The 102300-nt window shown below is 35.7% G+C and carries 74 protein-coding genes, 2 tRNA genes and 2 pseudogenes (1 of these 78 cut by a window edge); 24 read left to right on the top strand and 54 right to left on the bottom strand.

Annotation, left to right across the window (positions count from 1 at the left end):
* The first annotated feature begins 6 nt into the window (after positions 1–6).
* Positions 7–444, top strand: a complete 438-nt coding sequence (gene mobA / locus PKC55_RS08000) for a conjugal transfer protein MobA (RefSeq protein ID WP_291129782.1) — start codon at positions 7–9, stop codon at positions 442–444.
* Positions 429–1679 carry a conjugal transfer protein MobB gene (gene mobB, locus PKC55_RS07995; RefSeq protein WP_324372563.1) on the top strand — a complete coding sequence of 417 codons (1251 nt, stop codon included), beginning with the start codon at positions 429–431 and terminating at the stop codon, positions 1677–1679. Before mobA ends, mobB begins: the two co-directional genes overlap by 16 nt.
* A 389-nt stretch (positions 1680–2068) precedes the next feature.
* Here the strand turns inward: mobB and PKC55_RS07990 are convergent, their stop codons facing one another.
* Entirely contained in the window at positions 2069–3196 is a 1128-nt protein-coding gene (locus PKC55_RS07990; RefSeq protein WP_291127427.1) for a protein kinase domain-containing protein, read from the bottom strand.
* Positions 3197–3379: 183 nt separating this feature from the next.
* Between PKC55_RS07990 and mobC the strand changes: the two genes are divergently transcribed.
* Positions 3380–5389 carry a conjugal transfer protein MobC gene (gene mobC / locus PKC55_RS07985; RefSeq protein ID WP_291127430.1) on the top strand — a complete coding sequence of 670 codons (2010 nt, stop codon included), beginning with the start codon at positions 3380–3382 and terminating at the stop codon, positions 5387–5389.
* Positions 5390–5440: 51 nt separating this feature from the next.
* Here mobC and PKC55_RS07980 read toward each other — a convergent pair whose 3' ends face one another.
* The 23 genes from PKC55_RS07980 to PKC55_RS07870 all read right to left on the bottom strand — a co-directional run bounded on the left by PKC55_RS07980 (position 5441) and on the right by PKC55_RS07870 (position 37455).
* Entirely contained in the window at positions 5441–5785 is a 345-nt protein-coding gene (locus tag PKC55_RS07980; protein ID WP_324372560.1) for an RteC domain-containing protein, read from the bottom strand.
* Positions 5786–6390: 605 nt separating this feature from the next.
* Positions 6391–7446 (bottom strand): hypothetical protein, encoded by a 1056-nt coding sequence (locus tag PKC55_RS07975; protein WP_291127436.1) that lies wholly within the window; start codon positions 7444–7446, stop codon positions 6391–6393.
* A gap of 35 nt (positions 7447–7481) precedes the next feature.
* Positions 7482–8219 carry a hypothetical protein gene (locus tag PKC55_RS07970; RefSeq protein ID WP_291127439.1) on the bottom strand — a complete coding sequence of 246 codons (738 nt, stop codon included), beginning with the start codon at positions 8217–8219 and terminating at the stop codon, positions 7482–7484.
* A gap of 12 nt (positions 8220–8231) precedes the next feature.
* Positions 8232–10232, bottom strand: coding sequence for a glycerophosphodiester phosphodiesterase family protein (locus PKC55_RS07965; RefSeq protein WP_291127442.1), 2001 nt, complete (start codon positions 10230–10232; stop codon positions 8232–8234).
* 147 nt (positions 10233–10379) lie between these two features.
* Positions 10380–10934 carry an RNA polymerase sigma-70 factor gene (locus PKC55_RS07960; protein WP_291127445.1) on the bottom strand — a complete coding sequence of 185 codons (555 nt, stop codon included), beginning with the start codon at positions 10932–10934 and terminating at the stop codon, positions 10380–10382.
* Positions 10935–11098: 164 nt separating this feature from the next.
* Entirely contained in the window at positions 11099–12115 is a 1017-nt protein-coding gene (locus PKC55_RS07955) for a DUF5106 domain-containing protein (RefSeq protein ID WP_324372556.1), read from the bottom strand.
* On the bottom strand, positions 12108–13241 hold the full coding sequence (locus tag PKC55_RS07950) for a clostripain-related cysteine peptidase (RefSeq protein ID WP_291127451.1): 1134 nt from the start codon (positions 13239–13241) through the stop codon (positions 12108–12110). Before PKC55_RS07950 ends, PKC55_RS07955 begins: the two co-directional genes overlap by 8 nt.
* A 164-nt stretch (positions 13242–13405) precedes the next feature.
* Positions 13406–15529, bottom strand: a complete 2124-nt coding sequence (locus PKC55_RS07945) for a fimbrial protein (RefSeq protein WP_291127454.1) — start codon at positions 15527–15529, stop codon at positions 13406–13408.
* A gap of 46 nt (positions 15530–15575) precedes the next feature.
* Positions 15576–18521 (bottom strand): hypothetical protein, encoded by a 2946-nt coding sequence (locus PKC55_RS07940; protein ID WP_308601561.1) that lies wholly within the window; start codon positions 18519–18521, stop codon positions 15576–15578.
* Between the two features lie 127 nt (positions 18522–18648).
* A complete protein-coding gene (locus PKC55_RS07935; RefSeq protein ID WP_324372551.1) occupies positions 18649–19596 on the bottom strand; it encodes a FimB/Mfa2 family fimbrial subunit in 948 nt (315 codons plus the stop codon).
* A gap of 153 nt (positions 19597–19749) precedes the next feature.
* A complete protein-coding gene (locus PKC55_RS07930; protein ID WP_291127460.1) occupies positions 19750–20877 on the bottom strand; it encodes a hypothetical protein in 1128 nt (375 codons plus the stop codon).
* A gap of 73 nt (positions 20878–20950) precedes the next feature.
* Positions 20951–22249, bottom strand: coding sequence for a DUF3868 domain-containing protein (locus PKC55_RS07925; RefSeq protein ID WP_291127463.1), 1299 nt, complete (start codon positions 22247–22249; stop codon positions 20951–20953).
* Between the two features lie 28 nt (positions 22250–22277).
* Positions 22278–22898 carry a DUF3575 domain-containing protein gene (locus tag PKC55_RS07920; protein WP_291127466.1) on the bottom strand — a complete coding sequence of 207 codons (621 nt, stop codon included), beginning with the start codon at positions 22896–22898 and terminating at the stop codon, positions 22278–22280.
* A gap of 208 nt (positions 22899–23106) precedes the next feature.
* A complete protein-coding gene (locus PKC55_RS07915; protein ID WP_291127469.1) occupies positions 23107–23973 on the bottom strand; it encodes a helix-turn-helix transcriptional regulator in 867 nt (288 codons plus the stop codon).
* A gap of 655 nt (positions 23974–24628) precedes the next feature.
* Positions 24629–25588 carry a hypothetical protein gene (locus PKC55_RS07910; protein WP_291127473.1) on the bottom strand — a complete coding sequence of 320 codons (960 nt, stop codon included), beginning with the start codon at positions 25586–25588 and terminating at the stop codon, positions 24629–24631.
* Positions 25589–25810: 222 nt separating this feature from the next.
* Positions 25811–26785 carry a helix-turn-helix domain-containing protein gene (locus tag PKC55_RS07905; RefSeq protein ID WP_291127476.1) on the bottom strand — a complete coding sequence of 325 codons (975 nt, stop codon included), beginning with the start codon at positions 26783–26785 and terminating at the stop codon, positions 25811–25813.
* A 183-nt stretch (positions 26786–26968) separates the two neighbouring features.
* The gene (locus tag PKC55_RS07900; RefSeq protein WP_308601566.1) at positions 26969–28285 is read right to left on the bottom strand and encodes an MFS transporter; all 1317 of its coding nucleotides are present in this window, start codon (positions 28283–28285) and stop codon (positions 26969–26971) included.
* The gene (locus PKC55_RS07895) at positions 28278–29150 is read right to left on the bottom strand and encodes a glycerophosphodiester phosphodiesterase family protein (RefSeq protein ID WP_291127485.1); all 873 of its coding nucleotides are present in this window, start codon (positions 29148–29150) and stop codon (positions 28278–28280) included. Before PKC55_RS07895 ends, PKC55_RS07900 begins: the two co-directional genes overlap by 8 nt.
* Positions 29151–29155: 5 nt before the next feature.
* Complete coding sequence (locus PKC55_RS07890; protein ID WP_291127487.1) at positions 29156–30382, bottom strand: ComEC/Rec2 family competence protein; 1227 nt, start codon at positions 30380–30382, stop codon at positions 29156–29158.
* Between the two features lie 66 nt (positions 30383–30448).
* On the bottom strand, positions 30449–31930 hold the full coding sequence (locus PKC55_RS07885; RefSeq protein WP_291127490.1) for a RagB/SusD family nutrient uptake outer membrane protein: 1482 nt from the start codon (positions 31928–31930) through the stop codon (positions 30449–30451).
* 16 nt (positions 31931–31946) lie between these two features.
* Positions 31947–35441, bottom strand: coding sequence for a TonB-dependent receptor (locus PKC55_RS07880; RefSeq protein ID WP_291127492.1), 3495 nt, complete (start codon positions 35439–35441; stop codon positions 31947–31949).
* Positions 35442–35631: 190 nt separating this feature from the next.
* A complete protein-coding gene (locus tag PKC55_RS07875; protein WP_291127495.1) occupies positions 35632–36621 on the bottom strand; it encodes a FecR family protein in 990 nt (329 codons plus the stop codon).
* A 252-nt stretch (positions 36622–36873) separates the two neighbouring features.
* Positions 36874–37455, bottom strand: coding sequence for an RNA polymerase sigma factor (locus PKC55_RS07870; protein WP_291127499.1), 582 nt, complete (start codon positions 37453–37455; stop codon positions 36874–36876).
* 549 nt (positions 37456–38004) lie between these two features.
* Between PKC55_RS07870 and PKC55_RS07865 the strand changes: the two genes are divergently transcribed.
* The 5 genes from PKC55_RS07865 (at position 38005) to PKC55_RS07845 (ending at position 48680) form a co-directional block, all read left to right on the top strand.
* Positions 38005–38439 carry a helix-turn-helix domain-containing protein gene (locus PKC55_RS07865; protein ID WP_291127502.1) on the top strand — a complete coding sequence of 145 codons (435 nt, stop codon included), beginning with the start codon at positions 38005–38007 and terminating at the stop codon, positions 38437–38439.
* 253 nt (positions 38440–38692) lie between these two features.
* On the top strand, positions 38693–40129 hold the full coding sequence (locus PKC55_RS07860; protein WP_291127504.1) for a DUF3945 domain-containing protein: 1437 nt from the start codon (positions 38693–38695) through the stop codon (positions 40127–40129).
* 134 nt (positions 40130–40263) lie between these two features.
* Positions 40264–42357 (top strand): type IA DNA topoisomerase, encoded by a 2094-nt coding sequence (locus PKC55_RS07855; RefSeq protein WP_324372540.1) that lies wholly within the window; start codon positions 40264–40266, stop codon positions 42355–42357.
* A gap of 244 nt (positions 42358–42601) precedes the next feature.
* Complete coding sequence (locus PKC55_RS07850; protein WP_308601654.1) at positions 42602–43042, top strand: DUF1896 family protein; 441 nt, start codon at positions 42602–42604, stop codon at positions 43040–43042.
* Positions 43029–48680, top strand: coding sequence for a helicase-like domain-containing protein (locus tag PKC55_RS07845; protein ID WP_324372536.1), 5652 nt, complete (start codon positions 43029–43031; stop codon positions 48678–48680). The genes PKC55_RS07850 and PKC55_RS07845 overlap by 14 nt, the downstream gene beginning before the upstream one ends.
* Positions 48681–48816: 136 nt before the next feature.
* On the opposite strand, the gene PKC55_RS07840 is transcribed toward PKC55_RS07845, so the two are convergent.
* Positions 48817–49143, bottom strand: coding sequence for a helix-turn-helix domain-containing protein (locus PKC55_RS07840; RefSeq protein WP_291126766.1), 327 nt, complete (start codon positions 49141–49143; stop codon positions 48817–48819).
* Between the two features lie 1051 nt (positions 49144–50194).
* Between PKC55_RS07840 and PKC55_RS07835 the strand changes: the two genes are divergently transcribed.
* Positions 50195–50563 carry a hypothetical protein gene (locus PKC55_RS07835; protein WP_303888764.1) on the top strand — a complete coding sequence of 123 codons (369 nt, stop codon included), beginning with the start codon at positions 50195–50197 and terminating at the stop codon, positions 50561–50563.
* A 93-nt stretch (positions 50564–50656) separates the two neighbouring features.
* Here PKC55_RS07835 and PKC55_RS07830 read toward each other — a convergent pair whose 3' ends face one another.
* From PKC55_RS07830 to PKC55_RS07805, 6 genes are all read right to left on the bottom strand, one after another.
* On the bottom strand, positions 50657–50830 hold the full coding sequence (locus PKC55_RS07830) for a hypothetical protein (RefSeq protein ID WP_291126768.1): 174 nt from the start codon (positions 50828–50830) through the stop codon (positions 50657–50659).
* Between the two features lie 83 nt (positions 50831–50913).
* A complete protein-coding gene (locus PKC55_RS07825; RefSeq protein ID WP_291126770.1) occupies positions 50914–52086 on the bottom strand; it encodes a site-specific integrase in 1173 nt (390 codons plus the stop codon).
* 149 nt (positions 52087–52235) lie between these two features.
* Positions 52236–52306, bottom strand: a tRNA-Cys gene (locus PKC55_RS07820).
* A 111-nt stretch (positions 52307–52417) separates the two neighbouring features.
* The gene (locus tag PKC55_RS07815; protein WP_291126772.1) at positions 52418–52828 is read right to left on the bottom strand and encodes a septal ring lytic transglycosylase RlpA family protein; all 411 of its coding nucleotides are present in this window, start codon (positions 52826–52828) and stop codon (positions 52418–52420) included.
* Positions 52829–52839: 11 nt separating this feature from the next.
* Positions 52840–55803: a PEP/pyruvate-binding domain-containing protein gene (locus PKC55_RS07810; RefSeq protein WP_291126774.1), complete on the bottom strand. Its 2964-nt coding sequence runs from the start codon at positions 55801–55803 to the stop codon at positions 52840–52842.
* 347 nt (positions 55804–56150) lie between these two features.
* Complete coding sequence (locus PKC55_RS07805; protein ID WP_291027980.1) at positions 56151–56954, bottom strand: hypothetical protein; 804 nt, start codon at positions 56952–56954, stop codon at positions 56151–56153.
* Positions 56955–57251: 297 nt separating this feature from the next.
* Here PKC55_RS07805 and PKC55_RS07800 point away from each other — a divergent pair, with 297 nt between their 5' ends.
* Positions 57252–58289 (top strand): tyrosine-protein phosphatase, encoded by a 1038-nt coding sequence (locus PKC55_RS07800; RefSeq protein WP_291126776.1) that lies wholly within the window; start codon positions 57252–57254, stop codon positions 58287–58289.
* 99 nt (positions 58290–58388) lie between these two features.
* On the opposite strand, the gene PKC55_RS07795 is transcribed toward PKC55_RS07800, so the two are convergent.
* The 6 genes from PKC55_RS07795 to PKC55_RS07770 form a co-directional block, all read right to left on the bottom strand.
* Complete coding sequence (locus tag PKC55_RS07795; RefSeq protein ID WP_291126778.1) at positions 58389–59144, bottom strand: hypothetical protein; 756 nt, start codon at positions 59142–59144, stop codon at positions 58389–58391.
* A gap of 165 nt (positions 59145–59309) precedes the next feature.
* Positions 59310–62528 carry a carbamoyl-phosphate synthase (glutamine-hydrolyzing) large subunit gene (gene carB / locus PKC55_RS07790; protein WP_324372572.1) on the bottom strand — a complete coding sequence of 1073 codons (3219 nt, stop codon included), beginning with the start codon at positions 62526–62528 and terminating at the stop codon, positions 59310–59312.
* Positions 62529–62559: 31 nt separating this feature from the next.
* Positions 62560–63630, bottom strand: coding sequence for a glutamine-hydrolyzing carbamoyl-phosphate synthase small subunit (gene carA / locus PKC55_RS07785; protein WP_291126780.1), 1071 nt, complete (start codon positions 63628–63630; stop codon positions 62560–62562).
* A gap of 301 nt (positions 63631–63931) precedes the next feature.
* Positions 63932–65125, bottom strand: coding sequence for a pyridoxal phosphate-dependent aminotransferase (locus PKC55_RS07780; protein WP_252639370.1), 1194 nt, complete (start codon positions 65123–65125; stop codon positions 63932–63934).
* Between the two features lie 53 nt (positions 65126–65178).
* The gene (locus tag PKC55_RS07775; protein WP_135105898.1) at positions 65179–66396 is read right to left on the bottom strand and encodes a bifunctional 3,4-dihydroxy-2-butanone-4-phosphate synthase/GTP cyclohydrolase II; all 1218 of its coding nucleotides are present in this window, start codon (positions 66394–66396) and stop codon (positions 65179–65181) included.
* Positions 66397–66423: 27 nt separating this feature from the next.
* Positions 66424–68418 (bottom strand): LptF/LptG family permease, encoded by a 1995-nt coding sequence (locus PKC55_RS07770; RefSeq protein WP_524536940.1) that lies wholly within the window; start codon positions 68416–68418, stop codon positions 66424–66426.
* Positions 68419–68689: 271 nt separating this feature from the next.
* Here PKC55_RS07770 and PKC55_RS07765 point away from each other — a divergent pair.
* A tRNA-Met gene (locus PKC55_RS07765) sits at positions 68690–68763 on the top strand.
* Positions 68764–69221: 458 nt separating this feature from the next.
* Here the strand turns inward: PKC55_RS07765 and PKC55_RS07760 are convergent.
* The 16 genes from PKC55_RS07760 to PKC55_RS18180 form a co-directional block, all read right to left on the bottom strand.
* Positions 69222–70247, bottom strand: a complete 1026-nt coding sequence (locus PKC55_RS07760) for a glycosyltransferase family 2 protein (RefSeq protein WP_291126786.1) — start codon at positions 70245–70247, stop codon at positions 69222–69224.
* Positions 70248–70259: 12 nt separating this feature from the next.
* Entirely contained in the window at positions 70260–70913 is a 654-nt protein-coding gene (locus PKC55_RS07755; RefSeq protein ID WP_291126788.1) for a hypothetical protein, read from the bottom strand.
* A gap of 96 nt (positions 70914–71009) precedes the next feature.
* Positions 71010–72335, bottom strand: coding sequence for an HlyD family secretion protein (locus PKC55_RS07750; RefSeq protein WP_291126790.1), 1326 nt, complete (start codon positions 72333–72335; stop codon positions 71010–71012).
* An 11-nt stretch (positions 72336–72346) separates the two neighbouring features.
* Positions 72347–74557, bottom strand: a complete 2211-nt coding sequence (locus tag PKC55_RS07745) for a peptidase domain-containing ABC transporter (protein ID WP_291126792.1) — start codon at positions 74555–74557, stop codon at positions 72347–72349.
* 258 nt (positions 74558–74815) lie between these two features.
* Positions 74816–76072, bottom strand: a complete 1257-nt coding sequence (locus PKC55_RS07740) for a TIGR04150 pseudo-rSAM protein (RefSeq protein WP_291126794.1) — start codon at positions 76070–76072, stop codon at positions 74816–74818.
* 6 nt (positions 76073–76078) lie between these two features.
* A complete protein-coding gene (locus tag PKC55_RS07735) occupies positions 76079–77533 on the bottom strand; it encodes a radical SAM peptide maturase (RefSeq protein ID WP_303895450.1) in 1455 nt (484 codons plus the stop codon).
* A gap of 68 nt (positions 77534–77601) precedes the next feature.
* Positions 77602–78972 carry a radical SAM/SPASM domain-containing protein gene (locus PKC55_RS07730; RefSeq protein WP_291126798.1) on the bottom strand — a complete coding sequence of 457 codons (1371 nt, stop codon included), beginning with the start codon at positions 78970–78972 and terminating at the stop codon, positions 77602–77604.
* A gap of 16 nt (positions 78973–78988) precedes the next feature.
* A complete protein-coding gene (locus PKC55_RS07725) occupies positions 78989–79843 on the bottom strand; it encodes a hypothetical protein (RefSeq protein WP_291126800.1) in 855 nt (284 codons plus the stop codon).
* A 75-nt stretch (positions 79844–79918) separates the two neighbouring features.
* Entirely contained in the window at positions 79919–80137 is a 219-nt protein-coding gene (locus PKC55_RS07720) for a hypothetical protein (protein ID WP_291126802.1), read from the bottom strand.
* Positions 80138–80173: 36 nt separating this feature from the next.
* On the bottom strand, positions 80174–81082 hold the full coding sequence (locus tag PKC55_RS07715; RefSeq protein WP_291126804.1) for a retropepsin-like aspartic protease: 909 nt from the start codon (positions 81080–81082) through the stop codon (positions 80174–80176).
* 154 nt (positions 81083–81236) lie between these two features.
* Positions 81237–82574, bottom strand: a complete 1338-nt coding sequence (locus tag PKC55_RS07710; RefSeq protein WP_291126806.1) for a radical SAM/SPASM domain-containing protein — start codon at positions 82572–82574, stop codon at positions 81237–81239.
* A 178-nt stretch (positions 82575–82752) separates the two neighbouring features.
* Positions 82753–83616: a pepsin/retropepsin-like aspartic protease family protein gene (locus PKC55_RS07705; RefSeq protein ID WP_291126808.1), complete on the bottom strand. Its 864-nt coding sequence runs from the start codon at positions 83614–83616 to the stop codon at positions 82753–82755.
* Between the two features lie 59 nt (positions 83617–83675).
* On the bottom strand, positions 83676–83939 hold the full coding sequence (locus PKC55_RS07700) for a TIGR04149 family rSAM-modified RiPP (protein ID WP_291126810.1): 264 nt from the start codon (positions 83937–83939) through the stop codon (positions 83676–83678).
* Between the two features lie 114 nt (positions 83940–84053).
* Positions 84054–84788, bottom strand: coding sequence for a galactosyltransferase-related protein (locus PKC55_RS07695; RefSeq protein WP_291126812.1), 735 nt, complete (start codon positions 84786–84788; stop codon positions 84054–84056).
* A gap of 10 nt (positions 84789–84798) precedes the next feature.
* Positions 84799–85770 carry a lanthionine synthetase LanC family protein gene (locus PKC55_RS07690; RefSeq protein ID WP_324372514.1) on the bottom strand — a complete coding sequence of 324 codons (972 nt, stop codon included), beginning with the start codon at positions 85768–85770 and terminating at the stop codon, positions 84799–84801.
* A gap of 799 nt (positions 85771–86569) precedes the next feature.
* Complete coding sequence (locus tag PKC55_RS18180) at positions 86570–86632, bottom strand: hypothetical protein (protein ID WP_524536939.1); 63 nt, start codon at positions 86630–86632, stop codon at positions 86570–86572.
* Positions 86633–87352: 720 nt separating this feature from the next.
* Between PKC55_RS18180 and PKC55_RS07685 the strand changes: the two genes are divergently transcribed.
* From PKC55_RS07685 to PKC55_RS07625, 13 genes and pseudogenes are all read left to right on the top strand, one after another.
* On the top strand, positions 87353–87493 hold the full coding sequence (locus PKC55_RS07685) for a hypothetical protein (protein ID WP_291126817.1): 141 nt from the start codon (positions 87353–87355) through the stop codon (positions 87491–87493).
* A gap of 4 nt (positions 87494–87497) precedes the next feature.
* Positions 87498–87833 carry an ATP-binding protein gene (locus PKC55_RS07680; protein WP_291126819.1) on the top strand — a complete coding sequence of 112 codons (336 nt, stop codon included), beginning with the start codon at positions 87498–87500 and terminating at the stop codon, positions 87831–87833.
* A gap of 180 nt (positions 87834–88013) precedes the next feature.
* Positions 88014–88445: pseudogene (locus tag PKC55_RS07675) on the top strand (PhzF family phenazine biosynthesis protein); the annotation flags it as partial.
* A gap of 489 nt (positions 88446–88934) precedes the next feature.
* The gene (locus PKC55_RS07670; protein WP_324372510.1) at positions 88935–90791 is read left to right on the top strand and encodes an O-antigen ligase family protein; all 1857 of its coding nucleotides are present in this window, start codon (positions 88935–88937) and stop codon (positions 90789–90791) included.
* 61 nt (positions 90792–90852) lie between these two features.
* Positions 90853–91095, top strand: a complete 243-nt coding sequence (locus PKC55_RS07665; RefSeq protein WP_291126825.1) for a hypothetical protein — start codon at positions 90853–90855, stop codon at positions 91093–91095.
* Between the two features lie 70 nt (positions 91096–91165).
* Positions 91166–92353: a DUF4221 family protein gene (locus tag PKC55_RS07660; protein ID WP_291126827.1), complete on the top strand. Its 1188-nt coding sequence runs from the start codon at positions 91166–91168 to the stop codon at positions 92351–92353.
* A 24-nt stretch (positions 92354–92377) separates the two neighbouring features.
* Positions 92378–92827 carry a hypothetical protein gene (locus PKC55_RS07655; RefSeq protein ID WP_291126829.1) on the top strand — a complete coding sequence of 150 codons (450 nt, stop codon included), beginning with the start codon at positions 92378–92380 and terminating at the stop codon, positions 92825–92827.
* Positions 92828–92864: 37 nt separating this feature from the next.
* Positions 92865–95195: a hypothetical protein gene (locus PKC55_RS07650; RefSeq protein WP_291126831.1), complete on the top strand. Its 2331-nt coding sequence runs from the start codon at positions 92865–92867 to the stop codon at positions 95193–95195.
* A 47-nt stretch (positions 95196–95242) separates the two neighbouring features.
* Positions 95243–95782: a hypothetical protein gene (locus PKC55_RS07645; protein ID WP_291126833.1), complete on the top strand. Its 540-nt coding sequence runs from the start codon at positions 95243–95245 to the stop codon at positions 95780–95782.
* Positions 95769–96647 carry a signal peptidase I gene (lepB, locus tag PKC55_RS07640; protein ID WP_291126835.1) on the top strand — a complete coding sequence of 293 codons (879 nt, stop codon included), beginning with the start codon at positions 95769–95771 and terminating at the stop codon, positions 96645–96647. Before PKC55_RS07645 ends, lepB begins: the two co-directional genes overlap by 14 nt.
* A 68-nt stretch (positions 96648–96715) precedes the next feature.
* Positions 96716–99208 carry a TonB-dependent receptor gene (locus tag PKC55_RS07635; RefSeq protein WP_291126837.1) on the top strand — a complete coding sequence of 831 codons (2493 nt, stop codon included), beginning with the start codon at positions 96716–96718 and terminating at the stop codon, positions 99206–99208.
* A gap of 83 nt (positions 99209–99291) precedes the next feature.
* Complete coding sequence (locus PKC55_RS07630) at positions 99292–101235, top strand: transglutaminase-like domain-containing protein (protein WP_291126839.1); 1944 nt, start codon at positions 99292–99294, stop codon at positions 101233–101235.
* A 91-nt stretch (positions 101236–101326) separates the two neighbouring features.
* Positions 101327–101470, top strand: a pseudogene (locus tag PKC55_RS07625) (aspartate aminotransferase family protein); the annotation flags it as partial.
* A 36-nt stretch (positions 101471–101506) separates the two neighbouring features.
* Here the strand turns inward: PKC55_RS07625 and PKC55_RS07620 are convergent.
* Positions 101507–102300, bottom strand: partial view of an aminotransferase-like domain-containing protein gene (locus PKC55_RS07620; protein WP_291126841.1) — the 3' portion only. 247 nt of this gene lie beyond the right edge of the window; the window shows 794 of its 1041 coding nt (coding positions 248–1041); the start codon falls outside the window, past its right edge; the stop codon is at positions 101507–101509.

Raw genomic sequence — 102300 nt, 5'->3', positions numbered from 1 at the left:
ATTTTTATGACAACGGAAAAACAAAAGGCTCCTAAACGGAGTAAAAGGGGACGGATACCGTCTGAGGAAAAAGCCGAGTACAGGTATTCGGTGAACCTGACACCAACGGAACATGCACGTTTTTTGACTCTTTTTGAAGAATCGGGAGTAAAATCGAAGGCTCAGTTTATCGCCGCGCGGATATTTAATGAAGAGTTCCGTGTAGTCAAAACTGACCGTACAATGCTAGAATATGTGACCAAGCTCTCTGCTTTCCATGCACAATTCCGGGCAATCGGTGTCAATTACAATCAGATTGTGAAGTCCTTGAACAGTAATTTTTCAGAAAAAAAGGCCCTCGCTTTTCTCTATAAACTGGAAAAATCGACTATTGAATTGGTCGAAATAAGCAAAGAAGTAGTTCAGTTATCCGAAAATTTTCAACGACAATGGTTGCAAAAATAAGTGCCGGAAAATCACTTTTCGGAGCATTAGCTTACAATCAGCAGAAGGTCGATGATGGAAAAGCGAAGGTCTTGGAAGCCAATCTTGTGTGTGAACCGGCAGACGGAAAATTTAGCATCAGAGGTGTGACGAATGATTTTAACAGGTGGATTCCTTCACATTTCCGCACCAAAAATCCAGTTTTCCATGTGTCACTCAATCCGCATCCGGATGATAAGCTGACGAATGAACAGCTTGCAGAGATCGGACATGAATATATGGATAAGCTTGGTTATGGTAATCAGCCTTATCTTATTTTTAAGCATGAAGACATCGATAGAGAACATATACACATTGTTTCGCTACGGGTGAAAAGTGACGGCAGTAAGGTGAAAGACTCGAAAGAACATGAGCGGAGTAAAGCCATTACAATCGAATTGGAACGCAAGTATAACCTGATACCCTCTAAAGGGCAAAACCAGGGAGAACTCTGGATGCTATCTCCCGTAGATGCTTCCAAAGGAAATCTGAAGAAGCAAATAGCATCGGTCATAGAGCCTTTGACATCCATGTACCATTTTCAGACAATGGGTGAATATAAGGCTCTTTTGTCCTTATATAATATAGGCATAGAGGAGTTGCGTGGAGAAGCGAAAGGGAAACCATACCGTGGATTATTGTATTCTGCTATTGACAAAGAAGGATATAAGGTGGGTAAACCTTTGAAATCATCTGTTTTCAGTAAAACAGTTGGATTGGATGGGTTGGAAGAGCGTATGACAGGATCTTCTCAGAAGATAAAAGAAGGAAAAATTCGGGATCAAACACGAAAAATAGTATTCGGAGCATTGCTTACAGCACAAGATGAGCTTCAATTTAGAAGAAAGCTCCAATCCTCAAATATTGATCTGGTATTGAGGCGGAATGATGAAGGACGCATTTATGGCGTTACCTTTATCAATCATAACGAGCGTTGTGTCCTGAATGGATCACGGCTTGGCAAGGAGTTTTCAGCGAATATTTTCAATGAAAGATTTAACGATAAAGAGTGTAGTATAGATAATAGCCTGCCACAACCTATGCAACCAACAGATGTGCCAACTTTAAGCACTCCTGTGGATCTGGAAAGTATAGGTAGTTTGATTGATTCGATATTGGATATTTCCGTATTTGAAAACTCGACAAACCCTGATGCCAACAATCGCCAGTTAAAAAAGAAAAAAAAGAAGAAAAGACGGTATGGTAAACAGATGTAAATCATAAAAAGATATTAGCTATTTATTCGTAACAATCTTTGTCTTCTATTGGACTTATCAAGAATTTTGTCAATAAAAGGTCATTTCCGATCTTCTTTTCTACAGAGATTCACATTTCTTTGAATATATTTTCTAAATTCATCTGTAGTCATTTCGTTGTGTCTACCATCATAGGTGGAAGCATCTAGATTATATGGGGAGCGTTTGCAAAATATAACAAAACTGCCTCTAAATCCACGAGTAATATGTCTTGATAAATCAGTAATTGAATAATCATCTTTATAGCATGAAGGATCTTCCATTATATAATATGGATAATATTGTCCTGGAGAAAGTTCACTTACAGCTTCTTCATAGTCCTCTTCTCGTTCTTCATAAACACCAGAAGGTTAGAGCTCTTCTGTTTCTAAACGAAAATAGTTCCATTCATGATTATCACCAAAAGACTCGAATATTAATCGTTTAGGTTTGACTATATGTATTAATTGAAAATCCAATTCAATACAACCATCTTCATGTGATAGACGAACATCTTCTAAGTCAAGCCCCCCACTTATGGGAAAGAACATATGATTTAAACTATCAAAGCTACATACGGTTTTTAAGATTTTTACTATGTCATTTATATCCTCCCAAATTACATGAGAAGGAATTGTTAAGGGGAATAATTTTGTTTGAATTTCAAACCATTGTTGAAGATTTGTACTATGAAAGTCATTTACCAATTCCTTCCATGTTTTTAGAATTCGAATAAACTCCTTAAGACTAGGACGTTTACTTGGATCGTTATCTGTAGAAGTTATAAGTAGATTATCAATAGGAGTTGTATAACTTTGAGGATAATATTTTTTTAAATGAATAATTGATTCTGTCGAATATTGTCCATCAAACCCTTTCTTATTTTCGGTTAAATAAATCCAAAGGGTTTTAGATAAAGAGTAAATATCAGCTTTTGCATAGTCTGCATTTGAAGATTCTCTTTTCATTTCGGGAGCCATAGTCCATTTAGGACCTATTTCCTCATTTTTTAGTGATATTTCCTCCTTGTTGGGATAATCTACTAACCCAAAGTCTGCCAATGTATACCTTGAATCATAGAAAAGAATATTTGCTGGCTTGATATCTCTATGAAATATCTCTCTTTTATGTAATTGTAAGAGAATTTCTGCTACTTGTATTATTGCATCAACTTTTTCTTCAATAGATTTACCTCTTAATTTTGTCTCTGAAGATTCAGCAATTGGCATTATATAATAAGGCAGGTTATCTTTCAATTTATCAGGTAGAAACTTTTCTTTTATTGGAATTATGCCATGAATGTCAGAATTTTGATCAATTACGATTGTTTCATCAACAAATCTTTTGTATGGCTTGCTCTTCACATGTTTAAGAATTTTTATAGCATATTCTTCTCCTTGTGAATTCTTACAGGCCCAAACTTCACCATTCCCACCTCCTCCTAAATAAGAAAAAAGTTTCCATTCTCCAAATGTCCTTCCTTTTCTAAATATCGTCATAATCATAGTATATTAGTTCACGAAGATACCACATAACAATTAATTAACTATTTATTTGAAATGTTTAGTTTTCATTATTAACGCCACTCACAGCCAAACTGAAGCCACAAGCTACCCATAAACACAAATATCATAAAACACAAGTCAGAGCCTCTAATTTCGCTTCTAAAACATTTAAATAATATGCAACAAGAAGATGATTTGAGAGGACTCGCAAAAGTTATGGACTTTATGCGGGCTATTAGTATTTTATTTGTAGTTATTCATATTTATTGGTTCTGTTATGAATCAATAGTCGAATGGAAGATCAACATCGACGTTGTGGATAGAATTCTACTAAACTTTAACCGCACGACAGGGCTATTCAAAGCTCTATTGTACACAAAGCTTTTTTCGGTTGTATTTCTGGCTCTCTCTTGTTTGGGAACAAAAGGAGTGAAAGAAGAAAAAATCACATGGCACAGTATCTATATTTTACTTGTGATCGGTTTTCTGTTATTCTTTATGAACTGGTGGCTATTAGAACTAGCTTTTCCATCCACTTCCGGTAGCATCATCTATGTTTTTACACTTGCCTGTGGCTATTTGTGTTTATTGGTAGCAGGAACATGGATGTCCCGCCTTTTAAAAAACACACTTATGGATGACGTTTTCAATTTAGAAAACGAATCATTTATGCAGGAAACCCGCTTGATGGAGAATGAGTATTCAGTTAATCTGCCAACGAAGTTTTTGTATAAAAAGAAGATTTGGAAAGGATGGATAAATGTAGTCAACCCTTTCAGGGCGAGTATAGTATTAGGTACTCCCGGTTCAGGAAAATCGTATGCGATAGTAAATTCGTATATAAAACAACAAATTGAAAAGGGTTTTTCAATGTATGTGTATGATTTTAAATTCCCTGACCTTTCCATGATTGTCTATAACCATCTGTTAAACAATCAGAAAGGATACCAGAAAGTTCCGAAATTTTATGTGATTAATTTTGATGATCCGTCGAGATCACACCGTTGTAATCCGATTAATCCATCTTTTATGAATGATATCTCGGATGCCTATGAATCGGCTTATACCATAATGCTTAATCTCAATAAAACGTGGGTACAGAAGCAAGGAGACTTCTTTGTCGAATCTCCTATAATTTTATTTGCTGCTATTATTTGGTATTTGCGTATTTACGAGGATGGGAAGTACTGTACCTTCCCGCATGCAATAGAGTTTTTGAACAAAAGATATGAGGATATCTTTCCGATTCTTACATCTAAACCCGATTTAGAAAATTACCTTTCTCCTTTTATGGACGCTTGGCTCGGAGGTGCGATGGAGCAGCTTCAGGGGCAAATAGCATCCGCTAAAATTCCGCTTTCCAGAATGATCTCTCCCCAACTTTATTGGGTGATGAGTGGTGATGAATTTACTCTTGATATCAATAATCCCGACGAACCGAAAATATTGGTAGTCGGTAATAATCCTGACAGACAGAATATCTATGGTGCGGCACTTGGTTTATATAACAGCCGTATTGTAAAACTGGTGAATAAGAAGGGGCAGCTCAAGAGTAGTATCGTGATTGATGAGTTGCCGACTATCTACTTTAAGGGATTGGATAATCTGATAGCTACCGCCCGAAGTAACAAGGTTGCTGTATTGTTAGGATTTCAGGATTTCTCTCAATTAAAGCGTGATTACGGAGACAAAGAAGCTGCCGTAGTGATGAACACGGTAGGGAACATTTTTAGTGGTCAAGTTGTTGGCGAAACAGCCAAATCCTTATCGGATCGCTTTGGTAAAGTATTACAAAAACGGTCTTCTATGACAATTAATCGTCAGGATAAATCGACCTCAATCAGTACACAGATGGATAGTCTGATACCTGCATCGAAAATAAGCAATTTAACACAGGGGATGTTTGTCGGAGCAATAGCTGACAACTTTGATGAACGAATTGAACAAAAAATATTCCATGCTGAAATTGTTGTAGATAATACTAAAGTAGCAACAGAAACAAAAGCCTATAAGAAAATCCCGATTATTACCAGCTTTGTGGATGAAAATGGAGTAGATCGCATGAAAGAACAAATACAGGAAAATTATAACCGTATTAAAGCCGAGACAAAACAAATTGTTGAGGATGAACTAACTCGCATCAAAGCAGATCCTGAGTTGAGTCAATTGTTACCAAAAGAAGAGTAATATTCTGATCTTGTTAGGGTGACCGAATGGATCACCCTATTTTTTAATCCATTATTTGCGTGTATTTTTCTCATCATCCCGATCCATTCTCGCCTCTAGGACCTTTATTAATTTGTATAGAAAAGCTGTTCTACTACCACTTTTGGTTCGCATTTTATAGTAAAAATCAGAACATCGCTCTATCTTTATATTAAATGTTTCTCCTAAAAATTCGACAAAAGCTATAGTTTCAGTATCTCCATTATTAACACATCCGGCTTCTAATATAGCGTATGCTAGCTCTACGAGATTGGATATATCTGCTGTCCACTGATATTTTGAATCTTTTTTATACTTTCTAGGCGGGGAAACTGATTTATTCTCAATTTTGACGAGGTTAATAGCGCAGTCCAGCATTTGGATAGCCTTGGATATATAGTTCAATATATCATTTTTTTCCCGATTTGTATTCAGTTATTCTATTTTCTAGAAATACAAATTCTATTCGAGTATAATGTAATGCAAAATGGACAGAGGCGGTATCTCCCGGTGCTTTACAGAAAGACAAAAGTTTTCTAATGAAATCAGTATATGCCTTTTGTATGTTAATATTTTCCTCATTCTTAATTTGTAGAAAAAAATCAGTATTTAATAATGTTTCCATAATCATATGTGTTTTATCATTGATTCCTGCCTATGAAACAGTCAATATTTATTGTTAATTAGATGAAGTATGTTTTCGTATTGATCTAGAAGGATATATTCAATATTTGAGTATTTATTGCTATGAGAGGATAGAATGATCGATTAATAATATTTACTTTTTTAGATATTAAAAATTAGAATAAGTTAAAAGGTTGTCAATGGGGTAAAAAAGCCCGGGAGGAAATAGTATTTAACTATTCCTTCCAAATTACAAATAATCACAAACTATAGATTAAAAATGCAATGGCTATTGATTTAAAGTTCAATAGCCATTATATACATGATGATCAAGATTAATTGATAGAGAATTTTCGATACTATTTTTTCATTTTACTCTCAATCTTTTCGATTTTCTCTAACAGTGAATTATAAGAGTTCGCTATTTCTTTTAGCTGTTCTATTTCCTTATTTTGTTCGATAGAATACAGAGTTAACTCTTCAACTTTTTGTAGCAGTTTGACATTCATGTCATGTAGGGAATAACCTTCAGCCCCGACCTCTGATGCAGACGGAATATCAGGCAGACGATTATTTGTAGTAATAAAACTTTCAACTTCTTTTAAATCCATCAGTTTGTAGTCTGTATCAAAGACATGATCTGCCCATGTTGCTTTGGGACCGATTGAATAGTCTTCGGATAATACCCCGCCTAATACAAATAAAGAATATTTTGCTTTGTTCGCAGTACTTATATTTAGTGTTGAAGGATACTCCCCGTTTCTGAATACTACAGCATATCCGTCTTTATTGAGGGCTATTACCCCTTTATTATTGGCAGCTAAAGTAATGTTGTGAGACGATGTTGTACCTAACCAAACCCCGTCTTTAGTAGAGTTTGGTTTAATATGGAAAATACCTGTAGAACTTCCTAATGATGGGTATGAAGCACGGAAATTGCCATTGTATAGTTCTAATTTTTCATTAGGTGATGAAATTCCAATACCAATAAATCCGTTTTCCTTAATTGCAAAATCAGGTATTGTATTCGGTTCGTTTACAGCTTCACGTTTAGTATATATGTGAAAATTTCCGGAAGATATCATACTCGTAGAGTTCGTGCTGTAAAGAACTGATTCTTTAGTTTGTGATTCAATTCTATTCATCATTGTAAAATCCGGATTTAGTAGATTTGCTTTATTAAAAGCAAATCGTATACTCCAATTATTGTGTTCGCCGAATAAAGATGTTGCACTAACAGTCCCGGTTAATCCCCCTCCTTTGGTAAGCCAGAAATTATCTCCGAAGTAATTCCCGCTACGTGGTGCGATTCCTACCGAATCTGTTTTAGTATCATTGTTTTGTGATCTCAAAGGTGCTGATACATAGTATAACGATATAAATAAAAGGAGTTTGAATATAATATTTGTTTTCATAATTTATAATTTAAAAATTTGTCATAAAGAATTTATTAATAAAGAAAATCACTTTGAAAATACTCATCGTTTTCTTCCAAGAAAATGCCTGAAGGCCAAGAGAATCTTGACTCGATATCTGCCATAAGTTCCGAATAATGAAAAACATGAACACTTGATTCCTTCACAAAAAAGTCACTTGGAGCATTATTGTCACCCAAAACTATTGTTGCATAAGGATTCGCATCAATCAAATCATTCATGTTTGTTCTATGTAAGGTGTTCACTCCAAAATACACCGGAGAAAGATAATTTAAGTTCTGCCCATCTAAGGTTGTTTGTATCCAGAAAAAAGAAGCTGTAAAATAAAACTTAACAGTCCAGATACTTTTCTGAGAAGCAACAAAAAGCGGATCGAATAAAATGTAGTCGTAATAATCAGATCTTGATCCCGGAATAAATCTGCGTAACATAATTGTTTTTCCTTTGTAAAATACCTCCAGATACGTTTCTGCATATTGGTTTGTAAAAGCATAGAGCCTTAAAAGGCTATTATCCGGATTAAATTCGAAGCTGTTGACGAGGGTCAAGCCATCGTAGCCAATGGCATCACTGCCCCATTGTTCAGCATAAATAGTAGTTTCTTTTACAGGAGCCGGAGTCAATCCGTATATTTTTTGTCCCAAAGGAGTATCATACAGATAAGGACCCTGTGCAAAAGAGTTTTTATTTACCGATATCAGGACAATACAAAGTACCAGTTTAACCATGTTAGGTCTACTCAAATATTTCATACTATTTATTTTTTATTTGTTTACAATGAGTTTCAGACCTGTCTGTGTATTTCCTGATATTCTTATTACGTAAATACCCGGCACCAGCGATATTGAAATTTCCATTTGAGGCGTTGTCGTCACTTTGCCTTTGAAGATAGATCTACCCTGCATATCTGACACCAGAAGATTGTTACCTAATGAATTATTGCTAAGACCATCTATGGTCAGGATACCAGGTTTATAATTGACGGAGATCGTAATATCCTCTGTCAAGCGATTATCAAAGGCCATTTTACTTTTGTTTATAGTTTCAATGTTATTGGGATCTTCGATTAAAGGCCGATCTTGGAACAGATCTCTGCTGTAGATATCGCTTATTTGATTCCAAACATCAGGCCTGTCTGTAGTCAAGACCATAATTTTCCCATATGGTATCTTTACCATTTCAAAATGATCCCCCCTCATATCAATACGCAGGTCTTTTATCAGCCAGTCAGCCCAACGACTTACAATTCCTCTTGGCCCCATTGGTTCTTCGGGATAGCATCCCGGACGTAAACCTGTCTCCTGATATACATAGTGCAGTAAATTCTCATATTGTTTTCCATTACGGGAAAAAGGTTTTAAATAAGGATCACTCAGTCGCTTAAAGTTTGTTTCAAAGGCAAGGACTCTTTTACCTGCTTTTTGATGCCATGAATCTACAAAAGCCAGAGCTTTATCCATAGCCGTTGCACTTCTGCTGGCTTGCATAACCGGCATAAATAAGACTTTTGATAGCTGTTCTTCCGTTAATACGGTTTTCAGTAAGTCATAATCATGAGGAATTTTAAAGGCAATATGTGATAATGCATCTTTCTCTTCGGCTACCTGATAACAAAGTTTAAATATCTTTTTCCAACTATCGAGAATTTTTTTCGAAGCAATCGAATCAGTTTCCGGGTCTCCTGTTCTATTATCAAAGTCACAATTATCGATACATTTTTTATCCTTACCATACCTAGCCCTGATATCCTTTATATCGATAGTAAGTACCAGCTTGTTTTTAACTATTAAATCAATAAGATCTGCATATTTTAGGTACTTATAAGAACTTATTCCCTCGTTACGCCTTCTTAAATTTAGGTTCTCAATTTGACTGAAATTCATATTAAATAAATAATCCCTGTCAGAACCCGCATAATCAGACAAACGGTGCAGATTATAGTCATGACTGACCACCAATACATCATCATTGGTAATCATCACATCGGACTCAAGTACCGGAGTAACCAGAGGTGTCGATTGAATTGATATCGTTGAATTTTCAGGATTACCAGTACCTAAATTATCCCCCCATATTCCTCTATGTGCTGCGATGACAAAATCCGTGCTTTTTTCCATATCGGGCTCTTTTACTTTTTTCCATGCTGTACAAGGAAAAACTCCATCTCTGGATAAATCAAAACAGAAATGACCGAGATGGAATAAAGCATTTGCTCCAATTACGCCAATACCGGGTATTCTGATACTTTCAAGCACAGAATTTTCGGTTATTCTTATTATGACACTAACATCAATAGGCTGTTGAAGCATAGGGGTAGGCTTCTGAGTGATTGCATCAATATATTTTCGATCCATAGAAAATGCGGATGTTCTAATATCCCTGCTTTTCCATTCCTGAGGGAAATAAGTAGCACCGTCTCCTAATTCTCCTCTTTCGAAAGTATCTTCATGACCGGAGTAGGATGTACTTGTATTTGTTATAGTAGCTTGATAAATAAGTGTATTATATTTCTTTTCCACTACGCTAACAAATATCATATCTCCTGGAGGAACGGTCCCTATAATCCCGTTTGTCATATCGACATCCGGACTAAATAGAGCTTTCATATCCAATTGTTTGTCAAAGGAAGAGGAGATAAACTCCACTCCTTTATTTTTAACCAAGTCATAATACAACCGGGGTTTAGGCGGATCTTGCCCGAAAGCAAGAGTCATACTACTGAAGATTAAGATAAAAAGTAGTAGAAGATAACGAATCTTTGTCATAATAAAACTTTTAAATGAATACTATTAAGCTTCTGTATCAATTGAATTAAAAATGGAACCCATTATTTTAAATCATTTGTGCATCCACTAATATATTATGACAATCGAGTTGGTAAATGCTTATATATACTATCTCGTTAAACAATGTTAATAAAACAAAAGCATAAGTGAAGGTATAATCTTGCGGATTTCTTTTAGAGCCAGACTTAACTGAACCTCTACGGTTTTTTTTGAAATGTTTATCTGATTTGCAATCTCAACGTTCTTAAGCTCCTTAAAACGGCTCATTTCAAATATCTTTCTACGTCTGGGCGGCATATTATTTACTGCTAGGAGAATCAGTATTTCAATATCACGGACATAAATTGCTTCTTCAGTTGTTATCTGACTGCCGGGATTGTGGCATAAATATTCCAGATAGGAATTATGGTGATTTTTTTTCTTTAAGTAATTAAGTACTGTATTTATTGCCATACGATAGATGTACGAACTCAATGACTCAATTCCGGAAAGATTCTTACGGACCATCCATATTTTTTCAAAAACATCCTGTGATAAATCTTGTGCTTCCGTTTGTGATTTAATAAGACGGCCTATGAAATATCTTATTTTGGGAAAGTAATATGAATATAATGCGTAAAAGGCACTATGGTCATCTAAGGCCAAATTAGTTAAATATAGTGTTTCTACATCTTTATTCATAGCAAAAGATATTTTTATTATCAGTGTTTCCTGTTATAAAAAAATAAATTAAATTATTTAGAACATGGTAATTAGAAGTTTAAATTTGCCTTATTAAAAAACTTGATACTCGCGATTTTTTGTATCGGCTAAGATTCTTGTTTTATTGTGATTGTATCTCCAGTTCATTCCCCGTATAAGTACCTCTCTACGACAATCTCATTCGTATTTTTAAGCAATACCCGCTTTTTCGAATCGAGTAGGTAAAGACTCGGAATCGCTTTCAGGTCGTACAGTAATCCACTCCTTAAGGATTGTTCTTTATCATAAGCATTTATCCACAAAGAAGGAATATGCATTATATACTTCTTCCACAGGCAGATGTCTTCATCCGAGTATAGAGCCAAGATATCCAGCCTGCCTTTTTCGAGAAGCCCCTTTATTACGGGGGATTCCATGAGGTAGGTACTGGTTTCTTTGCAGGCATGACAATCGGGATTATAAAAGTAAAGCAAGGTATATGCCTTGTTTAGGCTATGTAGGTTTGAGGTCTCTGCTTTGTCTGTAGTATATATAATATCTGTGGCAATATTTCCTTTACGGTTTTTGAGCATCATTGACAGGTTGAACCTTGCCCTTTCTTTCACAGCTATATTGCTTACTGTATCTTCTAATATGTAGTTAGCAACGGTAATATAGATCTCTTCATTTAGCATTGGAGAGTTCGCATCGAGCAAGTAACTTTTATACAATTCCAGAAAATATAGATACACTTTATGTGTGGTATCCATTTCAATCGCTTTATCCAGCATATTGCTGATCGAACAATGTACATCGTCTATCGCTAAATGAGGCAATATATCGAGGTAGTCGACAAAAGCCTGTTCTGTGATATCTGGTAGATGTATATAGGTTGTATCTGCAAGATCAAAATTGTTCCAATAATTTGAAACTAAGTAAGCCGCCCTATGTTCAGGTCGTTTGATAGAGTCGGGGATGAATGGCATACTAAACTCTCTTTTGGTTGGGATACTGATACTATTATCTACTGATTGCTGGTAACCTTTTTCTGCATATTTATTGCTACAGGTAAAAGAGAGAAAGACAATGGCAAACAGTAGAGACATAGGATAAATCAGCCTTAAAATGAAGTTGATAGTATTATATCTTTTGTTATGCATTAGCTCGGCAGGTTTAGTCATTTATTTTCTTGTACCAGCTAAGGGCGGTATAGCTCTCATTGAGTCTGGTGTATTGCTCCTGCTTGATATAGGTTGTTAGCCCGGAATGCTGGTTAATAGTAAATCCTCCATATTGCAACATAAAATTGGGTGTAGATGCTTTCCATACTACTATATCATCTATTTGCTTCTTTAACTGTTGTCTTTGTGCCTGTGTTTCGAGTAAGCGTGAGTAATAATCAGAAAAGTCAAAGAACAGCTGTAAATTGTAGCGATCAAAATGTTGTATGTCGCTTATATCAATCTCTTCGCTCATATTACAGTTAGCCTGAATAAACTCGGCAAGAGCTTCCACTCCACTGGTTTCTATAACAGAGAATGTAGCTGAACGCATATAACCAGTCTGATTGTCGAAATTATCGAAAGCTTGTTGCATAAATTTGATAGGATTGCCGTATACCAGTTCTCCAATATGCTCTTGGTAGGTATTTGTAAAACCCGGAGAAATAATCTCTGCCGAAGACGCAGCAATATAACGAGCTTTATCTCTGAGCTGATAGGCTACTTCCACCCCTGCCATATGACAAGCCTCAAAGACAATGTATTCAAAAGTATTATCGGGAATAGCGGCGGCAAAATCCGACAGTTCCATCTCATCCTTGCCATCCATCACTACCGAACGGAGGGAAGGGTTGTTATAGCTGCCTGTGGGCAACCAACCCGAAGCATGCGAGAACACTAGTAGGTTGAAAGTAGCCTGCGGATACAATGTTTTGCTTTTGGTAATAACACGTTGTAAGATTTGAGGATCGGCTGAGTTCTCAAATTCATATTCTTCAATCGTTGTTATTGTATTATTTGTTCCCATCTCTAGCAAACGGGGTGAAGCATCCGTTACGTCCTGATAAATTAATATACGACTGTCCGGTATGGAAATCCAACCCTTCCGGATGTCTTCCAGCTTATCGTGCCCTTCTCCTGAGAGGCTGTTATCGGCAGCCAGATAGATTAACAGCACCGTCGTTACAGGTACGTGAACGTCATCCTCTTTTGTACAGGAAACTGACATCCACAAAATGAATATAAATATAAATGGGGTCGTATAGGTGACTATTTTGTAAATCTTTATCTGTTTAATTATTATCATATTTTTCTTAATCATTAAAATTACAGCCACCCGAATTATCGCAACTCACATGGCTGTACTTAATACAAACTTTACAAAACTACGTTGATCATATATCAGATGTGCAATTGTTCTCTCATTATAAATATCCGATTGGTGCTTCTTTAAAGACAAGCTATACTTCCTCAGAAAAGAGGATTCACTTCAAAAGTGATAATTCTGTCTTCGAATTCTCCATTAAAGGAGCTAAACGTAATGGAGACAAATCCATTCTGTGTATTATATTGTTTAATATTAAAAGTAAGTTTTTTGCCTGTTGTAACATTATAACTTCCGATTGTGTTAACTCTTAGGTTGTCAGTTGTTTTTATATCCAGAAAACCCTTTGGGTCATTTATGTTTGTTATTATCCAATCACAATTACTTCGGATATAGATATTGTGTTTTCCTGTGAGGTTATATGTATAAACAGAAGCATGATCTACAAGCAGATTGTAAATATAGTGGCGAAGAAAGAGGCTTTTTGTTATCCAGAATCCTCCCTTATTAACGGTGAAATTCACTTTGGTAAGTTTTTCTTTAAAAGGATCTTCAGCAAGTTCTTCTGATGTTATTTTTGTTGGAACAATATTCAGCGTTTTTATGCCTAAAGAATTGCTTATTGTAGCCATATCCAGTCCCGGTTTTTCGGAGGACGGAGCAAATTCGAAATGAGCTTTCCCATCAAATGTCTCTCTTGTTATGGAAATGAGTGCGTCGACGGGTTCCCATTGGACTATAAATTGCTTTGGAAAAGGAGGGGCTGATTTAGAAATCCCGAAAATTAATTCCTCAATTTCATTTTGTCCCTCTGCATCTTTTATAACTAGACTGATTGCCCATTGGGTATTTTGAACTACTTCTACAACATATGTCAGACGTCCGGCATTCAGATGGATAAATCCGGATCGGGTATAACCTGTTGTATTTTCATCTAGAATTAGTGATACTTCTGTCGTCTCGCCGGTAGCTCCATTGGTCTTGTTTGTTTTCAACCATGTTATATTTGTATTGGCAGTGCCTACAACTTTGTCAATGCTCCAACCTGTCGGATAGTCTGATGTAATTGACAGAGTATTATCTTCACTGGTGGTGGTACGGGATTCTTTTGAAAAAAGGAATTTTCCCTGAGAAACAGTCAACAAATATTGACCGTCTGTTACAACATCCGACATATGAACTTCTTCCCAATCAAGTACTTCTGCTTTTATATTAACGGGAAGTGCTTTGAATGCCTCTTCGGGAGTAGTTAGCCCCGAACCACTGATTTCGTTAATATCTACTTTATAGTGATGGTTTCGAAGTAGAGCCAGATAAGTAATACTGGTTGAAGTTGTCTGAGCAAAGTCGATGCGATAATAAGTCGGGCTATTGTCATCTTTATAAATACCTCCGATGACCAGACATGTATTTTCTTGTAACGCGGAAGAACTTCCGGCAGAGGCTTCAAATGCATATATTTCGTTCAAACAAGCAATATCTTCTATTGTAATTGCCTGATTATCGTATACGAGTGGATTTTGTTCCGGATTTTCGGGTTTCTCTGCTCCATTGGGAATACTTGGTGCAATAACACTTTCTCCATTCCAATTATCTGATGCGGGAGTTATCCTTCCTTTATTATTATAATTGTAGAGGCGTATGCTTTTCAATTTAAAATTATTCTTAGCAATCTCTGTAGTCAGAGCTACGTCTATTTTCGACATCATGCGGACAAGGTTTATAGGAACTGAGTGGGATGTTTCACTAGCGATTGTTACAGAAGTCTTTTCTCCCCACAAAGGGATTGGCATATAGGTACCCGAAGATGCATCTGTATTCCACTTTGTATTATTAGTCACTATCAGTCTTTCTAAAACTGATTCTTTAGAGTTTCCCTCTTGAATATCATCAAGAATAGAGGTAAGTGCTGCTCTCGAGTTCGCTAGAATTACTATATCATACGTGCCTTCCGGTATTTTAACAGAGAACGTTTTTATACTATTATTGAATTCATTTTCCGTTATCTCATTGCAGTAAATAGGTTCTTTAGTATAGCCATGAGTATCAAAGAGCAATATCTCTATTGTTTTGATCTCATTTTCGTTAGGCTCATTTACTTCATCTTGTCGGGGGGGGCTATCGCTTGGTGTACGAATAGAGAAACTAATCATACCACGCTTTATCCCTTTATAAGAATCGTATCCTTCATTTTCATCCTTACAAGAAAGAAAAATAAATAATAAGCTAAGAGTAATCCATTTTAGCATTAGAGTCTTTTCTATCTTCATTTCCTGATACATTATTCTATTTTTGTAAAATTCATATAAACAATAATTAATCCCAGCTATCAACTACACAACGGATGGTGAAGGCGTTTTCCCTGCTATTCATTCGAGTGTCCGGAAATGCTCCCGCTAAGTTAAACCATAACCCAAATGAGTATATTTCCTCTGTAGATGAAGCCCAATATGCTCCACCCATTATTTCTTTTCCACCATTAACCAATTGCCCAGGCTCAACTTCAACTATAAGTGACTCTGTATAAAGATAATTATGATTTCTATTTGCACTCGCAGGGAAAAAGGGTGAGCCAGTATCCGATTTGTTCCATCCATGAGTGATAATAAAACTTCCATCCTCTTTATCAGACCTCAAATCATAGTTTGGCCCTGTATTGGAATAACTTGCTAACGGTTCGAACTCCGTAGAAGTAGGCATACGCCATTTTCGTCCCGGAGGAGCCCATCCTTTATCAGTCAAATATTTACAAATATCACCACGTCCTGTGACTTCGTCAGTTACTTCATAAAGGTATGCGCGGTCACGGAGAGTCTTTCCTGAAGGTGGAAAGCTTTGAATCTGCTCATTATCTCTTATATGTTCTATATCAAACCAAGATGCTCTGAAAGTTTCTCCTCCGGGTCCATAAAGAGGTGTCTGCATAGAATAGAGAGATTCAACAGGCGAAATACCATACAGGCTGCCCCATTTGAAATAAAGCCCCTGATAGTTTTGATGGGTAGTGGTATTTACATCCTTAAAAGTGAGATGTCCTTTTTCCTGATCATAATAAATATTACTTCCTGCCCAACCTAAGTGCATCGCCGGGTAATATCCGCTTGCTAGATTTAACTCTATCGAGATGTCATCAAAATTAGCTTCTAAGCTTTCAAAAACAATCTTTACTTTTCCTCCTGAAGTATTTGTATTGGCTACAGTAAAACTAAGTAGGTCTCCTAATTCAGTATTATTTCCCCCAAGTTCACCGGCGCGAAGATTATCAGAATAGCCCAGGTTAAGTAAAGCTCCAATTGCTCCCGAATCAAGCTCCTCTGTCACAGACTTAATCCTCCAGCCTGTGTTACTTTTAACTCGTAGCGAATATCTACTGCCATTAAGCATATAATAGTCTTTTGTTTCTACCACTACATTATAATGAATGTGGTGTAGATAAATATTTCGGGAGGCATAGCCCTTACCATTATACAGCGTAAAATTGATTTTTGAAATCTTATCAAGGAAAGGTTTTGCCGCTACTTCTTCATTGGTAAATGCCCGAGGCTTTATATTCAATGTATATGTACCTTCACCAGTAGGGTCAGAGATCGTAGTAAAACTTATGCCGGGTTTGTCTGAAGAATCATCGAAGTCGAAACCCTCATCACCTATATTCTCTATGCTAACTGAAACATCTGATGTTGTAGGTAGCCATTTTAGGGTAAATTGTTGTGCTTCCGGCTGAACGCCAACAGGACTAGAGAAAAAGGGTTCATTTACCGACAGGCCTAAAACATCCTTTATAATCAAATTTTTTCCTGTTTCTATGTCTTGTGTGATTTCAACAGCGGTTCTCAGGCGTCCGGCAACCAAGTGGATAAACCCTTTACGAGGATCAGACTGTTCATTTTCTTTCAAAATAATACTAACATCGGTTGTCGTACCTGCATCTCCATTTCGTATACTCAAGTCTAACCAATCACTTATTGTTTTACCCTCTTCATCAATTATTTTTTCAATTTTCCATCCTTCAGGATAATCGGTCGTTATCGATAATGCATTATCATCACTGTAGATAGCTCTTTCTTCACGAGAGAAGATATACTCCCGCTGTGATACGCCAAGCATATACTGTCCGTCGTAAACAATATCTGTTATTTTGGATTCATTCCAACTGATAATCTCCGATTCAATATTGAAAGTCGGATATTTGAACGCTTCTTCAGGACTTGTGTATCCGGCTCCGGCCAAAGCGGTTATATTTACTTTATAACAATGGTTTCGAAGTAATGGAAGGTAAGTAACAGTGGCTTCGGAGCTATTTGTAAAATCGATCCTGTAATAGGTTTCATTGCTGTCATTTTCGTAGATTCCACCAATTACCAGACAAGTGTTACTATGCAGATTAGACGAGCTTCCTGCCGGTGCCTCAAAAGTATAAATCTCACTAGTACAAGAAACTCCACTATTAATAGTTGAACCATCGTACAGAAGAGGGCTTTGTCCCGGATTTTCGGGTTTTATAGCTGAGGCAGGTATAGATGGAGCCACAACGGTATAATCATCTCCATCCCAATTGCTATCGAGAGGAGCAATATAGCCTTTATTGTTGTAATTGTAGAGACGTACACTTTTCAATTCGAATTTGTTCTTGGCATCATCAGTTGCGAGTGTTACATCTATTTTTGAAACCATGCGAAGCAATGTGAGCAGAATATTTGATGGCATAGCCGAAGTGACGGTAATACCTGAAATCTCTCCCCACATAGGAATTGCTATGTATTCATTCGAACCGGAATCTGTATTCCATTTTCCGGTATTATGGACTAACAATTTTTCCAGGACAGATGCTTTTGAATCTCCTGCATTAATATCATTCAATATACTTGTCAGGCTTTGGCGGGAATTGGCAAGGACAATCATATCATAGGTTCCTTCCAATACTTTTACCGTAAAGGTCTTGATCCGGATATTTTCAGGGTTGTCCGATATTGTATTACTATATATCGGATTTTTTATGTACTCCCCCGAGATACTATTAAAAAGTAATATTTCGATTGTTCTTACTTCGTTTTCATCAAATAGATCTAAAGCATAAGTTTTTGGAGTTTCTGCCCCGGGGACACGAACCGAAAAACTAACAGTTGTTTCTTTTCCTGTTTTGGAATAATTATAATCTTCGCGGTCATCCTTACAACCACAAATAAATATTGGTACGCAAATAAAAACCAATATTTTCAAAAATTTATTATTCCATCTGTTAATTACCATATTCGATATCATTGGTATATTTTATATATTATATATTATATAAGTTATTCGCTACATAACTTATTAAACGACTTTCTCTTTTATGTATACTCTTTATATTTAGCGATCTAAAAGAGTATGTTTAAAACACTTTTTTATCTTACATTTCCGGCTTAATCGGATTTTTGCCCCATGTAGGAAGCTTAATTTCAACAGAAGCCTGTTTATATTCAATCAATATCGGGATAACCGTTTCCCCTGTTGGGTCTATCTTTATATTATTTTCTATCATAAAATCCGCTAGGCTAAAGGCTGTAACCGTAGTTTGGTCTGACGTTTTTTTTATTATTATCTCTATTGAGGTATCCTCATCAAAAAGAGGAGTGTAGAAGCAACTCGCAGCTATTTGTTGTTCGTCAATGCTGTGAAATGTAGAAATGTCCCGATAAGGAATTGTCGCTTCTAAAGTCTGCATATCAAAGTTATAATGTGTAAAGATCTCTGCCAGTTCTATTGTTGGCGCGAGTAATTCGCCTCCGATAGATAAATCTTCGAGACCTGTAACAAACACCTCGATGGTAATATGTGCCGGACAGAAAGGAATAGTAGCTGTGGCCTCTCCTTTATCCGGAATAATTACTGTAAATTCTTGTGAAGAAGATAATTCATCTTGTATAGGCTGACCATAGTACAAAGGATCACCATTTACGAATAAAGCATCCACGTCCTCCCATAAAGAGTTATGAATAAAAGCATCTGTGAATGCGATATTATCGTCGGAGAGATTGAATTTTGTATTGTCAAACGAGTTAGCCCAGCAAACGATACGGTAGGTTCCAGGTGATAAATTCATCTGTGTTCCTGCAAAAACAGATAACGAAGTCTTATCAACAGATTCGGCACAAATAAAAGAGCCTGTCTGGTTAAACACAAAAACATCTACTTTATTTATCTTATCGGAAAAGATATCCCAACCGTCACCGTCCGTATAGCAAAACTTAAGAGTCAGGTTGTTCGTTTCAGATTCGATACATGCATCCATGTCTTCGCCGATACATCCACTCAAAAACAAAGCTGACAGCAACAGGCTAATATAGAATAGTTTCATGAGTTCTTTTTCTATTATATGTTTATATATTCACTTTATTTCTTTCAGGCTTGTTTGTATCGTAATTTCATTGAAAATGAATTTATTAGTTCTAAATTGAAAAAATCCGGCAGGAGAAAACAATCTATTTCTCCGCCGAATATTTAAGGGCTATTACAGCTCCGGTGTTATAGGTACCACTTTCCATTTAGCCAATGCAATGGTAACCTCTACTTCTATTTTGGCTTCATTAGGTGTTATCGCCAAATTTGACTCGTCAAATACGAGGTCACCGGCTCCGATATTGTAAATCTCTCCGCTTTTAATTACGGAGAGCGAAGTGCTGCCACTCTTAAATCCTCTTATCGTGATAAAACGAGTGCCTGAAATAGTAATGTTACTTTCCGGAGTTGTCTCTATTTCACTTAAGCGGATAATGATCCGAGGTATTTCACTGCCTGCCTGTCTTGCAAACAGGCTATATCTCCAGACATCATCATCGGCTAATGCTACAACCTTAGATGCTGACTCTAAAGGTGATGTGTAGTAATCATAAATAGCCGGAGTAAGGCTGGCCGGATATACAGTTGATCCGCCCACAAAATCGCCTGAGGTAGTACCGTTATCTTGAAGATTTACCATTTCTAAAGTCGAATTGATAGTTGCCTGAGAATAATAATTGTCGATAAAAATGCCATCTACTTTAAAACTAGTGATCACTCCCGATGCAGTAATATCAGTCAGCTCGATACGTGCAACAGTAGGACGTAAATTAATTGCACAAGTGTACTTATTGGGTTCTGTAGGTCCTACGGAAACAATTGTGTTTGTTCCATATAGGTTCACGTTTTCAATATCGTGCTGACTTGCCACAGTCAGTACTTTATTAGTTACTGCAGAAATATTACCCGAAGTAATAAGAGATGGACTTCCTGTATAATTACCAACTACATGCACACTTGACACACCTCCGGGAAGGTTCTCTATAGTTGTTCCATCTTGTATATCTGAAAAATTAATGTTCGTTTCACTGGTAGCATTTACTGTAAGAGTATAATGTTTTAGTATCATCCCGTCAGAGTTCACAAAGTATATAATTCCGCCGGAAAAGTCAATATCTGCGTTATCTACTACAGTTGGGCCAGTACCATAAGTTGCAATATCTCCATTACTTATTTTCAGAAAGAGGCTTTTGGGTTCATTATTCTCCTCTCCGCCTGTTGCATCGTCGTTGGAGCAACTAGTAAAGCCTAGAAACAGGCTTACTGCTAAAAATGTCAAATACCTAAATTTTGTTTTCATCTTACTTTAAATTAATTAATAATCAGATTTATTTTTCTGTATTCTCAAAGTCATTCATTATTCTTATTGAGTATTATTCTTTTAGTTTTGTCAATAATTGTTTCAAATTTTCGACGGCATCTTTATTTCCCAGATGACTTGCTTTTGTGAAATAAGCTTCTGCCTGATCTGTGTCTCCCTCCAGCATACTAATTATTCCTCGGTTATTTAGAGCTGCTGATGTATTCCCTGCTTTTTCCAAAAAGATTTTTGCCTCATCAACCTTCGATCTACTGATCATAACTGCCGCTGCATTATTATTTGCAATAGAGTCTTCTGAAAAACAATAGTTCTGATCTGCGGGGTTGTTATTTAGTTTGTAATCAATCAGGCATTCTACCCGGCGGAGTGAGGAAAATACATCAGAAAGAGATTTGTGATACATTTTATTGCGAGATAATTCAAGCAGTTTTCTATCACAATCTTGATCTATGGCTATTGTACTAATAAGTTCCAACAATTTGCCTTTATGTGGTACTTCTTCTTTTTTTAGCATTCGAATCAGACCGTCCCAGTCTTGAGAAACCGAGGAGATGCTAAATATATCTGCATGTAAGTTGAATAGGCTGGTTAAATGATCCTTTAATGCTTCTGCCCGTTGTATGGCGATGCGAGCATTGTTGTAAAAGTTTCCGTCAGGAGATGTGTACCCGATAATGTGTATAGCTTGTAACTCAATTGAAGGATTCTCTTGAATCATGCGGACTTTCTCTTCTAAAGAATTCAATTTCTGAAAATTGTTCTCGTACTCGGATAGAATAGTAACATTTCCTTGCTTAAATCTTAATAGATATTGGGCGTCTTTTTGTTCTTCAGGTTTGTCTGGTGATATAAAACTTGGAATATATATTACTTCGCAATTCTCCTGTTTAGCTGTAGCGACTGAATATTTCTGTTTGTATATAGTCAGTATCTTTTTCCCCCGATAGCCTTCTATTCCTTGTAGCAATACCAAAGAGGTTGAATCCATCCATGCTTGGTAGGGCATCTTTACAAGATAGTTGATAAGGGTATCTCTTTTAATATCGATAGGTACATAATTTTTCATGTTCGCCTTTTCAAACCGAGAAAAGACTTTCTTCTTATTTTTTCCTATAATATTTATTTTCGGCAGAATGAAAACTGAATCGCCGGCTTGTAGAATAGGTTTGATCTCCAGTTTTTGACTCGTTTCTACAGCCCCTTTACCTATTTTTACCGAGTAATTAATAACCAAACTGTCGTTTTCTCTTTCAATATCTCCTACTTCAAGTTCAACAATGCCCTGACAGTATATAGCCAGGCTGGTCAAAATAAAGAGATGAAGAACAACGAGTCGTTTTATTATATGCATAAATTAAATTTGTTTTTTCTTTAATATTCTATTTGATAATGTAGATCAATGATATTCCGGCTTTGGTAGGTCCAAAATAATGATCCTTTTTCTCATCTATTTTTTTACCGCAGGTATGACATTCATAACGGCTGTAATCCAAATACAAGTAGCCAAATCCGAAAGTAGCCTCAAAATTCCACCGGGGGGAAAGAATCCATTGATACCCATAAGACACCCCTAAGCCATAAGCATCACCACGGTGGCGATAATCATTCAGGCCGGGCAGTATATTTAATGGAAGCTTTATGTTCCCTACATTGAAGTTGCTGTAAAGCAGATGCACTCCCAAGAAATGTCCATTATAAGGTTCGTAAATCCAGTAGCGTATTTCAGGCTGGACTGAGATATGCTTGAACTTCCGGTTGTCCGAAAACGTCCACGGATTATAACTTAACGACAAGTCGAATGTCAGGTAATCTGACAATTTTATTTCGCCTCCCAGATTCATCGTAGTAGTCAGGTTATAAAGAAGATTGGTTTTAATTGCCAGATAGGGCAAAGAAGGAGGTGCTGCTCCAAATTCTTTGTAGTTGGATTCCTGACAATGAATCTTTACAAAGGCTGAATTAAGTAGTATTATTATCAATAATAGTATTGGTCTATACATATCGATTATTCGTTTTTAGATTTCTAGTTTTCGATAAAAAGAGTCAACTTGAAGTACAACATCTTTTTTCTTAAAGTTTATAAAAAGAAGTCTCTAGAGTATATAAGACTAAAGCTGTGGTTCTTAATGCTTATAGGGACAAAAATATGTCTGATTCTTAAAACAAGTGTTAATAATTTGGGCTTTTAGTTTAACAATTAAGGTCATGTTACATTTTTTTGCAACGTATTTCGGAGGGGTTTTGTCCCAGATGCTTTTTGCAAAATCGGGAAAACTGGGAGATGGCAACAAAGTTGTTTTCGGCTGCAATCTGTTTGAACGGTTTATTACTTGTTAGTATCTCATTCTGTATATGTTGAGCTCTACCGAGTAGCATCCATTTATATGGAGAAGTTTTGAAAATATCCTTGAATTTAAGAGTAAAGGCTTTGGTTGCCATATTCATTGATCGTGCTAATTCTCCTACAGTTCTGTGCTTTTTCCAGTTGAGCCGTATATATTCGGAGAATGCAGTATCACCACTTAATACCAGATACAGAAAATCATGGATTTCTTCTTTTGTGTAATAAGCTCGAAGCGTTAAGAAAAACTCCTGTATTTTCAACTCAAAGAATTGGACACATCGTTGTCCATCACTCAGGCTATCTCTCACACCATATATTAAATACCATACTCGGGGATTCATTTGTAAGAGAGACAGGTGCTCTGTATGTGGCTTGTACTGATTTTTTGGATCTATGTTTTTAATATTATTCAGTTTTTCAACGGGGAAGGTAGTACAAAGTTTCATTGGTTTATGTATCCTGAATATAACTATAATACAGTCACTCAGCGCTTCATAAAAGAAATGTCCTCCTGCGGCCAGAAAGACTACTTCTCCTTTAGTTGCTATATATTCCGGAAATCCTTTGAAAATAAAACGTAGCTTCCCTTCAAGGAAAAAAACAATTTCGTTTGTATTGATGGAAATCGATTCTTTCTCTTCCGCACTTATATTAAGTTCTTCGATAATTGGTTTCGTAGAATGACTATAATTAAAACAGCTCACATGTTCTTTTGAATACAATAAATTCATCTCATTTTGATCTTTAGATTAAAAATTTGGTTTTCGGTTTATTCATTATATGCGCAGAAACAAACTAGATATGAAATTCCCTCTCTTTGGACAAGATTATCCGAAACATATCTACTTTACAGACATGTTATAAAGCTGATTTTACAAAAATTGATAATGAATATTCTCTTATTGTCAATATGTTCGTTTAAAATTTTACCATCAAATAACATTTAACAATGAAAAAGACAATAGTAAGAAATCACTAACTCACAATAGGTATATTTATATTCTGTTTTGAATCAATTATTTATATCAGGATGTATTGCATACAAAGATAAATTGGGAATAGTTTAAAAATGGAGGAACTTGGAAGGGCCTTTTTTCTATTTGACAGACAAGAGACCAGGGAATGCAGAAAAACAGGAAAAAAAGCAGAAGCTATTTAACAAATCTGCAAAAATGGTGTTTTTGTACTGAATTTTTCAGTAAACCGATGTGTTTTAAACAAGGAAGAAGAAATTAGTTTTTAACTATTGCATTATGATTTATTTGGAAAGCTATCATAAATGACTTTGTTTCTACGATAGTTAAATCAGAGATTGAAGATATCAATACAATTAATTAAAATCGAATTGAATATAATTGTTGATATAATGAAGATAAAAAATAATAACTATTCCAGCACCTGCTCTATTATAGCTCTCTGTTCTTCAAAATACAAAGTGCGATGCACACTATCACTTTTTGTTATTAATGTTGAATAGTTCTGTAAAGAATCGATCCAGACTTTAGTTTGATTGCAAATTGCAGGATTAGACGACTCTATTCCATTAATTGAGAAAACCCTAAAATGCGCCATTTCAAAGTTATCACTTTCAAAATGCGTATAAGAAGCATCAAAATGTATATTTGCCAGATATATATATACCTCTCTGCCGGTTGTATATTTGCCCGCTTTGGCCGTGTCTTCTATTGTTTTAAGTATCCCTAATAAATCGCGCTTTAATATAGCCTTCTCTTCTGTCCGAATCAATTCCAATTCATAAAATAATGCAATATCCTCCGCAAAATTTTTGAAGAGATCACGCGCTAATATAAATGAGGCCACTTTTACACATTGGTTTTCTTCCCTGAAACGGCGCTGAATATTCAATATGTCTTTAGGAATTTTATATTCTGAAAATGTGACTTTATAATTTATTGCCCCAACCAGATATAACCATTTATATAAATGAAATTTTGATAGTACTTCTCTGTCTATAAAAAAAGAATAAGGCATTATGTTATATGCAGAACGAAGTCTTGATTGATCCGAGTTCTTCATTTTTTCAAAAACATGAACATAATCGGACAATCTATCGTAATAATTGCAAGCTGGATCATTTACATTGATAAGCTTGATATTGAAGGAGGCTTTTCTTATGCTTGTTTTCTGATAAAGATTATCTAAAGATATATTAAGAGCTTTTGACACTTCTATGGCTTCACTTAAGGAGAAATTTACATGTCCGTTTAATCGGCGATAAATAGCTTCCTTACCCAAAGGTAGAATCTGGGCAATCCGACTATTAATAGTGCTATTACTTTCTCCTGCTAATGACTCTTTTATTGCCTCTATAAAAATATTTCTCATGATCTATAAAATTAAGTATAATAACGATTAAAATATCTCAAAGATAAGGGTCTGACGGACAAATAAAGAGGAACAACACAGGGAATAAGCAATAGTCTATGTCCGTTTTAATAAAAAAATGTCGATATAAAGGAAAAAGTCCTTCTCAAAGAGGGTATAAAGACAAAAGAGAGCTTTTAGGATCTATCTCTCGGTTTAGTCAGATAATATTAAATATAAAATTCATTTCAGGATTTTACTTATATCCTTATGTTGATCCCTAAAGAACTGCTTCCGGAACAAGGCATTACTCAATGTGATCCGGGTTGAATTGTGAAGGAGTGATTCTAACAATCTTTTTTGCTTTTCACATATTCTATTATTATTCGAACGAATACCATTGATTGTAAATAATCTAAAATGAGCGATTTCCATATCTTCACTCTCATAATAAATATAAGAAGTGTCAAAATGTATATGGGATAGGAAGATTTCTATTTGTTTCCCTGTAATCTTACTGATTCCGGTGACAGTCATTTCTTCTAAATCGTTAAGAAAAATAAGTATTTCATCTTTTAGTAATTCTTTCTCTTCTGCTGAGATTAATTTCATACTATAAAACTGAGCAATGTCTTCAGCAACATAAATGAGTAGTCTTTTGTTTAAAATATATTGAAAACTGTCCAACTTTCTCATGGCTTTAAGCCATTCATTTTGCATTGTTTTAATCTCATTTGAAATCTTATAGTCCGAAAGAGCTCCAATATTAGGTGATGGGGATATTTGATATATATATTTATAAAGCTGAAATTTGGTTATCATCCCGTACTCTAATAAGAACGAGTACGGGATACTGTTAAACGCTGCTTTTAAAGAAATCTTTTTGTCTTTTTGAAAGTTTTCGAGATGAGACTTCTGCCTTTCTAGTATTTCAATAAAACCGTTTAACGGAAAAGAATCATTGATTAAATCCAGATCGAAAGGTATTTTATTTATGTTCCTATTGTCAATAAGATTATCGATTGATAAGTTTAATCGATTTGCAACGATAGACATCTCGGGCATTGTAAATGGTATTTCACCTCTGATCCGGCGATAAACAGCCTCTCTACCAATAGGAAGAATATCTATCAGAAAGGTTGCAAGATGCTGATTATCCGGCATTGACTGTTTTATGACTTTAATAAAATCTATGACTATAGGATGCTCGTTGTTCATGTAATATTTATTTTTTAGAAGCGTATTTGCTACAAAAATAAAAGATACGGAGTATTTATTATGTATAAAAATCTATTTTTTCCCACACAGAAGCAAAGATTTAAAAAACGGCATCGTTTCAATAATGCAAAATAAAACAAAATAAATAGCTTATTATCAGTATTTTTATGTATCGTGAATTATTTATTTTGCTGTTGTACGTCCTCTCCACAGACAAGCACATAGTAATACAGAGATTATAGCCGCTGCAATCCAGAAATAGCGGATAGACGAAAAATCATAAGCCGCTATTCCATTTACAATTGTTTTGCTTTCACCGATTAAACGCCCGCTGAGTATATCCTGTACACCCGCACCTATATAGCTGGCAATGCCTATAACCCCCAATGCAGCTCCAGAGGCTTTCTTGGGAGCAATATCGACCGCCATTAATCCTCCCTGATAACAGATCAACACACCGATAGATAAACCGAACAGTATCATGCTGAAAATATCAATGGCAAAATACCCTTTAGGAACAAAGACAAACAATGTGATAGCAATGGTGTTGCAGATACCGAATATCAGGGCAGGAATATTTCTATTGCCTTTAAATAATTTATCGGAGAGAACCCCTGACAAGACAGTACCGATTATACCGCAGACGGAAGATACGGCAATAATACTGCTGGCCTGGACAGAAGTGTATGACTTTTCATTCTCTAAAAAGAAGATCCCCCAACTATTAATCGCATAACGGCTGATATACATACACGCACTTGACAGTGCCAGTATCCAGATAAGTGGGTTTTTCAGGACTTCAAGCTGTGTTGCCCCTACCGATTTGTTTATTTCTTTGGCGGGCATAACGGATGTAAGGCCTTTGCTTGTCGGACTGTCATGCAGAAAGAATAGGATAATTGTAGCTCCTATCAGCCCGGCGATTCCCGCCGCTTCAAATCCCCACCGCCATCCGGCAATACTGACCACAAAAGCTGTAGCTATAAAAGTCAATGCTTCACCGATATTGTGGCTGGCAGACCAGAACCCATAGTATGAACCCCGTTCTTTGTCGGTGAACCATCTCGATAATCCGACCACACTTGCCGGAGCACCCATACTCTGTGCCCAGCCGTTTACTCCCCAAAGGATAACAAAAGCCCAGAAGGAATGAGAAAATCCCAGTGTGATATTCACTAAAGCCGAGATCAGTAATCCGATAGCCATAAACCGTTTGATATTTATCCTGTCTGCCATAAAGCCATTGGCAAACTTACCTGCTGCATACGTAAAGAAAAGTGCAGAGCCTACTATCCCTAACTCATTTTCAGTTAGAATACCACCATCTACCAACGGCTTTTTGACCACACTCAGGCTAAGCCTGCAAACATAATATAAACCATAACCGATAGTTGCTGAAAGAAAAACCGACCATTGCAGCTTTTTGAGGTGTTTTTTATCTTCTGCCAATTTTTCTTTTGAAGGAAGAGGTGAAAAGAACTTCATTATTTTTTTAATCATGCAGACCTCGCTTTCTCAAATAATCCAGCATTTGCATTGGGCGGTCTGTCTGAAGTATTCGAGCTCCCAGCTCATCGATCAGGTATCCCCAATTCTTATCTGGGTCTATAACTGCCCTGTCATCACTATAGCCACCGCAAAGTGAAGGCCAGAGTGAATTGATCCAAATCACAGAAGAAGTATTCTGCAACTTCTCCTTAATATGCAATAACAACTCCTTATCCTCCTGTTCAAAAACAATTTCATAGAAAGGGTATTGCCTATCCAGCAAAGCATTTAATGCCTCTATGGATAAATCCTTATCTAAATTGACAACAGGCATAAATACCATCTGTCCCAAAGCTTCTCCATATTGATCTTCAAGCTCTGTATATGGTTTGTCCGATTTAATAATAACCTGATGAATTGTCCCCGTTCTTTTAAGAATTTCGTAGACATCATCGAAGTATTGATCTGCCTTATCGAGATTGACTATAATCTTATCTTTAGTTGTAAGCATAGCCTGTTCCAATGTCGGTACTTTATATTCAGAAACCCTTCCCAACCCGTTTTTGAGATAGAATCCTGTTATTTCTTCCAGAGTATAATCACCGGGCATTCCTTTTCCATTGGTTGTGCGGTCTATCTTCTTATCGTGCATCAATATCAGATGCCCGTCTTTTGTTCTGGCAATATCAATTTCAACAATATCGGCTCCCATTTGGATGCAGCCCTCAATAGCCTCTATTGAATTTTCCGAATAATTCCGCCAGTCGCCACGATGTGATGCCACCATTACCTTCGGTTGTGTGTTCTGTGCCATCAACAGTGACTTGCATACAGCCAACAATACATAAAATAATATATGTCTCTTTAGGTTTTTCATACGTTTTATATTTTTTGTTTACAATTATATGGACCGAATACGGATTTAATCCTGTAATTGGTATTGTTGTCATCAAGTATATAGACAAAATACTTATTGCCACCGGGAAACACCCGTATGACAATATGTCCCTGTGTACTTTTCATTTGGTCTGTTAAATCTCCTATGACAACCTTAGCCGCCTTATGGAGATTTGTTGAGAATACATCCCTCTTATCTGGATACAATTGTTTTGATAACATCCGGTATAGTGTCGTATGATTAGGGTGCAAGGCATCACTAGCCATAATTACAAATACATTTGGCTGAAGAGTAGAGATAAATGTGTCGTTTGTGGCATCATTATTTCCATGATGGTTGACAACACAAACATCAACCTGTCCGATAACTGGAGCCATTTGTGATTCTACATCATGCCAGAGGCTTCTTCCCGGTCTTGGATACCCTGAAATATCACCACCTGTATAATAAGAGAAATCACCATAGCTTATTTTTATGGCACAACTCAATGTGTTTTCACGAGGTTTATCATAGGTTTCAACTGTCCCCATATCTGGAAATAAATGCCGTGTGGATATACCTTTACCTGTCCATAAGTCACCATTGGCATAAATATTTTGTATGCTAAAACCGGATGCATAGGATATTGTATCGTATAAAAGGTTGAACTGGTTGTCATATCCAGGTTTAAACCGTTCCAGTGTAAAATGGCGGGAAGTGTTTTTCTGAAAAGCTAGGTAATTATTTACTATCTTATCCCGGTCATCAATTAACCAGGTATAATCAGGAAAAGCCCGGTCAACGAGTTTGCCAATTTCCATATGCTCGGCAATTGTGATAATTCCCGTTTCATAATATTTGCCCGAACTGTTCTTAGTTTTGAATACTCCCCCCATATGATCGCTGTGAAAATGGGTGATCAGAGCATAATCCAGTTTCGGATTATTGGGGGCAAAATGAGCTGTATATTTCAGAATCCATTCCGCCGGAGATTTGGAGCCGTTGGGTACAGCAGGTACATGACGGATATTATCCGGATTATTTTCGCCCGCATCGATCAGCATTGTGGTTCCATCTGGCAGTATGAAAAATGTGCATTCTCCACATCCAGTATTAATATGATGGATATCCATATATCTCTTTTGCCAGAGAGGAAATGTTTCTCCGATTTCCTGTGAGAAACTCAGCGTAGAAAAGAAACAAGACAAGAATATAAAATGAATCTTTTTCATCTTCAGAAATGTGTTAGAACCTGCTCTCTGTAAAAGTGAGAGCAGGTGAATTTTACTTGTCTTATTTTAATATCCAGGATTTTGAGGAAATTTATCGGTATCATTCCTTAAAATGATTTCGCTGTTAGGAATCGGGTATAAAAGGTCGGTTTGCTTAATTGTAATCCCGATTTTAGCGATAGCATCGATAGCATCGCCTGTACGCAACAGGTCGAACCAGCGTTGCATTTCCATCGGGAACTCAAGCCTTCGCTCCAGTAACACAGCTCGGCGGAATATTTCCTGATCCGGTAAGTCCGATACCATATACCCTCCTTGTGCAAAAGAACGTGTCCTTACCTCGTTCAACGCTTTGAGTGCAGGGCTGTTTGACGAACTGTTATAATCTACTTCATTTAATGCTTCCGCATACATCAGAAGTACATCAGACCATCGTAATACAGGAGTATGGTATCCGTATTGACCTAAAGTACTTTGGATATCGGCATACTTTACCAACAGATTGTTGTCGGTATTGGTTCCTCTTATATTACGCATCAAGTCTATACGCCTGTCGCCGGGATCATACAACTTATCCGGACTGCTGTTTTTAAAGACCTCGTTTATATCCGCCTGATTGGAATAATAAGCCAATGCTCCGCGTCCTTCAGAGGTTATTTCCTTATTAAAGAGTACGGCAAATAAAATCTCCTTGTTCATTGTCTGAGGTTTCCAGCCTGTATAACTTCTAAAGTCATTGGCACTGCTACCGGGAGCAGGCGCAGTGCTGAAAACATCTGTAATGTCGGGTAATAAGCTATAAGTATTTGAATTATCGGTATTGATAAGTTCGCCTAATGTCGTTGCAGCCTGATCCCATTTTCTTTGCTGTAAAAAGACTTTCCCTAACAGTGCTTTCGAAGCCAGACAGGTGGTGCGACCCAAATTATTTCCGGAAAATTTTTTAGGCAGGTTATCCGGATTAGATGCAAATTGCAAATCTGATTCGATCTGACTGTATATTTCGGCTGTGCTATTGCGTCCGTATTTGGCTGCTTCACTGGTAGTGACAGGAGTCACTAACAAGGGGGCCTCTGCCCAAAACCTGACAATATTAAAATAACACAATGCTCTTAGAAAACGGGCTTCTGCTTCATATTGTTGTTTTAGTTCAGGATTTGAAACTACTGATATATGGTAAATGACATTGTTGCATCTATATATTGTCTCATAAATTTTACTCCATACTTTTCTGAAAATCTGATTGTCCGACTGAGCCGTAAATATCTTGATACTGTGCTCCCTACCTGCATTACTTCCTACATTGGCAAAAGATGATAAGTCATCGGAGCGTACATCGGTCATCAATACCATATAATCCTTATAGTATTCTGTAGACTGTAAACTGGCATAAGCTGCGGTCAGGGCATACTCGATATCCTTATCGTTTTTATAGAAATTTCCGGTAGTGCCGATATTTGAGTTAGGTGATAAATCCAAAAAATCGCTGCATCCCGATACCATAATTGTCAGAATCGTTATAATTGATTTTAATATTATTTTTTTCATAATTCATCTTTTTTCTTTAGAAATTAAGGTTTAAACCAAATACAATACTTTTTGCTAACGGATATGTTCCATAGTCTACTCCCTGCATAATAGGGGAGGAATTGGCACTGACTTCGGGGTTATATCCGCTATACTTTGTGAAAGTAAAAGGGTTGAATGCAGAAAGATACGTTCTGAGATTACTTACTCCGAACCGTGAGGTAATTTTCTTGGGTAAGGTAATTCCCAGCGTTATTTCCCTGATACGTATAAAAGAACCGTCTTCTATATGCCAGGTTGATATGACCGAATTCATACCCGAAGCACTACGATTGGCTCTGTAAACCTGTCCACTTCCTGTGTTTTCTTCCGATATCCAACGATCCAAAGCAACCGATAATTGATTCGCATTACCCTCCATATTGGCCAGATAACGACGGTTGATATTGGCGATCTCATTACCCTGTACTCCCTGTAAAGAAAGGCTGAAATCAAACATATTGTATTTTAAAGAAGTAGAATAGCCATAAGTAAAGTCAGGCATATAATTTCCGGTAATTGCCTTGTCATCGGCATTAATTGTATCATCGTTTCCTAACTTTTTGAAACGGAAATCTCCGGGCTTGGCATTGGGTACAATTATTCCATTGGCAATATCAGCATCAATTTCAGCCTGATTCTTATACACACCATCTGTTACATAGGTGTAATAGTTGCCGATAGGTTCACCGACTTTAGTGATAAAGTCAATTACACTATTAGCTTGTGTAACCATCTGTGAAGGACCTCCCAAAGAGATTACCTTGTTGCTGTTGGCTGAATAGTTAAAACTGTTTATCCATGTGACTTTCCCTATTTTGTGATTGGTGGATACAGTCAGCTCTATGCCTTTATTACTTAGTTTTCCTATATTTTGTAATACTGAGGAAAAACCCGAATATTCAAGTACTGGTACTTCCAGTAACATGTCGGTGGTAGTTCCTTTATAGATATCCACCTCTAAATTCAGACATTTGAATAAACCCAGTTCAACACCCAGATTGACCTGAGATGTTTTTTCCCAACCGATGTCAGGGCTTCCTGCTGTTTTTTCATACATTCCGATACCAGCTGTATTTCCAAAAACGTAATTATCGCCGCTTAAAGTAGCGAAAGACGCATAGTTTCCAATGCTCATATTGCCTGTCACTCCCCAACTGCCTCTTAATTTAAGGTTGGATAACCAGCTTATGGGTTTCATAAATTCCTCGTCACTTATATACCATGCACCTGATAAAGATGGGAAATACCCCCATCTGTTATTCTTCCCGAACCGTGAAGAGCCATCGCTGCGGATGGCTGCCGAAAACAGATACCTACTATCATAATTGTACTGGACACGGGCTATACCCGATAAAAGAGACCATTCTTCGAATGACGAATCATAATTAGTGGCTGTTGCCGTGTTAGGAATCGTACCCAATAAGTCGTTAAATGGAAGGTCTTTTGCCGTAATACGATTAGCCTCTGCCTGATATTTCTGCGCTGTCCAGCCTGCTAGAGCGTCAAAGCGGTGCTTACCCAGCTTTTTCTTATACATAAGCGTATTTTCCCATAGCCAGGTATATTTATTCTTCATGCGGGATGTCGCTGTCGGGTTGGACGGTGGCGTCCGGTTGGTAGCGTCGGGCAATGCCGCAGGCCTGTAATAAGAACGTACAAAGTTATTGTAATTCCAGCTACCTTGTGTTTTAACAGTTAACCCTTTAGTGATCTCATACTGTACATAGCCTGTGGCAAGCATCTGTAAAGCTGTCATCCGATCATCTATAAGTGTGGCGATAGCAACAGGATTTAATATTTTGGACTGTCCGTACCCTAGATTGTTATGGTCAAAGTTAAAACTGCCGTCGGTATTGTATACAGGATAAATAGGCGCGGCACCCAAAGCTGCAGAGAGCACCCCGTCATCGCCATAACGTCCTTCTGAGTTCACCAGATCGAATACGTTTCTACTAATATTAATATTACCTCCGAATTTGAACTTATTGTAATCGGAATCCAGCTTCGTGCGGAATCCCATTTTGGTAAAATTAGAACCGATGACTACTCCTTCTTCATTTCGGTAGCTTCCCGAAACCATGTATTTGGTGGTTTTATTCCCTCCTGCCACAGATAGATTGTGTTTGTGGATAATACCGGTACGCAGAATGGCATCTTGCCAGTCGGTATTGGTTAAGCCTTGTTCACCCCTGACATAAGGTAGGACTTCGGGAGGCATCATCCACGGTTGGTTCGTATTTATAGTTCCTGATTTGAGGTTGCTCCAGCGTTCTTCATTCGTAGCCCAGGGATCAAACAGATGTTCTTTACCTGCACTGATCAACTGATCTCTGTAAGTGTTATTATGTCCGTCAAATACTAATTGTGAATATTCATAGGCATCCAGTACATCGATTTTGTTGTTTATGGATTGTACTCCGAAATACCCGTCATATCTGACCACAGGCTTTCCTTCCTTCCCTGATTTGGTGGTGATGATAACTACACCGTTACTTCCTCTGGAACCATATATAGCAGCAGCAGAAGCATCTTTGAGTACTTCAATAGATTCAATATCATTCATTTCTATCGATGACAACGGGCTGACTGTCATAGCCGCACCGTTTGCGACATCATCAGCCAAAGGCATACCGTCGACAACATATAAAGGTGAGCTGCCGGCGGTAACAGTACCCACACCGCGTACTTTTACACTAAAGCCAGCACCCGGGGTTCCATTAGTCTGGGCAACTTGTACCCCTGCCATCCTTCCGGCAAGAGCCTGTTCTATGTTCGATACAGGCATATCGACAATATCTGATGCCCGAACCGAAGATATGGAAGTTGTAACATCCCTTTTACGCTGAACGCCATAACCGACGACAACAACCTCTTCTAAGAGTGCATTGTTTTCCTGAAGTATAATCTGAATATCCGTCTTATCTCCAATTGAAATTTCCTGCGTTATAAAACCGATATATGAAATAACGAGAACGCCTTTAGTTGGTACTTGGATATTAAATTTGCCATCAACGTCAGTAATAGTACCTGTCTTTTCTCCTTTAACTGTTACCGATGCGCCGATAATAGGCTCTAAGTTTATATCGGTAATGATTCCGGTTAAAGTTTTTCGAGAAGGTTTTACAGGATCAGCTGTCTCAGTTTTCTTTTTAATAACGGATATCGTTTTTTCTTTGACAACAAAAGTTAATCCGGTTTTTTCGGTGAGTTTCTTAAGAACTTGTTGTAAATTTTCATTTGAGAAGCCGACATTTACAGCCGGGATATTCTCAAGGGCACTTTCGTCATAGAAAAATGAGAAACCCGATTGCTGTTCTATTTTATCAAATACAATGACAATAGGTTCATTTTTAAAACTTAAGGAAATAGATCCATTTTTGGTTTGCTGTGCCTGTGTGGGTGGGCATATACTACAAAATAGAATCAGCAGCAGTGATAAAAATTTACATTTTGGTAAAGTTTTTATCGTGGATGTTAGATAAAAATTCATATTTTTACTATGTTTTGATAATTGAGAAATTATTAAGATGCTGTTACAGTTCATTTAAACTTGTTTTGCGATTGGGATAAATGTTCTGCAACGAAAAAAGGGGAGCGTTCCTAGCAGGAATGCTCCTTCTATTGAAGCTAAGTCGGTGCTGTTTCTTTCATTGATTTCATGGTTTAGTTAAAAAAAGGTTTTACTTTTTGTACAGGAGAATCTCTTTTGTAATTGAATCACGCGTATGGTAAATGGATGATACCTGCTCAAGGGATTCCAGTACTGATTCCAAACTCTGATTGGAATGTTCACCCGAAATAAGGTTATCGAACGATTGCCCTTCCTTGAATGTAATCTGACAATTATAAACCCGTTCAAGTTCTTTGGCGACTTCCTTTATAGGGGTTTTTCTAAATAAGAGCTTGCCGGAACGCCAGACAGCTACCTTGCCTGATACCGTTTCTTTATAATGATTGTTATTGTGAGTATTTATAATCAGCTTTTCATGAGCAACCAGCCGTATCATAGCTTCTGGCATATCGACCTGAACTTTGCCGCTTTCCACATCCACAGAAAGGATTTCGTCTTCTGCATATGCTCTGATATCAAACTGAGTACCCAACACCTTGACATCAAATTTATTGGTATGGACTACGAAAGGCTGTTTTTCATTATTTGCTACTTTGAAAAAGGCTTGTCCGACTAATTCGACTTTGCGACAATCGTCTAAGAATTGTTCAGGATATACGAGCTTCGAACATGAGTTCAGTGTAACCTGAGTCCCGTCGGGTAGGGTAATAGAGCGTGTCTGACCGAAATCTGTTTGAATTTCGGCATATTCAACCCGTTGGATCTGTCCGGACGAATTGTATTTTATGCTGCCATAAACTACTCCCAGCAAAACCGCAATTGAAGCGGCAATCCCAGCAACCAATTTGAAGCGTTTTGCGAAGGATTCTTTTCTTGTCAGTTTTGTAAGAAGTTTTGCTGATTCTTCCAAATAGGACTTCTCTTCTTCATCGGTGCTTTTAAGATTCAGACTGTCAAGCCATAGTTTATCCAAATGACCGTTATAGATATCCATATTCCGATTCTCTTGCACATCCTCTATGACCTGCCTGATATCCTCTTCTGAGCATTTGCCACTTAGAAAACGTTTGATGTATCCGGGTAATTCGTTATCGCTCATTTTATTCTTTCTGTTTAGATTTAATAGCCATACAATATACTATACGGCGATTTCTACATGTAGGGTAGAAAATTAACCTAAATTAATAATTCAAGTTCCTATTTACTTCACTTAAAGAGAAAATAGAAATAAAAATTTAAAAAGAAATATAAGGGATAACTTATGTTTTACCAACAATAAGTTTATTGAAGGGGTTGAATGTCCTTGATTCTTTGTCAATAGAGGGACAGGAGTGAGTAAATAAAAAAGGAGTTAGAATAAAAATCCGAGGACTGCCAGTATATTGTACCTGCTTAAGCTATAACGCAGAGATTTTAATGATCCACTTAGTAAATATTTTACACGATCTACCGAAATATCCATATGGTCGGCTATTTCACGATACGATAGATTTTCTTCCCGACTCATCTTGAATACACGCCGTTGATGCTTATTAAGCTTCTGTATTTCTATGTTTAGAAACGCTTCCAGCTCACAAGTTTTTAATTGCTCTAAGATATCCGCATGCTCATCTGATATTTGTGACAGAAAGCATTCTGGTAAACGTTCGTGTTTTGAGATACTTCTTAAATAGTCATATACCTTATTACGTGCAATCGTATAAACAAATGATGAAAAGGAAGTGTTCGGGTTAAGGGAGCTGCGATTATTCCAGATGGTAGTGAAGGTATCCTGATAGATATCCTCTGCAAATTCTTTGCTGCGGATAAAACCATAAACAGTAGAGAATACCGATTTACGGTAAAGGACATATAATTCATTGAATGCTTTTTCGTCACTGTTTATCAGACGAAGTATCAGTTCACGTTCATATGTTGTTTTATCGTTTTTCATGGTTAGGTGTCTGAAAATATTCAGAGTATATAAAGGATAACTTTATTATTTTTATTATATATCAGATTTTTAATTTAATTAATATCACTATTGATTGGATTTTGATTGTATATCAATAGAAAGCATAGAAAGCACAAAGAAACAAATAAATGATTTAAATAAGCATTGCGACATCTGCTTTATTCTAACTATTCAGATTTCACGTAATGAAAATATCCGGGAATATATACTGCTACTTGCAAATTGATTATAATTAAGTACTATAATTTTTATTTATTACGTGAAATCTGAATTTAATTAGAATTCTAGACAAATTTAAGTTGGTTTAGTGGCTCTCCTCTCATAGTATTGATTTTACTTTGACAAATATAAAGTTGATAATTGCATTAAAAAATAAATAAATATTATTATTTTAAATAACTTATAACCAGTGATATGAATTTCTAGATAAATATTTAAACACAATTTTTTCATGAAAAATAATATAATCATCCTTAAATTATTGTACTTTTATAAATAATAGCCTATTGAAACAACTACAAATTAATTATGGAAGCAGTAATATCTGAAAATGAAATAGATCAAGGTAAGAATATTAGGTTGGCACGTACTTGGAAAAAAGTAACTCAAACTGACCTTGCTGATAAACTAGGAATACATCAGACCGAAGTTTCAAATTTGGAGAGTAAAAAAACTATTGATGATAAATTGCTGGACCAAATAGCATTGGCAATGGATATACCAGTTGATTTCTTGAAGTCTTTTGATCCAGAAGAAGCAATAAACTCATATATTGTGCATGATATTAGTATGGCACAGAGTGATAATGTCAGTGGTATAATGAATGCGCAACAAAATGTTCAGAAACAAGAAGTATTTAATTATCCAATCGAAAAATTCACAGAGTATCTTGATAAACTGCTTATTCTTACCGAAGAAAATGCAATATTAAAATATAAATTAAAAAAGTACGAAGAGGGATAAAAAGTAATTCTATCAAATAAAACATAAAAAAGACAGGTACTTATAAGGTGCCTGTCTTTTTTATGTTTTTTTTTGTCGCGTCCTAAAATAGGTTGACAACAAAAACGACTTATTATTGAGATATTAATTAAACGCCACTCCCAGCCATTTCGATGCCACTTACTACCAACCGATCAAAAGATAGATTAACCCCGATCTGATCAGACTATTTTCGCCCTGCATTACTATTGATGTAATAATTAAATTATTAATTATGGACGAAAAATTAAAAAACAAAGAAACGCTTCTAGTCGTCAATAAGAGTGACGGCAATAAGGTAAAAGCAGTAAAAGGAGTGGACAGCACGGGTAATCTCGATGCTATCGATGCAACGGAAGCCAATAAGGGGCAATTCATCCAGATTGATGAGAAAGCAGGTGTTCTGGAGAATTTCTTTTCTAACTTAAAGAGGGAATTTCAAGACCCGACCCATTTCAATTTCTTCCGTTCCCCGATTGAAAAGATTGAAAACATTGCTTCCGCCTTAAAGGGAATGTTTAAAGATGAGGATGGTAATTCCGTCTTTTTATCCCAAAGCCGTGTCAATCCGGAGGATTTTAACAAACAACAAAAAACACAAGACCAGTCTCAGGAGTACAAGCCTGTAGATGAAAGCCGTATCAATTGGGGACAATTGGGAAAGCTCGGTGTTACCCGCGAGATGCTGGAAGCACAGGGAAACCTCAAAGCCATGCTTAACTGGCATAAATCGCCGAATCTGATACAAGTAAACCCCACTTACGAAGGGATTGCATTTCAGGTACAGGCACGATTGTCCTTTGATGAAAATCCCGACGGCAGTATCCGGCTGAAAGCAGACAGCTACCAGCTTGCCCCGACTTTGGATATTCCTTTTCATGGAGCCACATTGACGGAAGAAGACAAAAAGAACCTGCTTGAAACATCCAATGCAGGAAGAATCATTGAACTTACAGGAGACAAAGGTGAGGAAATACCCTCTTTCGTATCTCTTGATAAAGTAACAAACCGTCTGGAAGCAATACCTGTAGCCAATGTCGCATTTAAGGATACACTCAAAGAAGCCCCCCTTTCCCCTGAACAATTACAGTCATTGTACGAAGGTAAAAAAACGTTAGTCGAAGGTATGACATCAAAGAATGGAAAACCTTTCGATGGCTATGTCCAATTCAATGCAGCGAAAAGCTCTCTTGATTTCTCTTATGACGGGCTTGATAGAAATAAATACAGACAGGAGAACCAACAATCTCAAAATCAAGAGCCGCAACAGAAAGTCCGTATTCCTACAAAGTTATTAGGAGTGGATCTGGATGAGAAACAACAAACCTCACTTGGCGAAGGAAAAGCCATATATGTTCAGGGCATGATGAAAGACGGACAGGATCAGCCTTTCAATGCTTATGTAAAGGTAAATGAAGAAAAAGGCAAACTCGACTTTTTCAAATGGAATCCCGACAAAGCCAAATCTCAGGGAGCTGAGATAAAACCTGCCGAAGCAAATAAGACACAAGTTGCCGTCAATTCAGAAGGTAAGACCAGCGAGAGCCTGAAAAATGTAAAAGAACCGATAAAGCAGGGGCAAAGTTCACCGACAGAGAAACAAGCGGAAAAACAAAAGGAAACGCAGCGTCCAACCCGCACAGTCAAAAAGAGCGCTGGCGTGAAAATGTAAAAACCAAACAATTCTATTTACAACAAGCGGTCTGTCTGCCATGACGACCGGAGCATAAATAAAAGAGGATATTTAATCTCTTCTTTTTCGTTAATAAAACGGTCTGTGACCACCACTAAAAATCCATAATAAAAATGAAAGTAATCATAGCAGAAAAGCCATCGGTAGCCCGTGACATAGCGGCTATCGTTGGAGCCACCAGCCGTAAGGACGGCTATCTGAAAGGTAATAACTATGCTGTAACCTGGGCATTCGGTCATTTGGTCGGACTTGCCATGCCCGAGGAGTACGGTATCAAAGGTTTTCAAAAGGAGAATCTGCCCATATTGCCGGACGACTTTAAGCTAATCCCCCGTCATATAAAAGAAGGGAAGGAATATAAACCCGATCCGGGAGCAATGAAGCAGCTGAGAGTCATCCGTGAATTATTCGATAAGAGCGAACGTATCATTGTCGCTACCGATGCGGGACGTGAAGGCGAGTTGATATTCAGATATATCTATAATTATCTGTCATGCAGCAAACCTTTCGACCGCCTTTGGATCAGCTCACTCACGGATCAGACTATCCGTGGAGGATTGGAGAACCTTCGTCCGGGTACACAATATGATACACTTTATCTCTCCGCCAAAGCACGAAGTCAGGCAGACTGGCTTGTGGGTATCAATGCATCACAAGCCTTGTCCATATCTTCCGGATCAGGTGTTTGGTCTTTAGGACGTGTCCAGACCCCGACTTTGGCAATGATTTGTTCCCGCTATCTGGAAAACAAAGACTTTGTGCCGCAGAAATACTGGCAGCACAAACTCAGCCTCTCAAAAGACAGTAATGTAATAGTACTTGTTTCCGAGGATAAATATAATGACCGTATGGATGCGGACAAGGTTGCGGGACAGATATCACAAAACGGAATCGCAACTGTAAAATCCATAGATAAGAAAACGGTAAAACAGGAGCCTCCACTTCTCTATGACCTGACGGCTTTACAGAAGGAAGCCAACAGCAAACATTCTTTCTCCGCGGATAAGACCTTATCTATTGCACAAAAGCTATATGAAGGAAAACTGATAACCTATCCCCGTACCGGAAGCCGTTATCTTTCTGAGGATGTATTCGAGACTGTCCCCGAATTACTCTCCGGTTTCAGTGAACATACCTTATATGGTGAATCCGTGAAACGATTGAACGACCTGAATAAGCGAAGTGTCAACGATGCGAAAGTAACAGATCACTATGCCATCATTGTAACAGGAAATAAGCCGGACAGTCTTTCAGGCGACGAAAACCAGATCTTCGAAATGATCCTCTGTCGCATGCTAGAAGCTTTCTCTACCACCTGCATTAAAGAACAGACCTCTGTCCGTTTCGAGGTACAAGAGAAAATATTCTTAGTCAAAGGAGCCATCATCAATCAGGCAGGTTGGAGATCGGTCAGCGGAATAATGGCAGATGAGAACGAGAAGGACGAAAACAGTACTTTGCCCCCTCTCAACGAAGACGACCGGTGGAATATCGATTCGACCGATACGCTCGAAAAACAGACCAAGCCCCGCCCGTTACACACGGAGGCCAGTTTATTATCGGTAATGGAAACCTGCGGAAAGGAGCTTGCAGATGAAGCTGAACGCGAAGCCCTGAAAGAATCCGGGATCGGAACACCCGCTACCCGCGCGGCTATCATTGAAACACTTTTTTCCCGCGAATATATTACCAGGGACAAAAAATCCCTTATCCCGACCAACAAGGGATTAGTCGTTTACCTGGCTGTTAAAGACAAGAAAATAGCCGATGTTGCGATGACCGGATCATGGGAGAACGCCCTGAATAAAATAGCCACAGGAGGAATGAATGCCGCCGACTTCCATAAAGGGATTGAAGTTTATGCCGGACAGATCACATCCGAACTTTTAACGATGCATCTGGAGCATAAAGAAGAAAAGGCTAGATATACTTGCCCCAAATGTGGGAAAGAGAGTGTTGTCTTATATCCAAAGGTCGCTAAGTGTAAAAATGAAGATTGCGGCTATGTCATTTTCCGTAATAAAAGCGGAAAAGACCTGAGCGACAAAAATCTTATTGATTTGTTGACAAAAGGTAAAACCTCCCTGATCAAAGGGTTCAAGAGTAAATCGGAAAAGATGTTTGATGCCTGCCTGCGGCTGGATGATACATTAAAACCCGTATTTGAGTTTGACAATACAGGCAAGAAGAAAAGCGGGAGAAAATAAACCGATGTGTGTATTGTTATCTACTTTTTGTAAATAACATTATCTTTGCCACTAAGAATCATAGTCATTACGAAATTGTTTTTGTTTTAACTATGGATTTTTAGTGGTGCACTCGGAGAGGGATCTCCGGGTGCTTTGCATTTTACCCTCTCCATTCTTTCGTAAACCCTCTTTTCTCTACGGACAAAAGAGTTACTCATTTTACAAAAGGCTCTATGAGCCATTACTAAAAATCCATAAATATATGAAACAAGAACAATCTCAGGGCTTGTCTTATTACAGACTATCCCTGCTTTCTTTCCTGAAAGAATCACATCCCGAATTATTATCAGATTTTGATCTAATCACATCCCGGAGCGATTATGCAGCCGAAGCCTATAGCGAAGCGATAAAGTCAGGACTTAGCCACATTTATGCAGAAGAGGTGGCTAATAATGTCCTTTATGAAGGCTTGCACTTCTCAATGCTCGATACATTAATAACCATCCTGTGGAATGAGTTTTCCACAGAGATTCCCGAAGGTCAGGCCAGGGAGTTCGCCCTGCTATTATTGCCACGCTGTTACGATCTCCGGGAAAAGTATGAGTTATCCGACGACTTTTTAAACTCTCCCGATTTTGAACTGCTCTACACCGAATTAACCGGTTTTGTCTCACTCTATATCGAAGAAAATGGCTTACAATAAGAAAGAACGCCTGAAAGCCAATATAGATGCGATCAAAACCGTGTTCATATTGGAAAAGGAAGGACGTCAGCCAACGAAAGAGGAGCAATTTTTATTGAAGCAATATGCGGGATTCGGGGGGCTTAAATGTGTCCTGAATCCTGCAAACTCGCTGGCTGATACCGCATACTGGGCAAAATCAGAACTGGATCTTTTTCCTTTAACGGCTGACCTTCACCGTGTATTGAAAGAAAGTACAGCAAATGAGAATGAGTATAAACGCTATATGAACAGTATTAAAAATTCTGTGTTGACTGCGTTCTATACTCCACCCGCTATTGTAAAGACTTTGACTGAAACATTACGGGACAGCGGCATCACTCCGATGCGTGTACTCGATCCGTCGGCAGGAACAGGAGAATTCGCCCATTCTTTTTTTCAGGCAGCAGACCACCCAAATGAGGTGATCTGCTTTGAAAAGGATATTCTGACCGGAAAGATGCTGTCGGCACTCATTCCCGGGCATAAGGTAAATGTCGAAGGCTTTGAAACCATCGAAAGCCGTTATAAAAACTATTTCGATGTAGTATCAAGTAATATCCCATTCGGCGAGATGAATGTTTTCGATGCAGCCTTTATGAAGCAAGACCAACTTCATAGGGATTCTACCCGTGCCATACACAACTATTTCTTTATAAAAGGAGTGGAATCGCTTCGGGAAGGAGGTATCCTTGCCTTTATCACTTCACAAGGAGTGATGAACTCCCCCAACAATACACCTGTACGCAAATGGCTGATGGAGAATACAAATCTGGTATCGGCTATCCGCCTCCCGAATAACTTGTTTACCGATTATGCAGGAACAGAAGTCGGAAGCGACCTGATTATATTGCAGAAGAATACGGGTAAAGATCTGAAACTAAACTTCTGGGAGAATCTCTTTATCGGCACAAGCCAATCCGAACTGACGGGCATCTATACGAATGACTACTTTTATAATAATGGAAGAGTAGTACATACCAAGGCATCCATCGGCACTGACCCATATGGTAAGCCCGCACAGGTTTTTATTCATGAAGGCGGAGTTGAAGGAATGGCTGAAAGTATGCAAAAAATGCTGGAAAGCGATTTTAAAAGCTATCTGAATCTGGATTTATACAACAATCGTGTTATTACCCCAAAACAAACGAAACCTCAAACAGAAATATTATCCAATGAGGTTGTAGAAGAAGAGGTAAAAGAAAAGAATCCTGATCATTCCTTACAGGAGAAAGCAGTTTACCCTGATGATCTTGACTCTTTTGGGCAAGCTATTGAAGATCATTTCTTTCCCGAAGAAAAAGAATTTTGGGATAAGGAAACGAAAACCGTCTCCAAAGAACAAGCTGGTGAAAGTGCTTTGAGTGTAGAGAAAACACAATCTGCTACACAAGCACCTCTAATGAGTTTATATGATCTGTTCGGGTTTACCGAACAAGAACGTTCACAAGTAAAACCTGTATGGGGAGGAAAGAAAAAACACACACTACCCAAAGGAAAACCCGTACAGCTTAGTATGTTTTCGTCCAATGGACAGTCTTCCGGTAACAACAAAACAACTGCATATCCTGTTACCGATGCACGTAAAGAGGAACAGCAGGAAGCCTTGCGGCAGGAAGAAAAGAAACTCTCCTTTGAGCTTCGTCCTTTTACGGGCGAACTCAAAGAATACCATAAGCAAGGATCATTAGTCGAAGATCAGGGACAGATCGGCTACCTAAAGGAGCGTTACCGGGATGGAGCCGAATTCCAGCCGTTGGACTTACCATTTGCCCAACGCTCTAAAATCAGCCGTTATATGGAGGTCAGGAACTTTTACCATGAATTGTATAACCATGAGGCGAAACACCTGACGGTACATGAATCTCTGAGGGGTAATCTCAATCTTGTCTATGACAATTTTGTCCGTCGCTTCGGTAACCTGAACGAGAAGAAAAATCTGGACGTCATCAAGATGGATACGGGAGGAACTGAAATTCTTTCCCTTGAACGAGTCATTGACGGCAAACTGCAAAAAGCCGACATCTTTCACGGGCCTGTCGCTTTCAATCCCAACGAACTGAAAGTTGCCGGAACTTCCGACGAAGCCCTGATTGCATCCCTGAATAAGTATGGAGAGGTCCGTCTGGATTACATGGAATCCCTGATGACAGATAAAGGGAGGGAAGAGATGATCGCCGACCTGCATGGACGTATCTTTTTCAATCCGCTTATTCAAAACTATGAAGTTCAGGACCGTTTTATAGCAGGAAATGTTGTCGAAAAAGCGGAAGCTGTTGAAAGGTATTTACAGAATCATCCAGACGACTTACCCGCACAGGAATCGCTAAAAGCCCTACAGGAAGCTACTCCCGAACCGATCAGGTATGAGCAGCTCGACTTTAACTTTGGAGAAAGGTGGATTGATATGTCCCTTTATGAGGACTATATCAGTAAACTCTTCGAAGCAGATGTTACCATAGATTATTATGCTTCGCGTGACGATTTTACAGTAAAAGCGGACAAGAGTAACCTGATCATCAACGAAAAATTTGCCGTACAGGGAGAAAGTAAGCTCTATACAGGTATGCACCTGTTAAAGCATGCACTGCTTAATACAACGCCCAATATTACCAAGACAATTACAGTAAACGATCCGGAGACGGGAGAAGCCAAAGACGTCAAAGTACCGGATGGGCAGGCTATCCAAATGGCGAATACCAAGATCGATGAAATCAGGGGTGGCTTTAGCGATTGGCTCGATCAGCAATCCCCCGAATTTAAGAACAATCTGGCAGAGAGGTATAACCGGAAATTCAATTGCTTTGTGCGTCCGCAGTATGACGGATCTCACCAGTCTTTTCCCGGACTGGATTTAAAAGCACTCGGTATTCCTGATTTATACCAGTCACAGAAGGATTGTGTCTGGATGATTAAGCAGAACGGTGGCGGGATCGGAGATCACGAGGTGGGGGCAGGCAAAACCCTAGTTATGTGTTGTGCCGCCTATGAAATGAAACGTCTGGGTATGGCAAACAAGCCGATGATTATCGGGTTAAAGGCAAATGTACATGAAATTGCGGCGACTTTCAGGACTGCTTACCCCAACGCCAAAATACTGTATCCCGGAAAGGAAGATTTTACACCCAAAAAGCGGGTAAAGATCTTCAATGATATTAAGAATAACTCTTGGGATGCCGTTATATTGACGCATGACCAGTTTGGTAAGATACCACAATCACCCGAAATGCAGCAACAGATATTTGAGGCGGAACTCGAATCTGTGGAAGCAAATCTTGACGTGTTACGCAGTCAGGGAAAAGAAGTATCCAGAAGAATGTTACGTGGCTTGGAAATTCGCAAACAAAATCTGGAAGTCAAGCTGGATAATCTAGCCGACCATATAAAAAACCGCACGGATGATGTGGTAGATTTTAAGATGATGGGTATCGACCACCTGCTCGTAGACGAGAGTCACCAGTTCAAAAATCTAATGTTTACCACCCGTCACGACCGTGTGGCAGGACTTGGAAACCCAGAAGGAAGCCAACGGGCACTCAATATGCTCTTTGCCCTGCGCACCATTCAGGAACGCAGTGGCAAAGATCTGGGTGCAACTTTTTTGTCGGGGACAACTATTTCCAACTCCTTAACGGAACTATATCTCTTATTCAAATACCTACGCCCCAGAGCGTTGGATAAACAGGGTATTAATACCTTTGATGCCTGGGCAGCCGTATTTGCAAAGAAGAGTACCGACTATGAATTTTCCGTGACCAATCAGATTGTAATGAAAGAACGCTTCCGTTATTTTATCAAAGTGCCGGAGTTGGCAGCTTTCTATTCGGAAATAACCGATTTCAGGACAGCGAAGGATATCGGTATAGACCGTCCCGAAAAGAATGAAATCCTGTATAATATTCCCCCGACACCACAGCAGGAAGTGTTTATTGAGAAACTCATGAGATTCGCTGAGACAGGAGATGCTACCCTTTTGGGTAGAAGTAAACTGACGGAAAAAGAAGGAAAGGCAAAAATGCTGATCGCAACCGATTATGCACGGAAAATGTCGCTCGATATGCGGATGATCAACATGGCATACGGCGACCATGTCGATAACAAAGCATCCCATTGTGCCGCTAAGATTGCGGAATACTATAACAAATATGATTTTCAGAAAGGAACGCAGTTCGTCTTCTCAGACTTGGGGACATACAAACCCGGAGAATGGAATCCCTATAGCGAGATAAAACGCAAACTGGTAGAAGATCATAAGATACCTGCCTATGAGATACGCTTTATACAAGAGGCTAAGACGGATAATGCCAGAAAAGCTTTGATCGCCGGAATGAATGAGGGGCGTATTCGTGTTATATTTGGCTCTACATCAATGTTGGGAACAGGAGTAAACGCCCAAAAAAGAGCTGTTGCCATTCATCATTTAGACACCCCCTGGCGGCCTTCCGACCTGAACCAACGGGACGGAAGAGCCATTCGAAAGGGGAATGAAATCGCTAAATTATATGCTGATAATAAAGTGGATGTGCTAATTTATGCTGTGGAAAAAAGTTTGGATTCTTATAAATTCAACTTACTTCAAAATAAACAATTATTTATCAATCAACTAAAGACAAACAATATGGCGACACGGACGATTGACGAGGGTAGTATGGATGAAGGGTCAGGGATGAATTTTTCAGAATACGTTGCTATTCTTTCGGGTAACACCGATTTGTTAGAAAAAGCCAAGCTGGAAAAAAAGATTACGGCTTTAGAGAGCGAGCGGCAGGCTTTTAACCGCAGTAAGTCATCAGCTATCTATAAGTACGAAGATGCTACCCGCTCCATTGACAGTAATAACGAGATGATCTCCCGTATGACCAAAGATCTTACGGCATTTAATGAGAAGGTACAGATCGACAAGGAAGGTAATAAGTTAAATCCGATCCGTCTGGATAACTTCGATAGTAATGATCCTAAAGCCATTGGAGAGAAACTGAATCAACTTTCGGATAATGCCCGGACGAACGGAGAGTATTTCAAAATAGGTGATCTGTATGGTTTTAAAATCCTTGTCAAGACCGAAGAAAGCCAGAAGGAAGGCTCCATGTTCAAAGACAACCGCTTCTTTATTGAAGGGGAGGGTTATATCAAGTACAGTTATAATAACGGGCATATAGCTACCGATCCGCTTCTGGCATCAAAGAATTTCATCAATGCTTTGGAAAAGATACCGAACCTGATGCAGAAATATCAGGTAGATAATCAAAAGCTGGAAAAGGATATACCTATACTCAAAGAAGTAATCGATTCGACTTTTAAGAAGGAGCCGCAACTAAGGGAACTTAAATCGGAGTTGGATTCCCTAAATCGGCAGATTAACCTTACACTCGCCAATAAAGATCAGCAGCCGGAGGAAGTTTTAAACAAAGAAACAGATTCCGTTGAAGTAAATTCGTCTCCTAATAAAATGGTTTCTTTGGGAACGATATCGAATGAACGTTCGGCACAACCTATGAGCCTGAAAGATATTATAGATGCGAATAAAGACCATATTATAATCACTTCGGTGAGTAAACCAAAAGAAAATGAGGATACGGGTTATATCAAAAAGAAAGTACCCAAAGGAATAAAAATGTAGTAAAAAAAACCGCCTTGTTATCACAACAAAACGGAACACAATAGATAATGATTAATTGAAAAAAGCCTAAAACAAAATAAATAAACAACCTATATTTAATAAAGTACCTGTAATATCGAGTCCCATTTTTTATAACTTAAGTATCAACCCTTTCTTCTAAATCAAACAAATCGTTTCCTTTGTCTTTTCCAAAATTCAGGCGTATAAAATTACTGATATCCGACTCCTTATAAAATGTCTTTTGATATAGGGTGTGGTATGGCAATTCTCCCGACGAGCGATATCGCTGCAATGTCCGTTTGCTGATATTAAGCAATTTACACAGATCATAATTGTCATAAAGTAGTTCGCCGTCAAGATAACATCGCTGCTTAGCCATGTTTGCCAGTGTTTTATCTATTTTATCCAGCCGCTTGATTATATATCCGAGCTTCTTTTCAAAGAGTTCTCTTTCTATAAACATAAATATATCTATTACTTCAATTGCATATTTTGATATTGCAAATATGGAATAATCCGAAAATCAGTATTTCAAACTCGCTAGCGAGTCGCTAATATTTTTTTTATAGTATCATTATCATCACATCAATTTCAATATTAAAGAGCCAAACTATGCTAAATCGGAGCCATAAGTTTCCATAACAATCGGTATCGAGACAAAACTATTTCATGTGAATTATTTTTGTTTTGTGAACAATAAAACAGTTGAATATGAAAATTTTTATGATTGAAGAAAATACTCTAAAAGCTATTATTGATCGCTTCAAATCTTTTACGAGTAAGGTCGATTATTTATTTAGCCATACAAATAACAGAGTATTGAAAAATGGTTAGATAGTCAAGAGGCTTGTCAGATGTTAAAATATATCAAAGCGGATTTTACAATCTTATCGAAATAAAGGAATAATACCCTACAGTCAGATTGGAAATAAAATATACTATAGACAAGAGGATAAAGAAAATACATTAATTACTCTATGTTAAAACTATTATAAATAGTTATATAATAACAGAGAATAGTGAGGAGACTGTTCTGTTTTTTATACACTTGACGCCTTACTTAATAAAATAGAAGTATTAGCCAGTACCAATCGTCCCTTATTAAATGGAGAACGTTTCTTGACAAATGGCGAAGTGGCAAATTTTCTAAAAATTAGCCGCCGGACATACTTAGAATTCAGGGTTAGAAGAGAAATATCCTATTGTCATTATGTTGGAATTGGAGGAGGAATATTCTATCACAATTTAGGGTTTGAATATCAAAAGAGTCTAGGTCCTCAGAGCAACGGACATATGTTAGGCGTGAAGTATAAGTTTTAGATATAAAAAAATCAGTTTCTGGAGCCGAATGTTCAGTGAGAATAAGTGGTTTAATGGCATATAATAATAGCGGGTATTTACCCGCTATTATATCATTCAATGAAAATTAACAAATCTTCCTAAAGGGTAATGTCAAAGAAGGGAGTCCAGCACGACATAAATTATTTTGAATATACCTACAATGCTAACGGGCGATGACAAAAGTTTTAAACAAAGGAATAACAGAGATTCAATACAATTCTTTAAATTTGCCAAAGCAGATGGATATTAAGAGTCCCGTTGCGGAGGCAAGGAACGAATATACATATTCGGCAGGAGGACAAAAACTGAAAGTTGTTCAGAAATGGAATCCAAACTATTCTACAACCCCGGTTATCGGTTCGGGAATCAATACGACAGCATTGACCCAATCAAAGACCACAGACTATGTAGGCAATAAGATTTACGAAAATCGAACCTTAAAGCGAATATTGATTGACGGTGGATATATAGAAGGAAACGTATATCATTATTATCTGACAGATCACAAAGGAATATCTCCACCTGTCCATACATTCTTATGAATTTCAGTCAGATACTTTCTTCTGCTAGCATTAAAGAAGTGATGTTATAAATATATATTTGTGGTATATATTCGTTATCCTTAATGCCTTTTTTTAAACAGCATCTGCCCTGTAAAGTTGTACTTTTTCTAGTTGTAACCAAACTTCAAGTAAAGAATTATGTTTCTCTTTGTCTTTTATGAAAAATAGCAATAAATCCTTTTCAGAAGCTAATCCTAGTTCTGAGAGTCCTTGATTCATGATGCTATTTTCTTGTTGATTTCCCATAATCACTTCTTATCGTTTAATAAAATAAATCAATAGTCTATATATCAATTATTTAGTGTTGTTTATGTGATTGATCGTTGATATTATACCACCCACTTATCCAACATTTCCTGTACAATATCTTCATCTTGCAGATGGGTATAGATGTCTTTGATATCGTTTCCTTCAGCGTGTCCCATTATACGCTCGGCGATACTGTCCCTAATCCCCTTTTTAGCTGCTATGGTTCGGAAGCTATGCCTAGCACGATGAAATGTCATTGTTTTATTGATTTTGAGGTCTTTCATGATCTCTTTTAGGTATCGGTTAGTCGGTTGATTAGTCAGAGGATCGAATATCTTTTGAAAGGATTCTCCATTCTCAAGTAGTCTGACAACAATAGGCGAAACAATAGGTATTTTGTAGGGTATATTCGTCTTTGTACGTTCATTGCATAGCAAGGGATATGCTTCTTTAGATTTGAGTTTAATGAGTTTTAAATCGCCGTATGTCACTTCTGAAAATTCGGCAAAGGATAAAGAGGTATAACAACTAAATAAAAATTCGCGTAAAACTTCGTTCTTGCCTTCTTTGTATTTATCTTCATCGTAGGCTGTTTGTAGCTTCTGTAATTCTTCTTCTGTCAGGACATCATTATTCTGCGCTTTGATACTTTTCTTTATCTCAAATTTATCATAAGGGTTTTTTTTTATCATTTCTTTATCAATAGCAAGACCTATGAGAAACTTAAAGTTAGCATGTTTCTTATAGATGGTAGATAGTTGATTGCCTACTTCTATTTCGTGGTTATGATAAAGTTGAATATACTCCAAGGTAATTTCGCTGAAAGAAAGGCTTGGTTTCCATTCTTTCATGGTATTGATAAGTTTATTGTAGTTAGAAATTGTTCCTGATGCACGGGACGCCTTTAACAACTCTATTTCTTTTTCAATGAAAACATAGAAATCGGTATTGCCATAATTTTGATCTTTTAGCTTACTTATAAATTCACAGACGGGGAGAGGCTTTAAATAATTCTCAATTATAATACCATCTGCTTTATGGTACATCTTTTTAATTAGTTCATTATAGAAAAGGAAGCGTTCATCGCCAGATAATACAGCTAATCTCTTTTCACTCCAATGCTGGGGTAAAACAGAAATATTCAATCCGATAAAAGTACATTGTCTGTAAGCTGTATAACGAAGACAAACTTGACGTTTACCTTCTTTTGTAACATAGTTTTTACGGAGAAGAATTTTTAGGGTTGCTTTCATGTTGCACATCGTTTTTTAGTCTAACAATTGTACAACAAAAGCTGAAAATCTATGAAATTTATCCTTTTAGTCCTTCCACCACAGAGGACGTAAGTCTTTGAAAAAGAGAAGGAATAGAATTTTTCTTTCTATTCCTTCAACATATCCAGAGGTTCCTGGCGGATTCGAACCGCCGTAGACGGTTTTGCAGACCGGTGCCTAACCACTCGGCCAAGGAACCATTTTGAGTTAGCGACTGCAAAGATATAATATTTTATTCAAGATACAAGATTTTTTGTGTGATTAATCGCAAATTTTACCTCCCAATATACTAAATATCTAACACTCAGTATCACTCTACAAGCGGATTTTTTATCATAGCGATGCTATCCGGCTTAATGGTATCTTGAATCGGTTTAATATATTCCGACACCTCTACTTTCATCAAACCATGATGTACCATATCGAGCTCTTTCGCTGCAGCATATGATAAATCTATTATGCATTTCTTCCTAAAAGGACCTCGGTCGATAACCTTGACAATTATTTCTTTATCATTCTTTAAACTCTTTACTTTCAATAGAGAGCCAAAAGGATATGTTCGATGGGCACAAACCATGCTGTCTTTTTTGTATATTTCGCCACTGGCTGTCTTCCTGTTATTAAATTTCTTGCCATAATAAGTTGCAAGCCCTACATTTTGAGCCTTCAGCCCAATAGCAACAAAAGATAGAAGTAAGATTATCCCAATTATTATTCTCATAAACAATTAATTTATATTTGTTCGGGTTTCAGTACGGTTCCAATGTTCTTTTTTCCATTTATCTTTATAACCATCGGATTTAGAAACTGAACATGTCGTATATAATCAGTTTCGAAGACCGCAGGTTGTTTATTCAGATAATCTTCATCAAACAATCCATCTTTAGATGTGAACGGATTGATAGAGAAATATCCAACGCCAAAAGATGTCAGGTTCTGAAAGAAATGAGTACCCTGACTTGGCTCTATTTTATAGTTATCCAAGGTAAGCTCAACTAACACCTGAGCATTCGATATTTGAGGCCATTTAACCGGAATACCTAGCCAAGAATCACTGCTTCCCCATCTTCCGGGACCTACCAGTATGTAGTTTTTCTCTTTCTCCAAAAATTCAGCATTCAGTTTATCAATCTCTGTCGCTATTTTTGTGTTGTTAGCTGCATTGAAATTCTCTGTTTTCACGTAGATAATATCATGCACATCACTTATAACTCCGTGGCCTAAAGCATTATTCGAGTGTAATATCTCATCCTCCGGTTTTATCCGAGACAAATCTTCAATCTGCAATTCTTTATTTTGTACTATTGGTCTTATTTGCAACAGATAAAATATCCCTTCTCCTTTTTCTTTCAGATCTACAGCAAATTCTATCTCTACAGCACGTCCCATTTCCGATTGTCCAATTTTTAAAACTTGCTGTAGAATTTCAGCAAGAGGGAAAACATTATGCTGTAAAACGTTTGCAAACGATATTATCTTTCGACCACTATCATAATATCCATCATATATAACCTGATCAACAGGGTCGTATGTCGATGATATATATTTTATAGAGCCATCTTTTTCTGCATCTTTTATATTTAGCTTCAAAAGGTTAAAACCATCATTCGTTGTAAATTCCTTTTGAATATTCTTTGTGTCCAAAGCGTAAAAAAAGCGTTGAGTATCTCTTAAGGCCAAATCTACGGAACTCAGCTGTACAATATTGTGTGGATGTGCCGGTGAGAAACGCAGATTCGAACCTCCTTCTACAATGTATTTACCCAAACCTAATACAATGTTGGCTATACCTTCTTCGGGTCGTTCATTCCCTATAGGGTAAAAATTCAATGATCGAGCAACACCTGATATAGTTGGATAAAAATGATCTTCGTAATTAGTCCCCACTGCCTCTTGTATCACTATTGCCATTTTTTCCTGATCTATCAGGTTCTGTGTTGCAGTCATATAAGTTTTGCTGTCTTTGTAAAAAACAGAAGCATATACCGCTTTTATAGCCTTGCTAAGCAATCCGAGTGTATCATACTTGTCTTTCATCAAAGGAATCATGTAAGTTGAATATACTCCCGCAAAAGGCTGATAGTGCGAGTCTTCAAGCAGACTGGAAGAGCGTACGGCAATTGGAGCGTCTATTGCATCCAGAAAGACCATGAAATCTTCGATAAGGCGATCCGGTAAGCCCGCTCGAAAGAAACATCTTAATATTTCATCATCCGACTTGTCTGATAATGCTATTGGATACAGGTCGTTGGTCTCCATGAACTCATCAAAAATGTCGGTGCATAATACTACTGTACGAGGAATCTTGACCGAAATCTTGTTATCCTCATTTAACTCTAAGTGTTCCTTTATTATATTATCAATAAAAGCAATACTACGTCCTTTGCCGCCTATAGAGCCGTCACCCATTCGGGCAAAGTTAGAAAACTCATCGAAGCGATCTTTGTCGAATGTGGCAACTATTCCCGAGTTCTTAACCTTACGATATTTTATTATCATATCGTATATAATCTGACGAGCCTCTTCCATACTGCTAAAATCTGTAACCGCAATACGCTTTAGCCACTCAGCCAAAGGGAACATGGCTCTGGAATAGAAAAAACGGGAAAAATGATCGTGTGACAGGTGGTACTCTATCGATGCATCCGGAATATTGAATATGTTTTTCTGCATATCCTTCAGGTTGCGTATTCGCATAATCTCATTTCCGGTCTCAGGATCTATTATAATAAAATCTCCAAATCCGAAATTGTTGACCACCTGCTTTTTCAAATCCCGAGGAAAACTCTTTGAATTCTTATCAATAAAACTACACCCTAACTCATCAGCATAAGCTTTGTTCTTAACTTCTGATGAGGTGAAAACTACCGGAGCAAATCGCCGTTGCTTCCGCATCCATTTTACAAAATTGTAGCCGGCTAACTTATCCTTTGTCCCGCCATGAGCATAACTCATATCGGTAATAACGCCTAAGATGTTGTTATAGTATTTCTTATAGATGTCAACAGCTTCTTCGAAGGTACGAGCCAGCATAATTTTAGGGCGTCCACGCATACGCAACATTTGCTGGTGTTCGTTCAAAGCCTCTTTCGAGAATTCTTTTGATGCCTCCATTACAATTTTGAACAGAGTGGGTAATGCCGAAGAGTAAAACCGTACAGAGTCTTCGATGAGGAGTATAACTTGTACACCTACACTCTCTGTGTCATGTTCTACATTCATACTATCTTCTATTAGCTTGATTATAGCCAATAAGAGATCGGGGTTGCCAAGCCAGCTAAACACGTAATCAACACCCGATAAGTCTTCCGACGATAGTCTTTTTGATACTTCTTTAGAGAAAGGCGTAAGTACAATGAATGGTGTTTCAGGATATAATTCTTTTATATGCTTTGCTGTAGAGAATATATCCGTATCATCCATGTTTGGCATCTGAATGATCAGTTCATAATGATTTTCACTTATTTTCCGTATGGCCTCATCTTCTGAATATACCTGAGTAAAACGAGGCGGATAGTTTAGATTAAGTGATGTATATTCATTAAATATCTGTTCATCAATACGCCCATCATCCTCCAACATAAACGAATCGTATTTCGTTGCTATCAACAAGACATTAAAAATACGTTTAGTCATCAGATTGGCAAAAGATGTATCCTTGAATCGGAAAGCTTTTATATCGGGTAATTTCTCCATGTCATGGTTTTATCAATTAAGAGAACAAATATAATCAAGCAGCGCTTACTTTTTAGCGGTTTGCTTCAAAAGTTTACAATTCGGAGGTATATCTTCACAAAAGGTGACAAATATTATTGTTTGTAAATGGTTGATATCTAGATTATACTGTCGAAAAGGTGACAAAAGTAACACTTTTGATATTGTTTCATTAATTGTCTGATACCTTTTGTGCTTTTTATAAAATATTCTCATTATTCTTTGTGAACTTTCTCGCAATTCAATAATCCGGTGGTATATATATAAGATAAAAACGCCAACAGTAAGTTGACGTTTTACGAATATTGAAATAGTTTTTGTATTATGTGTTATGCCGGAGTATTTTGTTTATTAGCCTTTTCCTTTTGTGCATCTGCAAGTATCTGACGTCTTTCTTTTCTGAAATTTTCACGCAAATCAGATAGCTTTTGTTTTTGGGCAGCCGGAGCAATGCGGCTCATTTCTATAGCTTTTTTTTCTTTAATGTAGTTTTCTTTTAAAGCATTTAATTTTTCCACACTGGCATTATCTAATTTTATGCCTTTTCTACTTCCATAAGTAGGAGTTTTGTCCTTTGAGAAATCTTTTCTGATATCTCTTAATTTGCTTTGTTGCTCAGGAGTATAGATTTTATTCAAATCTTCACGATGTTGTATCGCTAGTTCTTTCGATTTGGTTCTGTAGTTTTCATTTATTGCTCTTATTTGTTGCTTTTGTTCATTCGTAAGGTTGAGGTCCTTCAAGTCCTTCTTGTATTGTATTGCTAATTCTCTTTGCCTGTCGTGCCTTTTGCCTCTCATACTCATTTCCTTCTCCCTTTTGCTTTGCAGTTCTTTCAACTTTGTTTGCTGTTCAGGAGTCAGAATGTTGTTTATAGCATCACGGTGTTCTCTTCTTAGTTCTTTAATTTTAGTCCTTCTATCTTCTTTCGAAATATTTGAATTACTTCTCAAATCCGAGATTTTCGCTCTGAATTCATTATTAGCAGAATCCACTTTTTGTTGCTGTTCGGAAGTTAAGTTTAATTCCTGCGGTAAAGAAAATCCCCGTTTACTACGCCTTCCTTCTTGTGCACTAACTATTGTTAGCGAAGTAAAAGCCAATATAGCTAATGATAAAAATAACCTTTTCATAATCTTTCGATTTTTAATTGTTTCATGATACTTAGATGTATATAACTTCTTGAGGTTTAATATGAAATATTATTTTAACTTTTTATTATATGTTTAGTAATGATTAATTTCTTCTTTCTTATTACTTCTACAGACCTATTCCCAAGGGTTTCGTGCTATGTAATTCCAGCTTGTGATCAGCGTGATATATAATATAATTTAACAATCAGTTAATAATGTGAAAACAATAATTATGCCCAGCGGTATTTTGATTAACTTGCATAAAATAGATAAGATAAATCGATAAACTGATATTTTATGACTTTGGATAGATTTGCGATTGCATCGAATGAAGAAAGAGGAGAGTTAGATAGTATTCAATATTTTGAGTCGGGCATAACAAAATATACATCAATAATTAGAGATAAAATATCAAAGTCAGCATCATTAAAAATTGATTTTTCTGACGAATGGTCACTCTTTGCAGGAACTTCGCTTGAAGATATTGATTATACCCAACCAATAGCAAAAGGGCAGGGGAGGGGTGTTTTTCCCTTGACTATATCAGACCCAACAAGGTACTACTTTGTGTTAGTCACAGCCAACGAAAAAGTTGTATTATCCGAGCAACATTTGCCAATGGCTGGAGGATATAATTTTAGAGATTTAGGAGGTTACAAAACACAAGACGGTCGTCGCGTGAAATGGGGTAAAATATTTCGCTCAGATGATCTTCATAATCTGAATGATGTAGACTTGGCTTATCTGGCTTCTATTCCTTTGGTTTCTATCGTAGACTTCAGGTCTGAAAAAGAAATGATGCAAGCTCCTGATAAAAATCCGGTTTCGATAAAACAGAACTATCCCTTGTGTATAAGTCCCGGTAATCTTATGACTGTAGCAACTTCTAAAGATGATTTGTATAAGCTTTCAGTAGATGAAGCGGACACCCTGATGAAAGGAATGAATACTCTTTTGGTTACAGATCCGATATGTATAGACAGATACCGAAAGTTGTTCAGCTTGCTTGAAAATGAAGAAAATGTTCCTCTTATGTTTCATTGCTCTGCCGGGAAAGACCGTACAGGTATGGCGGCAGCTCTTGTATTATCGTCTTTGGGTGTAGATGAAGAAACTATATTGGACGACTACTTACTTTCTAATTTCTACTTAGCAGATAAATATGCCGAATATAAAAATGCCTCTCCGGCATTGAAGTCTTTATTTGAGGTCAAACCTGAATTTTTGAAATCAGGCTTAGATACGATTAAAAAAGAGCATGGTACAATAGATGCGTTTTTGAAGAATATTCTGAATGTGGATATTGAAAAAATGCGTGAGTTGTATTTATTTTGATAAAAAGACGCTGGTATAAAAGTCGATGTAGTCGGAGATGTTTCACTCCGTTGAACATGACGAGAATATTGAAATTACATTTAACTCACTTCTTTCTCTTTAAATAGCTTTGTATTTGAATTCTTTGGCTAATACTCCATCATAGTATTGTTTAATAGGATAGTTCTCAGCATCATACTCGTATGTAATGTCTTTGGTGTCAGTTCCAAACCTCGAGTCTAGTGTAGTAGCCTCAATAGCATTATTATGACCTAAAAAGTCGCTACACCATTTCATATTATTCATATGTAATGTCCAAAACCAGAGGGGTAAACCTTCTATGCTGGAAAAGATAGATTTCTTCGTATCAAAAGAGTAATCAACCACTATATCTTCTTTACCCGAAATTGAGTGAACTGAATATTTTACAAGATTATTGTGATTGTCGTACGAAAACATTTCCCATAGATTCCCATCTTCAAATGTTGTTTTACTCAATCTATCTGAATTATCTGTATAAATCTTATTATATTCTGTTATTTTACGGAGCTGTTTGCCGCTACTTTTAACTTCTTCGGTAATGTATTCGTTATTATCATACATAAATTTTGAATTGTTAATAGCTTCGCCTCTATCTCTGTTTATAAGACATTCGGCTAGCTTCCCATTTTTGTCATATTTTAGAGTGAATTCCCGAAAAATAATCGGCCCTTTTTCTTCGATATATATTAATTGATTTTTTGAATTATATTTCAGATTAACTACTTCTTTCGATTGTATGGAATTTATCTCTATAATCAACTTTTTTGTTTGGGCATCGATGCTAAAATTCAGACAAAGTAAACTAAAGAGAACAAGGACAAGAGTTTTTTTCATATATGTCAGATTCTAAAAAATAATATATTATGAACGGTAGTTTTAAAAGTTTAGTATTGGTTGTAAAACATTTATTTGTGTGATGATTCATTTGAATGAAAAGACCAAAAAGAAATAGCCTGATTTTATAGTCAGGCTATTCTAATATTTGTCAATTCAGATCAATTAATCATATTCATTCCAAGCTTTAATTTCAAGCTCATCCACATTCATTTTACAAAATGCCTGTATAAAAGCTGATGCAAGGCGCGAGTTGGTAAGCAATGGTACGTTAAAGTCTATCGCTGCACGACGGATTTTGTAACCATTGTCAAGCTCACTGGTTGTAAAATTCTTAGGAATATTTACGACTAGGTCGATCTGCTTGTTGTGTATCATTTCCAATGCATTTGGCTGTTGATTGTCATTTGGCCAAAATACCTGAGTTGCAGGAATTCCGTTTTCTACAAGGAATCGCTGTGAACCTCCGGTTGCATATAATTCATATCCTTTTTGGTGTAGAAGTTTTGCAGCTTGGAGCAACTCTACTTTCGATTTAGCCGGGCCGGTTGAGAACAATACAGTCTTTTTCGGAATCTTGTAACCTACAGACAGCATTGATTTAAGCATGGCATCGTAGAAGTTATCACCGATACAACCTACTTCTCCGGTCGAAGCCATATCCACTCCTAATACAGGGTCGGCCTTTTGCAGACGTGAGAAAGAGAACTGAGAAGCTTTGATTCCCACATAGTCAAGATCGAAATCATTCTTGTTCGGTTTCTCCACTTTTTTGCCAAGCATGACTTGGGTAGCCAGTTCGATAAAGTTTATTTTCAAAACCTTAGAAACAAAAGGGAAGGAGCGGGATGCTCGCAAGTTACATTCGATTACTTTAATCTCATTGTCTTTGGCTAAGAACTGCATATTGAAAGGTCCTGATATCTGTAACTCTTCAGCTACCTTGCGGGCAACTTTCTTTATGCGTCTTACTGTTTCTATATATAGGCGTTGAGCAGGGAATTGTATTGTCGCATCTCCCGAGTGAACTCCGGCAAACTCTACGTGTTCTGAGATTGCGTACATTATGATTTCACCTTTGTTGGCTACAGCATCTATCTCTATTTCCTTTGCATTTTCAACAAATTCGCTCACTACTACCGGATGTTTCTTCGAAACTTCGGCTGCCAACCCTAAGAAGTTTTCCAGTTCTTGATCGTTAGAACATACATTCATCGCTGCACCTGACAGTACGTATGATGGACGTATCAGCACAGGATATCCAACTTCGTCTACAAAGCCTTTGATGTCTTGCAAAGATGTTAGTTCTTTCCAGCGAGGTTGATCTACACCTATGCGGTCGAGCATACTCGAGAACTTGTGGCGGTCTTCTGCATTATCGATGCTTTTAGCTGTAGTTCCCAATATGTTTACCTTAGCTGCGTCAAGGCGCATTGCAAGGTTGTTAGGAATCTGCCCTCCTACCGAAAGTATTACTCCATGAGGATTTTCGAGTTCGATGATATCCATTACACGTTCAAATGTAAGTTCATCGAAGTATAGGCGGTCGCACATGTCATAGTCTGTAGAGACCGTTTCGGGGTTATAGTTGATCATTACCGATCTATAACCTTCTTTACGGATACTTTGCAAGGCATTCACCGAACACCAGTCAAACTCAACCGAAGAACCGATGCGGTATGCACCTGAGCCCAGAACTATCACAGATTTATGGTCCCCTAAGTATTTTACATCGTTTTCTCTACCATTGTATGTGATATACAGGTAGTTTGTTTGAGCAGGATACTCTGCTGCCAATGTGTCTATTTGTTTTACGCAAGGTACTATTCCGTTCTCTTTACGTATACGGCGCACATCGTGCTGAACTCTTTCTACAAGAGTTGGTTCTTTACATACAATCTTAGCTATCTGGAAATCAGAGAATCCCATCTTCTTTGATGTGTGTAGTAAATCTAAAGGAAGAGACTGTACATCGTCATATTTTTCAAGTTCTTTAGAACATTGATATATGTATTTCAGTTTTTGTAAGAACCAATTATCGATTTTAGTCAGGTCATGGATTTGATCTACAGTATATCCTCTTTTGAAGGCTTCTTCGATGCAGAATATACGTTTATCTGTCGGGTTTTTGAGTGACTCATCCAGATCATCTACTTCCAGAGGCTTGTTAGCCGCAAATCCGTGCATGCCGATATTGATCATACGAAGACCTTTTTGTATCGCTTCTTCGAATGTACGTCCTATTGCCATTATCTCACCTACAGATTTCATACTAGAGCCAATCTCCCTAGATACTCCATGGAACTTACCTAAATCCCAGCGAGGTATTTTTACCACAATGTAGTCGAGTGCAGGTTCGAAGAATGCACAAGTAGATTTTGTAACAGAGTTTTTCAATTCGAACAATCCATATCCCAAACCTAATTTTGCCGCAACAAAAGCCAAAGGATATCCTGTAGCTTTAGATGCAAGAGCAGAAGAGCGGCTCAGCCGTGCATTTACTTCGATTACCCTGTAATCTTCCGATTCTGTATCGAAGGCAAATTGTACGTTACATTCTCCAACGATGCCTATATGTTTTACTATGCGGATGGATAATTCACGAAGCTTGTGAAATTCATCGTTCGTCAATGTTTGAGATGGTGCTACGACAATACTTTCGCCTGTATGGATTCCGAGCGGGTCAAAGTTTTCCATATTACAAACAGTCATACAGTTGCCATATTTGTCACGAACCACCTCGTATTCGATCTCTTTCCAACCCTTGAGCGATTTCTCAACAAGAATCTGAGAAGAGTAAGAGAAGGCCTTTTCGGCAAGAGCTCGTAGTTCTTGTTCATTGTCACAGAAGCCTGAACCTAATCCGCCTAAGGCATAAGCGGCACGGATGATGATCGGGTAACCTAAGTCTTTAGCTGCCTTTACTGCATTCTCAATTGTGCCAACGGCATGGCTCTTGATGGTTTTTACATCTATCTGATCTAGTTTCTTTACAAACAATTCACGGTCTTCAGTATCCATGATGGCCTGTACAGGCGTTCCGAGAACTCGTAAATTGTATTTTTCAAGAATTCCTTCCTGAAAAAGTTGTACTCCACAGTTGAGTGCTGTTTGTCCTCCAAAAGCTAACAGGATTCCATCCGGTTTTTCTTTTTTGATAACTTTCTCAACAAAGTATGGAGTAATAGGCAAGAAATATATTTTGTCAGCACTCCCTTCTGAAGTTTGTACTGTTGCAATATTAGGGTTGATAAGTACAGTTTCAATTCCTTCCTCTTTCAATGCTTTCAGAGCTTGCGAACCGGAGTAGTCAAATTCTCCGGCTTCTCCAATTTTTAATGCACCCGAACCAAGGACTAATACTTTTTTTACGTCTATATTTATATCCATTTAAGCTGCTTTTTTATATAGTGGATTATAATTTTTCAATAAATAAATCGAAAATAAAGGCTGTATCTGTTGGGCCGCTACATGCTTCTGGGTGAAACTGTGCCGAAAAGAATGGTTTAGTCTTGTGCTTGATACCTTCGTTTGTTCCATCATTCAGGTTGATAAATAAAGGCTCCCATTCTGCACTTAATGACGCATTCGCTACCGCATAGCCATGGTTTTGTGAAGTGATGAAGCATTGAGTTGAGTCAACCATCTTTACGGGCTGATTATGACTGCGATGTCCATACTTCAATTTATATATGGTTGCTCCGCCTGCTTTAGAAAGCAACTGGTTGCCCATACATATTCCGCAGATCGGTTTGCTTCCTTCCATTGCCTTACGAATATTCTTTACAGTTTCTTCGCAAAAATCAGGGTTGCCGGGACCATTTGAGATAAACAATCCATCCCATTCCAACTGATTGAAGTCATAATCCCAAGGCACGCGTATTACTGTTACGTTTCTCTTTAGTAAGCTGCGTATGATATTATGCTTAACACCGCAGTCTACTAGAACTACCTTCTTCTCTCCGTTGCCGTATGTCAGCACTTCTTTGCAACTCGCTATTGCAACCTGGTTTTCGATATTTGGATCATAAAACTCAATTTCGTTTACACCTTTGAAAACGATTTTTCCCTTCATCGAACCTTTTTCGCGGAGTATCTTTGTTAGCTCACGCGTATCAATGCCATAAATACCCGGTACGTCGTGCTCTTTTAACCAGTCTCCCAGACTTTTTTTAGCATTCCAGTGAGAGTATTCGTGCGAGTAATCTGAGACGATGAGTCCGCTTACTTGTACTTTTTCCGATTCGTAAAAATCGGAAATTCCGTCGGTAAGTGTATCATCGGGAACCCCGTAGTTACCAACAAGAGGAAATGTGACAACTAGTATCTGACCTAAATAAGAAGGGTCGGTAAGGCTTTCTGTATAACCTACCATTGCAGTGCTAAATACAACTTCTCCGGCTTTTGCGGTTTCAGAGCCGAATGACTTTCCTTCGAAAATTGTTCCGTCATCAAGAATTAGTTGAACTGGTTTGTCTAAATGCATCGTTTGTTTATATAAATATGTGGTTAAATAAGCTATTTACAAAGATAAAAAAAAAGGAACGGGATATCTGTCATATCTGTTCCTTTTATTATAATAGTAAATATTGTATCTTTTTCTTTCTCATTATTTCAAATATTCTAAATATCTCAAGCGAATATCTGAGGTACAAAGTTAAGTATAAAAAATGAGATAAAGTGCCTTTTTGAAATTATAATTTTTCTTTTTTCATAAACTTGATCTATTTTAAATAAAAAAGTGGAGATAAATTACTTATCTCCACTTCTTAGCTATATAAATTGATTTATTTTAATTTAGCCAGAGTCTCTTTAACTCGTTTCATTGCTTCAATGATATTTTCATCAGATGTTGCATACGAGAAACGGATATAATTTGCAGCTTCGAAAGCAAGTCCGCCAACACATGCCACATGTCCTTCTTCTAAAAGGAACATGGCAAGATCGGCCGATGTTTTGATCGATCTTCCGTTGTATGATTTGCCAAGGTAATAGCTGCATTCAGGGAACAAATAGAAAGCTCCTTCGGGTTTGTTTACTTTAAAACCTTCTATTTCGGAAGCTAGTTTTACGATCAGGTCACGGCGACGTACAAAAGCCTGTCGCATATCTTCCACACATTGCTGCCCGCCTAGATATGCTGCCTCTGCTGCTTTCTGAGCAATAGAAGATGCTCCCGAAGTGTATTGACCTTGTAGCTTATTACAAGCTGCAGCGATCCACTGTGGGGCGGCCATCCAGCCTAAGCGCCATCCGGTCATGGCATACGCTTTAGATACTCCGTTTATAATTACTACTCTTTCCCTTATGTTTTCAAACTGGGCAATACTTTCGTGTTTGCCTGTATAGTTTATATGTTCATATATCTCGTCAGAGATTATGATTATATTAGGGTGTTTAGCCAATACATCAGCCAGGCCTTTCAATTCTGCTTTGCTGTATATACTTCCTGTAGGGTTAGAAGGAGAGCATAATATTATAGCTCTTGTTTTGGGAGTAATTGCAGCTTCTAATTCAGCCGGAGTTATTTTAAAGTTTTGCTCTATACCTGTATGTATAACAATACTCTTACCTTCTGCAAGTTTTACCATTTCTATGTAGCTTACCCAGCATGGAGCAGGTATAATGACTTCGTCATCCGGATTAACAACACTTAGTACAGCATTGCAAACTGCTTGTTTAGCTCCGTTCGAACAGATAATCTGTTCAGGCTTATAACTCAATCCGTTTTCTGTCTCCAGCTTTTTGCTTATTGCTTGTCGCAACGAAAGATATCCGGGAACAGGAGAATAAAATGAAAAATTATCATCAATAGCCTTTTTTGCAGCCGCCTTTATATGATCTGGTGTATAAAAATCAGGCTCTCCAACACTTAGGTTGATCACATTGATTCCTTGAGCCTTCAATTCGTTGCTCTTTTGCGACATTGCTAAAGTTTCTGATACAGAAAGGTTCGCTATGCGTGCTGATACTTGTGTCATTTTCTATCGATTTTGATTATATGATATTCTTATTTCTATAATTACATAATAGATTAATCTACATTATGTAAGTCATGGCCCATACGTTCTTTTTTAGTATGCATATAAAACTCATTATACTGGTTAGGAGTAACTTCGATCGGTACATTTTCTACAACAGTAAGACCAAAGGATTCCAAACCTTTTCTTTTTACAGGATTATTTGTAAGTAAGCGCATTTTACATACATTTAGGTCGCGAAGAATTGCAGCACCAACGCCATAATCGCGCTCATCGGCACGATATCCCAAGTGTAGGTTTGCGTCTACTGTATCGTAACCTTCTTCCTGTAATTTGTATGCTTCCATTTTTGCCATCAAGCCAATGCCGCGACCTTCCTGATTGAGGTAGATGACAACCCCTTTTCCTTCTTTTTGTATCATCTCCATCGATTTGTGAAGTTGCTCGCCACATTCGCAGCGTTTCGATCCAAAAATATCGCCAGTCATACAAGATGAGTGTACACGAACGAGTATCGGTTCATCTTTATCCCATGTCCCTTTTATAATGGCTACATGTTCTAATCCTGTTGCTTTTTGTTTGAAAGGAATTAGTTCAAAATCTCCATATGCAGTTGGCATTTTTACTTTAGCTCCTCTTTCTATAAGAGACTCTCTTCCGAGCCTGTATCGTATCAGGTCAGCAACAGATATAAGTTTGAGGTTGTATTCATCTGCCATCTTTCTCAGTTCAGGCAGACGAGCCATTTCACCATCTTCTTTTTTTATTTCAATCAATACTCCGGCAGGATATAGTCCTGCTAAACGTGCCAGGTCTACAGCTGCTTCTGTATGTCCAATACGGCTTAGTACACCTTTATCTTTAGCACGTAATGGGAATATATGTCCCGGACGCCCAAAGTCTTCCGGCTTAGTTTCTTTTTTTGTTAGAGCCAATATTGTTTGTGCCCTGTCGTATGCAGATATCCCTGTTGTAACACCGTTTTTCAATAGGTCGATTGATACAGTGAAGGGAGTAGAATGCATAGAGGTATTGTTGGTCACCATCATTGGTAAATCTAGTTCGTCACAGCGTTCTGATGTCAGCGGAGCGCAAATCAAACCTCTGGCATGTGTCTCCATGAAGTTTATCTTTTCTGGAGTAATTGCTTCTGCTGCAATTATTAAATCGCCTTCGTTTTCACGATCTTCATCGTCTACTACAATAACGAAATTGCCTTTTTTAATTTCGTCAATTGCTTCTTCTACTGTGTCCAGTTTAATCTTATCCATTATTATATTATTTCCAGTCTGTTTTTGTCATTTAATTTTTATCATCTCACGTTCTATATTCTTCTTTAAATAAGGATAGAATCCCCAGATAAATATAAAAGAACCAACAATGATACCAAACATATTTTTTCTTGTCTTTTTGTCAATAGATCTGTAGAAGTCGAAGTAACAAATGAATGATTTTATGAAAAATACAGCATACGCTACTACTATCAAAGACGACATGATAAAGCTAAGCTTTATTATCACTGACAATATAGCGAATAGTATAATAACCAAATAAATAAGCATGGCTATTTTTGCATTTTTCATAAATGCATTAAATATACTTTGAGATTCTACATAGTTTATCTTTTTTACTTTCACATCAAAGAAGCTGGCACCCTTATCTTTCAATATGCTTAATACGAGTTGTAAGGTGTCTTCGTCGTAACTATACTCTTTATGATTCTTCGCTATGTCCTTCAGATTCTCAACACTCATCTCTTGGATATACGCAATCTGATCGGGGTTTGCATTGAGTGATGCAAGATCGGGAACAGTATTAATGTCAACCGATTGCTCTGTTTCATATATTGTCTTTTTCTTTAAGCCCAATATTTTTCGGAAGAAGTTTCCATAAGCTTCAGGATTGAATAGAGCAGAGTCGTTCATCGCCTTATATGTGAGGAATACCCCCAATGGGAAAAGGGCAAATGAGCTTAGCCACATACCTTGCCAAACCTCCCAAACGCCATCGCGAGCCATTTTGTAGCCGATGTTATCGATGATATAATAAACGATAAATAGAAGTACAGAGACAACTACCGGCATACCTAATCCTCCTTTTCGTATAATAGCCCCCAATGGAGCTCCGATAAAGAAGAAGATGAGACAGGCAAAAGATAATACGAATTTACGATGCCATTCCACTTTATGCATCCGTATATTCTTTTGCATGTTTATTTTCTGCGTGGTCTCCATGATGTTGAACCTGCTGCTTTCGGCTTCGTTTGCAGCAAAACCCACATACCTTGATATTTCATCATTGCTATATGTATTTAGTAATGAGTCAAAATCTATTGTATTTATAGATTTTTTCTTCAAAGGTTCATTCGCTTGCTCCTTATTCGGTAAAGCGGTTTCTCCAGTTTCCACCTTTTTGTATGCATCAGAATTGCGATACGTTAAATAGGTGTTTTTTCCTATTACCTGCCTGTCGTGTACGTTTACACTGTCAAGCGTGGAACTAAGAGAGTCTATGGAATTCCCTAATTGAAGAATGTTTTTTGATATTTGTGTTCCTTCCAGATTAGATTCGTCCATTCTATCAAATCCGCTATTGAATGGAATAACTATTTTCTTTTCTTTAAAATTCTCTCTGCCGTATGTGAGAAACTGATTATTTTGGCGTGTTTCGTTTAATCCTGATTGTGTGAAGTTCGAGAATCTCTGTCCCGAATATAAGTTCAACAAAAGAAAATCTTTGTTGGACGATATGCTCATAAGAGCCGAGTCGCAAACGAATACGGACATATTATCAAACCCCTCGGATGTATCATAGATCATAACATCTTTCAGCATTCGGGTTTCTTTTTCTTTTTTCTTTACGTAAAGGCTGTAATTTGTTATTCCACTATAAAATGATCCTTCAGGAATATCCAACTCCGGAGATTTTTGCCGTATAGATATCATTAATGAGCGGAGTTTTACCTGAATGCGTGGCATAGCTTCGTTTTGGAAGAAGAAGGCCCCCACAGCTACACACGAAATGAATATAATCAGAGGCTTCATCGTTTTTAAGAGTGAAACCCCGGATGCCTTTATTGCTAATAGTTCTAGTCGTTCACCCAAATTTCCAAAAGCCATAAGAGAGGCTAGCAACAAAGAGAGTGGGAGGGCAAGAGGGATAAGGCTGAGGATTGCGTACATGAAAAGTTCGGCAAGCACTACGTTGTCAAGTCCTTTACCGACAAGGTCTTCTACAAATTTCCATAGAAATTGCATCAAGACAATAAACAAACATATCCCGAAAGTCATCATGAAGACGGGGAAAAATGTCTGAAGAATGAATGTGTATAACCTCTTTATCCTTAGCATTAACAATTGACTAAATCAGGTACAAAAGTAGTAAAAAGAAGAATGTAAAGAGTAATATTGGAGTGAAAGATATTATTCTTAAATTTTATTAGGTAATTAGGCTTTGTATATGAGCTATTTCCGATATAATTATTAAATATTTTTGCAAATTTCGGTTGTGAGTATTGTTTTATAAGAAATAAACTTCTATTTTTGCACCCGCTAACAAGATGATGGCGGGATAGCTCAGATGGTTAGAGCGCATGATTCATAATCATGAGGTCCCGAGTTCAATTCTCGGTCCCGCTACAATGAAAAAGACTTACAAAGAAATGTAAGTCTTTTTTATTTTTGCTGTACATAGATTGTACATAACAATTTCCTTATAAATAGTAATTAAGAGAAAGTAAATCAAAGAAGAAAAAAGTCAACTTATACACAACTTTAGTCTCTATTTAGGTTTTTCTCGTTAACTTATTACTCAAAATCTATGACCATCTGATAATTAGTGATTTTGTCACACGCCCAAAAGCTCATTTAAAACATAAATAAGAATTAAATCCATAAATATTGATTCATAATCAGTGGCTTACCCGTATTTAACTCACCTTAAATAACAAAATTTAAATACAACGAACTTGTTCCTTAAGTTAAAACGTCAAAGAATTAATCCTTTGGCGTTAATGAAAATATAGATGCCATGGTTTTCTCTCTAAGGAGAATATATAATCTGATAATTAAACTACTATAAATTTATAATAGCTTAATCAAATAGACTTAAATTTGAGAGGGTTTTTTATGGTATCATTTTTTCTTTTTAAAAATTTTTCCAAAAACATTAATTTTAGGGTGGCAGTATTATAATATTCAAGAGAATCCTGTTGCTGCTGATTATTTAATGAAGAGAACATTTTAATAAGCAAAGTTCTATAATAAATAAAATAAGAGTCATCTATTATAGATAATTTGTCAAACATATAAGTTGTCTGTAAATACATCCAAAATATACGGACGTAAATCCAATTTAAATTTTCAAGTGAAGCAAACCGTTGATGTCTATGTATAAAATCTGTCAATTCCTGAGAAATGGTAAGCATGCTCTTGATGCGTTCTGGCAAATTATTTGAGTGCATGAACGATCCTACCCTTTGCCTATAGTAATAATAAAAATAATCAATCGCTTTGGCTCGTTTTGCCTTACATATAACTTGAATAGTCCATAATTCATCTTCATGCACGACTTCTTCATTCATCCAAATATTATTATCTATTAAATAGCTCCGTTTTGAAAAATAAAGATAAACCAAAGGAGGAAATGAATAAGTGCTCATTAGCTGTGCATATAAAGCTTCCCCTGATATAACATCGTCCTCATCAATCCATTTTGGACGTTTGAATATATCGTCTTTATTATTGTGATCATCATTATAAAATGCCCAAACATTTCCAATTACTATATCAGAGTCTGTTTTTTGTGCGCACTCCCAAAGACATAGAAGAGTGTCCGGTAATATATAATCATCACTATCCACAAAGAGTATGTATTTACCTTTTGCTTCCCTTAGCCCTTTATTCCGAGTAGCAGATATTCCGTTATTCTCTTGCACAAAAAAACGTATTCTGGAATCTTTCTCTGCATATTTCTTAATAATAGAAAGAGAAGAATCAGTAGAACCATCATCAATTATTACTATTTCATAATTTATGAAAGTTTGACTACATACAGAACTAAGGCATTCTTCAAGATAAACCTCTACATTGTAGACTGGAATAATTATCGAAATTTCAATCATAAATTCAAATTTTTAAGGAGTTAGTAAAGTGTATATTTCTTCATGTAGAAAATCAGGCTCATGATAACTACTAATTAAAAAATTATCACTTTTTTCTAAAGTGTATATCTTATCTAATAAAATAGTAGCATCTTCTACATATATATTTTTTTCGCATAATAGTAGTAGCCATCTTTTAAGTTCATGGCACGCTTTTGACGGAAAGTAAAATAGAGGTTCAATATAGATTAATTGGTTTTGAGGAATATTAAATAATTCAATATAATACAAAATAGTACTATGTATTGATTTTTTAGATAAATATCTAAGTTGGGAACCTTCATTAAGAAAGCGATATAGAAAATAGTCCCCAATCCATAGTACTTCTTGGATAGAATATCGGATTAATCCATTTGTATTCAATTTGTTATTTATAAATACATCCAACTCATAAAGTAAATCATCTGTATTAATATCCAAATTAAACTTTTGGAAAAGATATTCTACACATACTCCCCATTTTGTTCCATATAAGATATAAGAATTATTAGTAATCATTTGTTGTGCCGATTCTAATAAAATGATCCCTTCTTCTTTTAAAGTATCATCGTTATTCTCATTAAATTGCTTGAAAATTTCAATACTCTTTTTTAAAGTATTTTCAAATGATAAAATATTATTTTCCATGGTTTTTAACTAAATTGAATAAATTTGAGATTATTATGACTATCTGAAATTTTTTATAGGTTGTTATTTCGAAATATATCTGATATTCAAGTATTATCAATCAAATCCTTCCACCCAAATTTTACGTATCGGCATAAAGAATCTTTCAAGTAGTGAAATCTCTTCGGTCACGATATCGGCTTGTGCCTGCATTTCTGGCAAGTATGGAAGTTCCTTTTTATATGTGGTAACGAGTCCTTCGGGAAGCTCAACTTCTACAGTATAGTAATCAGCACCTTGTACATCCTTACCAGGAACCATTGATATACTTCTTACCTTACCTTTAATAATACCAAATTCATTATCCGGAAAATTGGAAAACCGAATGTTTACTTTTTGCCCTATTTTCACTTTTCCTGATCTGGACAGTGGCATCTGAGCTTTGCCGATAACCTCCTTATTATCATCAGGAATAATGGTAAATGCTATTTCTCCAGATGTTACATTTTGATTTTCTATCCAATAGTTGGTAAAAGTAACCTTTCCTTTTATTGGACTAATAAGTACATAGTTTAACTCCCATGTTTGTATCTCTGCCAATAATTGAGATATGTATGTTTTGAGCTGCGTCTCTAGCTGATTCTTTTTTTCTTGATATTGATATTCAGTGTCGAGCAGGCTTTCTCGCATTTGGGTTATTTGTATTTTTGTGTTTTGTATGGTCGAATGTATATTCTCTAAAGAAAGATAACCTTGTAAATATTGGTTACGCGCTGTTTCCAGTTCCTCGGAAGAGATAACGCCTCGTTTATTCAGTAGCGAATCCCTTCGATATTGATTTTTGTTTATCTGAAACTGGTCATTAATAATCACTTTTTGTCCTATCATATTTTTATAATAGTCCTGATATTGATTAATTTTTTCTTTCATGAAATCAATCTTCTGCGAGTAATACTCCAATCGTTTAAACTCATGGTAATCGAAAAGAGTAATATAAAAGCTGGAATATAGGCTTTGTATTGCCCCTAGCTTCAAATCTTTGGAAGGTAACGTAACAAGTGTATCTATCTTCTGATTTAATTGTTCTATATATTGTTTTAATACTTGTATATCCTTTGTTGATGCAGAATTTTCTATTACAGCCAGATAGTCCCCTTTCTTCACATCCTGCTTATCGATGATGTTTAATTCTTGGATTTTTCCCGAGGTACGCGTTACCACTGTTGCGGGAGGCGTGGAGCCCGTAAGCGTCATGGTAGTAGTTATTATATCAGGATATTTAAAAATAGAACTGCCGATTAGTATAACTAAAACGATTAAGGCAATGAGAGTGATGCCCCTTCGCAATATCCACGAAGGTACACTTCCTAATATTTCCTGAAACTCCTCGCTACGAAGTTCAATCTGCCTATCAACACCTATTTGTTTTTCATCCTTATCCATAGATAATCTTTCTATAATCCCAATTCCAATTGATTTTTCACCAAAGTATAGTATGCACCTTTATTTAGAGTCAGTTCTTTATGCGTTCCTTCTTCTATAATTTGCCCGTTATCCATAACTATAATATTATCGGCATTTTGGACTGTACTCAAACGATGTGCTACTATAACAACAGTCTTCCCTTTATAGAATCCATTCAAATTATCTAATATTATCTTCTCGTTGTTGGCATCCAAAGCATTGGTGGCTTCGTCGAAAAATAGGAAATCTGGATTTTTATATACAGCCCGTGCTATTAGCAGCCGTTGCCTTTGTCCCTGACTAATCCCATTTCCTTCCATACCAATCTTAGTATTGTATTTAAGGGGAAGAGATTCTATAAATTCTTTTATATTTGCGACTTCTACTGAATGAAGTAAACGTTGTTTATTTACAATTTCTTCTCCTACTGCAATATTGTTTGCTATGGTATCGGAGAAGATAAAGCCATCCTGCATGACAGCTCCTGTCTTTTGCCTCCAAAGGTGTGGATTAATACTATCGATAGAGATATCCTTTATTTTAATTTCACCTTTATTGGGTTGATAAAAAGCCAAAAGCAACTTTATCAATGTGGTTTTTCCACTTCCACTGGCTCCTACTATAGCTGTTACCTTGTTTTCGGGTATAATTAAATTAATTCCATTCAATACATAATTCCGGTCTGCCCCGTCATAGCTAAAATATAAATCTTTTACATGTATATATTTTTTATTTGGCAACTCGTTTATTTTAGATTCTATACTTTGCTCCTCATCTTCTTTATTATGGATTTCATTCAGGCGTTCAAGGCTTATTTTAGCATCCTGCGCAGCTTGGATAAATCCTATTGTCTGACCTATGGGACCGGATAATTGTCCGATAATATAGCTGACAGCCATCATCATACCCAACGTCATATCTCCTTCAATAACCGAACGGGCCGCTATAAATGATATAAACAGAGAAGTTGTTTGTGTAAAGAATACAGCGCCAATCTGTTGATACTGTCCTAAAGCAAGTCCCTTAATGCTTATTTTAAAAAGTTTGACCTGTATCCGTTCCCATTTCCAGCGTTGTTGCTTTTCGCAGTTATTAAGTTTTATTTCCTGCATACCTGTTACTATCTGTACCAAATTGCTTTGATTAGCAGATGCCTGGGAAAAACGTGCCATATCGAGTTTGCGGCGATAGCGAAGGAAAAATAATATCCATATGATATATAAAGCATTGCCCAATAAGAAGATTGCTAATATAACAAAGTTGTAATAGGCCAGGATAATAGCAAATATGATGAAATTGACAAAAGAGAACAGGGTCATTAAAGTAGAACCTGTAAGGAACGATTGAATACGGCCATTATCTCCGATACGCTGCATTATATCTCCGATATTCTTTGTGTCAAAAAAATGGAGGGGTAGCTTCATGAGCTTTGATAGGAAGTCGGATATGAGGGATATGCTGATCCGCGTATTGGTATGAAGGGTTATCCAATTACGAATAAACTCTATTGTCAGTTGGGTAATAAATAAAACTAATTGGGTGATGAGAATCAGAGTAACGAAACTGAGGTTATTGTTCCCTATTCCCTGGTCAACCATCGCCTGTGTGAGAAAAGGCAATATTAATGCCAGGATACTTCCTACAAGTAATCCAATGATGAGTTGTATTAACTGCGATTTGAATGGTTTTAGATACCGAAAAAAATAACTAATATCTTTATTCGGGTCATTTAAGCCGTCTTCTTGTATATAAAAAGCGGGTGTTGGCTCTAATAATAAAGCTGTACCGGTATCTTCTCCTTCTAAACGGGAACTAATCCAACATCTGAGGAATTCAGATCTATTAAGGGTATATTTTTCTCCGGCCGGATCGGAAATTTTTATTTCGTACTCTTGTCTACGTTTCTTTTTAATATCATAACAAATAACAAAATGATTTTGATTCCAGTGGAGGATACAAGGTAGTGGCTTCTCTGTAACCAATTGATCAAACGTAATTTTAACCCCATTGGTGCGGAAACCTATTGATTCGGCTGCATCACTGATACCTAGCATGGAAACACCCTCCCGAGTTATAAAACTTTTTTCTCGCAAATATTGGATGCTATAGTTGCGACCATAGTATTTGGCAATTATGCGCAAGCATGTCGGACCACAATCCATGGCGTCAAGTTGGGTGTAGGAAGGAAAAGGGGATATCATTCAATTCAATTTATTTTAATATTAATGTTTGTTCAAATTGTCTCATATTTGCTAAACTGTTACCTGTTTTTCAAAATTCATTCATCATTCTTTTTATTAAGTACTAATATCGAAATTTAATAGGACATTTCAATAAGTTCGTGAAGAATTATATTGTTTTTTTTGCTGAGCAGATAAGCGTTGATTATAAGGACTCAGGTCTTTCTAGAGTCTTTTGCTTTATAGTAAAAATTGTATTTACTTAATATATATTCATAATTATGATTTTTTTATATCGCACAGATTTATTTTTTTTAATATAAGCTCATATATAGATGGTGTCGGGCATAACCATTGAAAATGACATTCGTTACAAGGAAAATCATCTCTAACACTTAGCCAAGAAGTTCCATGGTTCATTTCATAATTAATTATACCCAAAATAGTATCTTTTTTAACGTTACCAATTGCCTTATGAAATATATTTGAATATACATCTCCATTTGGAACAACTGACAGTCTACCAAATGATTCGATATTAATGCTCTGATTTATAAATATCTGCTTCATAGATATGGGAGACTCTAAAATGTCATCTTCTGTTAAATAGACATTTTCTCTAAAAAAATCAATATTCAAATTATTATAAATCGGGATTACATGATATTTAGTATCCTTGTATTTATCAATAAAATGTTCTATTTGAATAATATCATCTTCTCTATAAGCAAGAAATGAATATTCATTTTTATTATTTATATTTTTGATTGATGACAATTTTACTAGAGTGCAGGGATTTGATAAGTCAATAACATAATTCACAATTGATCTATCATCAATTACAGTATCAAAATCATTATTTATATACAAATTATCAATATGAATGATATATCGTTTTTTTAAAGGGAGCTTGTTTAAATAGGCTATTAAATTTGACCATTCTTTATATTCTGATGGATTTTTTATAATGATGTTTACTGTTAAATCCTCTTTTATTTTTATTTGTTCTAAGAATAATTGAATTAACCTTAAATCTAAAGAATATTTAGGATATGTCGTATATGGATCAACTTCTGTTGATGAAATTGGATAACATTTATTTGAAAAATGAGATATGTCTTTTAAGAAAAATGAAACTTCATGTAAATGAATAAGCAAATTCTCACCTATTGTGCGATTCGGATCAGATATAAAACGATTTTTACTGTTCTGTATATTTAATATAGGTGTAAATTGTAATGGAGAACCATTAGTTAGTGTCGTCTCGATAATATCCGCCATAAACCTCTGCCTTAATTCTGAAATGAAATCAAACAGCTTTTTATCTTTTAGTTGAGACCCTGACAATAGATTGGGACTTTTATAGTCTGTAACTTGCGACTCAAAAAAATGTATGATCTTAGTATCTGAAGACTTAAGATAAGCTCCATCCAATGTATTATATAAAAATATAATATTATTTTTTAGAGAAAGATATACATAAGGTTCTATAACAAACCAATATTTTCTATCTCCATTTACATGTGCCTTTTCCATAATTTGTTATATTATATTTACTTCTGTCATCATTCTTTTGTAATCGTCATGATGCTGTTCTAAAAAATTAATATTTGCATATAGATAATTCATGAAATCATTTTTGTTCATGAACCCATGGCAAATAGGATTTGCATCTAAATTTTCAATAAAGTAAAAACACTGACTACAAGAATTCTGCCTATAACACTTATGGCATTGTCGAACTATCTTAGAATAGTAATAATTATGCTTATCAGCAATCTGTTCAGTGTTAATCTCAATAGTATCTTCAGATATCTGTCCTAAAGAATAGCAATGAGAAATTTTTTCGCAAGGTAATATCTTTCCATCTGTCGTTATAAACATCTTTTTGGAGAATGGTTGACAAGTTCCTGTTGATAAATATTCATTACCCGATTGTTTTGCCAGCAAATCTTCATATGATTTGAATACAAACCATAAATATTGAAACAGAAATACCAAAACAGAATTATAAGATGGAACATTAACAAATAAATCAGATTCTATCTTATCATAATTCTCTGACTGATTCAAACTTTCATTGAAATTACGATACGCCAAGTAGAATTCAGTCTCCATGTTTTCTTGAATGCCGGATGCATTAAGTTCTGTAATTGCAGGTATCTTATTCAACCTCTTCTTAAAAAAATCATATATTTCTGATACAGAATTTTTGTTATGTAATACAGCATTGAAGTTTATATTACTTTCATAATAAAGAGGGTATAAACTTCTAATGTAATCAATATTTTTTAAAATATCATCATAACACCTCTTCCCATTGGAATATGTTCTATAGCTATTATTTTGTTCATTACCATCCAAACTTATAAGAAGACGAACATTATGCTTTACAAGATATTCAATATGCTTTTTTCTCAATAATGTGCCATTTGTTGTCATAGAAAATTGTAGTTTTCTATTATTAAAGTTGGCACTATGTTCAACAGCTTTGGATATAAGTGGCATATTCATTAACGGTTCACCTCCATAAAAACTTATATATAATGTACTGTCCAGAGATTCATTGTATATTGATTTCTGTCTTTTGTCGAGGAAATTAAGAATATTATTTACCCTATCAAATGTGATATCTTTATACTCTCTATTTTCTCCCATATTATAGTATTCTCCATAATAGCAATATTTGCATTTAAGGTTACATTTTTCTGTTACTTCTATTGTAAGTTGGGATAGATTTGCTATATTTCTTTTGATGTCCTCTCCTGTTATTTGGTATTCTTCCTTTGCTGGAATGCTGTCATAGGATATAATTCCGTGTTTAATAAAATACTGTATCTTTCTTTGATAATATTTTTTTTCCTTATCTTGATACTCGATGGGCAGATTAAACATTACAGCATAAAGTATGGGATGTACAAGATGAATACTTCTCTTATGTACATTCATAATATAGGTATTATTAGATTCACTTTTGATAAAATAAGTAGATTCCATATATATTATTTAGTAGATTATAGATATATACTAGCACATCTGTTAATATTTTCAGCATTTGTATGATGCTATTCATTATAATATGATAGCATAGATTCTATTTGTCCAATATGTGCGATTTTGCAATCTTGTTTCTGGTAGAAATCAAATATATCATTTAATGCTTGTTCATGCATAGGAATATATAGACAGGTTTTATTCGTAAATATCTCTTTATTCACGTTTTTGTGACAGCCAGCTGTGCATATAGGCAAATAATAACAGTTAAGACATTCTTCATTATCAAATGTCGCCCTTGACAATCTTTTCGCATTAATGTTCTCATTCCATATAATTTCACCTTTTTCTGTCAGGATACCACTTTCTTTTTCATTTTCAAAATCGACATTTGTACAATTAAAAACTCTTCCGTCATAATTTATCAAGGCTTCATTTTTAAGGTCTGCATAACATGTATAATAACAATCAGGTCTAACCCATGATTTCAATATATGAAAGCCAGCATCCCTGAATATTGCTAACATCTTATGCTCCTCTTTGATCAGTTCTTTTTTTTCTTTTTCGGAACTTAGTTTTGCATCTTGAAAAACCTGAGCTAAATGGATTTTAATCTTTCCTCTATTAGATATTGGGAAGAATGTTATAATCTGATCGATTGTAAAAAGTGAATTTTTAATATAATTTATTCTTAGGCTCACAAAAAGCTTTGGAGACTTTACCAGAGAGTTGATATTATTGACTATAGTATAGAAAGACCCTTTCTTCTTATTTGACCCTATAAATCTCACTTTGTTATGATTTTCAATATCACCATCTAATGTAATCTGAAAATTTGTAAAATTATGTTCCTCGAAGAAAGGTATCATATTGGCTTTAAGCAGAGAACCATTTGTAGTTATAGTCTGAAAATATTTTACATTATATTTTGAAAATATTTTCTTTACTTCAACGCTGATAGGCTTTATTACTGATTCGAAACAAAGTAAAGGTTCTCCGCCAAACCAATCAAGATGAAATGTTGTTAATTTATAGGTTTGAATTAGGTTTTCAATTAATAATAATACTGAATGAATAATATCTTTACTCATCGTAGCCTTATTTCTGGACTCGTAACAATACCAACAAGAAAAATTACAATTTAATGTGGGATTAATAAATAAATGGAAAGAGCTTATATCGAAAACTTGACTTCTATTTTTCATTATCAATATAGAAGGAAGATCAAAATCCGAAACTTCTATAATACCTAATTTAAGCATAGTACTAAATAATATTGGATGTTCTGCTTCCATTTTCTCCAATCTGTCTTTGTATAATATAAGAGTTTCGTACTTTTCAGAATCGATGCTAAATAGAACTTGATTATATAGGTTTACTCCTATCGCATATTGCTCTTTAACGATAAAATAATTATATCTGCTTAATCTGTACTTTTTCATATTGTTCTAACTCTTTTTATTTATGTTCTACTGGTCTTATATATAAATAGAAATCTTTAAGGTCAAGGATTATATCGAATTGATCCAAAATCTCATTTCCCAAAAGACCAGGATTTTCTCTATTTATCCAGAATCCAACATACTTATTAACCGGTACGGTGTGCCTATCTATTTTAATTGAATCTGGCATTAGGAAATATTTGTTATTATCTCCTTGCGAATTTTGACCTGTAACATGAAGAGCATTCTTTGTATTTATAGCATATTTAGTTTGAATTGCTTTGCCAAAGTCAATACCTCCATTATTGCGAGTGTCAATAATTATTTTTTCTGTAATTTTTTTACCTTGTATATGAACTGTTATAGGAATAAATAAGCCATTCCAGTCGCTTTTATCTATCTTTACTTTAGAGTATTGGTCGGATAATGTTGATAAATCCTCTATTACCTGAATTTGCTTATTCTTGTAAGATATTCTTATAATTTTGTCTTTAAAAAATGACCAACCGATAAAAGCAGTATTTGAACCAAAATGTTGAAAGAAAAAATGGTTTTTAGCTACATAGTCAATTTGCATCATATTAGTAAAGCTCCCTATCTGTAATAATACTGTATCTTTTGATAAAAATTCTTTCAAACTGTCTGTTTTATAAATCTTATTTTGTGTAAGACCTGTATCAAATAAAGCATTTACCAGAATGGAATCATTTATTAATCCATCCAAAAGAATTGCTTTTTGTTTTACATGTTCATACCTAAAATTAAGTGTATTAACATACGTTATGTCTGTAGATGTTGCTATTTTTACATTCCGATCCACACAGGAAATAGAAACAAATCCAACAACAAATAAAATATATAATATTTTCATAATATTCTATGTATATATAATCACTAGGTCATATATCCGGAGATATAAAATCTCCGGATAATTTTTTAATTTAGATTACTTGCCATGGCAGCTTTTATCCCAATTATTGACACAATTTGCAATTGTACACCATCCTTCAGTAGGAGTGGAACTACCACTATCACTGGCACATCCATAAGTAGAAGATAAGCCACTTGCTGTATTTGCTGCATTGTTATCACTGGTTGAGGAGCCTCCACTTCCAGAGGCCCAACATGAGCAACAACAACTAGCACCACCTCTTAATATGTCCATTTCCAGCTCATTCAATCCGGCCTGATTTAGATTGTTTTAACTATTTATCAGTTTCAGGTAAAGAATATAATTTTTGAAATCAAAGATTAAAGTAAAGTTCTCAAGAAAATTGCATCCGATAAGACTTTCAACAGTTCCTCCACTTGTTATTATTTCAATATTATCAGTTATACCAATATCCTTATTACAGATATAATTTTTGCCTATCTTTATTGTGTCAGCCAATAAAAAATAACCGATAAATTTTTTCCAGCCGGAAAAAACACCATATGCTTTCTCTGATTTAGTGTAATCCAGATTAGGAAAAGCACCTTTATATGATAAAAATGTACTATTAAACCCTGTGTCAATAAGCGATAACAAATCTATTTTTTTCCCTTGAATGCAGACCGTTACAGGTATATATATATCATCACGTATATTATTGTCTTTTTTTATAATAGGAATACCTTCATACCTTTGTAGATGATCTGCATTATCCAATATCCTTATATATTGTTGATTGAAGGAAAGCTCAATTATTTTCCCTTCGAAAAAATTCCAACCAATCAAAACTCTTGGCGCAGAAAGATCATCATCGGGATGGCGCCTCCCAACATTCCACGATACGAATTTAACGCGATCTGTAAATACTTTAGAGTACCCACTCGCCGTTATACTTAGGGAGTCTTTATATTTTAAATATTTTCTTTCCAAACTCTTAGGTATAGCTACTCCATTTGCTCCTGTATCAAATATAGCGAAAAGCGTATCTTGGTCATTTATGCTTATATCAAATGATATTGCTTGCCAATCATAATCATAGCATATTGGGATTTCAATGCCCTGAAAAGGTGCGTCTTCGTCCTCGATAGAACCCTGCTTCTGTGTTTCTTTAGATGAGCAACTAAAAAAAATGCACGAAACGTCTAGTATTAGGATAATATATATCAATCGTTTTTTCATTTCAGTATAAAATAAATTCTCTGACAATATATCGGCTCAGAGGGTGCTTTTCTTTTACATCATAGTGCTAACAAGCACAAAACCCAGTTCGCATGATACATAATGTTTAACTGAAGATAAGTGGGAAAAGGAGTTTTTATTAAATTATATATCTTTATTCAAAATTACTTATATGAGCCAATTTTAACCCTGTCTTAGAAAACTGATGCATCAACCTATTTATCAATATTTTATATTTAATTTTTGCAGGACAGATTTGGTTATCTGTTTTTTCAATATACATTTGACTACATCCACCTTTGCATACTGGAAGAAATTTGCATTTTAAACAAGACTTATTGTCAAAAGTGGCTCTATTTAATCTTTTAGCTAACATATTTTCATCCCAAAATATTTCTCCATTTTCTAATAAACGTCCCTCTTCTTGACTTTTTTCATAATCGCATGCTGAACATTTGAACACACGTCCATCGTAATTAATAATTAGTTGATTGTATAAATCTGCATAGCAAGTATAATTGGTATAACAGTTTAATGTTTTTTTAAAGATATTAAACCCAGATGAACAAAATACTGAACGAATATTATTTTCTCGAATTAATAATTCCTTTTCTAATTCTCTTTCTAATCCTTTTTCTTGCCAGACACGAGTTAAATTGACAATAATTTTTGGTCTTAGTTCCAATGGAAATGATTTAATAATATCAATACAGCTATCAAGGTTTTCTCTTGTATAATTTATTCTTAAATACATCTTTGCATTTGGTAAGTCCTTTACAATATTGCATATATTTTTTACTATCGTATTATATGTATCCTCTTGACTGTGATTATATCGTACTCGATTATGTAATTCTTCTTTTCCATCAAGCGTTATTTGAAAACACTCCATATTTATTTCTTTGAAGAAAGATATAACTTCTTCGTTTACTAAATAACCATTTGTTGTTATAGCATTGATCAATTTAATTCCTGCTTCATAACATTTCCTTTTAATCTCAATAGCTAAAGGTTTCAGAGTATTTTTAAAAGCAAGTAGGGGCTCACCTCCAAACCAATTAAGTCTTATTAATTTTGTCTTTTTATTTTTTGTAAGTAAGTCAATAAATTTTAAAATCGCATCTTTATTATATTTTTTCATCGTGAGTTTAGTATGTGATTCATAACAATACCAACATGAAAAATTACAATTTAAAGTAACATTTATTGATAAATGTATTTCTTCTTCAGAGAATACTTCTTTTCTATTTTTCAATAATAATAAATTAGGAATATTTGTATTGAAATCCTCAATAATATTTAATTTACACATAGTACTAAAAAAGACAGGATCTATAGACTGAAGTTCATGGATTCTCAATTTGTAATTTCCCAAAAGTCTATATCTTTCTTTACTTATCGAAAACAAGTGTTGATTATAAAGATTTAATCCAACTACAGAATCTTTTGTTGTATAAAAAAAATTGTATCTACTTAATCGAAATTTTTCCATCTGATATAATTTATATGCTTTATATATATTCTTTGTCTGAAATAAAATTTCCATTCGGCTCTTTGCCCAAAGCCAAAATGGTATGCTGTGTGCTAAAAGGATAGTTTTATTTTCTATATTTTCAATACAAGTATTTTCTAATTTACTCTTTACAAAATAAGTAGACTCTATATAATGTTTAATCTTTGACTGGTTTTAAGTATAAATTGTAATTCATGAAATCAAAGATTACTGAAAAATTCTCAAGAAATTCATTTCCTAATAATCCTTCTTTTTCTTTATTTAGATTCATCATATTGATGTTGGAGGCAGCAATATTAACATTGCTTTTTCTGATATCTCCTACTAATAAAGAATCTATAGGAAGTATATAAATTTTAAAATTCGTTTTTCCCGAATATACTGCAGATAGTTGATCGACTCCGCTCGTATTTATATTTTTCATAAACTCAGAACTAGAGATAAAAACTCCGTTGAACCCTGTATCAATTACAGCATTTAATCTGAATTTATAGTTTTGCATATATATTGTAATGGGGATAATTAAGTTATTATCCCTACTGATCGTAAACTTTACTTTATCATAACCTTTTAAGTATTTTATACTTTCCAATATTCTCATAGATTTATTGCTGTATGATATTTCAATAATTTTATCATTAAAAAAATCCCATCCTAGAATAATCCCATCCTTTCCCAATACTTTTTTTAGCGAAATAAGCGCTGTAGAGCGAGTTCTACCTGTAAATATTTTTTCCAAAGCACCTATTTTAATAATAAAAGAATCTTTTTGGAGAAAATATTTCTCTTTTAGAGAATTTGGAATTCTAACACCATAAACGCCTGTATCGAACAAAGCGGTAATTGTATCGTTATTTCCTAATATTATATCTAAAAATATAGCTTTATGTTCATCCTGATTATAACGAAAAGGTATTGTATCTATAATCTGGACATCTGATTTATCAACTTGCTTTTGAGTTTCATTGAATGAGCATGATAACAGATTAATATAAATAGCTATTAATATATGATATTTCATAAATTTAATAATACAGTTTAACTACCCATATATGTTTTATATGGGTAGTTCATTTTTAATTAGCATCTGCACCAAATCCCTCCTTGGAGTATAACAAGATAATCATCTCCTCCTGTAGACGGCTTATTATCTCCACAGCCATAAGTAGAAGACAAACCTCCTGCTGTATTTGCTGAATTGTTATCGCTGGTTGAAGAGCCTCCGCTTCCAGAAGCCCAACATGAGCAGCAACAACTAGCACCACCCTTCAGTACGTCCATTTCTAGTTCGTCTAATTCAACCTTATTCAGGTTGTTCAATTTTAGCTTACTTAATGTTTTCATGTGAAAATTTTAATTGGTTAGATTGCAGTATTATATGACAAATCGCAACTTGTCTGTTATTGCTCTGCAACTTCGCAACAACATCTGATATCAGATTTTCATAAAATTTATACCCTAACTAGATTTAATTTTAAAGATTTCTTTTTCCGATATCTTTCTTGATATCTCCGAGTAATGAGTGCTGTTCCTTGTTCTGGGATGACATAAATGAAAGAGACAGGTATTTATTCTGTAGAGCTTGTACTCTAATAATTTAAACCGTTCATATCTATCAAAATCATCATTTCCCCAACCATAATGAACCTCATTTTCGCCCCCTGCCTGTATGAATTTTTCTTGATCCATCATTACAGCACCTCCGGCTAATGTATAAGGATATAATCGATCCATTTTATCTAAATGACGAAACAGAAGCTGAAAATCTTTCTTTCTTAAATATAAAGACCTTATCGATTTAGGAATATCGTAACAAATGCCATTATATGGATAAGCAATATCAGCTTCATTATTTCTTAACTGTTCCATACATCCGATAATAGCTTTCTTATCTGGTATTATATCTGCATCCCAAATTGCGATAAAAGGAGTGTCAACGGCTAATACTAGTTGATTAAAATGTTTAGTTTTATACAATATTGGATCCTTATCTTCGATAAATTCGTAATTTATTTTTGTGTTTAATAAAGATTCTAAAATACCGTTATTATAACTGTCTGATTCTCTAACTACTATATTGGTGTTAAAGTAGCGGCAAAGTTGCTTAGTAACAATCAGAATATTTTCAAGTCTGTGTATAGAATCCAGCCTTATCAGAATTAAAAAAGTTATATCGGTCAAATCATTTTTCATAATAATAGGATTAATCGTAAGCAATTTTTTTTTTCAATAAAATAGAGGTGCCGATGAAGCCATTAAATAATCCTGTATGCATCTCAAAATATTGTTGGTTTCCTTTTAATTGTTCCCATGCATTTGAAGACATTATTTTATCAACAATCTTTTTTTTAGTCATATTTATTTCACTATTGTCAAAGTAATCAGATAAACTATCAATTAAATAGTAAATACTGGCTAGACCATCATTGAAATAAATGTTTTTATTCCTAATCTCACTACAAAGGATATGTTCTATGTTAATATTATTTTTAAGTAAGAATATATGCCTTTCCCAATTAATATTATTTACTTGTTTATTTAAAGCATCTATTCCCCAGAGTAAATACAATTTATTACACTGTAATATTGGTATTATTGATAATACTTTATAGCTCAATTCTTCTACTATCTTGATTATTCTGTAATTATAAAAATTCAGCTTATATATTTCGCTTAATACAAATAATAACTGAGGTAATGGATAATCCAAGGTATAGAATAAGGGCTCTTCATAAAAACTTATATTTATTCGTTCATATAGATTGTTAACCGTTTGAATAATCAATTCTTTGAACAAATATTCTTCGTCACTATTTTCTTTTTGATCTTTCAGTCTAACACACAGATAATAAATAAGATGAATTGTGTGAAAAGTGTCAATCTTTTCGTAATATTGAGGGTAGGATAGATTTTTAAATAATATATCATCAATATCTTCTAAAATTTTATTTATATCTCCTCTTGTGTAGTTATTCTTAATTAGATAATCTATTCCTATTCCTATTCCAGATAAACCATTTTTTACATCTATTGATTGGATCTCCGAGATTCTTTCGAATATTTCATCCAAAATCTTATCTGCAACACTTTTATATTCTTTGTTCTCTTCATATCGACTTAAGACAAAAAAATAAATACAAATTCCCATTTTTCCATGAGCTAAACCTAATGGCATAGTAGGATTATTTAGTGAGGAGATTAGAGTCTTATTTAGAGAGTCAATAGATGTATTCATATTAACATATATAATATTTAGTTGCTTACAACACTGTTTCATTTGTAAATATGTGTAATTTTATTAACATAAAAAAACTAAAATTTAATTAAAACGAACTTAGGTCAACTGTTTAAACAATATGTGAATTATTTTTAGCTCCTTTTCAATAGATATATTACAGATTCTCTATTATAATCATAATACTGCTATTCGTTAATAAATAACAATAAGTAAAAAATGTTAATGTATATTTACTATTTACCAACAGCCTCATCAAAACAAGTATTAATTCCCCCTAATTCAATTTGTCCCATTTAATATCCCTCTTCCTCTATTTATCTTCTGCATATACTGTTTATTAGCTTATTTCAGAATATTCTCTTCTTTCTTACTTTTCGGGTCACTTCAGCTTTTTTTATATTCCGCATCCGATTTATTTTCTTTTCATAGATGAGGATAAGCATAATTTTTGTAATCATACCACTTTTCTTTAGCTTTGTTTATATGTCCGTTTTCAATAAGGATCTTATCCCGGATACGCATTTCATACTTTCCGCATTGAATAAAAGTATCGGGATTTTCTTTACTAAAAAATACCTTGTTCTTATCTTCTTTCGTTTTACCTGATCTTTTCCTTTCCGTAATTGAATCCCTGTTTATCTTTAAGATTCTTGAAAACCTTGATATTATACTTGTAATCGTCGTTTACCAAAATTAATTCGAGGTTGTTGTCGATACGGTTGGTATATATAATCAGCTAGTGTGCATTATCCATATTATGATGTCTTACATTGATATATTGGGTATTTTTGATACCCATTTCCTTCATATATTCTTTGGCTAATTGCACCATAAAAATCATTGATTGGCATGTGGCTGTCCTCAGGAGCAAATGATATGGAGATATGCCTGACAGGCTACTTTATCTCTTTCCTGTCTGAACGCTGCATAGTAAAGCTGCGAATCATCATATCATTCGCAGTGTCTGCCAGTAGAGCATTTGTTTCAATTAACTCAGCTGTTTCGGTCATTAAATAATTCACATATCCCTCGAGTGATTTCCCTTTAATATTATTAGTGATTATGGAACTACTCTTTAATTTTATTAGACAGCATGACCAAATCCCGTTCTATGAGTTTATATTCATTTCTGTCCACCCGCCGGGCTATCTGATGAGTTTATTTGCTATCCCCGATAACTTACGTATCAGGTCTAATTCTTCGAGTGTAAAGCATGATTTAATACTTCCTCTAAATACCCTCCAGCATATTGAGTTGTTTTTATACCTAATCTCTTGGCTTTTTCTCTTATTTTATTGAAATCGACTTCGGTTAATTTGAGGTTGATCGAAGTGGAAAGCTATTTTTTCCCTTAGTCAGACGACCGTGGAGAGCCTCCATTCCCTGTTTATTTTCCATGATAATTATATTTGAAAAGTTATAAAATCATTCTGGCTATTTTCAGATAGCTGAGCGAGCCAAAGTAGAAGCGACCACTAGGGGGAGCTTCCGAGCAGCCTGGTTCTACTATAGGAAAAGAATGAAGTACACAGGCTTTATCAAAGAGTGTAAAGACCTGTTTATAACAGGAAGTACAGGCAAGAAAAAGCTATCTGACTACAGCATTAGGCTTCCATGCCAGCCAGATGGGATAAAGGGTGTTTTACGCCAGTACGGCTAAACTTATGAGTCAGCTAAAGATAGCTAAAGTAAAAGGAACGGTTTTAAACGATTTTAAGCGAATAGAGAGGACTGATCAGCCAATCCTCGATGACTTTGGCCTGCAACCTTTTGACTCACAGTCGAGGATTACCCTATTGGACATCATCGAAGACAGGCATGGTAAGAGGTCTACTTTAATTACTTCACAAATACCAGTCAAACAATGGTATGATATTATCGGTGAGAAAACAATTGCTGATGCCGTCTTGGATAGGATCGAGCATCAGTCTATCAGAGTAGAATTGTCCGGTGAATCGCTCAGACGTAAAAAGTCTAATCAAGAATGTTTATATTTGTGAAATTTAATTAGTAAAACCGACAAAAATGATAGCTTTTTACAAACATAAAATGACTGCTTTTTTTACTTCTTAACAAAAACTTTTCAAGGGGTCAATTTAAATTGGCGGATGGGAGGCTTTTTAGTGTTATTTCCATAGACATTAGATAATCTTACTGGGCATTACAAAGAAGTTTTTCGAGGTAATCCAGTCGGAGTTTGTATAGTAGATAAATTTCCTAACGATAATTATATCCAGTTTATTGCGATGGAAATGAATCTTTCGGAGACTGCATTTATTGAAATAGGGAGAGATTCTTTTCCGATTAGATATTTTACAACTAAACAGGAAGTTCCTCTATGCGGAGGTGCAACATTGGCAAGTGATCATATTTTATATGAACTCGGACTTTTTGGTAATAATCAGGAATTTACTTTTCAGGCGCAAGAACTAAATCTGACTATTTCACAAGGATTGGACTGGATAAAAATGAATTTTCTGACATATCAACTTTCAGAAATGACCTCCTCTTCCTCTCGGTTTAATGAGATTATGGGAGTAAACTTAATAGAGAGATTCAAAAGCCCTAACAATTGTATTGTTTCAAGGGTAAATAAAGAGAAGCAGGCATAGTATCATTTTCTGATTATATTTAGAGCAGTTAGCAATTGATGTATCTAGAGTTTTAAAGACTCCCATTTAGTTGTCTGTCTATATTTTGATCTGATAATTCACTTATGGACTACAAACGATAAATTGATAAATTAAAAGAATAAAATAAGATTAGAAACCAATTGGGCAGGAAAATATGTTTTCACCTTTCATGTTTTTGTGTTTTTATCCAAAACACCCCCAATTAAACTTTTAACTTTTTTTAATTACTGTATTCTATTAACAATTGAAATCCCTATTTTTAAGTTAATTTTATTACAAATCATCAGCTAATCTCTTAAGATAGAAATACCAAAGATATTGTAATACAGACCTAGGATTTGTAGTATGTAGCTCTTTTTTAAGCTTTCACGTATCAGATAGAATTATTACTTTGCGAGAATATTAGTCGTCTGCCTTTATAAACACAATAAGATTTGTTAACATATAATTTTCTATGAAATCTAAAATATGACTCACATAGATTCTATAACATATTGTTTTAAACAGAAAAAAACTTCATTTAATGACGTTGTTAATTATATTATAACTGCATTTATTATAATTCAGGTAATCTTTTTGCCTGTATTTACAACGGATGAATTTATGCTTGGTGCTGTAAGTGGAAAGACATCTGTTTTTTTAATTTCTATATTGATTATGTTCTTTTTAATCTTGATAAAATTTCTATATAAAAAGTCTATTACCCTTGCAATATGTAATGTAGATATTTTTCTTATAATCACTGTTTGTTATGTTTTCATTAACTGTATCATTAAAGATGGGGCGGTTACCAATAGGGTTTTAGAGCTTCTAGGATTGTGTTTTTTGTATTTATCACTTAGGGTGATCAAACACAAACAGTTTATTCTTATTCTCACTGCAATTATCTTTAGTTCTATCATTCAATGCATATATGGCAATCTTCAATTGTGGGACATATTAAAATCTCAGCATAATCAATTTTCTTTAACTGGAGGCTTTTTTAACCCTGGTCCATATGCAGGGTATTTGGCGAGTTCTTTTCCTATCATATTAGGCTTATACTTTACAAAGGACTTAAAGATAAAAGAAAATGCTTTGTTAGAAAATAGTAACGCACTAAGATCTATGTCACTTCTAGCAATCATTCTAATCTTTATTACTCTGCCTGTAACAGAATCACGTGCAGCATGGTTTAGTGTTATTTGTACTTCAATCATAATATTTTCATTTAAATTTTCTTTGCTGAAAAGGTTAAAGGACCTCCATCCGATAAAAATTAAAACACTTCTAATAAGTGTCATTATAGTGTTGATTATAGGTTGTTTTGCAATGTACAAGTATAAGGTAGATTCCGCAAAAGGGCGTCTATTAGTATGGAAAGTAACATTAGGCATGATTGAGAAAAATCCAATTTCTGGAGTCGGATTTGACAGATTTAAGTCGTTTTACATGAATGAACAAGCAGAATATTTTGCACAAAATCCGCAATCCTCTTCAATCGCTGTCGCAGGAGATGTTGAATATTGTTTTAATGAGCCTCTTCAATTCATTGCAGAAAACGGACTAATCGGATTAATCTTCATTTCTGTTTTAGCCTTTCATCTAATCAAAATCCCTAGTAATGGACTGAATCGATATCTTATATTTATCCTGAAAACAGGACTATTCGGAATTTTGATCTTTGGGTTGTTTTCATATCCATCTCAAATATTGCCGATCAAAGTAAATGCTGTTTGTTACATGGGATTACTTGCTTTTTTTGATCTAAAGAAATGGACGATTGAGTTTAAAATAAATAACATTTTAAAATGTACAGTTCTCTTTTTTTCAATCTTAGTATTTTCTTTAAGTTTCAAATACATCTCAAGCTATATCGAAGCATGGAAAAATTGGAATAAGGCTTATCAGTTTTATTCTATAGATGACTATGACAAGAGTTTAGAATATTATTCAAAAACAAATTTTATTTTGGCTAGAAACGGAGATTTTCTGACTAATTATGGAAAAACTCTTGTTGTTTCTACCCAGTATGATACTGCGATCTTAATTCTTTCGGATGCTATTAAGGAATATTCCAATATTGTTGCTTTTACGGCTATTGGAGACAGTTATAAGGCGACAAAGAGGTATGTGTTAGCGGAACAAGCATATCTGACGGCTTATCGAATGAACCCCAATCGATTCTATACACGCTATCTGCTCGCAAAATTGTATGATGAAACGAATCAGTATGAAAAAGCTATTAATATAGCGTACGGGTTATTGAATGAAAAGCCTAAAATAGAAAGTACAGCAGTCAATGAAATTAAAGAAGAAATGAGAAATATCTTAAACAAAAAATGAGGTTGTGTTCACCCGGGATTTACACTCTCTTATGTTTTATTATTAACTTAAAATTAAAATGATGAAAAAGAAAATTTTAACAGTTTTTTGCGTGGTTGCTTTTGTCTCTGCCATGCTTCTAAATGGAACTATCAATATGGATAAAGGAGCTTCGGATGTAACCTTATCTGAGTTGATAAGTACCCCTCTAGCGAATGCAGCAGAGTGTAAGCCAGCTTCGAGTTGGTCCTCTGATGGTATGTGTTATGAATTATCGGGAAACTGTTACTGGAATCCAGGGTATCGTGACTGCAACCCTTGGTGACTAATTAATTAACAATCTAAGAGTAAGGTTGTCATGGTAGCCTTACTCTTTAGTTATTATTACAAATCATATGTGTAATCAAATTTATATTCTATATCTGTTTTTATTCGTTTTCGTTTCTTGTAATGAAAAGTCTACGATAATAAACAAAAACATCAATGCAGGAAAATTGACAGGTACCTATCAACTCGTTGCCAAAGACCAAATGCAATTTAGATTAGACTCGGTGACAGCACCCAAACCGATATATATCCAATTGATCAATGATTCTACAAAAGGAACACTATTGACATTACTGAATGAGTATAATCATAAGATATATTGTTATGATTATGCCGACACAGCCTTTATACGTTCAATCAAATATGATGGTGATGCAGAAAAAAGCATACGCAAAGCTTCAGGATATTATATAAAGAATTGGGATTCGATCTATGTCTATGATATGTCTGGAGTAGCAATATCACTTGTCGATAGTTCCGGTTTAATGAAAAAGAAAATTACATTACATAGTAGTGACAAAAACTGGCCTCTTCATCACCCTCAATATGTATTAAGTGCTGCAAATCCTATATTCGAATATGATGGAAAATTAATATTGACCGGACAGTATATTCCTTCGATACCATCTGAAAGAATTGATGAATTTCGTTTCACTTGTTATTTTGATTTGAAAAGCAATGAGGCGGAATATAAACATACTTATCCGAAAGAACTATATGGTAACGATGCGAATTGGGAAGGGGGGATGCAGACAACCGTATATCCCGAATTATTGAATAACGGGACGATGATCCATAGTTATCCGGTGTCCCATGATATATATAATTCCAACATCGGAGCAAATGATTTCAAAACGATTTATGCTGGAAGTAATGTTGCAGGAACCATTGAGTCTATAAATTATGATAATATAAAAAATACTCCTAAAGAACTAGTCTTTAAACATTATTTGCAAAGTGATATTTATACTGCAATAAAATATGATCCTTACCGGAATGTTTATTATCGATTCTTATTGGAACGTATACCCAAAGCAACCTTTAAGACTCCTCTGGAGAATAAGCCTGTTTCTATTACTATTTGGGATGAAACTTTCAATTATTTAGGTGAGACCCGCATTGGAACCGAGCGTGAATGGAACTGGAGAAACTCCTTTGTAACAAAAGAAGGATTAAATATCGAATATATTACAGATGAACTCGATGAAGATTATCTGACCTTTAAAATATTTACATTAGAGAAATTCTTGAATTAATAAACTACTGAATCAAATATCAATATGAACAAAACAATATATTTATTACTCTTACTAATTTCTCTTTTTCTGGGGTGCAAAGATAAACCTGAGGAGGTTGAACATGAATATCTGGTTGATATCGTTGCCCAAATTGGTGTTGACCCTCAATACAAATGGCTGGTTATCCTGCCGGGATTGGGATGTCATGGATGTATTGTGGAGGCTGAACTTTTCATGAAAAATCATGTCGATGACTCACGAATCCTCTTTGTTTTAACAAATATATCCTCCCTGAAAATATTGGAACAAAAGGTAGAGTTAAAACTATCGGATTATTCAAACATTTACATTGACAAAGAGAAAATTTATCAAATGCCGACAGGGAATACAATCTACCCATGCATCATAGAACTGGAAAATGGGAATATCATTCGTCATTTGTTTCAGTCGCCCAATACCGCCGCTTTTCACGAACTGAAGAAAAAGCTATGATAAATTTCATTTAATTCATTAAAATTTTTATACCATCATGCGGCTATTCCTATCCATATTCCTAATTTTTTTCATTTTCAGGGTATTTCCTCTCTTGGGTCAAACGGCGTTCGATTCCATACCGGCACAATTGATCCAGGGATATAAGGATGCACCTTCTGAAATGATTTACCTGCAAACCAGCAAGGATATTTACGAGACTGGTGAAGACCTTTGGTTTAAAGCGTATCAGTTAGATGCACGTGATCATTCCCTCTCGACCGGATGCAAAACACTGTATCTACAGGTAGTCGGCAGTGAGTCGGATAGTATCGTGTGGCAGGAAAAATATCCATTGGTAAACGGTATTGCCAATGGACATGTTTATCTGGACGAAAAACTTCAGGAAGGTACTTATATCTTGGAAGCTTATACAAAAAACAGTTTTTATAGTGACAGTTCTGCCTTTTCCTCTATCCGCAAAATACGGGTGGTGAAAAATATTGGGAATATTGGAAAAAGAGAAGAGGGCAAATTGACAGATAGTTTGAGGTTTGAAGTTTTCCCCGAAGGCGGAAATCTTGTTTCGGGAGTACGATCAGTAGTAGCTTTCAAAGCTACTGACGGAAAAGGCAATCCCCTTGATGTTTCGGGAGAGCTTTTCGAAAACGATTCTATGGTCACCGATTTCAAAAGTAGACATGACGGTATGGGGCAACTCTCGTTCACGCCATCTGCCGATAAAGCATACCAGATCAAATTGCCCAACGGAGAAAGATATCCTCTTCCAGCTATACAAACACAGGGATTCGGATTGCATCTGTTAAGTCAGAATAAGGAGTTTCTGGAATTTATGGTATACCAAAGTTGTGACCTACCCGAACAAAAGATCTATATACTGGGGCAAATGGGAGGAACTCCTTGTTGCCTGGTAAAAGCTTTAATCAGGGATAGCCTGAGAATAAAGATCCCGATCAAGGAGACTGATTTCCCTGTTCAGGGAATAGCCGAATTCACGCTATTTGATGACCGTGAAAATCCTGTAGCCGAAAGGCTTGTGTTCATTCACTCGGATAAAGAACTAAATATATCCGCCAGCTTTGACAAGAGAGTTTACGTGGTCAGGAACAAGGCTCTTCTAAAACTAAAAATAACGGATGAGAACGGTAATCCGGTCAAAGCTCATCTGGGAGTCAGTATCTTCGACAAGGCTTATTCCGATCATTCTTATCCTGTTAACATACAAACCCATTGTCTGCTTTCATCGCAGATACAGGGCAATATACATAACCCTTACTATTATTTCGACAAGGAAAATACAGACAGGAAAGAAGCTCTTGATTTATTGCTGATGACTCAAGGCTGGCGTCGTTATAGATGGAAATACAAAAAAGAGGACAACCCTGGTAATCCCTTATTAAGTGATGAAGTCAATGGAGTACAGACCATCAAGAATAAAAAGATGAGGAATACCGAACAAATGATTCAGGTTTTTGATGCCAAAGAACGATCCGGGTTTATCTGGGCAGACACACTCGGTCATTTTTCTATCGACCCTGAAATCCTTTACGAGCTTCGTGGTGGCTACCTCTATGTAAAGCCATTAGTCGGTAAAGATAACGGTCCGAAACTAATTATTGAAGATCCGTTTAAAAACATAAATTCCATCCGTAGCTGTAAGCAAAGATACTATCCTTTTGTTGATACCAGTCGCGTAAAACACGACCCGATTGACAGAGAGCCTCTGGTCAATCAATTTGGGACGGTATTATTGAAAGAAGTGACAGTCTCTGCAAAGTCAAACAAACCATTAAGGGATAAATATATGGGGCATCTGGACAGTCTGGCGCAGATGAATCTGGGTCCGTGGGTTTGTGATTGTAATAAACATCCTGTTCCTTATTTCCTTAATGATTATAGGTCTGGTTATTCTCATCATCCAGTAGGATTGTTAGGTTCAGAGTATACAGGAAAAAAATCTTATCCGATTAAGGGCAAAACTTATACTCTGATTAAATATGCTCCCAGAGGTCAAGAAGGGAGATGGTACGTGGCGGATATAAAAAATATTATTTACCAAGGTACCGAATATAGCGACGAGGAACTACTTAGGATGAATAATCTTTGGCGTATAAAGGGATATTATGGAGAACGTGAGTTTTATATGCCGAACCAGATGGAAATGCTCTCATCATTGCCCGACACCCGTAATACATTATTGTGGAATCCTTCAGTTATAACAGATGAGAAAGGAGAGGTGACACTTGAATTTTATACCTCCGATTTAAATACCGGATTTGTTGGGCGGATAGAAGGCATCGGGGATAATGGATTATTGGGTGTTTCTCAGGGAGAGTTTAATGTTATCAGGTATGGACAAAACGAATAGAGGACAAAACAAATATCAACGAACTATTTTAAGCTAATAAGCAGAATATGGATGAAAAATCAATATATATTATTTTAATATCATGCCTTCTGATATCATGTAGTAACAGACTAGATCGAAAGAGTATTGAAAAGGAATGGGTAGGGAAAACTATTATATTTCCGGAAGGTTCTTCACCTTACTCTGTTAAAAGCGATAGCACTTACGATAAATTTACGTTCCCTTATAAACTTCTGATATTTACAGATTCTACCGGCTGTACCGGCTGTAAACTTAATCTTGAAGCATGGAAAAAGTATATGACCGAATCAGAATCATCATTTAGAGGGAAGCTTGATTTCATATTTTATTTTCAGCTTCAGGATGAGAAAGAACTATATTATCTGTTAAGAGCAGAAGAATTCTATCAGACTGTTTTTATTGATAAGGCAATGGTATTTAACAAAGTAAATATTTTGCCTGACAATCCTGAATTTCAATGTTTTTTGCTAAATCGAGAAAATAAAATACTATCGATAGGCAATCCGGTTATAGATCCTCATCGATGGGAAATATATAAAGAAATTATTAATAATGACAAAGAGTAAGCTAAATAAAAGATACGGTAAGAAAATAGCTTTCATTATTAAAGTTATTGTAATGGTGTTTTTTATTATGCTATTTATCAGGCTGTTTATTTTTTCGACTTATTCTATACATACAGAATCGATGTATCCGACTCTTATAGACGGGGATCAATTACTTGTTAACAAATTCATCCACGGTCCCAGATTTCTTTTTGGAACGGGTGATAAAAAAGATGCAAAGAGGATAAGAGGAATAGGTTCTATAAAAAGGAATGATATTATTGTGTTTAATTTCCCCTTCAGAAAAGGAAATACTCGAATCGATATAGATTATAATAATTTCTATGTGAAAAGATGTATCGGATTACCTGGAGATAATGTTTGTATTGATAATGGTTTTTATAAGATAAATGGAACAAGTACTATTTATGGAAATTACTTTAATCAATATTTGTTATCCACAATATCCAGAAAAGACCTACTTAATTTCTGTCGTGATATTGAAACGTTTCCTTATGACTCATTTTGTTGTAATTGGTCAATATACAATTGGGGACCATTATATATCCCTAAAAAAGCATGTGCAATCAAATTAGATCATAAGAATATAGAGTTCTACAAGTCAATAATAAACTATGAAACAGGCAGATATATAACCCTAAAAGGAAATAAAGTGTATTTGGGTTCATCTGAAATTGAAAGCTATTGTTTTAGAGATGACTACTATTTTGTTGGAGGCGATAATGTATTTAATTCGTACGACTCCAGATATTGGGGGTTGCTACCTGAAAAAGCTATTGTAGGAGTAGCAACACATATATTAAGATCGACAGATCCGATTACCAATAAGTTTCGAAAAGAAAGATTCTTAAAGGCTCTGGAGTAACCTTCAGCTTAACACCAGTTAACGAGCTATATATAAAACTATTAACTTTAAAAAATATAAAATATATAATGAAAGCATGTATCCTGTTAATTACTTTTTTAATATTTTCTTTTATTTCAGTCTCAAGCCAGATTGATCTGAGTTCTAATTTTATTGTAAAAGGGCAAATTAAGGATTCAGTAACAAATGAAGTTATTCCATATGCGACAATCAAAATAAAAAATAAGGTAAATCCTGATAAGGTGTTACAAATATTTGTTACAGATGAAAATGGAAACTACACATTTAATCTGAATCAAAAACGTGATTATTTTATTACAGTAGATTTTATTGGCAAAAAAACTATGATTAAATCAATTCAGGCGAGAACCGCTGAAACTATGGACATGGGTGTTATATATTTACAGGATGAAGATAAGCATTTATCCGAAGTTGTAGTATCTGTGAGGAAACAGTTAGTAAAAGTAGACTTAGATAAAATAATATATAATATGGAAGATGATCCCGAATCTGAAACAAGCAATGTGCTGGAGATGCTTAGAAAAGTACCTCTGCTTTCACTCGATGGAGATGAAAATCTTCAGATGAAAGGTTCTTCAAACTATAAAATATATCTTAACGGTAAGCCATCAAATATGATAATGAGCAATCCGAAAGACGTACTGCGCAGTATGCCTGCGAATTCAATAAAGGAAATCGAAGTAATAGCTGACCCCGGAGTTAAATATGATTCGGAGGGGATTACAGGAATTATCAATGTGGTAATGAAAAGAAATAGCTTATTAACAGGTTATACAGCTACATTAAATGGCCGTGCAAATGATTTTGGTGGATTTGGCAGTGGAGTATTCTTACAGCTAAAATATGGTAAAGTAGGATTCACCGGAGGCTATAATTATAATCAAAATAAAACACCGAAAGGAAATACTAACAGTTTCACTGAGGATTATAATAATAGTCTGAACAGATACCAAAAACAAAATGGTTCTATCAAAACAAATAGAAACGGACAGGTTATGAATGGCGAGATCAGCATTGAGGTTGATTCTCTTAGCCTCCTCTCTCTAGGCATAAACCGATATAAAGGAAGTGCAAAGTCCGATTTTATGAGAACTACAGAAATGCAAAGTATAGATTATACAACTCAATATATATATGATCTTGATAATTATTCCAGACAGAAGGATGGCGCAACTGACATCAACCTTGATTATCAACGATCATTCAACAAAAAGAATCAATTATTGACAGTATCATACAGATTTAGTTCGAATCCGAATAATAGAAAATCGGAAAATTTAATTACTCCAGTAATTGGCATTCTTCCAGAATCAGCAGAGACAAATAAGCAATTTACGGATGCAAAAATGAAAGAGCATACAATCCAGTCTGATTTTATTACTCCATTTGGGAAAGCACACAGCATAGAAACCGGCGTAAAATATATCATGCGCTCCAACAAGAGTAATAGTGGATATGATTTTATAGATAATAATGAAGAGTGGGTGAATAAACCACGATTATATGATGATTTTAAATATGAACAAAATATTTTGGCAGCCTATGCCGGTTATAGTGCTAAACTAAAGAAGTGGGGGATAAAAACAGGGCTCCGCTACGAAATAACATCGTTACAGGCTGAATTTTCTGAAGCAGAAAATAAAAACTTTGAAAACGAATATTCAAATTTAATGCCTTCAGCCACCATCGCTTATCAAATAAAACCAACCCAAAATATTCGCTTGGGATATAATATGCGCGTCCAACGCCCGGGTATCTATCAATTAAATCCATATGAAGATACATCCAATCCCAATAATATCAGAATAGGTAATTCTGAATTGGATGCAGTACAGAACCACAAACTTAATATCAATTATAGTTTTTTCACCCGATCTGTCAATTTTATAACTAACTTATCTTACGATGTAGAAAATAATGGAATTGTTGAAATAACGACAAGGGAAAACGGTATATCAAAAACTACATTTGAAAATATTGGGAAAAAGAAGGATTTAGCATTATCAGCCTATGTAAATTGGGTTCCCAATAAGAAAATCACCATGTATAGTAATGTTGACGGTCGGTATATCGACCTAAAGTCCGATTTTAACTCTGAATCAGCTATAAGAATTACAAACAGCGGATTCGTTGGTAATATCGTTATTGGGGGGGAATATACATTCCCTTACAATTTCAGAGCATATATAAATGGTGGATATTCCAGTCGACAAATTAGTCTACAGGGAAAGGGCTCTTCCTATTTTTTCCATAGTATGTCTGTTACAAAAGTAATATTAAAAAACCGTTTACAAATTCGCGCTTATGCCCAGAATCCACTGGAAAAGAATAAGAAGTTTCGCAATTCAATCAATACTAACGACTTCTATTCAGAATCAAAAAACACATACAAGGTTCGTCAATTTGGTATATCTGTCTCTTTCCGTTTTGGAGAAATGAAAACAAAAATAAAGAAAGTACAAAAAACGATTATTAATGATGATATTATAAAAGCCAGCAAGAATAATGATGAAGATCAAATTGAAAATCAAACTAAATAGGAAAAGCTATTTATATTCATGTATCAATACAACAAACCGAAAATTTCATCTCTTTATTTGTTAAACGGTTAAAAATATAGTTTATGAAAAATATCCTATTTGTAATGATTGGAGGATTCTTATTTCTCCTTTCTTGTAATAAAGATTCGTCACATATTGAATATACATTGTCCTTAGCGGGCACAAACCGGATTGAGCTGGAAAAAGTTATTGCCTATTATTCTAAAAATAAAGCTGATTCATTAAAGCTCAAGGCTGCCATTTTTCTAATAGAAAATATGCCAGGCCATAAATCTCATGTGGGAAACAAATCTGAAAATTACTATAAGGATGTTGAAAGTATTCTGTTATCCGCAATGGAGCCAATAAAACAGAGGGATAGTGTTCTAATCCTTACTAAGCTAAATGGGGATCTTCAGAATGAATTAGTCGAAGATGCTAAGATAATAACATCGGATTTCTTAATTAAAAATATTGAAGATGCTTTTAATTTGTGGAAGACTAAACCATGGGCCGCACATCTTAATTTTGAAGAATTTTGCGAGTATATCTTACCCTATAAATGCTTCGAACCGCAGCAACTGGAAAACTGGAGGGATAATTTGTCCGTAAAATTCGGAGATACGCTTTCTTTGATGTTATACAATGACGTGGAGTACGACTCTCCTTTCAATGCCGCAAAAATTGTACGGAGAGATATAGAAAGAAAGATCAAACCTCTGGGTTTGTATGCTTATAATTGGTATCCATTTTTCAGTACAGAACTTTTATCAAAAATGACTTTTGGAAAATGTACTGATTACGTTAATCTTGCTGTTGCAACAATGAGAAGTATGGGGATTCCCGTTGTTATTGATGGAACTCCACAATGGGGCAGATACCGCGCAGGGCATGATTGGTATACACTCCTAAATGATAAGGGAGAACTCTTACCCGCAGAGTGGGATGTAACAACTGATCCTGGAAAAGTATTTTTTCCTCACGAAAGAATACCTAAGATATTTCGACAGACATATGCTATAAATCGGCAAATAGAAGAATATAATAAAGAAACATTACATCCTTATTATTTAAACGTTTTTCGGAAGGACGTAACCGATCGCTATTTTGTAACAAGTGATATTGATATACCAATTATTAGAAATGATATAAAAGATAAATACGCATATATTGCTGTGTTCAATGGGAAAGACACAGATTGGAATATCATCGATATTGGTATTGTAAAGGGAAAAAGTGTGGAGTTTAAAAACATGGGTAGGAATATTCTCTATATAGTATTAGGGTTCGATGGTAATAAATTAATGCCGATGAGCCATCCTTTTATTCTTCATAAGAATGGAGATATAGAATTTTGTATCGCAGATAATACTCTTTTTCAGGATGTAATACTAACCCGTAAATATCATAAAAAAGAAAATGTAGTGAATATGGAACATCGTATTTTGGGCGGAAAGATACAAGCCTCTAATACTCCCGATTTTTCAAGTCATAAAACACTTTATGCAATTGAGGATATAAACTACCCTGATTTGATAAGAATCGACGCAAATAAATTGTATAGATACTGGCGGTTTGTTGGAGCAGACAGTTCATATTGTAACATTGCAGAATTGCAATTTTATCAAGATGGGAAAACAGAAAGGTTTATCGGTAAAATAATAGGTTCTTTAGGTGTCACAGGAAAAGAAGGAAAAAATACATTTGATAATGACTGGCTTACACATTTTGAAACCCAAGCTCCAAATGGTGCATGGATAGGGATGGATTTTGGTAAGTCTGTAAAAATTGATCGTATAAGGTGTGTTTATCGTAGTGACGATAATAATGTTCGTTCTGGAGATGAGTATGAATTGATGTATTGGACGTCTGAAGGATGGAAATCTCTTGGTATACAAATAGCTGAAGATAAATATATCATTTATAAGAGTGTCCCGATTAGTGCTCTTTTGTGGCTAAAGAATCATACAAGAGGTTGGGATGAACGGGTATTCTTATATAGGGATGGAAAGCAAATCTGGTGGTGACAGATTAAAAAATAGAGGTTAAAGTTGAGATCGGACAAACAGTTATTGGCTGCAAAACTTTAATAGCAGTAAATAATATAAAAAATAAACAATGAAGCGATTTGATGTACTTCCTCTGTCTGAGATAAATATAGTCAAAGGAAAAGTATGCTATGTATATGATAATAAAGGGATCGAATACTTGGATTTGTATTGCTGGAATGCCGTAATTTCGATAGGACATTCACATCCATATACTTAAATTAAAGAAGAGTTAGGGAAAATATCTCATTTATAAATATTTACTAAGAATACGTATACCTTTTTCCAAGTTGGTATCAGAAAGAGATGCATATCCGATTCTTATTCCAGATATTGCACTATCATAGCTGAATCTATCAGGAGTATAAAAGCTAACCAGTTCGGAATTTACTTTTTCCTTCAATTGATATAAGTCGATATTCTTGATCGGTTTCAGCCAAAAAGCAAGTCCTCCATCAGGTTTCTTATAAAGAACTTTATCTTCCATATATTGCTCCAACAGATTCGCAAATAAATCTCGTTTAGCTTGGTAATGAGTTAACATACGTTTTTGATGTCTTCGAATATCACCGGAAATAATTAAATCTAGGATAGACTGCTCCATGATTGCATCGCCTTGAAGATCTACCATTTTACGCAATCGCCCTATTTGAAGTATAAAATCCGGGTTACTCACAATATAGCCCACTCTTACAGCGGGCGCAATTAATTTACTAAGTGTTCCGATATATACATAATTACGAATTCCCTCAAATGAAGAAATCGGCATAATAGGACGTTGATTGAAATGATATTCATTGTCATAGTCATCTTCAATAATGGTAAATTCATACCTGTTAGATAGCTCGATAAGTTGAAATCTTCTGGCCAAACTTAATGTCACAGTAGTCGGATATTGATGATGTGGTGTCAGAAAAATGGCTTTTACTCGTTCCTTTTTTACTATATCTTCAATCAGGTCTACGTTTATTCCATCGTTATCTACATTGACAGGGATCAATCTTGCCCCTACATGTTCGAATGTATTCCAGGCAGGTCTGTATC

It is taken from the genome of Dysgonomonas sp., assembly GCF_035323175.1.
Lineage (GTDB): Bacteria > Bacteroidota > Bacteroidia > Bacteroidales > Dysgonomonadaceae > Dysgonomonas.
Note: the sequence above shows the minus strand (reverse complement) of the source record. Positions and strands in the feature narration are given on the sequence as shown.

Bases quoted from the DNA above. Each gene is read 5' to 3' on its own strand.
- mobA (WP_291129782.1), top strand. From the start codon at position 7: ATGACAACGGAAAAACAAAAGGCTCCTAAACGGAGTAAAAGGGGACGG.
- mobB (WP_324372563.1), top strand. From the start codon at position 429: ATGGTTGCAAAAATAAGTGCCGGAAAATCACTTTTCGGAGCATTAGCT.
- PKC55_RS07990 (WP_291127427.1), bottom strand. From the start codon at position 3,196: ATGACGATATTTAGAAAAGGAAGGACATTTGGAGAATGGAAACTTTTT.
- mobC (WP_291127430.1), top strand. From the start codon at position 3,380: ATGCAACAAGAAGATGATTTGAGAGGACTCGCAAAAGTTATGGACTTT.
- PKC55_RS07980 (WP_324372560.1), bottom strand. From the start codon at position 5,785: ATGCTGGACTGCGCTATTAACCTCGTCAAAATTGAGAATAAATCAGTT.
- PKC55_RS07975 (WP_291127436.1), bottom strand. From the start codon at position 7,446: ATGAAAACAAATATTATATTCAAACTCCTTTTATTTATATCGTTATAC.
- PKC55_RS07970 (WP_291127439.1), bottom strand. From the start codon at position 8,219: ATGAAATATTTGAGTAGACCTAACATGGTTAAACTGGTACTTTGTATT.
- PKC55_RS07965 (WP_291127442.1), bottom strand. From the start codon at position 10,232: ATGACAAAGATTCGTTATCTTCTACTACTTTTTATCTTAATCTTCAGT.
- PKC55_RS07960 (WP_291127445.1), bottom strand. From the start codon at position 10,934: ATGAATAAAGATGTAGAAACACTATATTTAACTAATTTGGCCTTAGAT.
- PKC55_RS07955 (WP_324372556.1), bottom strand. From the start codon at position 12,115: ATGACTAAACCTGCCGAGCTAATGCATAACAAAAGATATAATACTATC.
- PKC55_RS07950 (WP_291127451.1), bottom strand. From the start codon at position 13,241: ATGATAATAATTAAACAGATAAAGATTTACAAAATAGTCACCTATACG.
- PKC55_RS07945 (WP_291127454.1), bottom strand. From the start codon at position 15,529: ATGAAGATAGAAAAGACTCTAATGCTAAAATGGATTACTCTTAGCTTA.
- PKC55_RS07940 (WP_308601561.1), bottom strand. From the start codon at position 18,521: ATGATATCGAATATGGTAATTAACAGATGGAATAATAAATTTTTGAAA.
- PKC55_RS07935 (WP_324372551.1), bottom strand. From the start codon at position 19,596: ATGAAACTATTCTATATTAGCCTGTTGCTGTCAGCTTTGTTTTTGAGT.
- PKC55_RS07930 (WP_291127460.1), bottom strand. From the start codon at position 20,877: ATGAAAACAAAATTTAGGTATTTGACATTTTTAGCAGTAAGCCTGTTT.
- PKC55_RS07925 (WP_291127463.1), bottom strand. From the start codon at position 22,249: ATGCATATAATAAAACGACTCGTTGTTCTTCATCTCTTTATTTTGACC.
- PKC55_RS07920 (WP_291127466.1), bottom strand. From the start codon at position 22,898: ATGTATAGACCAATACTATTATTGATAATAATACTACTTAATTCAGCC.
- PKC55_RS07915 (WP_291127469.1), bottom strand. From the start codon at position 23,973: ATGAATTTATTGTATTCAAAAGAACATGTGAGCTGTTTTAATTATAGT.
- PKC55_RS07910 (WP_291127473.1), bottom strand. From the start codon at position 25,588: ATGAGAAATATTTTTATAGAGGCAATAAAAGAGTCATTAGCAGGAGAA.
- PKC55_RS07905 (WP_291127476.1), bottom strand. From the start codon at position 26,785: ATGAACAACGAGCATCCTATAGTCATAGATTTTATTAAAGTCATAAAA.
- PKC55_RS07900 (WP_308601566.1), bottom strand. From the start codon at position 28,285: ATGATTAAAAAAATAATGAAGTTCTTTTCACCTCTTCCTTCAAAAGAA.
- PKC55_RS07895 (WP_291127485.1), bottom strand. From the start codon at position 29,150: ATGAAAAACCTAAAGAGACATATATTATTTTATGTATTGTTGGCTGTA.
- PKC55_RS07890 (WP_291127487.1), bottom strand. From the start codon at position 30,382: ATGAAAAAGATTCATTTTATATTCTTGTCTTGTTTCTTTTCTACGCTG.
- PKC55_RS07885 (WP_291127490.1), bottom strand. From the start codon at position 31,930: ATGAAAAAAATAATATTAAAATCAATTATAACGATTCTGACAATTATG.
- PKC55_RS07880 (WP_291127492.1), bottom strand. From the start codon at position 35,441: ATGAATTTTTATCTAACATCCACGATAAAAACTTTACCAAAATGTAAA.
- PKC55_RS07875 (WP_291127495.1), bottom strand. From the start codon at position 36,621: ATGAGCGATAACGAATTACCCGGATACATCAAACGTTTTCTAAGTGGC.
- PKC55_RS07870 (WP_291127499.1), bottom strand. From the start codon at position 37,455: ATGAAAAACGATAAAACAACATATGAACGTGAACTGATACTTCGTCTG.
- PKC55_RS07865 (WP_291127502.1), top strand. From the start codon at position 38,005: ATGGAAGCAGTAATATCTGAAAATGAAATAGATCAAGGTAAGAATATT.
- PKC55_RS07860 (WP_291127504.1), top strand. From the start codon at position 38,693: ATGGACGAAAAATTAAAAAACAAAGAAACGCTTCTAGTCGTCAATAAG.
- PKC55_RS07855 (WP_324372540.1), top strand. From the start codon at position 40,264: ATGAAAGTAATCATAGCAGAAAAGCCATCGGTAGCCCGTGACATAGCG.
- PKC55_RS07850 (WP_308601654.1), top strand. From the start codon at position 42,602: ATGAAACAAGAACAATCTCAGGGCTTGTCTTATTACAGACTATCCCTG.
- PKC55_RS07845 (WP_324372536.1), top strand. From the start codon at position 43,029: ATGGCTTACAATAAGAAAGAACGCCTGAAAGCCAATATAGATGCGATC.
- PKC55_RS07840 (WP_291126766.1), bottom strand. From the start codon at position 49,143: ATGTTTATAGAAAGAGAACTCTTTGAAAAGAAGCTCGGATATATAATC.
- PKC55_RS07835 (WP_303888764.1), top strand. From the start codon at position 50,195: ATGACAAAAGTTTTAAACAAAGGAATAACAGAGATTCAATACAATTCT.
- PKC55_RS07830 (WP_291126768.1), bottom strand. From the start codon at position 50,830: ATGGGAAATCAACAAGAAAATAGCATCATGAATCAAGGACTCTCAGAA.
- PKC55_RS07825 (WP_291126770.1), bottom strand. From the start codon at position 52,086: ATGAAAGCAACCCTAAAAATTCTTCTCCGTAAAAACTATGTTACAAAA.
- PKC55_RS07815 (WP_291126772.1), bottom strand. From the start codon at position 52,828: ATGAGAATAATAATTGGGATAATCTTACTTCTATCTTTTGTTGCTATT.
- PKC55_RS07810 (WP_291126774.1), bottom strand. From the start codon at position 55,803: ATGGAGAAATTACCCGATATAAAAGCTTTCCGATTCAAGGATACATCT.
- PKC55_RS07805 (WP_291027980.1), bottom strand. From the start codon at position 56,954: ATGAAAAGGTTATTTTTATCATTAGCTATATTGGCTTTTACTTCGCTA.
- PKC55_RS07800 (WP_291126776.1), top strand. From the start codon at position 57,252: ATGACTTTGGATAGATTTGCGATTGCATCGAATGAAGAAAGAGGAGAG.
- PKC55_RS07795 (WP_291126778.1), bottom strand. From the start codon at position 59,144: ATGAAAAAAACTCTTGTCCTTGTTCTCTTTAGTTTACTTTGTCTGAAT.
- carA (WP_291126780.1), bottom strand. From the start codon at position 63,630: ATGCATTTAGACAAACCAGTTCAACTAATTCTTGATGACGGAACAATT.
- PKC55_RS07780 (WP_252639370.1), bottom strand. From the start codon at position 65,125: ATGACACAAGTATCAGCACGCATAGCGAACCTTTCTGTATCAGAAACT.
- PKC55_RS07775 (WP_135105898.1), bottom strand. From the start codon at position 66,396: ATGGATAAGATTAAACTGGACACAGTAGAAGAAGCAATTGACGAAATT.
- PKC55_RS07770 (WP_524536940.1), bottom strand. From the start codon at position 68,418: ATGATGACTTTCGGGATATGTTTGTTTATTGTCTTGATGCAATTTCTA.
- PKC55_RS07760 (WP_291126786.1), bottom strand. From the start codon at position 70,247: ATGATTGAAATTTCGATAATTATTCCAGTCTACAATGTAGAGGTTTAT.
- PKC55_RS07755 (WP_291126788.1), bottom strand. From the start codon at position 70,913: ATGGAAAATAATATTTTATCATTTGAAAATACTTTAAAAAAGAGTATT.
- PKC55_RS07750 (WP_291126790.1), bottom strand. From the start codon at position 72,335: ATGGATAAGGATGAAAAACAAATAGGTGTTGATAGGCAGATTGAACTT.
- PKC55_RS07745 (WP_291126792.1), bottom strand. From the start codon at position 74,557: ATGATATCCCCTTTTCCTTCCTACACCCAACTTGACGCCATGGATTGT.
- PKC55_RS07740 (WP_291126794.1), bottom strand. From the start codon at position 76,072: ATGGAAAAGGCACATGTAAATGGAGATAGAAAATATTGGTTTGTTATA.
- PKC55_RS07735 (WP_303895450.1), bottom strand. From the start codon at position 77,533: ATGGAATCTACTTATTTTATCAAAAGTGAATCTAATAATACCTATATT.
- PKC55_RS07730 (WP_291126798.1), bottom strand. From the start codon at position 78,972: ATGAAAAAGTACAGATTAAGCAGATATAATTATTTTATCGTTAAAGAG.
- PKC55_RS07725 (WP_291126800.1), bottom strand. From the start codon at position 79,843: ATGAAAATATTATATATTTTATTTGTTGTTGGATTTGTTTCTATTTCC.
- PKC55_RS07720 (WP_291126802.1), bottom strand. From the start codon at position 80,137: ATGGACATATTAAGAGGTGGTGCTAGTTGTTGTTGCTCATGTTGGGCC.
- PKC55_RS07715 (WP_291126804.1), bottom strand. From the start codon at position 81,082: ATGAAAAAACGATTGATATATATTATCCTAATACTAGACGTTTCGTGC.
- PKC55_RS07710 (WP_291126806.1), bottom strand. From the start codon at position 82,574: ATGGAAAAATTTCGATTAAGTAGATACAATTTTTTTTATACAACAAAA.
- PKC55_RS07705 (WP_291126808.1), bottom strand. From the start codon at position 83,616: ATGAAATATCATATATTAATAGCTATTTATATTAATCTGTTATCATGC.
- PKC55_RS07700 (WP_291126810.1), bottom strand. From the start codon at position 83,939: ATGAAAACATTAAGTAAGCTAAAATTGAACAACCTGAATAAGGTTGAA.
- PKC55_RS07695 (WP_291126812.1), bottom strand. From the start codon at position 84,788: ATGAAAAATGATTTGACCGATATAACTTTTTTAATTCTGATAAGGCTG.
- PKC55_RS07690 (WP_324372514.1), bottom strand. From the start codon at position 85,770: ATGCCATTAGGTTTAGCTCATGGAAAAATGGGAATTTGTATTTATTTT.
- PKC55_RS07685 (WP_291126817.1), top strand. From the start codon at position 87,353: ATGAAGTACACAGGCTTTATCAAAGAGTGTAAAGACCTGTTTATAACA.
- PKC55_RS07680 (WP_291126819.1), top strand. From the start codon at position 87,498: ATGAGTCAGCTAAAGATAGCTAAAGTAAAAGGAACGGTTTTAAACGAT.
- PKC55_RS07670 (WP_324372510.1), top strand. From the start codon at position 88,935: ATGACTCACATAGATTCTATAACATATTGTTTTAAACAGAAAAAAACT.
- PKC55_RS07665 (WP_291126825.1), top strand. From the start codon at position 90,853: ATGAAAAAGAAAATTTTAACAGTTTTTTGCGTGGTTGCTTTTGTCTCT.
- PKC55_RS07660 (WP_291126827.1), top strand. From the start codon at position 91,166: ATGTGTAATCAAATTTATATTCTATATCTGTTTTTATTCGTTTTCGTT.
- PKC55_RS07655 (WP_291126829.1), top strand. From the start codon at position 92,378: ATGAACAAAACAATATATTTATTACTCTTACTAATTTCTCTTTTTCTG.
- PKC55_RS07650 (WP_291126831.1), top strand. From the start codon at position 92,865: ATGCGGCTATTCCTATCCATATTCCTAATTTTTTTCATTTTCAGGGTA.
- PKC55_RS07645 (WP_291126833.1), top strand. From the start codon at position 95,243: ATGGATGAAAAATCAATATATATTATTTTAATATCATGCCTTCTGATA.
- lepB (WP_291126835.1), top strand. From the start codon at position 95,769: ATGACAAAGAGTAAGCTAAATAAAAGATACGGTAAGAAAATAGCTTTC.
- PKC55_RS07635 (WP_291126837.1), top strand. From the start codon at position 96,716: ATGAAAGCATGTATCCTGTTAATTACTTTTTTAATATTTTCTTTTATT.
- PKC55_RS07630 (WP_291126839.1), top strand. From the start codon at position 99,292: ATGAAAAATATCCTATTTGTAATGATTGGAGGATTCTTATTTCTCCTT.